General features: G+C 71.5%; 98 protein-coding genes, 3 tRNA genes and 4 pseudogenes (2 of these 105 only partly in view). 67 read left to right on the top strand and 38 right to left on the bottom strand.

Going from position 1 to position 113,584, the window contains the following annotated elements:
* The 3 genes from glgP to FLW16_RS22770 form a co-directional block, all read left to right on the top strand.
* Positions 1-1,387: the 3' portion of an alpha-glucan family phosphorylase gene (glgP, locus tag FLW16_RS22760; RefSeq protein WP_142562146.1), read on the top strand. 1,211 nt of this gene lie to the left of the window's left edge; 1,387 of the gene's 2,598 nt are visible here — the last part of the coding sequence; the start codon falls outside the window, past its left edge; the stop codon is at positions 1,385-1,387.
* Between the two features lie 63 nt (positions 1,388-1,450).
* Positions 1,451-2,509, top strand: coding sequence for a glycosyltransferase family 4 protein (locus FLW16_RS22765; RefSeq protein WP_142562147.1), 1,059 nt, complete (start codon positions 1,451-1,453; stop codon positions 2,507-2,509).
* 22 nt (positions 2,510-2,531) lie between these two features.
* Positions 2,532-3,305: an enoyl-CoA hydratase/isomerase family protein gene (locus FLW16_RS22770; RefSeq protein ID WP_142562148.1), complete on the top strand. Its 774-nt coding sequence runs from the start codon at positions 2,532-2,534 to the stop codon at positions 3,303-3,305.
* An 85-nt stretch (positions 3,306-3,390) separates the two neighbouring features.
* Here FLW16_RS22770 and FLW16_RS22775 read toward each other — a convergent pair whose 3' ends face one another.
* Both FLW16_RS22775 and FLW16_RS45975 read right to left on the bottom strand, forming a co-directional pair.
* Positions 3,391-4,266 (bottom strand): alpha/beta fold hydrolase, encoded by an 876-nt coding sequence (locus FLW16_RS22775; protein WP_142562149.1) that lies wholly within the window; start codon positions 4,264-4,266, stop codon positions 3,391-3,393.
* A 3-nt stretch (positions 4,267-4,269) separates the two neighbouring features.
* The gene (locus FLW16_RS45975) at positions 4,270-6,969 is read right to left on the bottom strand and encodes a helix-turn-helix transcriptional regulator (RefSeq protein ID WP_142562150.1); all 2,700 of its coding nucleotides are present in this window, start codon (positions 6,967-6,969) and stop codon (positions 4,270-4,272) included.
* A gap of 128 nt (positions 6,970-7,097) precedes the next feature.
* On the opposite strand from FLW16_RS45975, the gene FLW16_RS22785 reads away from it, so the two are divergent.
* The 8 genes from FLW16_RS22785 to FLW16_RS22820 all read left to right on the top strand — a co-directional run bounded on the left by FLW16_RS22785 (position 7,098) and on the right by FLW16_RS22820 (position 17,362).
* On the top strand, positions 7,098-7,466 hold the full coding sequence (locus FLW16_RS22785; RefSeq protein WP_142562151.1) for a hypothetical protein: 369 nt from the start codon (positions 7,098-7,100) through the stop codon (positions 7,464-7,466).
* A gap of 6 nt (positions 7,467-7,472) precedes the next feature.
* Complete coding sequence (locus FLW16_RS22790; RefSeq protein WP_142562152.1) at positions 7,473-8,699, top strand: DUF6395 domain-containing protein; 1,227 nt, start codon at positions 7,473-7,475, stop codon at positions 8,697-8,699.
* Complete coding sequence (locus FLW16_RS22795; protein ID WP_260615484.1) at positions 8,684-9,538, top strand: M55 family metallopeptidase; 855 nt, start codon at positions 8,684-8,686, stop codon at positions 9,536-9,538. Before FLW16_RS22790 ends, FLW16_RS22795 begins: the two co-directional genes overlap by 16 nt.
* 84 nt (positions 9,539-9,622) lie before the next feature.
* The gene (locus tag FLW16_RS22800) at positions 9,623-11,206 is read left to right on the top strand and encodes an FAD-dependent oxidoreductase (RefSeq protein WP_312847150.1); all 1,584 of its coding nucleotides are present in this window, start codon (positions 9,623-9,625) and stop codon (positions 11,204-11,206) included.
* On the top strand, positions 11,207-11,722 hold the full coding sequence (locus FLW16_RS22805) for a YbaK/EbsC family protein (RefSeq protein WP_142562154.1): 516 nt from the start codon (positions 11,207-11,209) through the stop codon (positions 11,720-11,722).
* Between the two features lie 106 nt (positions 11,723-11,828).
* Entirely contained in the window at positions 11,829-14,117 is a 2,289-nt protein-coding gene (locus tag FLW16_RS44575) for a serine/threonine-protein kinase (protein WP_221891224.1), read from the top strand.
* Between the two features lie 11 nt (positions 14,118-14,128).
* Positions 14,129-16,054, top strand: coding sequence for a serine/threonine-protein kinase (locus FLW16_RS22815; protein WP_142562155.1), 1,926 nt, complete (start codon positions 14,129-14,131; stop codon positions 16,052-16,054).
* A 72-nt stretch (positions 16,055-16,126) separates the two neighbouring features.
* Positions 16,127-17,362, top strand: a complete 1,236-nt coding sequence (locus FLW16_RS22820; protein ID WP_142562156.1) for a serine/threonine-protein kinase — start codon at positions 16,127-16,129, stop codon at positions 17,360-17,362.
* A gap of 18 nt (positions 17,363-17,380) precedes the next feature.
* Here FLW16_RS22820 and FLW16_RS22825 read toward each other — a convergent pair whose 3' ends face one another.
* A complete protein-coding gene (locus FLW16_RS22825; RefSeq protein ID WP_142562157.1) occupies positions 17,381-18,157 on the bottom strand; it encodes a hypothetical protein in 777 nt (258 codons plus the stop codon).
* A 558-nt stretch (positions 18,158-18,715) separates the two neighbouring features.
* On the opposite strand from FLW16_RS22825, the gene FLW16_RS22830 reads away from it, so the two are divergent.
* Together FLW16_RS22830 and FLW16_RS22835 are read left to right on the top strand one after the other, a co-directional pair.
* Positions 18,716-19,495, top strand: coding sequence for an electron transfer flavoprotein subunit beta/FixA family protein (locus tag FLW16_RS22830; protein ID WP_142562158.1), 780 nt, complete (start codon positions 18,716-18,718; stop codon positions 19,493-19,495).
* A gap of 10 nt (positions 19,496-19,505) precedes the next feature.
* Entirely contained in the window at positions 19,506-20,459 is a 954-nt protein-coding gene (locus FLW16_RS22835) for an electron transfer flavoprotein subunit alpha/FixB family protein (RefSeq protein WP_142562159.1), read from the top strand.
* Positions 20,460-20,812: 353 nt separating this feature from the next.
* Here the strand turns inward: FLW16_RS22835 and FLW16_RS22840 are convergent, their stop codons facing one another.
* Together FLW16_RS22840 and FLW16_RS22845 are read right to left on the bottom strand one after the other, a co-directional pair.
* Entirely contained in the window at positions 20,813-22,027 is a 1,215-nt protein-coding gene (locus tag FLW16_RS22840; protein WP_142562160.1) for an MFS transporter, read from the bottom strand.
* A gap of 138 nt (positions 22,028-22,165) precedes the next feature.
* A complete protein-coding gene (locus FLW16_RS22845) occupies positions 22,166-22,657 on the bottom strand; it encodes a TetR/AcrR family transcriptional regulator (protein WP_142562161.1) in 492 nt (163 codons plus the stop codon).
* Positions 22,658-22,759: 102 nt separating this feature from the next.
* On the opposite strand from FLW16_RS22845, the gene FLW16_RS22850 reads away from it, so the two are divergent.
* Positions 22,760-23,914, top strand: coding sequence for a cysteine desulfurase family protein (locus FLW16_RS22850; RefSeq protein WP_142562162.1), 1,155 nt, complete (start codon positions 22,760-22,762; stop codon positions 23,912-23,914).
* Between the two features lie 37 nt (positions 23,915-23,951).
* On the opposite strand, the gene FLW16_RS22855 is transcribed toward FLW16_RS22850, so the two are convergent.
* The 3 genes from FLW16_RS22855 to FLW16_RS22865 form a co-directional block, all read right to left on the bottom strand.
* Positions 23,952-24,506 carry a hemerythrin domain-containing protein gene (locus FLW16_RS22855; protein WP_142562163.1) on the bottom strand — a complete coding sequence of 185 codons (555 nt, stop codon included), beginning with the start codon at positions 24,504-24,506 and terminating at the stop codon, positions 23,952-23,954.
* Positions 24,503-25,423 carry a Rieske 2Fe-2S domain-containing protein gene (locus tag FLW16_RS22860; protein ID WP_142562164.1) on the bottom strand — a complete coding sequence of 307 codons (921 nt, stop codon included), beginning with the start codon at positions 25,421-25,423 and terminating at the stop codon, positions 24,503-24,505. The genes FLW16_RS22855 and FLW16_RS22860 overlap by 4 nt, the downstream gene beginning before the upstream one ends.
* A gap of 134 nt (positions 25,424-25,557) precedes the next feature.
* A complete protein-coding gene (locus FLW16_RS22865) occupies positions 25,558-26,598 on the bottom strand; it encodes a DUF695 domain-containing protein (RefSeq protein WP_142562165.1) in 1,041 nt (346 codons plus the stop codon).
* A 76-nt stretch (positions 26,599-26,674) separates the two neighbouring features.
* On the opposite strand from FLW16_RS22865, the gene mnmA reads away from it, so the two are divergent.
* A complete protein-coding gene (gene mnmA / locus FLW16_RS22870) occupies positions 26,675-27,760 on the top strand; it encodes a tRNA 2-thiouridine(34) synthase MnmA (protein ID WP_142562166.1) in 1,086 nt (361 codons plus the stop codon).
* Position 27,761: 1 nt separating this feature from the next.
* On the opposite strand, the gene FLW16_RS22875 is transcribed toward mnmA, so the two are convergent.
* Positions 27,762-28,394 carry an MBL fold metallo-hydrolase gene (locus FLW16_RS22875; RefSeq protein WP_142562167.1) on the bottom strand — a complete coding sequence of 211 codons (633 nt, stop codon included), beginning with the start codon at positions 28,392-28,394 and terminating at the stop codon, positions 27,762-27,764.
* A 19-nt stretch (positions 28,395-28,413) separates the two neighbouring features.
* Here FLW16_RS22875 and FLW16_RS22880 point away from each other — a divergent pair, with 19 nt between their 5' ends.
* The 4 genes from FLW16_RS22880 (at position 28,414) to FLW16_RS22895 (ending at position 32,254) form a co-directional block, all read left to right on the top strand.
* Positions 28,414-29,418, top strand: coding sequence for a methionine synthase (locus FLW16_RS22880; protein WP_142562168.1), 1,005 nt, complete (start codon positions 28,414-28,416; stop codon positions 29,416-29,418).
* A gap of 108 nt (positions 29,419-29,526) precedes the next feature.
* Positions 29,527-30,144: a DUF1989 domain-containing protein gene (locus FLW16_RS22885; protein WP_142562169.1), complete on the top strand. Its 618-nt coding sequence runs from the start codon at positions 29,527-29,529 to the stop codon at positions 30,142-30,144.
* Positions 30,145-30,171: 27 nt separating this feature from the next.
* Positions 30,172-31,308 carry a tRNA-dihydrouridine synthase gene (locus tag FLW16_RS22890; RefSeq protein ID WP_221891225.1) on the top strand — a complete coding sequence of 379 codons (1,137 nt, stop codon included), beginning with the start codon at positions 30,172-30,174 and terminating at the stop codon, positions 31,306-31,308.
* Positions 31,309-31,387: 79 nt separating this feature from the next.
* Positions 31,388-32,254 carry a polysaccharide deacetylase gene (locus FLW16_RS22895; RefSeq protein WP_142562170.1) on the top strand — a complete coding sequence of 289 codons (867 nt, stop codon included), beginning with the start codon at positions 31,388-31,390 and terminating at the stop codon, positions 32,252-32,254.
* Between the two features lie 20 nt (positions 32,255-32,274).
* Here the strand turns inward: FLW16_RS22895 and FLW16_RS22900 are convergent, their stop codons facing one another.
* Complete coding sequence (locus FLW16_RS22900; RefSeq protein ID WP_142562171.1) at positions 32,275-33,840, bottom strand: PucR family transcriptional regulator; 1,566 nt, start codon at positions 33,838-33,840, stop codon at positions 32,275-32,277.
* 124 nt (positions 33,841-33,964) lie between these two features.
* On the opposite strand from FLW16_RS22900, the gene FLW16_RS22905 reads away from it, so the two are divergent.
* The 4 genes from FLW16_RS22905 to ligA all read left to right on the top strand — a co-directional run bounded on the left by FLW16_RS22905 (position 33,965) and on the right by ligA (position 39,539).
* Positions 33,965-35,392, top strand: a complete 1,428-nt coding sequence (locus tag FLW16_RS22905) for a cytosine permease (protein ID WP_142562172.1) — start codon at positions 33,965-33,967, stop codon at positions 35,390-35,392.
* Positions 35,389-36,372, top strand: a complete 984-nt coding sequence (locus tag FLW16_RS22910) for an asparaginase (RefSeq protein WP_142562173.1) — start codon at positions 35,389-35,391, stop codon at positions 36,370-36,372. The genes FLW16_RS22905 and FLW16_RS22910 overlap by 4 nt, the downstream gene beginning before the upstream one ends.
* A 119-nt stretch (positions 36,373-36,491) precedes the next feature.
* Positions 36,492-36,935 (top strand): hypothetical protein, encoded by a 444-nt coding sequence (locus FLW16_RS22915; RefSeq protein ID WP_142562174.1) that lies wholly within the window; start codon positions 36,492-36,494, stop codon positions 36,933-36,935.
* A 474-nt stretch (positions 36,936-37,409) separates the two neighbouring features.
* Complete coding sequence (ligA, locus tag FLW16_RS22920) at positions 37,410-39,539, top strand: NAD-dependent DNA ligase LigA (protein WP_396686803.1); 2,130 nt, start codon at positions 37,410-37,412, stop codon at positions 39,537-39,539.
* A 27-nt stretch (positions 39,540-39,566) separates the two neighbouring features.
* Here ligA and FLW16_RS22925 read toward each other — a convergent pair whose 3' ends face one another.
* Positions 39,567-39,782 (bottom strand): hypothetical protein, encoded by a 216-nt coding sequence (locus tag FLW16_RS22925; protein WP_221891226.1) that lies wholly within the window; start codon positions 39,780-39,782, stop codon positions 39,567-39,569.
* Between the two features lie 145 nt (positions 39,783-39,927).
* On the opposite strand from FLW16_RS22925, the gene FLW16_RS22930 reads away from it, so the two are divergent.
* Entirely contained in the window at positions 39,928-40,815 is an 888-nt protein-coding gene (locus FLW16_RS22930; RefSeq protein ID WP_142562175.1) for a PhzF family phenazine biosynthesis protein, read from the top strand.
* A 105-nt stretch (positions 40,816-40,920) separates the two neighbouring features.
* On the opposite strand, the gene FLW16_RS22935 is transcribed toward FLW16_RS22930, so the two are convergent.
* Together FLW16_RS22935 and FLW16_RS46235 are read right to left on the bottom strand one after the other, a co-directional pair.
* Positions 40,921-42,030, bottom strand: coding sequence for a hypothetical protein (locus FLW16_RS22935; RefSeq protein ID WP_142562176.1), 1,110 nt, complete (start codon positions 42,028-42,030; stop codon positions 40,921-40,923).
* Positions 42,031-42,167: 137 nt separating this feature from the next.
* Positions 42,168-42,452, bottom strand: a pseudogene (locus FLW16_RS46235) (cellulose binding domain-containing protein); the annotation flags it as partial.
* A 25-nt stretch (positions 42,453-42,477) separates the two neighbouring features.
* Here FLW16_RS46235 and FLW16_RS46240 point away from each other — a divergent pair.
* On the top strand, positions 42,478-42,651 hold the full coding sequence (locus tag FLW16_RS46240; protein WP_396686804.1) for a hypothetical protein: 174 nt from the start codon (positions 42,478-42,480) through the stop codon (positions 42,649-42,651).
* 47 nt (positions 42,652-42,698) lie between these two features.
* Here the strand turns inward: FLW16_RS46240 and FLW16_RS46245 are convergent.
* Positions 42,699-43,580 (bottom strand): annotated as a pseudogene (locus tag FLW16_RS46245) (glycoside hydrolase family 6 protein); the annotation flags it as partial.
* Between the two features lie 362 nt (positions 43,581-43,942).
* On the opposite strand from FLW16_RS46245, the gene FLW16_RS22945 reads away from it, so the two are divergent.
* From FLW16_RS22945 to FLW16_RS22975, 7 genes are all read left to right on the top strand, one after another.
* Positions 43,943-46,039, top strand: coding sequence for a bifunctional diguanylate cyclase/phosphodiesterase (locus FLW16_RS22945; protein ID WP_142562268.1), 2,097 nt, complete (start codon positions 43,943-43,945; stop codon positions 46,037-46,039).
* 96 nt (positions 46,040-46,135) lie between these two features.
* Positions 46,136-46,435: an Asp-tRNA(Asn)/Glu-tRNA(Gln) amidotransferase subunit GatC gene (gatC, locus tag FLW16_RS22950; protein WP_030506108.1), complete on the top strand. Its 300-nt coding sequence runs from the start codon at positions 46,136-46,138 to the stop codon at positions 46,433-46,435.
* Positions 46,432-47,922, top strand: coding sequence for an Asp-tRNA(Asn)/Glu-tRNA(Gln) amidotransferase subunit GatA (gene gatA, locus FLW16_RS22955; RefSeq protein WP_142562178.1), 1,491 nt, complete (start codon positions 46,432-46,434; stop codon positions 47,920-47,922). Before gatC ends, gatA begins: the two co-directional genes overlap by 4 nt.
* A 25-nt stretch (positions 47,923-47,947) precedes the next feature.
* Positions 47,948-49,168, top strand: a complete 1,221-nt coding sequence (locus FLW16_RS22960) for an AAA family ATPase (RefSeq protein WP_142562179.1) — start codon at positions 47,948-47,950, stop codon at positions 49,166-49,168.
* Complete coding sequence (locus FLW16_RS22965) at positions 49,168-49,806, top strand: DUF4276 family protein (RefSeq protein WP_260615499.1); 639 nt, start codon at positions 49,168-49,170, stop codon at positions 49,804-49,806. Before FLW16_RS22960 ends, FLW16_RS22965 begins: the two co-directional genes overlap by 1 nt.
* Positions 49,799-51,307, top strand: a complete 1,509-nt coding sequence (gatB, locus tag FLW16_RS22970; RefSeq protein WP_142562181.1) for an Asp-tRNA(Asn)/Glu-tRNA(Gln) amidotransferase subunit GatB — start codon at positions 49,799-49,801, stop codon at positions 51,305-51,307. Before FLW16_RS22965 ends, gatB begins: the two co-directional genes overlap by 8 nt.
* A 246-nt stretch (positions 51,308-51,553) precedes the next feature.
* On the top strand, positions 51,554-53,518 hold the full coding sequence (locus FLW16_RS22975; RefSeq protein WP_142562182.1) for a VanW family protein: 1,965 nt from the start codon (positions 51,554-51,556) through the stop codon (positions 53,516-53,518).
* Between the two features lie 51 nt (positions 53,519-53,569).
* Here the strand turns inward: FLW16_RS22975 and FLW16_RS22980 are convergent, their stop codons facing one another.
* Positions 53,570-54,721, bottom strand: coding sequence for a sorbosone dehydrogenase family protein (locus FLW16_RS22980; protein ID WP_142562183.1), 1,152 nt, complete (start codon positions 54,719-54,721; stop codon positions 53,570-53,572).
* Between the two features lie 65 nt (positions 54,722-54,786).
* Between FLW16_RS22980 and FLW16_RS22985 the strand changes: the two genes are divergently transcribed.
* The 5 genes from FLW16_RS22985 to ilvC all read left to right on the top strand — a co-directional run bounded on the left by FLW16_RS22985 (position 54,787) and on the right by ilvC (position 62,312).
* Positions 54,787-55,707, top strand: coding sequence for a 2-hydroxyacid dehydrogenase (locus FLW16_RS22985; protein WP_221891228.1), 921 nt, complete (start codon positions 54,787-54,789; stop codon positions 55,705-55,707).
* A 300-nt stretch (positions 55,708-56,007) separates the two neighbouring features.
* Positions 56,008-58,647, top strand: a complete 2,640-nt coding sequence (locus FLW16_RS22990) for a bifunctional diguanylate cyclase/phosphodiesterase (protein WP_260615486.1) — start codon at positions 56,008-56,010, stop codon at positions 58,645-58,647.
* 214 nt (positions 58,648-58,861) lie between these two features.
* Positions 58,862-60,682 (top strand): acetolactate synthase large subunit, encoded by a 1,821-nt coding sequence (locus FLW16_RS22995; RefSeq protein WP_142562186.1) that lies wholly within the window; start codon positions 58,862-58,864, stop codon positions 60,680-60,682.
* Between the two features lie 55 nt (positions 60,683-60,737).
* Positions 60,738-61,262 carry an acetolactate synthase small subunit gene (gene ilvN, locus FLW16_RS23000; RefSeq protein ID WP_030506098.1) on the top strand — a complete coding sequence of 175 codons (525 nt, stop codon included), beginning with the start codon at positions 60,738-60,740 and terminating at the stop codon, positions 61,260-61,262.
* Between the two features lie 57 nt (positions 61,263-61,319).
* Positions 61,320-62,312 (top strand): ketol-acid reductoisomerase, encoded by a 993-nt coding sequence (gene ilvC / locus FLW16_RS23005; RefSeq protein ID WP_142562269.1) that lies wholly within the window; start codon positions 61,320-61,322, stop codon positions 62,310-62,312.
* A 117-nt stretch (positions 62,313-62,429) separates the two neighbouring features.
* Here the strand turns inward: ilvC and dacB are convergent, their stop codons facing one another.
* From dacB to FLW16_RS23040, 6 genes and pseudogenes are all read right to left on the bottom strand, one after another.
* The gene (gene dacB / locus FLW16_RS23010) at positions 62,430-64,031 is read right to left on the bottom strand and encodes a D-alanyl-D-alanine carboxypeptidase/D-alanyl-D-alanine-endopeptidase (protein ID WP_142562187.1); all 1,602 of its coding nucleotides are present in this window, start codon (positions 64,029-64,031) and stop codon (positions 62,430-62,432) included.
* An 81-nt stretch (positions 64,032-64,112) separates the two neighbouring features.
* Complete coding sequence (locus tag FLW16_RS23015) at positions 64,113-64,646, bottom strand: DUF1707 and FHA domain-containing protein (protein ID WP_142562188.1); 534 nt, start codon at positions 64,644-64,646, stop codon at positions 64,113-64,115.
* A 124-nt stretch (positions 64,647-64,770) separates the two neighbouring features.
* On the bottom strand, positions 64,771-65,691 hold the full coding sequence (locus FLW16_RS44580; protein WP_260615487.1) for a CAP domain-containing protein: 921 nt from the start codon (positions 65,689-65,691) through the stop codon (positions 64,771-64,773).
* 159 nt (positions 65,692-65,850) lie between these two features.
* Positions 65,851-66,240: pseudogene (locus tag FLW16_RS23025) on the bottom strand (DUF664 domain-containing protein); the annotation flags it as partial.
* Between the two features lie 503 nt (positions 66,241-66,743).
* The gene (locus FLW16_RS23035; RefSeq protein ID WP_142562190.1) at positions 66,744-68,180 is read right to left on the bottom strand and encodes an MFS transporter; all 1,437 of its coding nucleotides are present in this window, start codon (positions 68,178-68,180) and stop codon (positions 66,744-66,746) included.
* A 139-nt stretch (positions 68,181-68,319) separates the two neighbouring features.
* A complete protein-coding gene (locus tag FLW16_RS23040; RefSeq protein ID WP_142562191.1) occupies positions 68,320-69,216 on the bottom strand; it encodes a hypothetical protein in 897 nt (298 codons plus the stop codon).
* Positions 69,217-69,579: 363 nt separating this feature from the next.
* Here FLW16_RS23040 and serA point away from each other — a divergent pair, with 363 nt between their 5' ends.
* The 4 genes from serA (at position 69,580) to FLW16_RS23060 (ending at position 75,272) form a co-directional block, all read left to right on the top strand.
* Positions 69,580-71,169: a phosphoglycerate dehydrogenase gene (serA, locus tag FLW16_RS23045; protein WP_142562192.1), complete on the top strand. Its 1,590-nt coding sequence runs from the start codon at positions 69,580-69,582 to the stop codon at positions 71,167-71,169.
* A 536-nt stretch (positions 71,170-71,705) separates the two neighbouring features.
* On the top strand, positions 71,706-72,914 hold the full coding sequence (locus FLW16_RS23050; RefSeq protein WP_221891229.1) for an ROK family transcriptional regulator: 1,209 nt from the start codon (positions 71,706-71,708) through the stop codon (positions 72,912-72,914).
* A gap of 76 nt (positions 72,915-72,990) precedes the next feature.
* Positions 72,991-74,037 (top strand): 3-isopropylmalate dehydrogenase, encoded by a 1,047-nt coding sequence (locus tag FLW16_RS23055; RefSeq protein WP_142562193.1) that lies wholly within the window; start codon positions 72,991-72,993, stop codon positions 74,035-74,037.
* 143 nt (positions 74,038-74,180) lie between these two features.
* Positions 74,181-75,272: a branched-chain amino acid aminotransferase gene (locus tag FLW16_RS23060; protein ID WP_142562194.1), complete on the top strand. Its 1,092-nt coding sequence runs from the start codon at positions 74,181-74,183 to the stop codon at positions 75,270-75,272.
* 32 nt (positions 75,273-75,304) lie between these two features.
* On the opposite strand, the gene FLW16_RS23065 is transcribed toward FLW16_RS23060, so the two are convergent.
* Together FLW16_RS23065 and FLW16_RS23070 are read right to left on the bottom strand one after the other, a co-directional pair.
* A complete protein-coding gene (locus FLW16_RS23065; protein ID WP_142562195.1) occupies positions 75,305-75,943 on the bottom strand; it encodes a hypothetical protein in 639 nt (212 codons plus the stop codon).
* Positions 75,944-76,137: 194 nt separating this feature from the next.
* A complete protein-coding gene (locus tag FLW16_RS23070) occupies positions 76,138-76,791 on the bottom strand; it encodes an O-methyltransferase (RefSeq protein ID WP_142562196.1) in 654 nt (217 codons plus the stop codon).
* 255 nt (positions 76,792-77,046) lie between these two features.
* On the opposite strand from FLW16_RS23070, the gene cimA reads away from it, so the two are divergent.
* The 4 genes from cimA (at position 77,047) to FLW16_RS23090 (ending at position 81,158) form a co-directional block, all read left to right on the top strand.
* Positions 77,047-78,621: a citramalate synthase gene (gene cimA, locus FLW16_RS23075; protein ID WP_142562197.1), complete on the top strand. Its 1,575-nt coding sequence runs from the start codon at positions 77,047-77,049 to the stop codon at positions 78,619-78,621.
* A gap of 390 nt (positions 78,622-79,011) precedes the next feature.
* A complete protein-coding gene (locus FLW16_RS23080) occupies positions 79,012-79,395 on the top strand; it encodes a group 1 truncated hemoglobin (RefSeq protein ID WP_142562198.1) in 384 nt (127 codons plus the stop codon).
* Positions 79,396-80,517: a globin domain-containing protein gene (locus FLW16_RS23085; protein WP_142562199.1), complete on the top strand. Its 1,122-nt coding sequence runs from the start codon at positions 79,396-79,398 to the stop codon at positions 80,515-80,517.
* Positions 80,514-81,158 (top strand): DivIVA domain-containing protein, encoded by a 645-nt coding sequence (locus FLW16_RS23090; RefSeq protein WP_142562200.1) that lies wholly within the window; start codon positions 80,514-80,516, stop codon positions 81,156-81,158. Before FLW16_RS23085 ends, FLW16_RS23090 begins: the two co-directional genes overlap by 4 nt.
* A gap of 32 nt (positions 81,159-81,190) precedes the next feature.
* On the opposite strand, the gene FLW16_RS23095 is transcribed toward FLW16_RS23090, so the two are convergent.
* Positions 81,191-82,861, bottom strand: a complete 1,671-nt coding sequence (locus tag FLW16_RS23095) for a heparinase II/III family protein (RefSeq protein ID WP_142562201.1) — start codon at positions 82,859-82,861, stop codon at positions 81,191-81,193.
* Between the two features lie 230 nt (positions 82,862-83,091).
* Here FLW16_RS23095 and FLW16_RS23100 point away from each other — a divergent pair, with 230 nt between their 5' ends.
* Positions 83,092-83,691, top strand: a complete 600-nt coding sequence (locus tag FLW16_RS23100) for an HD domain-containing protein (RefSeq protein ID WP_142562202.1) — start codon at positions 83,092-83,094, stop codon at positions 83,689-83,691.
* Between the two features lie 71 nt (positions 83,692-83,762).
* Here FLW16_RS23100 and FLW16_RS23105 read toward each other — a convergent pair whose 3' ends face one another.
* Positions 83,763-84,155: an antibiotic biosynthesis monooxygenase gene (locus tag FLW16_RS23105; protein ID WP_260615488.1), complete on the bottom strand. Its 393-nt coding sequence runs from the start codon at positions 84,153-84,155 to the stop codon at positions 83,763-83,765.
* Positions 84,156-84,239: 84 nt separating this feature from the next.
* On the opposite strand from FLW16_RS23105, the gene FLW16_RS23110 reads away from it, so the two are divergent.
* Positions 84,240-85,010 (top strand): fumarylacetoacetate hydrolase family protein, encoded by a 771-nt coding sequence (locus tag FLW16_RS23110; RefSeq protein ID WP_142562204.1) that lies wholly within the window; start codon positions 84,240-84,242, stop codon positions 85,008-85,010.
* A 28-nt stretch (positions 85,011-85,038) separates the two neighbouring features.
* Positions 85,039-86,367 carry a glutamate--tRNA ligase gene (gene gltX / locus FLW16_RS23115; RefSeq protein ID WP_396686805.1) on the top strand — a complete coding sequence of 443 codons (1,329 nt, stop codon included), beginning with the start codon at positions 85,039-85,041 and terminating at the stop codon, positions 86,365-86,367.
* Here the strand turns inward: gltX and FLW16_RS23120 are convergent.
* The gene (locus FLW16_RS23120; RefSeq protein WP_185949558.1) at positions 86,264-87,601 is read right to left on the bottom strand and encodes an MATE family efflux transporter; all 1,338 of its coding nucleotides are present in this window, start codon (positions 87,599-87,601) and stop codon (positions 86,264-86,266) included. The two genes, gltX and FLW16_RS23120, sit on opposite strands and share 104 nt — an antisense overlap.
* Positions 87,602-87,656: 55 nt before the next feature.
* Between FLW16_RS23120 and FLW16_RS23125 the strand changes: the two genes are divergently transcribed.
* On the top strand, positions 87,657-88,196 hold the full coding sequence (locus tag FLW16_RS23125; protein ID WP_142562207.1) for a PadR family transcriptional regulator: 540 nt from the start codon (positions 87,657-87,659) through the stop codon (positions 88,194-88,196).
* 3 nt (positions 88,197-88,199) lie between these two features.
* Here FLW16_RS23125 and FLW16_RS23130 read toward each other — a convergent pair whose 3' ends face one another.
* Complete coding sequence (locus FLW16_RS23130) at positions 88,200-90,182, bottom strand: M3 family metallopeptidase (protein ID WP_142562208.1); 1,983 nt, start codon at positions 90,180-90,182, stop codon at positions 88,200-88,202.
* A gap of 227 nt (positions 90,183-90,409) precedes the next feature.
* Here FLW16_RS23130 and FLW16_RS23135 point away from each other — a divergent pair.
* The 4 genes and pseudogenes from FLW16_RS23135 to FLW16_RS23150 all read left to right on the top strand — a co-directional run.
* A tRNA-Gln gene (locus FLW16_RS23135) sits at positions 90,410-90,481 on the top strand.
* 43 nt (positions 90,482-90,524) lie between these two features.
* A tRNA-Glu gene (locus FLW16_RS23140) sits at positions 90,525-90,597 on the top strand.
* A 13-nt stretch (positions 90,598-90,610) separates the two neighbouring features.
* Positions 90,611-90,683 (top strand) — tRNA-Glu (locus tag FLW16_RS23145).
* Between the two features lie 198 nt (positions 90,684-90,881).
* Positions 90,882-91,268 (top strand): annotated as a pseudogene (locus FLW16_RS23150) (ester cyclase); the annotation flags it as partial.
* On the opposite strand, the gene FLW16_RS23155 reads toward FLW16_RS23150, so the two are convergent.
* The 3 genes from FLW16_RS23155 to FLW16_RS23165 all read right to left on the bottom strand — a co-directional run bounded on the left by FLW16_RS23155 (position 91,265) and on the right by FLW16_RS23165 (position 94,546).
* Complete coding sequence (locus tag FLW16_RS23155) at positions 91,265-91,987, bottom strand: MgtC/SapB family protein (protein ID WP_396686801.1); 723 nt, start codon at positions 91,985-91,987, stop codon at positions 91,265-91,267. The pseudogene FLW16_RS23150 and the gene FLW16_RS23155 sit on opposite strands and share 4 nt — an antisense overlap.
* Before the next feature lie 101 nt (positions 91,988-92,088).
* The gene (locus tag FLW16_RS23160; protein WP_142562210.1) at positions 92,089-93,792 is read right to left on the bottom strand and encodes a hypothetical protein; all 1,704 of its coding nucleotides are present in this window, start codon (positions 93,790-93,792) and stop codon (positions 92,089-92,091) included.
* A 37-nt stretch (positions 93,793-93,829) separates the two neighbouring features.
* On the bottom strand, positions 93,830-94,546 hold the full coding sequence (locus tag FLW16_RS23165) for an IclR family transcriptional regulator (protein WP_079312748.1): 717 nt from the start codon (positions 94,544-94,546) through the stop codon (positions 93,830-93,832).
* Between the two features lie 140 nt (positions 94,547-94,686).
* On the opposite strand from FLW16_RS23165, the gene leuC reads away from it, so the two are divergent.
* The 5 genes from leuC to FLW16_RS23190 all read left to right on the top strand — a co-directional run bounded on the left by leuC (position 94,687) and on the right by FLW16_RS23190 (position 99,532).
* Complete coding sequence (gene leuC, locus FLW16_RS23170; RefSeq protein WP_142562211.1) at positions 94,687-96,072, top strand: 3-isopropylmalate dehydratase large subunit; 1,386 nt, start codon at positions 94,687-94,689, stop codon at positions 96,070-96,072.
* Between the two features lie 32 nt (positions 96,073-96,104).
* Positions 96,105-96,692, top strand: coding sequence for a 3-isopropylmalate dehydratase small subunit (leuD, locus tag FLW16_RS23175; protein ID WP_142562212.1), 588 nt, complete (start codon positions 96,105-96,107; stop codon positions 96,690-96,692).
* Positions 96,671-96,931, top strand: coding sequence for a hypothetical protein (locus FLW16_RS23180; RefSeq protein WP_142562213.1), 261 nt, complete (start codon positions 96,671-96,673; stop codon positions 96,929-96,931). The genes leuD and FLW16_RS23180 overlap by 22 nt, the downstream gene beginning before the upstream one ends.
* A gap of 53 nt (positions 96,932-96,984) precedes the next feature.
* Entirely contained in the window at positions 96,985-97,281 is a 297-nt protein-coding gene (locus FLW16_RS23185) for an HU family DNA-binding protein (RefSeq protein WP_142562214.1), read from the top strand.
* A 205-nt stretch (positions 97,282-97,486) separates the two neighbouring features.
* Positions 97,487-99,532 carry a SpoIIE family protein phosphatase gene (locus FLW16_RS23190; protein WP_260615489.1) on the top strand — a complete coding sequence of 682 codons (2,046 nt, stop codon included), beginning with the start codon at positions 97,487-97,489 and terminating at the stop codon, positions 99,530-99,532.
* Here the strand turns inward: FLW16_RS23190 and FLW16_RS23195 are convergent.
* Positions 99,527-101,035: an MFS transporter gene (locus FLW16_RS23195; protein WP_142562215.1), complete on the bottom strand. Its 1,509-nt coding sequence runs from the start codon at positions 101,033-101,035 to the stop codon at positions 99,527-99,529. The genes FLW16_RS23190 and FLW16_RS23195 overlap by 6 nt on opposite strands.
* 151 nt (positions 101,036-101,186) lie before the next feature.
* On the opposite strand from FLW16_RS23195, the gene FLW16_RS23200 reads away from it, so the two are divergent.
* A complete protein-coding gene (locus FLW16_RS23200) occupies positions 101,187-101,558 on the top strand; it encodes a YciI family protein (RefSeq protein WP_142562216.1) in 372 nt (123 codons plus the stop codon).
* A complete protein-coding gene (locus FLW16_RS23205) occupies positions 101,555-102,769 on the top strand; it encodes an RNA polymerase sigma factor (protein ID WP_142562217.1) in 1,215 nt (404 codons plus the stop codon). Before FLW16_RS23200 ends, FLW16_RS23205 begins: the two co-directional genes overlap by 4 nt.
* A 16-nt stretch (positions 102,770-102,785) precedes the next feature.
* Here the strand turns inward: FLW16_RS23205 and FLW16_RS23210 are convergent, their stop codons facing one another.
* Positions 102,786-102,968: a hypothetical protein gene (locus FLW16_RS23210; RefSeq protein ID WP_142562218.1), complete on the bottom strand. Its 183-nt coding sequence runs from the start codon at positions 102,966-102,968 to the stop codon at positions 102,786-102,788.
* 248 nt (positions 102,969-103,216) lie between these two features.
* The gene (locus FLW16_RS23215) at positions 103,217-103,831 is read right to left on the bottom strand and encodes a TetR/AcrR family transcriptional regulator (protein WP_142562219.1); all 615 of its coding nucleotides are present in this window, start codon (positions 103,829-103,831) and stop codon (positions 103,217-103,219) included.
* Positions 103,832-103,940: 109 nt separating this feature from the next.
* On the opposite strand from FLW16_RS23215, the gene FLW16_RS23220 reads away from it, so the two are divergent.
* Positions 103,941-104,732 carry an SDR family oxidoreductase gene (locus FLW16_RS23220; protein WP_142562220.1) on the top strand — a complete coding sequence of 264 codons (792 nt, stop codon included), beginning with the start codon at positions 103,941-103,943 and terminating at the stop codon, positions 104,730-104,732.
* Positions 104,733-104,787: 55 nt separating this feature from the next.
* Here FLW16_RS23220 and FLW16_RS23225 read toward each other — a convergent pair whose 3' ends face one another.
* Positions 104,788-104,988, bottom strand: a complete 201-nt coding sequence (locus FLW16_RS23225; protein WP_142562221.1) for a hypothetical protein — start codon at positions 104,986-104,988, stop codon at positions 104,788-104,790.
* A gap of 71 nt (positions 104,989-105,059) precedes the next feature.
* On the opposite strand from FLW16_RS23225, the gene FLW16_RS23230 reads away from it, so the two are divergent.
* Positions 105,060-106,295 (top strand): MFS transporter, encoded by a 1,236-nt coding sequence (locus FLW16_RS23230; RefSeq protein WP_142562222.1) that lies wholly within the window; start codon positions 105,060-105,062, stop codon positions 106,293-106,295.
* Here the strand turns inward: FLW16_RS23230 and FLW16_RS23235 are convergent.
* Positions 106,292-107,044, bottom strand: a complete 753-nt coding sequence (locus tag FLW16_RS23235) for a TetR/AcrR family transcriptional regulator (protein ID WP_142562223.1) — start codon at positions 107,042-107,044, stop codon at positions 106,292-106,294. The genes FLW16_RS23230 and FLW16_RS23235 overlap by 4 nt on opposite strands.
* A 198-nt stretch (positions 107,045-107,242) precedes the next feature.
* Here FLW16_RS23235 and FLW16_RS23240 point away from each other — a divergent pair, with 198 nt between their 5' ends.
* Positions 107,243-108,703, top strand: a complete 1,461-nt coding sequence (locus FLW16_RS23240; RefSeq protein ID WP_142562224.1) for an MFS transporter — start codon at positions 107,243-107,245, stop codon at positions 108,701-108,703.
* Positions 108,704-108,821: 118 nt separating this feature from the next.
* On the opposite strand, the gene cofC is transcribed toward FLW16_RS23240, so the two are convergent.
* Positions 108,822-109,472 carry a 2-phospho-L-lactate guanylyltransferase gene (gene cofC, locus FLW16_RS23245; protein WP_142562225.1) on the bottom strand — a complete coding sequence of 217 codons (651 nt, stop codon included), beginning with the start codon at positions 109,470-109,472 and terminating at the stop codon, positions 108,822-108,824.
* 77 nt (positions 109,473-109,549) lie between these two features.
* Here cofC and FLW16_RS23250 point away from each other — a divergent pair, with 77 nt between their 5' ends.
* From FLW16_RS23250 to FLW16_RS23260, 3 genes are all read left to right on the top strand, one after another.
* Positions 109,550-110,347: a 1-acyl-sn-glycerol-3-phosphate acyltransferase gene (locus FLW16_RS23250; protein ID WP_260615490.1), complete on the top strand. Its 798-nt coding sequence runs from the start codon at positions 109,550-109,552 to the stop codon at positions 110,345-110,347.
* Between the two features lie 53 nt (positions 110,348-110,400).
* Positions 110,401-111,408, top strand: a complete 1,008-nt coding sequence (locus FLW16_RS23255) for an NAD(P)H-dependent glycerol-3-phosphate dehydrogenase (RefSeq protein ID WP_142562226.1) — start codon at positions 110,401-110,403, stop codon at positions 111,406-111,408.
* Between the two features lie 87 nt (positions 111,409-111,495).
* Entirely contained in the window at positions 111,496-112,611 is a 1,116-nt protein-coding gene (locus tag FLW16_RS23260) for a D-alanine--D-alanine ligase family protein (RefSeq protein WP_142562227.1), read from the top strand.
* On the opposite strand, the gene FLW16_RS23265 is transcribed toward FLW16_RS23260, so the two are convergent.
* Together FLW16_RS23265 and FLW16_RS23270 are read right to left on the bottom strand one after the other, a co-directional pair.
* Positions 112,612-113,067: a DUF3515 domain-containing protein gene (locus FLW16_RS23265; protein WP_142562228.1), complete on the bottom strand. Its 456-nt coding sequence runs from the start codon at positions 113,065-113,067 to the stop codon at positions 112,612-112,614. It abuts the gene before it with no gap.
* 23 nt (positions 113,068-113,090) lie between these two features.
* Positions 113,091-113,324, bottom strand: a complete 234-nt coding sequence (locus tag FLW16_RS23270) for an Lrp/AsnC family transcriptional regulator (RefSeq protein ID WP_142562229.1) — start codon at positions 113,322-113,324, stop codon at positions 113,091-113,093.
* A 65-nt stretch (positions 113,325-113,389) separates the two neighbouring features.
* Here FLW16_RS23270 and FLW16_RS23275 point away from each other — a divergent pair, with 65 nt between their 5' ends.
* Positions 113,390-113,584, top strand: the start of a protein-coding gene (locus tag FLW16_RS23275) for a thiamine-phosphate kinase (RefSeq protein WP_142562230.1). It continues 756 nt past the right edge of the window; the window shows 195 of its 951 coding nt (coding positions 1-195); the start codon lies at positions 113,390-113,392; the stop codon falls past the right edge of the window.

Genomic DNA, 113,584 nt, shown 5'->3' on the forward strand with positions numbered 1-113,584 from the left:
GGACGAGGTGCCGATCGGCTCGATCACCAACGGCGTCCACGCCCCCACGTGGGTCGGCCGGGAGATGATGGAGCTCGCCGGCAAGGAGCTGCCCTCGCTGATCGACAAGGCGCAGGGCTGGGAGGGCGTGCACAAGCTCTCCGAGGCCGACATCTGGGGCATCCGCGCCAAGCTGCGCGCCCGCCTGGTCGAGGAGGCGCGCCGGCGGCTGCGCAAGTCGTGGCGGCAGCGCGGCGCCAGCGAGGCCGAGCTGGGCTGGGTGGACGAGGCGCTCGACCCGGACGTGCTGACGATCGGCTTCGCCCGCCGGGTGCCCTCCTACAAGCGGCTGACCCTCATGCTCTGCCAGCCCGACCGGCTCCGCAGGCTGCTGCTCGATCCGGAGAAGCCGGTACAGATCGTCATCGCCGGCAAGGCGCACCCGGCCGACGAGGGCGGCAAGAAGCTCATCCAGCAGATCGTCCGCTTCGCCGACTCCGAGGACGTGCGGCACCGCATCATCTTCCTGCCCGACTACGACATGGCGCTCGGTCAGCTCATGGTGACGGGCTCCGACGTGTGGATGAACAACCCGCTGCGCCCGCTGGAGGCGTGCGGCACGTCCGGCATGAAGGCGGCGCTCAACGGCGGCCTCAATCTGTCCATCCGCGACGGATGGTGGGACGAGTGGTACGACGGCAACAACGGCTGGGCGATCCCCAGCGCCGACGGCGTGGACGACCCCGAGCGCCGCGACGAGCTGGAGGCCACGGCGCTGTACGACCTCATCGAGCGTGAGGTCGCCGACCGCTTCTACGACCGGGCCGCCGACGGCCTGCCGCGGCGCTGGCTGGAGATGGTCAAGCACACGCTGAGCTCGCTCGGGCCGAAGGTGCTCGCCGGGCGCATGCTGCACGACTACGTCACCGACCTGTACACCCCGGCGGCGGCCTCCGCCCGGTCGCTCGCGGCCGACGGCTACGGCAACGCCCGGCTGTTCGCGGCCTGGAAGCTGCGCGTGGCCAAGGCGTGGCCGGGCGTACGGGTCGAGCACGTCGAGGCGACCGGCGTGGGGGACACCCCCGAGCTGGGGGCCCGGCTGGAGCTGCGGGCCACGATCGCCCTGGGCGAGCTGTCGCCCGAGGACGTCCAGGTCCAGGCCGCCTACGGCCGCGTGGGCGCGCACGACGAGCTGCTGTCACCCGGCTACGTCACGCTGAAGGTCGACTCGGTGGGCGACGACGGCCGGGCGTACTACACCGGCGTCGTGCCGCTGGACCGCACCGGCGCGTTCGGCTACAGCGTGCGCGTGGTCCCGTTCCACCCGCTGATGGCGTCCGCGGCGGAGCTCGGTCTCATCGCCGTCCCGGAGGCGCCGGTCGGCATGACCAACGGCACCCTCCGCTAGGAGTCCGGCCCGGTCACCCCTCTCGCCCGCTTCCTTCGCAGGTGAGAGGGGTAGACCAGCACCATGGCACAGGCCCTGCACATCGGGATGGTCGCCCCGCCGTGGTACGACGTGCCGCCCCGCGCGTACGGCGGCATCGAGGCGGTGACCGCCGCCCTGGTCCGCGGCCTGCGGGCGCGCGGGCACCGGGTCACCGTCATCGGGGCCGGCCGCGACGTGGATCTGCGGACCTACGAGGAGCCGCCCTCGGCGCGGATCGGCGAGCCGTTCCCCGAGGTGGTGCACGCGGCCGAGGCCGCCCGCCTCCTGCGGGGCCTGGACGTGGACATCGTCCACGACCACTCGCTGGCCGGGCCGCTCACCGCCGCGGGGCGGCTCGTTCCGACGGTCGTCACCTGTCACAACGACGTGAGCGGGGAGCTCGGGAACTACTACCGCAGCCTCGGCGCGGACGTGTCCCTGGTGGCCATCTCCTCGGCCCAGCGCGCCCACGCGCCCGACCTGAACTGGGCGGGGCGGGTGCACAACGCGGTGGACGTCGCGGCGTGGCCGTTCCGGGAGCGCAAGGACGACTGGGTGCTGTGGCTGGGACGGCTCAGCCCGGACAAGGGCGCCCACCTCGCGATCGAGGCGGCGCGGGCGGCGGGGCGCCGCATCCTGCTGGTCGGCAGGCGGGCCGAGCGGGCGGAGCAGGCCTACTTCCACGAGCGGGTGGAGCCGCTGCTCGGGCCCGACGTCGAATACCTGGGGGAGGCGGACGGCCCGCTCAAGAACGAACTGTTCTCCCGCGCCCGGTGCCTCGTGCTTCCGCTGTTGTGGGACGAGCCCTTCGGCATGGTCATGATCGAGGCGATGGCCTGCGGCACGCCGGTGGTGGCGCTGCGACGGGGCGCGGTGCCCGAGGTCGTGGCGGACGGGGTGACCGGCTACGTCCGCGACACGCCCGACGAGCTTCCCGCCGCGATCGAGGCGGCCTTCGCCCTCGACCCCCACGCGGTGCGCGACCGAGTGGTCCGGCACTTCGACGTGCCGGTGATGGTCGAGGGATACGAGCAGGTCTACCGCGGCGTCCTGGCCGCGACGCCGGCCGCTCCCCGGCGGCCCCTCCCGCTCGGGCGCTGATCTCACCCTTATCGTGGGGGCCATGGGTGAATTCGTCAGGGTGGAGATCTCCGAGCACATCGCCACGATCCGGCTCGACCGGCCGAAGATGAACGCGCTGAACCGGCAGGTCCAGGAGGAGATCGCGGAGGCCGCGCGACTCGTGGACGCCGATCCGAACACGCACGCGGTCATCGTCTACGGCGGCGAACGCGTCTTCGCGGCCGGCGCCGACGTCAAGGAGATGGCGGTCATGTCCTACGCCGACATGGCCGTGCACTCGCGCACTCTGCAGGACTGCTTCACCGCCGTCGCGCGGATCGGCAAGCCGGTGATCGCGGCGATCACCGGGTACGCCCTGGGCGGCGGCTGCGAGCTCGCGCTGTGCGCCGACTTCCGGGTGGCCGGACAGAGCGCGAAACTCGGCCAGCCGGAGATCACCCTCGGGATCATCCCCGGGGCGGGCGGGACCCAGCGCCTGCCCCGGCTCGTCGGGCCCGCCCGGGCCAAGGACCTGATCTTCACCGGGCGGCACGTGGACGCCGCCGAGGCCCTCGCCATCGGCCTGGTCGACCGGGTGGTGCCCGACGGCGAGGTCTACACCGCGGCGCTCGAACTCGCCGCGACCTTCGCCGAGGGGCCGGTCGCCGCGGTCCGGGCGGCCAAGCTCGCGATCGACCACGGCCTCGAGACCGACCTCGACACCGGCCTGGAGATCGAGCGGCTCCAGTTCTCCGGCCTGTTCGCCACCCAGGACGCCCGGGAGGGCATGACGGCCTTCGCCGAGAAGCGCCGCCCCAAGTTCACGGGCAGCTGAGTTCACGGGCAGCTGAGTTCACCGGCAGCTGAGTTCACGGGCGGCTGAGTTCACCGGCAACCGGCACCGGGCCGACGGGACGGGGTCACCCGGCCGACGTGTGGGCGAGGATGGCATCGGCCAGTTCCACGTGCACCTCGGGCGGCAGAGTGTGGCCCATGCCCTTGATCGTCATCAGCCGGGCGCCGGGGATCTGCTCGGCGATGAGGGCGCCGTGGCCCGGCTTGGCGGGTTCGTGCGTGCCCTCGACGACCAGGGTGGGCGCCTTGACCCGGTGCAGGACGCCCACCGGCTCGAAGTCCGGCTTCGCCGCCGCCGCCAGGCGGTGGTTGACCGCCGCGTCGAGGTCCCGCGCCCGGTCGTACAGGCGTTCGGCCAGCCTGCGCGAGGCGTCCTCGTCGAACGGCAGGCCGGTGCCGTGCAGCACGCGGTCCTCCGCGATCATGCGCTCGATCCGCTCCCGCCGGTCGCGCGGCGGCGCCGCCGCGATCAGCTCGCGGTAGAACGCGACGAACTCCGGCGTGGGTTCGGGCAGGCTGCCCTCGGGCTGCGGCTGGCCCATCAGCGCCCGCATGAGCACCGCGCCCTCACCGCCGCCGAGCGGCGACGAGCCGATGACGGTGAGCGTCCGCACGCGCTCCGGCCGCTCCACCGCGATCAGCTGCCCGAGCAGCCCGCCCGCCGAATGGCCGACCAGATGCGCGCTGTCCAGCCCGTGCGCGTCCATCACCCGCAGCACGTCGTTCTTGATGTCGTCCCATGTGTACGGATCCTTCTCGAAGTCGACGACGTCGGACATCCCGGTGTCGCGGTGGTCGTAACGGATCACGCGCCGGCCGCCGGCGGTGAGCCGGCCCACGAACTCGTCCGGCCACAGGATCCCCTGCGACATCGAACCCATCACCAGCACGATCGGCGCGTCGGACGCGGCCCCGAACTCTTCGCTCCAGATGTTTGGCATGGGCTAGAGCATGCCGTCCGGCGTCGACGGCGCCTTCCGTAGAACTACTAGCCGCGCCAGCTCAGTACGTGAGGTGATGCCGAGCTTCGGATAGATCTTGTACAGGTGGTATTCGACCGTGCGCGGGCTGAGGAACAGCCGGGCGGCGATCTCCTTGCTGGTCGCGCCGCCCGCCACCAGGGTGGCGATGCGCAGCTCCTGCGGGGTGAGCGTGTCCAGCGCCGTCCCCCGCACGTCGGGGATCGCCTCGGCGACCGCGGGCGCGTCCGCACCCGTTCGCACGCTCTCGCCCGCGGCACGCAGCTCGCCGTACGCGCGCCGTGCCCACGGCGCGGCTCCCGCGCGCTGGAACGTCTCGAACGCCGCGCGCAGGTGCGCCCTGGCCTCTCCCTGCCGGTGCGTACGGCGCAGCCGCTCGCCGAGCAGCAGCCCCGTCCTGGCCGCCTCGAACGGGTTGGCGTGCAGTCGTGACGCCTCCAGGAGTGCCTCGACCGCCTGGTCGTCCGGCAGGACCAGGCCGCGGCACCGGGTGAGCAGCGCCCGGGACTCGGCCGTCCCCGCGTGGGCCGACCAGCGCTCGTACGCCGCCAGCGCCGCCCTGGCGGCCTCCGGGTCGTCGGCGCCGACGGCGGCCTCGATCCGGTCCGGGGTGGTCCGCCAGACCACCGCCGGATGACCGGACCCCGGGCCCGCGGCGACGATCGCGGTGAACCGGTCGTGCGCGGCGGCGAACCGGCCCAGGCACAGGTCGAGCATGGCCAGGGCGTACGCCGCGACCCCGGCGCGCAGGCCCACCCGATGCGGGAGGGCGATGGCCAGCGCCTCCCGGGCGTACCGGGCGCAGGGCTCCTCCTCGCCGCGCAGGGCCGCCACGGCCGCGAGGTTGGCCAGGTGCGCGGCCACGGTGTTGACGTATCCGGCCTCGCGAGCCAGCTCCAGCCCCTCCTCGGAGACCGCCCTGCTCTCCGCGAGACGCCCGGCCAGCCGTTCGGCGGTGGCGACGAACTCCAGCACCACGGGCAGCTGGCCCGTCATCCCGGAGACCCTGGCCACCCGCCCGGCCCGCTCGGCCAGCTCGGCGGACAGGTCGCCCTCGCCGAGTTGGCTGGCCGCCGCCGTCGCCCACAGGAACTCGGCCGCCTCGCGCAGCTCGCCCGTACGGCCGAGGGCCCGCCTGAGCAGGTCGTGCCCGCTGCCGTCGGCGAGCGCCGCACCGATGCCGGCGACCACGTCGCGCAGGAACCCTTCGGGGAAGGCCGCCGCCCGCCGCCCGATCTCGATGACGGCCTCCGTGTCGCCGACGTACGACGCCGCCTCCGAGGCGTCGGCCAGCATGTCCAGGGTGTCGCCCGCCGCGAGGATCCGCACGGCCTCGGCGGCGTCCCCGGAGTTCAGCTCGAACCGCCCCCGCAACTGCGCGATCTCCATGCTCAGCGCGGCGTCAGCCCCGGCGAACTCGCGGGCCTCGGCCAGCAGGGACTCCGCCTGGCCGGGACGCCCCCCGAGCCAGGCGGCCACGGCGGCGTCCTTGAGCCGCCGGGCGCGCGCGAGCGGTTCCGGGGTGAGCTCGGCGGCCCTGGTCAGAGCCGTGGCGGCGGCGCCGTACCCACCCCGGTCCCGGTCCCGTTCCGCGGCCCGCGCGAGCGCGGCGGCGACCGATTCGTCCTGGCCGAGCGCGGCCCCGGCCAGGTGCCAGGCCCGCCGGTCCCCGTCGGACAGCTCGGCCAGCACCGCGTGCGCTTCGCGGCGCCGGGCGGGGGAGGCCGTCTCGTACACGGCCGACCGGATCAGCGGATGGCGGAACCGCACGTGCGTCCCGGAGACGCCCGCGAGCCCGGCGGACTCGAGCTCGGGCAGCGCCGCTTCGCCCGCGCCCAGCCGCTCGGCGGCCCGCAGCACCAGGTCGAGATCGCTCTCGACCGCCGCCAGCAGGGCCGTGAGCCGTGCCCCTTCGGACAGCGCGGCCACCAGGTCGCCGAAGAGGCGGTTCCCGCCGGGCAGGGGGTCGGGCAGCGGTTCCCGGCCGGCCCGCTGGTCGGGGCTGAGCAGCCGGGCCGTCTCGCGCAGCGCCAGCGGATTGCCTCCGGTCAGCGCCACGAGGTCGCGCCTGACCGGCGCGGCGAGCGTGAAGCCGGCGTCGAGCAGTTCCGTGGCGGCCGGTTCCGCCAGCCCGGCGACCTCCAGCGAGGGCAGGCCCTTCACCGGCATGTCGCCCCGTACGGCCAGCGGCATCGCGATCGGCTCGGTGCCGAGCCGCCTGGCGGCGAACAGCAGGGCGTCGGCCGACGGCCGGTCCACCCATTGGAAGTCGTCGACCACGCAGATCAGCCCGTCCGGCGCGGCGGCCTCGGCCAGCAGCGACAGCACCCCGGCCGCCAGCAGGAACCGATCGCCGGAACCGGCGGGGGCCAGCCCGAGCGCGCCGCGTACGGCCTCGGCCTGCGGGTCCGGCAGCGCGTCGAGCAGCCCGGTCACCGGCAGCAGCAACTGGTGCAGGGCGGCGAACGCCAGATCGGCCTCCGCCTCGACCCCCGTGGTCCGCAGCACGCGCATGGGCCCGCCGCGGGAGGCCGCCATGTCGAGCAGCGCCGTCTTGCCGGCGCCGGCCTCGCCGCGCAGCACCAGCGCGCCGCCGGAGCCTTTCCTGGCCCGATCGATCAGGTCGTCGATCGCGGCCGTTTCCACCGATCTGCCGTACAGCACAACCGCAGACTGTATTGGGTGGCGGGTCGCGTCCGGCCGACGGCAGTAAGGCTGTTTATCAACCACCTTTGAGCAACTCTGCACTTTGCGTCAGGAAACGATCAAAAATGCCGCTATCGTGACGGCTCATGATGCGCTTGCGAGTGCCGGGCCCGTCGCGGCTGCGCCGGGCGCTGCTGTCCCGGCTCGACTCTCGGTACGTCACCAAGCCCGACCATCGGCAGGACCTGAAGGACGCCCTCTGGGAGGTGCAGATGCTCCGCCGGGAGGTCGTGGCGCTGCGCGACGAGGTCGACCGGCTGCGGCGGGCCCCCGCGACGCCCGCGAAGCCGCCCGCGGCGCCCAAGGCGACCGCCGACCCCAAGGCGGCCGAGGCGCACCGGCTGGCGACCGAGACCGCCCAGGCGGTGGACACGCTGCTGCAGAGCGAGATGCGCATCTGGCAGGCGATCGACGACCTGTCGGCGCGGGTGGGCGCTCCCGGACGGGCGGGGTAACCGGTCGTGCGAGTGCAGTGGACGCGTGACGCGGACGTCTGGCGGCTGGTGTTCCTGCTCGACGCGGAGGACGAGACCACGGGGGCCTGCGCCGACGGCCAGGCCATCGAACTGCGGACCAACTCCTGCCACGTCCGGACCGGGGACGCCGGCGCGTCCCCGCATCCCGACCTGCTCGCGGTCGCTGCGTGGACCGTCGTCGCGCCGTGGACCAGACGGCGGGTGACGTTCGACCGGCCGATCTCCGCCGGGCTCGCCGAGGCGCTGCGTACGGGGTGGGGAGTGGACGCCGGGCCGGTCGGCGCGGACGCCAGGAGCGGCACCCGCCTGGCCATCTCCTACAGCGGTGGCGCGGACTCGATGGCGGTGGCCGCGATGTTCCCCGACGCGCCGTTCGTGCACTTCCAGCGGATCAGCCACCCTCGGGTGCCCAACCGGTGGACGCACTACCGCGCGGATGTGCTGGCCCGGCTCGCCCGGCGGACCGGCCGGGAACTCCACATCGCCCAGTCGGATCTGGAGTTCCTGCTGAGCCGTCCCCGGCCCGGCTTTCCCGAGCACCACGCCGTCATGGTGGGAGCGTTGCTCCTCGCCGACGACCTCGACCTCGGAGGCGTCGCGCTGGGCTACGAGATCGGCTCGCGCTGGCTCGGAGGCGACCGCTACGTCCTCCGCTACACCCCGGACAACCCCATGTGGGCGCAGGAGGGAAAGTGGGGACGCCTGTTCACCGCGGCCGGGCTGCCGATGGTGCTTCCCGTCGGCGGCGTGAGCGAGGCCGTGACGATGCGGGTCGCCCTGGAGTCGGATCTGCGTGAGCACGTCCGCTGGTGCCTGCGCGGCTCGGGCGACGGCCCCTGCGGGCTGTGCGGCAAGTGCCTGTACAAGGAGCTGATCCAGGCCGCGGTCGAGGGCCGTCCGATGCGCACCGCCCTGACCGCCGAGAGCGCTCCTGCCCGCTCCTGGCAGAAACCGCCGCCGTACGGCGGGCAGGAGATGATCGAGTACGGCTGCGCCCGGGTGCCGAACATCGCGCAGACGCCGTTCGCGAAGGCGGCGGAGCACCTCCAGGCGACCGAGGAGTCCACCCGCTGGCTGGACCACTGCTACCGGCCGGCCGTCGACGAGGTCCCCAAACCGTGGCGCGAGCAGGTCGCCGCCTTCGTCGGTGAAAACATCGGGCTGATGACCGAGGACGAGGCGCTCCGGGTGGAGACGTGGGGGGAACGATGAAGATCTACCTGTCGGTGGACATGGAGGGGGTCACCGGGCTGACCGATCCCGAGGAGATGCACCTCGGAGGCCGGGGGTACGAGCGCGGCTGCGAGCTGATGACCGGGGACGCCAACGCGGTGATCCAGGGTGCCTTCGACGCGGGCGCCGCGTCCGTGCTGGTGAACGACGCCCACGGCTCCACCAAGAACCTCAGGATCGACCTGCTGGACGAGCGGGCCACATTGATCAGGGGCCCCGGCAAGCCGCACCGCATGGGGCAGGGCCTCGTCCCCGGCATGGACGCCGCCTGCTTCGCCGGCTACCACGCCCGGGCCGGCGTGCCGCACGGGGTGCTCAACCACACGTGGATGGGCAAGGAGATCCAGAACGTCTACCTGAACGGCGAGATCTGCGGCGAGACCCGGCTGGTGGCGGGCTTCGCCGGCTCGATGGGCGTGCCGGTCGCGCTCGTCGCCGGCGACGAGGCGGTGTGCGAGGAGGCCAGGGAGCTGCTCGGCGAGGTCGAGACGGTCGCCGTGAAGAAGGGCATCGACAGGTTCTCCGCCGAGCTGCTGCCCCCCGCCGTCGCCTGGCGGCGCATCCGCGAGGGCACGGCCCGCGCCCTGGGCAGGCTGGCGGACTTCCGGCCCTACGTCGTCGAGCCGCCGTACACCCTGGGCGTCGAGTGGAACTCCACCGCCATCGCGGCGGCCTGCTCGATCGTGCCCGGCGTGCGGCTCGCCGGGCCGCGGCACACCGAGTTCACCACGAGCGACTACCACGAGATCATGGCGCTGTTCGGCATCTTCTCGATGATCGGCGGCCAGGTGGCCTGCGGCAGCGGCCGGTACGGCTGACGCCGTTCTTCCCCCAGCACGGCTGACGCCGGTCCACCCCGATCACGGCCGAAGCCGGTTCCCCCAACGACGAAGGCAGGCAGGGTGGCTAGCAGTGACCGCGGGACGCGGGAGCGTACGGGGGCGCTGACGCGGCGCGCCTTCCTGGTGGGCGTCGGCGCGGCCGGAGGCGCCGGAGCGATGTACGCGGCGATGGGCGCTCTCGGGCTCGCACCCGATGACCAGCAGAAGGACTACACGCCGCCGAGCCGTTCCGACTTCGCCCTCAGCGGGAGGGGCGCCGGCTCCGTGGTGATCCTCGGGGCGGGGATCGCGGGCCTGGCCGCCGCCTACGAACTGGGCAAGGCGGGCTACGACTGCACCGTCCTGGAGGCCCGCGACCGGGTCGGCGGACGCAACCTCACGCTGCGCGGCGGCGACCGGCTGCCCGAGCTGTCCGGTGCGACGCAGGAGGCGCGGTTCGGGGAGGGCGTCTACTTCAACGCCGGGCCCGCCCGCATCGCCCAGTGGATGGTCACCCTCGATTACTGCCGGGAGCTGGGCGTCCCGATCGAGTTGTTCGTCAACGACAACTCCAGCGCGTACGTCTACAACACGGGCATGAAGGCGCCGGTCAGGGCGCGTACCGCCCGTGCCGACACGTACGGCTACATCAGCGAACTGCTGGCGAAGGCCACGAACGCGGGCGCGCTGAACCGGCGGCTGACGGCGGGGGACAAGAACCGCCTGCTCCATTTCCTGTCGGAGTTCGGCGACATCGGCAAGACCTACACCTACAACGGGTCGGAGCGCAGAGGGTTCTCCCTGAACCCGGGCACGGGCGCGGGCGTGCCGCTGGGCTCGCCGCCGCCCCTGTCGGAGGTGCTCGGTTACGGGCTCGGCCGCTCGATCACGTTTCCGTTCGGCTACGAGATGGCCATGCCGATGTTCCAGCCGGTGGGCGGCATGGACGCGATCGCGGCCAAGCTCGCCGACGCCGTGGGCCGCGACCGCATCCGCACCTCGGTCGAGGTCAAGAAGATCACCAACCTGCCCGACGGCGTGGAGGTCGAGCACACGGGCGGCGCCACCAGGGCGGACTTCTGCATCGCTGCCCTGCCGCCGCACGTGCTCGCGCGCATCCCCGGCAACCTGGACGCCCGGGTCGTCGCGGCGCTGCGGACGCCCACCCCGGTGTCGGCCGGGAAGATCGGGCTGGAGTACCGCAGCCGCTGGTGGGAGACCGACGAACGGATCTACGGCGGCATCACCGAGACCGACCTGGACATCGCGCATATCTGGTACCCCTCGTACGGTTTCCATGGCACCCGCGGACTGGTGGTCGGCTACTACAACCTCGACGAGGACGCCGAGGCGTACGCCCGCCTCACCCACGCGGAGCGGCAGCGGCGGGCGATCACCCAGGGCAAGAAGATCCACGGCGAGAAGTACCGGACGGAACTGCTGTCCAGCGTCTCGATCGCCTGGCAGCGGCAGCCGCACATCGAGGGCGCGTGGGTCGCCTGGCCCTCCTACGAGGGCGCCTTCGCGCTCCTGCAGCGGCCGGCCGGCCGGGTGTACTTCGCGGGCGACTGGCTCACGCACCTCATCGCCTGGCAGGCGGGGGCGCTGGAGTCTGCCCGTAATGTGGTCACCCAACTGCACCAGCGTGCCGTCAAGGAGGGCTGAATGCCGCTCGAATGGGTTCCCGCGTCGGACCGGCCGGACCTGCTCGCCGATCCCGTCGCCAAGGCCGTGGCCTCTCTCGGCGTCAAGGTGGAGGTCGCCGAGATCGATCCCGAGCTCTCCGACACCGCCGAGTTCTGCGAGCGGTACGGCGTGGCGATGGAGGACTCGGCCAACTGCGTCATCGTCGCCGCCAAACGGGGCGGGGAGACGCGGTACGCCGCCGTCATGGTGCTCGCCACCGGGCGGGCCGACGTCAACGGAATCGTGCGCCGCCATCTGGACGCGCGGAAGGCGTCCTTCGCGCCGCAGGCGGAGGCCGTCGAACTGACCGCGATGGAGTACGGCGGCATCACGCCGATCGGTCTTCCCGAGGGCTGGCCGGTGCTCGTTGACGAAAACGTGACCCGGCGGCCGTTCGTGGTGATCGGCAGCGGCGTCCGCCGCTCCAAGCTGGCGCTTTCCGGCGAGGCTCTGGTCGCGGCGACGCGGGGGGAGGTCCTCGCGCTCACCATTTGACCGCTTGCCGGGAAACCGTTCGCGTCTTTTCTCCGTTGTGCTGAGCGGAGATGTGGCGCGATGGTTCACTCATGGGCGTTCTTTTAGTCGGTATGGTGCTTAGGCAATGAATCAGGACGACCGACTGGGCCCGTACCGGCTGCTGAGGCGGCTCGGTGAGGGCGGCATGGGCGTGGTTCACCTCGCCCTCGACCCGCAGGGCAGGCAGGTGGCCGTCAAGGTCCTGCGCTCGGAGGTGGCGGGCGACGACGTCGCGCGCAGGCGTCTGTCGCGCGAGGTCGAGACCATGCGCCGGGTGCGCGGGCCGAACATCGCGGAGGTCGTCGACGCCGACGTCACGGGGCGCAGGCCGTACATCGTCACCCGCTACGTGCCGGGACGGCCGCTCGACGAGATCGTCAAGAACGACGGCCCGCTGCCCCTCGACGCCCTGCTCAAGGTCGCCGTCGGGGTGGCGGAGGCCCTCGCCGCCGTGCACGCCGCCGGGGTGATCCATCGCGACCTGAAGCCGGGCAACGTGCTGATGCTGGACGGCCAGCCGGTGCTGATCGACTTCGGCATCGCCCAGGCGGTCGACGCCACCCGGCTCACCCAGACCGGCATGTTCATCGGCACGCCCGGCTACCTCGCCCCCGAGATCATCGAGGGCCACGAGGCCGGGCCGCAGGTGGACGTGCACGCCTGGGCCGGCACCGTGCTGTACGCCGCCACAGGCCAGCCGCCGTTCGGCAAGGGCACGCTGGAGATGATCTTCTTCAACATCACCTCCGGCCGGGCCAACGTCGAGGCCGCCCCTCCGCCGATCCAGCCGATGCTGCGCGCCGCGTTCAACCGCGACCCGGCCAGGCGGCCCACCGCGGCCGAGCTCGTACGGCAGCTCGCGCGGCTCATGCCCCAGTCGCCGGGCGGCAGGCCCCGCGTGCCCGACGAGATCACGACGGTGCCCAACGTCGACGACACCGGCGGTCAGCAGGCGCCCGGGTCCGGCCGGCCGGGCGGGCCGGTCACGGGCCCGCCGCCGACCGGGTCGCCGATGCCGCCGATCCCCCCGCCGGTGGCGCCCGTGGCGACGCCGCCGGTCACGCCGTCCCCGCCCGGCGGCCGGGCCGAGGAGTTCGTCTCACTGCTGCGCGAGACGCCCGCGGCGGGCCAGGGCGGCGACCCCTTCCCGACCGTGCGGGTGACCGGAGAGGACCTGCGCCGGGCGGGCCTCGGGCCGAACGGCCCGGCGAGCGGTCCGGCGAACGGCCCGGCGAACGGCCCGGCGAACGGCCCGGTGGAAAGCCCGGCGGAGGGCGACATCCCCACCCGGATGCCTCCGCCCCGCACCCCGCCGACCGGCCCGTCCGGCCCGTCCGGTCCGTCCGTGTCGGGCCCGGCTCCCACGACCGGTGGGCCGTCCGCCCCGCCGCGTGGCCGGCAGGACGAGTGGCCCACGCCGATGCTGCGCCCGGAGGGCGACATCCCCACCCGGCGGGTGACCTCGGAGGAGGTGCGCCAGGCCGTCGGCGGCGATCCCACGGGAGCACGCGGGACGTCCCCCGGGTTCACGCAACCCGGCTCCCCGCAGCACGGGTCCCCCCAGCACGGGTCCCCCCAGCAGGGGTCCTACGAGCAGGGAGATGCGGCGGCGCGCGACCACGCGCTCTTCGGGCACGCGCCCGAGATCTACGAGCGGACTCCGCACATCCACCAGCCGAACCCCACGCCGTTCATGCCGACGGTGCGGGTGCCGCCGCCGCCCGCGCCGCCCATGCCGTTCCCGCCCGGGGGGCTGTTCCAGCGCTCCAAGGCGTACGGCGTGGCGAGCGCGCTGCTGCTCGTCGTGATGACGTCGCTCGCGGTCATGGCGCCGTTACTGATGTGCCTGGTGGCCGTTCCGGCCGCGGTGCTGCTGCGGGCCGCCGACATGGCCCAGCCGCACCTCAACTCCCGGCGTCCTACGGGCGCTGCGGCGGCCGACGTGCTGCGGGTGCTGAGCCGCCCGGCGGAGCTCGTGAAGTCGATCGGCGTCACGATCGCGCTCGTGCCGTACGCGCTGATCCTGGGGCTTCCGGTGACGCTGCTGCTCACGGTCCTCATGGGCGGCACGTACCAGCTCCGGCTCGCGGCGCTGAGCTGGGGGGTCGCGACGGCGTTGTGGACGATCTGCGCGGGGCCCGGAGTGGTGGGCCCGGGCAGGCAGATGCGGCGGACGCTGGCCTCGCTGGTGCCCGGCGAGGGAGCGGCGAAGGGGCTCGCCTGGGGGATCGGCGCCTTCGCGGTGCTGACGGCGGCGCTCGCGCTCTCCAGTCTCCTGGGTAAACAGACAGCAGGGCACTTCTGGGGCCCAATCGACGTTGATTCAGTACTGGGACGACTGCAAGACCTGCGTAACCAGGCGGGGAACGGGTGACGGGGGACGACATGTCGGCTACTGAGGCTCCAGAGAGGATCGGGCCCTACCGGCTGCTCCGGCAGCTCGGCGAGGGCGGCATGGGGGTGGTCCATCTCGGCCTGGACGCGGAGGGGCGCGAGGTCGCGGTCAAGGTCCTGCACCCGCACGTCGCCACCGACCTCAAGGCGCGCGACCGGCTCACTCGCGAGGTCGAGACCATGCGGCGGGTGCGCAGCAAGCGCGTCGCCGAGGTCCTCGACGCCGACCTGACCGGCGCCGCGCCCTACATCGTGACGCGGTACGCCCCCGGGCGGACCTTAGAGCAGACGGTGCTGGAGGACGGGCCGCTCACCGACGACGGCGTGATCCGGCTCGCGGTGGGCATGTGCGAGGCCCTGGTCGCCATCCACGCGGCCGACGTCATCCACCGCGACCTCAAGCCGGCCAACGTGATGCTCGTGGGCGGCGAGCCGCTCGTGATCGACTTCGGCATCGCCCACCTGGTCAACGCCACCCGGCTGACCCAGACGGGCATGTTCGTCGGCACCCCCGGCTACCTCGCCCCGGAGATCATCCGGGACACCGAGATCACCCAGGCGGCCGACGTGCACGCGCTGGCGGCCACGGTCTTCTTCGCGGCCACCGGGAAGGCGCCGTTCGGCTCGGGCACGTTCGAGTCGATCTGTTACAACATCCTCGAAGGCAAGGCGCAGGTGGACCTCGCGCCGGCGTGGCTGCGGGGCTGGCTCCGCGCCGCCCTGGCGCCCGAGGCCACGTCGCGTCCCACGGCCGCGTCGCTGCTCCGGCTCACCCGTTCGCTCGATCCCTCGGTCACCGTGCTCCAGGAGACCGCTCACGAGCCGCCGCGCGACGGCGGGACGCGGATCCTGGACGGCACGCGCGTGCTCGACGAGCCGGCGCGGGGGACCGCGGGCGGCCCGGTGAACGGGAGCGGCCCGGCGAACGGCGCCAACGGGAGCCGGACCAGCATGCTGCCGGCCGGCGACGACAGCTACTCCGACCTGCTGCCGCCGGTGAACTACGTGGAGCCTGAGCGGCCCCGCCGGGAGCCCCGTGCGCCCAGGCAGCGCCGTCCGGTGTCCGCGCCGCCTCCGGCGCATCCGCAGGCCCCGCCGTACGGGCAGGCGGCCCCGCCCCCGCCGCCGTACCAGCCTGCGGTGTACCAGCCGTACACCGACCAGCGGGTGGCGGGCTCCCCGGAGCCCCGGGTCGCGCCGCCGCCGCCTCCCGCCACGCCGTACGAGCCCGAGCCGAGGCGGGCCCCCTACCGGGCCCCGCATCCGGTGCTCGCGGCCCTGCTGCTGGCCACGCTCGTGGCGCTGGCCTGCCTGCTGCCGGTCGTGGTGAGCCTGTTCGCCGCCGTGGCGGCGCTGTGCCTGCGGGTGGGGCAGTACCTGCTCGGCGACCTCGCCGACCGCCGGGCCGCGCGGGGCAGCAGCGGGGCCGACCCGCTCTTCGCGGTGCTCGGCACGCCGTGGGCGCTGATCAAGGCCGGGCTGGCGACGGTGGTGCAGGTGCCGCTGGCCCTGATGTTCGCGATGTGCGTGTGGGGCGGGTTCCACTACATCGGCGGGGTCAGGCCCGATCCCGCCGCGGCGTACGCCGCGGGCGCCTTCGTGGCCGGGCTGTTCCTCCTCCCCGGTGGGAAGGCCCCGCGCAAGGCGGTGTCCCGGACGCTGAGCACGGTGATCCGGAGCCCCGGAGCGGGAATGATCGTGACGATCGCGGTCGGCACGGTCGCGCTGTTCGCGATCATGACGGCGCTGTCCGCGGACGCCTCGTGGGTCCCCTGGCGGCCGCCGTCGGTGGCGGTGGACCACATCGTCGCGGAACTCAAACAGAAGGGTCAGGACACGGTCGTCAACCTGATCGGCGGCGTGATCGGGGACATCATGGACAGGATCGGCCTGGGCTTCCTGACCTTCTGGACCTGACCGCCCCGGTCCCTCGGTGAACCGGGAGGCCCCGAGCGAAGCGGAGGCCCCGAGCGAAGCGGGAGACACAGTTTGGGTACGCCGGAACAGCTTGGTCCCTACCGTCTGGTCTCCGCTCTCGGCTCCGGGGGGTTCGGCGAGGTCCACCTCGCGCTCGATCCCGACGGGCGCACGGTGGCGGTGAAGGTCCTGCATCCCCACGTCGCCTCCGACGGGTTCGCCATCACCCGCCTCGCCCGGGAGGTGGAGACCATGCGCCGGGTTCGCGGGGCCCACGTCGCCGAGGTGCTGGACGCCTCCCTGTCGGGGGAGCGGCCCTACATCGTCACGCGGTACGTCCAGGGCAGGCCGCTCAGCACGGTCGTGGCCAACGACGGGCCGGTCGCGGGGGCCGACCTGCTGCGGCTCGCCCTGGGGCTGGCGGAGGCGCTGGAGTCCGTCCACGCGGCCGAGGTCGTCCACCGCGACCTCAAGCCGGCCAACGTGATCGTCTCCGAGCGCGAGCCGTACGTGATCGACTTCGGCATCGCCTGCGCGCTGGAGTCGGCCTCGGTCACCGCCTCGGGCGCGGTCGTCGGCACGCCCGGCTACCTGGCCCCCGAGGTGCTCGAAGGCCGGGAGGCCGGGCCGGAGGCCGACGTGTTCGCCTGGGGGGCGACGCTGGCCTTCGCCGCGTCGGGGCGGCAGCCGTACGGGACCGGGCCGGCCGCGGCGATCGCCTACCGGGTCGTCCACCGCGAGCCCGACCTGTCGGGCGTGCCGTCGTGGCTCGCCCCGATCGTGGAGCGGTGCCTGAGCGCGGATCCGGCGGACCGCCCGGCGACGGCCGAGCTGGCCGGGCTCCTCAAGGAGGCCGCGCCGGTGCTGGACGGGATCGAGCCGTCGCGGCCCGCGCTGTCGGAGGCGCCCACCCAGCAGTGGCGGCCCGGCGATCGGCGGCGGAGCCGGCCCTCGCGCGGAACCCGGCGAGGAGAGGTGGACGACCCGCGCGCCGCGCACCGGGAGAAGCTGCACCGCCGCTGGGTGATCGGCTCCGCGGTGGTCGTCGGCCTGTTCGCCGCCGCGGCGCGCGCCGACCTGCCCGAGGTGTCGCTTCTCCTGCTGGTGCTCTACGGCATCGCCCTGCTCGTGGACGTGGGGTTCGGGCTGCTGGGGAAGTCGAGGCGGCGGCTCGTGGTGGACCTCGCGGGCGGCGTCGGGGCCGTCGCGGTGTGGGCGCTGCTCAGCACGCTGTTCAGCACGGTGACGCTCCTCATGGCCGTCGGCACCGTCCTGTTCCTGCTCGTCATGCTCGTGTTCGCGAGCTGAATCCCGCCGGGAGGCGATCTAGGAGAACCAGTCGGCGCCGAGCTCCTGGATGGTTCTGCTGCCCGGGGGCACCAGCAGCGCCTCGCTCAGCACCTGGTTGACGTGTTTGGGGTTGTTGACCATGCCGAACAGGAAGAACGAGCCGCCGTCCGCGGTACGGAAGCCGAAGACCGAGCCGTGACCTTCGAACGCGACGTACGCCCCCTTGTTCACGGCGGGGAACGCCTTGCGGCTGTAGCTGTCCTTGGCTAGGCGGTAGCCGGAGGCGCCCTCCTTCTTCTCGTTGTTCCAGAAGTTCAGGTACTCCTGGGCCACGGCGCCCGCCATGAGCGTGTCCATGTCGGTGACGTAGCCGTCGGCGTCGAGCCGCGGCTTCGGCATCCGCCGGCCCCAGTGCATCGGGGTCGCGACGGCCAGCTTGAAAGGCTGCCCGGCGGAGCGGAGGAACGCGAGCACATGGGGGCGGGCATGGCCCTCGGTGTCCTTGTAGGTCGCCTGCGCGATGAACCATTCGCCGATCGGCTGCTGCCGCTCCGGCCGGGGCAGGTAGATCGTCGGGGTGCCGGTCATCTTGATCGGCCTGTGCCCCGGCTTCGACCCGAAGATCTCATGGTTGCGTTCGATCACGCCCTCGTGCAGCGCCGCCTCGACGAACAGCGCGTCGAGCCGGTCGTTCTGATTCCACCACTTGCGCTTTCGCAGCGTCGCGTTGTATTTGCTCACCCACTCCCGCATGGCCTGCCGCGCCTGGGGGATGGTCGGCCCCATCTCGACGGCGGCGGAGGGAGTGGGCACGGCGCTCGAGGTCGGCCGTGGCGACGTGACCGGGCTCGGCGCGTCGGCTCGGTGGGCGACCATATCCGTGACCGCACCACAGCCGGCCAGGCTCACGACAAGAGCCCCGATCAGCCACGTCCCACGCACCGGCAGAGTCCCCCAAGATCGACCGTAGAAATGCCAACATATCGGACATCGGAGCAGGGTGAGCGCCGCGCGGCCCCGGCCTGTTCGCGATCGTGGAGTCGGCGCGCGCGGCGACGGCCGTTCCGTGTCCCGGCTACAGGGACCTCCGCGACGCTTCCGGAACATAGTTCGGTAGGGTGGCAGTGGGCGTGACCGGGTTCTGGGTATTTCCTCGACCGAAGGACGCGGCCGTAAAAACCTGGAGGTTTGCACCTAAGCTACCGATGGGTAACATACGCCTGGGGGGACCAGGGTCAGTTCGACACCCGGGCCACCTGCACAGGCGCGCCCGCGAGCACCTGGCAGTCTTGCATCACGTGCGCGTACCCCGCGCCACGTACCGAGAACCGCGGCGTCAGCCGTACGGAAAGGGGAGGTCGGCCACCGGCCATGAACATCGTCGTCTGCGTGAAGCAGGTCCCCGACACGGCGACCGAGCGCAAGCTGAGGTCCGATGACAAGACGCTCGACCGCGACGCCGCCGACGGCGTCGTGAACGAGCTCGACGAGTACGCGGTCGAGGAGGCGCTGCGGCTCAAGGAGGCCCATGGAGGCGAGGTCACCGTCCTCAGCATGGGCCCAGCCAAGGCGACCGAGACCATCCGCAAGGCCCTGGCGATGGGCGCCGACAAGGCGGTGCACCTGCACGACGACGCGCTGCACGGCTCGGACGCCCTCGGCACCTCCTACGCCGTCTCCCAGGCCCTGAAGAAGATCGGCTTCGACCTGGTGATCCTGGGCTCGGAGTCGACCGACGCCCGCACGGGCATGCTCGCCGCGATGCTGGCCGAGCGGCTCGGCGCCCCGCAGCTCACGCTGGCCAGCAAGGTCGAGGTCGAGGGCACGGCCATCCGGGTGGAGCGGATCACCGACTACGGCTACGACAAGGTCGAGGCGTCGCTGCCCGCCGTCGTGTCGGTGGTCGAGAAGATCAACGAGCCGCGCTACCCGTCGTTCAAGGGCATCATGGCCGCCAAGAAGAAGCCGGTCGAGACGCTCGGCGTCGCCGACGCGGAGATCGCGGCCGACCAGGTGGGCCTGGCGAACGCCTGGAGCGAGGTCGTCGACTTCGCCGCGGCCCCGCCGCGTGCCGCGGGCACCGTGATCAAGGACGAGGGCGACGGCGGAGCCAAGGCCGCCGAGTTCCTCGCGTCGAAGAAGTTCGTCTGAGGGGCTTGGGATGAGTGAGATTCTGGTTCTCGTCGAGCACGTCGACGGTGACGTCAAGAAGGTCACCCTCGAACTGCTGACCCTGGCCCGGTCGCTGGGCACTCCGGCCGCCGTGTGGGCCGGCCCCGGCTACTCCGACGCTGCGAAGGCCAGGCTCGCCGAGTACGGCGCCGAGAAGATCTACGTGGCGGCGGCCGACGAGATCGGCGACTACGTGGTGGCGCCCAAGGCCGAGGTGCTGGCGCACCTGGTGGCCGAGCGCTCCCCGGCCGCGGTCTTCGTCGCCGCGACCGGCGAGGGCAAGGAGATCGCCGGCCGCCTGGCGGTCAAGACGGACTCCGGTGTGATCTCGGACGCGGTGGGCGTCGGCGAGGGCTTCGTCGCCGAGCAGTCCATCTTCGGCGGCGGCGTCAACGTCCACAGCCGCGTGACCAAGGGCACGCCGATCATCACGGTCCGGCCGAACAGCACCGCCCCCGTCGCCGCCGCCGCGGCCGGCGCCGAGGAGAAGGTGGAGGTCGCGCTGTCGGACGCCGCCCGCGCGGCCAAGATCGTCGAGCGGGTCGTCCAGGAGAAGGGCGCCCGTCCGGAGCTGACCGAGGCCGCGATCGTGGTCTCCGGCGGCCGGGGCGTGGGCTCGGGCGAGAACTTCTCGATCATCGAGAAGCTCGCCGACGCGCTCGGCGCGGCCGTGGGCGCCTCGCGCGCCGCGACCGACGCCGGCTGGTATCCGCACCAGTTCCAGGTCGGGCAGACGGGCAAGACCGTGTCGCCGCAGCTCTACATCGCGGCAGGCATCTCCGGCGCCATCCAGCACCGGGCCGGCATGCAGACCTCCAAGACCATCGTCGTGATCAACAAGGACGCCGAGGCGCCCCTGTTCGAGATCGCCGACTTCGGTGTCGTGGGCGACCTGTTCCAGGTCGTCCCGCAGCTCACCGAGGAGATCGAGAAGCGCAAGTGACGCGCCCGGCCCGTGCCGCGGGAACACGCGGCACGGGCCGGGAGCTCATCGGGGGCTGACGAGCGGACCGGGACCAGCCTCCAGCAGACGGACCAGACCTGAACACCGCCCCGCTCGACGCCGCCCTCGGCGGCCGACATCAACGAGCGGCTGCTCCGAGCGTCGCGAGGCAACCCGACGCCGGCCCACACCCTGTACGCGAGCGACCATCTCCTCCCCGCGTTCTCGCTCCTCGTCGTGGCCGCGGGAGTCACGGTGCCGGGGCGCGACGCCCTCCACCGGCTGGCCGGCGAGGACCCGATCGCCTTCCTGCGGGGATCCTGAGGGGCTCTCCTCGCCGGCTCCGGCAGGCGTCAGGCCGCCGTGCGGAGGCGCGTCTCCTCGTCCCCCGACCGGACCGGCAGCGGGATGATCTCCGTACGGGACGCGGGCAGCAGCCGGGCGGCCACGGCGATGACGACGCCGAGCACGACCGCCACGCCCATCGCGACCCGCAGCGAGGCCGCGGTGGACAGGAAGCCGATGACCACGGGCCCGAGCAGCAGGCCCGCGTAGCCCATCGCGCTCGCCTGCGCGATCGCCGGGCCGGGCTCGCGCGTCGCGGTCCCCGCCAGCGACAGCGCCATCGGCGAGATCGTCGCCACCGACAGCCCGATGAAGAACAGCCCGGCCACGGCGGCCACGGTCACCGGCGCGGCGATGACCACGAGGAACGCGAGCGCGGTGGCGGCCCCGGAGAACATGATCAGCCCGCGGGCGCCGTAGCGGCCGCGCAGCCGGTCGCCGGCCAGCCGGGCGAGCAGCATGCCCGCCTCGAACACCGGGTAGCCGAGCGCGGCGACCGCCTCGGAGGCGTGCAGCGTGCCGATCAGGTACAGGCCGTTCCAGTCGGCGACGACGCCCTCCACCATGAACGCGGCGAAGGTGACCGCGCCGAGCAGGTAGACGACCCCGGGCAGCCTGCGCCGGGCACGAGCCGACGCTTGGCCCGCCTCGTCCGTCTCGGGCGCGGGGTCGGGCAGGTGCAGACGGCTGAGGGCCAGCGCCGCCGGCACCGACACCAGGGCGACGACCAGGATGTGGGCGGTGAGAGACAGGCCCAGGGCGATGGCCCCCGTGCCGAGCAGGCCCGCCGAGATCGCGCCGACGCACCATCCCGCGTGCATGCTGCTCATGATCGGCCTGCCGTACGCGCGCTCGACGGCCGAGCCCTGGGCGTTCATGCCGACGTCGACCGCGCCGAACGCCATGCCGAACAGCGCGGCGGCCACGGCCAGCACCGGGAGGGACGGCGCGAACGCGACGAGGACCAGTGACGCCGCGCACAGGGGAGCCGCCGCGCGCAGGACGCCACGGCTGCCGATCCTGGCCAGGACGACGCGCATGAGCTGCATGGTGAGCAGCGCGCCGATCCCCCAGCTGAGCAGGGTCAGCCCGACCGACGACTCCGGCAGGCGGAGCCGGTCGGCCAGGGCCGGGAGGCGCACGGTGAACGTTCCACACATCAGGCCGGCCAGGACGAAAGTGAGGACTGCCCCCTGACGGGCCTTCCTCAAAGCGCGGGTCATCACAGCTTCCTTTCCAGGTGAGTCGAGTGGGTTTCCGGGCCCGGATTTACGGGCAGACACCAGCAGGTCGCCCTTTCACGGCAGAGCCGGAAGGAAGGGCGACCACCAGGTGTAGGTCAGGAGTTCACAAGCGGCGCGCTACAACAGGGCGAGCAGCCTGGCGCGGATCGCGGCGTAGTCGATGATCGCCGCACAGTGGGTGGCGACCTCCCAGACGCCCTCACAGGCCAGCCGTACGACCTGGGAGGTCAGGGGGTCGGGCTCGTCGTCCAGGCCCTGCCGCATCCAGCGGTCCATCGCGCCGCGCAACGGCGCGAGCAACTCGGGATCGCCGGCCGCGCCCGTGACCACGGCCCATCGTCGCAGCCGGCCGGTCTCCACGGCCTCGAACGTCGCGGCGACGTACGCCCGGGTGTAGGTGCTCTCCGACTGCGCCTCGATGAGCGCGTCGAAATCGGCGATCAGGCGCTCGATCATGCCTTTGACGAGCGCTTCCTTGTTCGCGAAGTGATAGAGGAGACCGCCCTTGCTGACACCGGCGCGCTCGGCCACCGCCGCCAGGGTCAGGGCCTGGGCGCCCTGATCCTGCAGCAGGCCCTCGGCCGCGTCCAGCAGTTCGTCCCTCCTCATGCCCTCTACTGTACCGTCTGGACGGTTAAGTTGCGACACGTGCCGGTCTTCTTTTCTCACCCGGATACGCTTGGTGGGCTGAATACGTGTCAGGGAGGGGTCGTGGGAGCTGCGTATCTGGACCATGCCTCGACCACACCGATGCTGCCCGAGGCGATCGAGGCGATGACCGCCCAGCTCGGGCAGGTCGGCAACCCCTCGTCCCTGCACGCGGCGGGCCGCCGCGCCCGCCGGGTCGTCGAGGAGTCGCGCGAGACGATCGCCTGCGCGCTCGGCGCCCGTCCGAGCGAGGTCGTGTTCACGGCCGGCGGCACCGAGGCCGACAACCTCGCCATCAAGGGCCTGTTCTGGGCGAGGAGGCGGCCGAGGATCCTGATCAGTTCGGTCGAGCACCACGCCGCCCTCGACCCCGCCCACTGGCTCGGCGACAACCACGGCGCCCGGGTCGAGCTGCTGGACGTGGACGAGCGGGGCCGGGTGCATCCGGAGACGCTGCGCGAGGCCATCGCCCGCGACCCGGACGACGTGGCGCTGGTGAGCGTCATGTGGGCCAACAACGAGGTGGGCACCGTGCAGCCGGTGCGCGTGCTGGCCGGCATCGCGCACGAATACGGCATCCCCTTCCACACCGACGCGGTGCAGGCGGTGGGGCAGCTCCCGGTCTCGTTCGCCGAGTCCGGCGTGGACGCCATGACCGTCTCCGGCCACAAGGTCGGCGGTCCCGTGGGCGTCGGGGCGCTGCTGCTGGCCCGAGGCGTCGATCCGGTGCCCGTCCTGCACGGCGGCGGGCAGGAACGCGACATCCGCTCCGGCACCCTCGACGCGCCGGCCATCGCCGGGTTCGCGGCGGCGGTCGAGACGGCCGTCGCGCGGCAGCCCGCCACGGCCGAGCGGCTGTCGGCGTTGCGCGACGACCTGATCGAGCGCGTACGGCTGGCCGTGCCCGACGTCGTGCTGAACGGCGACCCGGTGAACCGGCTGCCCGGCAACGCCCACTTCTCGTTCCCCGGATGCGAGGGGGACGCCCTGCTCATGCTCCTCGACGCCAAGGGCGTGGAGTGCTCCACCGGCTCGGCCTGCTCGGCCGGGGTCGCCCAGCCGTCCCACGTGCTGCTCGCCATGGGCCAGGACGGCGCGCGCGCCCGCGGCTCGCTGCGTTTCTCCCTCGGTCACACCTCGGCGGAGGAGGACGTCGACCGGGTCGCGGAGGTCATCGGGCACGTCGTCGAGCGCGCCCGCCGTGCCGGTCTGTCGTAACTTGCCCTATTTCCCCCTCCCGCCGCCATCGCCGCGCCTACCGGGCCGTACGGCGCAGCAGCGCCCGCTGGAGGCGAAGGACCGCCCGGATGCGCCGTGACGAGCGCAGCCGCCACAGGCGGGCCTGGAGCAGGTCGCCCAGCTCGATCAGCCGTTCCTCATCCGCGAAGCGCTCGATCTCGGGGAACATCTGCCGCTCCTCGTCGAGGTGGGCGTGCGACTCCAGCGCGTCGTGCATCACGCCCAGCTCCCGGTCGAATCGCTCGGTCTGCGGGTCGGCGCGCACCAGCGCCGCGAGCTGGTCGCTGAGCTGGCGGTGCTCGGACCAGGCGGCCGAGATGGCCGGGGTGACGTCCCGCATCGCGGGATAGAAGATCTTCTCCTCGATGCGCTCGTGCATCCACAGCTCGTCGAACAGCTCGTCGGCGAGCGCGCGCCGTCGTCCGGGCTCCGAGCGCGGCGTCTCCAGCAGGCGCCGCATGAGCCCCCGCAGCACCTCGTGGTGCTCCACGAGCACCCGCGTCGCCGTCTTGCGCTCCTGCGGGGCCGGTGCCTCCCGCACCTCCGTGAGCACCTGTGGCCTTCTCCTCATGGCCGCACCTCCTGCTGGTGGACCAGCGCGCTGCCGGGAGGCGAGCTGGTCGCCTTCGGCGCCCGGCGCACCTCGATCCACCCGTCGCGTACGCGAGTCTGAAAGCACGGCGCCGGGGCGACGGCCGGGCCGTTCAGGCTCTCGCCGCTGCGCAGCTCGAACTCAGAACCGTGCCAGGGGCAGGTGATGGACCCGTCGCGGAGCCAGCCCTGGGACAGCGGGCCGCCCAGGTGCGGACAGGCGTTCTCCAGGGCGTGGATGCGGCCGTCCGCGCGGACCAGGACGACATCCACGTCGCCCGCCCGCACCCGGTGGGGGCGATTGTCGGTCAGGTCGCGCTCGGCCAGCACCGGGGTGAAATGGCGTGGATCGAGCTGCCTTTTTGTCTGGTCGACCCCGATCCGGTGGCGGTAGACGAGCGTGCCGCCCAGGAAGCCGCTGGCCATGATCACGGGATAGCCGAGCAGGGCGGCGAGCCGCCCCCGCAGGTGGTGCCCCCGTCCCCGCTGCCACCACGACCAGCCGTACAGGACGAGGGCGAGGGTGTTGAGCGTGCCGTGGACCATGCCGACGCGCCGGGCGTCGTCGTGCGTGTGCTGCCAGTCGTGCAGGCCGGTCACCGCCGCGGCCAGCGCTCCGGCGAGGCCGACTCCCACGGCTGCGCGCGCCGCGCGCTTCTGCCCGGTGAGGTCCAGGACCAGCGCCGTCGTCCAGGAGCCGATCGGGAGGTCGGTGAGCACCGGGTGGAGAGGGTGCCCCAGCCAGACGCCGTGGAGAAAACCGCGGGCGCGGCTCCTGGTGACCCCGGCGAGGTTCTCGGCGAAGGCGAGACCCTGTTCGAGCCGATGCCCCGGCCGGTCGAGGCGGCCGTCGCCTTCGATCGCGTCCAGCAACCGGTTCAGTGCGCGCTGAGCCATGTCCGACCCCAATCCCATCGCCGGATCGGCCCCGCAGCCTGCGGGAACGGGCGGATCGCGGGCGCTCGCCCACGCGTTGCGTCTATCGCGACGTGCCCGTGCTCAATTGTGGCGAAACGCGCTAAATATCCGGTTCATGTCAGGAAGGGGGCGACCGCGCTCCACGAGGGGTCCTCGGCCACGTCGACGCGGGCCCGCCCCTCCTTCCACTCGGCCGCGACCTCCTCGATCACGGGCGGCACGGCGGCCGCGGGATCGGCGTAGACGTGCAGCACCCGGCTGCGGTCGGCGCTCAGGTGGGCCGTCAGCACGGCAGAGCCGAGCGCGGCCAGCCGCTCGTTCAGCCGCTCCTCGAAGTCGCGCAGCGCGTCCAGGGAGGCTCCCGCCGGCAGCCCGTCGCCGTCGGCCTCCCGGTAGGGCAGCGTGACGGCGATGTGCTGGTCGTACAGCGGGAAGTCGACCGGCCGGAGGGGATAGCGGGCGGCGGCCGTCAGCCGGCCGCCGGTGGCGGTGTGGCCTTCGAGGAGCGCCCACTGCTCCTCCGTGAAACCCTCCGCCACGTCGGCGACGACGGCGGGCAGATGGATCGCGGGGAGGGCGTCGATCGGCTCGAACTCCGCGGCCACGATCTCGCCCACCCAGCGGGCCACCTCGTCCTCGCCCAGCAGCCAGTCGAGCGCGAGGAAGGCCGCCTCCGTCCGGGTGTCGTCGTCGACGTCGGGGAAGATCGGGTGGAAGGCGGTGACGTCCACGCGCGGCGTGCCGGGCGGCACGCGCAGCGCCACCACCAGCCGGTCGAGCCCGAACTCGCGACCACCGACGTCGACCGTCAGATCCGCGGCCTGCGGGTTCGCCTGCCGCGACGGATGGAACTCCCACATCGCGTCCGCCGGCGGCGCGGCGAGGGCCCACCGGTGGGCGAACGGCCGCAGCTCCGGATCGTTCGACGCGCTGACGACCAGGGCGTTCACGGCCATGCGGCCGGGAGCGATCTCCCAGACGAGGGACGGATGAAGGGCGGTGACGGCGGGGCCGATCATCTCGAACAGGGCCTCGGGGTCCTCCGCCTCGACGTGCGCGTCGATCTGGGGACGTGCCTCGTCCCACCAGGTCCAGAATGCCGCGATGGCCTCGGCGGGGTCGGCGGACTCGCTCTTGCGCCCGAACAGTCGCATGACCCCGCATCCTCCCAGCCCGCCCGCCCCGATGCCAACGCGGGCGCGGCCCGGCGGGCGGTAACCTCGAACTGTTATGGGACCCACACGAAAGCTCCGCGTCCTCGCCGCCATGTCCGGCGGGGTCGACTCCGCGGTGGCCGCCGCCCGGATCGCCGAGGCGGGGCACGACGTGACCGGCGTCCATCTGGCGCTGTCGTCCAACCCGCAGTCCTACCGCACCGGCGCGCGCGGGTGCTGCACCCTGGAGGACGCCCGCGACGCGCGCCGGGCGGCCGACGTCATCGGCATCCCCTTCTACGTATGGGACATGGCGGAACGGTTCCATCGTGACGTGGTCGAGGACTTCGTCAGCGAGTACGCCGCGGGGCGCACCCCCAACCCCTGCCTGCGCTGCAACGAGAAGATCAAGTTCGAGGCGGTGCTCGACCGGGCGCTCGCGCTCGGCTTCGACGCCGTCGCCACCGGCCACCACGCGCGGCTGGACGACGGCGTACTGCGGCGCAGCGTCGACGAGGCCAAGGACCAGTCGTACGTGCTGGGCGTGCTCACCCGCGAGCAGCTCGCGCACGCGATCTTCCCGCTCGGCGGCTCGACCAAGGCGCAGGTGCGCGAGGAGGCGGCGCGGCGCGGGCTGACCGTCGCCGACAAGCCCGACAGCCACGACATCTGCTTCATCGCCGACGGCGACACCCGGGCGTTCCTCGCCGACCGGCTCGGCGCGTCGCAGGGGCCGATCGTCGACGCGCTCACCGGCCAGGTGGTCGGCAGCCACCAGGGGGCGTACGGCTTCACGGTCGGGCAGCGCAAGGGCCTGCACATCGACCGGCCGGCCGCCGACGGCAGGCCGCGCTACGTGCTGTCGATCGAGCCGGTGTCCAACACGGTCACGGTCGGTCCCCGCACCTCCCTGGAGGTCCGGAGCATCGTGGGCGAGCGGCCGGTGTGGAACGGCCCGCTGACGGAGCCGTACGAGCCGATCACCTGCACGGTCCAGTTGCGGGCGCACGGCGAGGTGTACGGCTGCCGCGCCCAGGTGTCCGGCGGCGAGCTGCACATCGAGCTCGACCGCCCGGCGACCGGCGTCGCGGCGGGCCAGGGCGCCGTCCTGTACGACGGGGACGCCGTCATCGGGTCCGCCACGATCGCCTCGGCCGTCTGAGTCAGGAGATCTCGACGGACTCCCCGACCGGGATGCGGCGGAAGTCGGCCTTCTGCGCCTCGGCCTCGCCGCCGAGCCAGTTGTCGACCAGCTTCAGGCCGATCTCGTTGTACAGCCCGTCGTGCGTGGAGTACGCCCGCGCGGGGCGGACCTCCCGCAGGTAGAGGATGGTGTCCGACGCCTTCAGCCACGGGCCGCCGGTCGGCACGAGCAGGGTGGGCACCTCGACGCCCGGAGGCGTGAGCGCGTCGCCCGGGTAGAACACCTCGTCGTCCACCAGGAAGCCGACGTTCTGCACGGGCGGAACGTCGGGCAGGTTGCGGGCGTGCCACTCGCCGACCGCCCGCACGTCGAAACCGGCGGTGGTGAAGGCGTCTCCGTGCTGGACGACCTGGACCTTCGCCAAGATCCGGCCGAGCTGGTCGGCGACGGCCCGGCAGGTGAAGACCTCCAGGCCCGGACCCGCGTTCTTCAGCAGATTCGCGTCCACGTGGTCGAAGTGTTCGTGGGTGATGAGCACGGCGTCCGCGCCGTCGAGGAGCCCCTCGCCGCTGAACGAGCCGGGGTCGATGACGAGCGTCCGCCCGTCCTTCTCCAGTCGCCAGCACGCGTGACCGAGTTTGGTGAGTTTCATAATCCCTAAGCTAGTGACCGTGAGCGACTATCCATGGAGCGAGGCCACAGCCACCGGGGTGGGGTCCTATCCGGGCGAGGACCATCTGGAGGCGGTCAGGACGGCCTTCGGTGAACTGCCCATGCCCTACCTGCCCGAGCTGCCCGCCCGGGGCGTGGGCGCCGACATGATCGGCCGTACGGCGTCACTGCTGGTCGAGCTGCCCGTGGAGGTGCAGCCGTCCGGCTGGCGGCTCGCCGACCGGCCGGGACGGGACTTCAAGCGGGCCAGGGACCACCTCACCCGCGACCTCGACGGCCTGGAGGAGCTCTCCCAGGGCTACGAGGGGCCGTTCAAGATCCAGGCATGCGGGCCGTGGACGCTCGCCGGGGCGATCGAGCTCAGGCACGGCGACAAGGTGCTCGCCGACGCGGGAGCCGTACGCGACCTGACCGAGTCGCTGGCCGAGGGGCTGGCGCAGCACGTGGCGGAGGTCCGGCGCCGGATTCCGGGAGCCGACCTCGTCGTCCAGATCGACGAGCCGGGGCTGCCCGGGGTGCTGGCGGGCACGGTGCCGACCGCGTCCGGCTTCGGGCGGCTGCCCGCCGTCGAGTCCCCGATCGCGGCCGAGCGGCTGAGGACCGTGCTCTCCGCGCTCGCGCCCGCCTTCCCGGTCGTCCACTGCTGCGCGCCGGGCGTGCCGTACGAGGTGATCCGTACGGCGGGCGCGCGGGGCGTGTCGCTGGACGCGTCGCTGCTGCGCCGCCGTGACGAGGACGCGCTGGGCGAGACGATCGAGAAGGGACTCGCGCTGTTCCTCGGCGTCGTGCCCGGGGTCGACACCCGGCTGCCGGACGTCGGCGTGGTGGCCAAGCCGGCGGTCGAACTGTGGCGGCGCCTCGGCTTCCCGCCCGCCCGGCTCGCCGGGCAGGTCGTGCTCACCCCCGCCTGCGGCCTGGCCGGGGCCTCGCCCGCGTACGCCAGGGCGGCGCTGGCCCGGTGCAGGGAGGCGGCCCGGGTGCTGCGCGAGGACCCCGGCGAGTAACGGGTGCCGGCGCTCCGCAGCGCGAGATGGATGCTGACACAGTCGAAGTGACATTCGCTGGAGGAAGCTCCATGGCGCCAGGTGGGGAACCGATGGTTGCCTTGGGGTATGGATTCGATCACCGCCATAGAGCGGACCGTCGTACCCGCCCGGGAGGCCAGGGCGGTGCGGGTGCCGCAGGGCCGGCGCGTCAGCGTCGTCGATCTCGAAGGCGGCCAGGTGGGCGACGTCTTCGCCTTCGCCGCCGATGACGTCACCGAGCACCTCAGCGCCTCGCATACGCGCAGTTCCACGAACCGGTTGTTCCCCGCCGTGGGGGAGCGGTTCGTCACCGATCGCCGCCGGCCGATCCTGACGCTCGTCTCCGACACCTCCCCGGGCCGGCACGACATGCTGATCGCCGCGTGCGATCCGGAGCGGTACGCCGCGCTGGGCGCGCAGCCGTCCCATGCCTCGTGCGCCGGCAACCTGCACCAGGCGCTCGCCTCGATGGGATTGGCCGTTCCCTTCACCCCGCAACCGGTCAACGTGTTCATGCGGATCCCCGTCGACGAGGAGGGGCGGCTCGACTGGCTCCCCGCGGTCAGCCGACCGGGAGACGCGATCACCTTCCAGGCGGTCATGGACTGCGTTCTCGTGGTCTCCGCCTGCCCGCAGGACCTGGTGGCCATCAACGGCGGCGTGCCGACGTCGCTGGCGATCGACGTCCTGCCCGAATCCGACTGATCCCACGTTCCGAGGAGTGCGTTTCCGATGATGAGCGCGTTCACTCCGGGTCATCCGGCCCTGCTGCCCCTCCGTTTCGCCGGCCTCGACCTGCCCAACCGGCTCGCGGTCGCGCCGATGACCCGGGTCTCCGCGGCCCCCGACGGCACGCCGACCCCGGAGATGGCCGACTACTACACCGAATTCGCCGAAGGCGGCTTCGGTCTGGTGATCACCGAGGGCACCTACACGGACACCGTCTACAGCCAGGGGTATCGCAACCAGCCGGGCATCGTGTCGGACGCTCATGTCGCGGCATGGCGGGAGATCACCGGCCGCGTGCACGCCGCGGGCGGACGGATCCTGCTGCAGCTCATGCACGCCGGCGCCCTGTCCCAGGGCAACGCCTATCGCGACGAGACGGCCGGGCCGTCCGCCGTGCCGCCACGCGGGGAGATGATGCCCGAGTACGGGGGATCGGGCAGGTGGCCGATCCCCAGGGAGATGAGCACGGCCGACATCGAGACGGCGATCGCCGGTTTCACCGGCTCGGCCGTACGGGCTCGAGAGGCGGGGTTCGACGGTGTCGAGGTGCACGCGGCCAACGGTTACCTGCTGGATCAGTTCCTCACCGACTACACCAACCGGCGGGCCGACTCCTACGGAGGCGACGTCGCGAACCGGGTGCGCTTGACGGCCGAGGTGGTGGCCGGCATCCGGGCGGAACTGGGCCCCGGCTTCTGCGTCGGGGTGCGGCTGTCCCAGGGCAAGGTCAACGACTTCACGCACCGCTGGGCCGGGGGCGCCCGGGACGCGGAGATCATTTTCTCCGCACTCGCCGACGCCGGCGCGACCTACCTGCACATCGCCAGCGAGGGCCGCGACTGGATCGAGACCGCCCGCCTCGACGGCGACGTCACGATCACGGCCCTCGCCCGCGAGGTGACCGGCCTTCCGGTCGTCGCGAACGGCGGCATGCACGATCTCGCCCAGGCGGCACGGGTGCTCGCGGACGGCCATGCCGACATGCTGTCGGTCGCCAGGGGCGCGCTGGCCAACCCCGATCTGCCGCGGCGCCTCGCCCGGGGCCTGACGCTGGACCGGTTCGACCACGCGATGCTGGAGCCGATGGCGACGCTCGGCAACGCGCGCCGCTGGCTGCGGGCGGCGCGGGCCATGTCCTGATCGCGGGGAATGCGAGACTCGGCACACCAAGGACGGTGGAACGCCGGCCGTGCGACCGGCCGGGAGAGGAAGGAGCGGGATGAGCGCGAACTGGCGTGACCGCGCCGCGGCCGTGGTGACCCTGACCTTCGACGTGGACGCCGAGACGCCCGTCCTCGCGCATGGGCGCGAGTACGCCCGGCACGCGAGCACCATGTCACACCAGGCGTACGGCCCGGAGGTGGGCCTTCCGCGCATCCTGGACCTGCTCGGCGAACTCGGCGTCCCGGCGACGTTCTTCGTCCCGGGCTGGGTCGCCGAGCAACGGCCGGGGCTGGCCGCGTCGATCGTGGAGCGCGGGCACGAGGTGGCACACCATTCCTACAGCCACCGCCCGCCCACCTCGATGACCGCACAGGAGGAACGCGCGGATTTCGAGCGTGGCCTGGAGGTGTTCGCGAGCCAGGGCATCGAGATCGCCGGGCATCGGGCCGCGCTGTGGGAGGCGTCGTGGCAGACCCCCGATCTCGTCGCCGAGCACGGCCTGCTCTACGACTCCTCCCTCATGGGTGACGACCGGCCGTACCGGCTGGTCACCGGGTCCCGCGACATCGTCGAGCTGCCCGTGCACTGGTCGCTCGACGACTGGGAGCAGTACGCCTTCCTCCCCGCGCCACACGTCGGCTCGGTGATCGAGTCTCCGGGCAAGGTGCTGGAGATGTGGCGCGCCGAGCTCGACGGGATGCGCCACTACGGATGCCTGTTCAACCTGTGTGTGCATCCGTTCCTGTCGGGCCGTCCGGGGCGTGCCATGGCGCTGCGCCGATTCGTCGAGTACGCGCTGGAGTGCGGGGACGTGCGGTTCGCCCGGTGCCGCGAGGTGGCCGAGCTGGCGGCGGCCGATCCGGACCTGACCACCCGCCGGCCCCGCTCGCCGGCCGTCGACCCCGAGGTCTATCCCTCGTAGGCGCGGTCGGCAGGTGCTGCTCAGCCCGTCTCGACGGCGAGGGCGAGGAACAGGTCGACGCGGTCCTCGGTGCGTCCCACATCCCTGCCGGTCAACTCGGCGATCTTCGCCAGGCGGTTGCGCAGGGTGTTGACGTGGATGTGCAGTGCCGCGGCCGTGGCCGCCCACTGCCCGTCGTGATCGAGAAAGGCGCGCAGCGTCGGTTCCAGATCGCTCCCGCGCCGGGCGTCGTGCTCCCGGAGCGGACCGAGCAGGTCGCGGGAGAAGCCGCGCAACGTCTCGGAGTCCACCAGCCCGAGCAGCAGCCGATGTGTGCCCAGCTCGGCGAAGCGGCGAACCGCCGGCCCGCCGGGTGAGCGCCGGAGCACCCGGCACGCCTCCCGCGCGTGCAGCAGCGGCTGCCGGAGCCCCGCCGCGTGCGGAGCCACCCCGCCGAGCCCCGCGACCACCCGCCGGCCGGGGAAGCGCCTGCCCACGGCCGCCAGAAGGCGCTCGGCCAGGAGGGGGAGCTCGGGCTCGGGATGCCGCCAGGAGAGCACGGACACGACGTCCTGCGTCCCTCCGGCCACCAACGCGGGGATCCCGGAAGCGGAGAGGAACTCGCCGGCCACCTCGGCCAGGCCGGGCAGTGCGGCGGGCTCCGGCCCCGCGAAGGCCAGCGCGCACACGGCCAGCGGCCCCGCCGCGTCCACACCGAACGCCTGCAGCCTGCCGGCCACCTCAGCCGTGCGCTGCCCGCCGGACAGCACCATCTCCAGCAGCTCGCCGGCGAAGCGCATCTCGATCGCCTGCACCGCCTGCTGCTTGGCCACCTCCAGGCTGAGGAACCTGGCCGCCTGCTCCAGCGCCGCCCGCTCGGCCGGTTCGAGGCCGGACAGCGGGCGCAGGCAGACGAGCGCCGCGTCGACGTCACCCACCGCTCCCACGGGGAAGAGCGCGGCGAGGGTCTCGCCTCGGTCCGGCTGCAGGACCACCTCCAGCGCCGGCGGCCTGCGGGCCAGCCCGGCGGTCACCGCCCTGACCTGAGCGTCGTCGAGGTCGGCCCCTGCCGCCGCGAGCACCCGGCCCGTCCGGTCGACCACGGCGAGAGGCAGGTCGTGATCCCGCCGGAGTACGTCGAGCACACCGGACGGGCCCGCCCCACGCGAGATCGCGGTCGCCAGGGCGTCGCCCCTGCGGACCATTCCGACCAGGGCCTGCTGGCGCTGGTTCGTGTACATGGCGGAGACCGCCTGGGAGACCTCCGTGAACGGCACCGCCGGGGCGATCTCCAGCAGCGGCAGGCCCGCGTCCCGGCAGGCGGTGACCAGCTCCGGCGGGGTGCTCGGAGTCTGCGGACGCAACCCGAAGACGATTCCCGCCGCCCTCGCCAGCCGCACATTCGCCACGAACTCGGCGGCGCTCACCTGCCCCGTCCACAGGCCGTTGGTCAGCACCAGCTCCCGCTCCCGGACGTACGGGGAGGGGTCGGGGAGCTCGGTGTTGTGGACCCATGCGACGGGCTCGTCCAGGGCGCCCTCCGGGCCGGGCACCAGCACTTTCAGCTTCAGCGACGCGTTCGCGACCAGGGACCGCAGCGTGAACACCGTGTGAATCTACACAGTGGCCGGCCTGATCGCTAGAGCTTCGTCCATTTATCGGGCTCTGTCCCACCTGCTTGTGTGGTGGGCGTCACACCAGGGTGTGACGCCGGCACTATCAGGAGCAGCCATGCACAACCCCCCTCCTGCCGACTCGGCGGACGCGGTCCGTTTCGACTCCCACGGCATCGAGCCCATCTCCCCCTCGGCCCGCGACTCCACTCCATGGCAACAGTTCTGGATCTGGACGGGCGCCAACATCGCACCGATCAACTGGGTGCTCGGCGCCCTCGGCATCACCCTGGGTCTCAGCCTGGTCGAGACCGTCGTCGTCGTGGCCGTGGGCAACCTCGTGGGCTGCGCCGTGTTCGGCCTGTTCAACGTCATGGGACATCGCACCGGGGTCAACCAGATGGTGCTCGGCCGCGCGGCGTTCGGGCGCCGGGGGGCGATCGTGCCGGGCCTCGTCCAGGGTCTGCTGACCATGGGCTGGGTCGGGGTCAACACCTGGGTCGTGCTCGACCTCGTGCTGGCGATCCTCGCGCAGCTGGGCGTCCAGGGCGGCACCGGCCTGAAGTATCTGGTGGCCGCCGTCATCATGGGCGTCCAGCTCTTTCTGGCGCTGTACGGCTTCTACGCCATCCGCACCTTCGAGAAGTACACCGTGCCGGCCACCGTGGCGCTCATGGCCCTCATGACCGTCCTCGCGGTGAGCCAGGCCGACCCCCGGTGGACGACCGCCGCGGCGGCGCCGGGCTCGAAGATCACCGCGATCACGCAGCTCCTCACCGCGATCGGCGTCGGCTGGGGGATCACGTGGCTGCCCTACTCCGCCGACTACAGCCGCTTCGTCCGGGCCGGTGCGTCCGCCCGGTCCGTGTTCTGGTCCACCGCACTCGGCATGTACGTGCCGACCGTGTGGCTGGCCGCGCTCGGGGCATACCTGGCCGCCTCGGGCAGCGGAGCCGACCCCGCCGGCCTGGTGACGAGCACCTTCGGGGTGATGGCGATTCCCGTGCTCCTGCTGATCATGCATGGGCCGGTCGCCACCAACATCCTCAACCTCTACTCCTGCTCACTCGCCGCCCTGTCCGTCGGCATCCGGATCGCCCGATGGAAGCTCACCCTCATCGCGGGTCTCGTGGCGTCCGTCGTGCTCGCGGTGTTCGTCCGGGCCGACAGCTTCGCCCACGCCTTCGACAACTGGATGGTCTCGATCCTGGTGTGGATCAGCCCGTGGGCGAGCATCGTCCTGGTCGACTTCTTCCTCCTGCGCCGCGGCCGGATCGACGTGCTCTCCCTCTACCGTGACGACGCCTCTGCCGCCGGCGGCACCGGCCGGCCCGCGATGATCAGCCTCGGGCTGGGCCTGCTCGCGGCGTGGAGCTGGCAGTTCGGGATGGTGCCCGCGACCCAGGGTCCCATCGCCCGGGCGCTGAACGACACCGACTTCTCGTGGCTGGCCGGCGGCCTGGTCGCGGGCGGGATCTACTACCTGCTCGCCCGGACGAGGACCGGCCGTACGTCCGGACAGCGGGAGGAGGCGCTGTCCCGATGAGCGCACGGATCCGCGTCATCACCACCGGAGGCACGATCGCCTCTGTGCCCGGCCCCGGCGGCGAGGTCAGCGTGGCCGTCGCCGGGCGCGACCTGATCGGTGCGGCCGGAGCGGCGGTGACCGTCGAGGTGGACGAGGCGATGCTCGTCCACAGCTTCAACCTCACGCTGGACGACATGCTGAGGATCGTGGAACGGGTCGCCGTGGCGGTCGCCGACCCCGAAGTGGACGGGGTCGTCGTCACCCATGGCACCGACACGATGGAGGAGACCGCGTTCTTCGTGGACCTGCTCCTGGACGCCCGCCGGACAGTGGTGTTCACCGGGGCGCAGCGGCACGCGGGCGAGCCGGACGGCGACGGGCCGCGCAACCTCGCGGACGCCCTCCAGGTCGCCGCCGCGACCGCGGGCCGGGGTCTGGGCGCCGTCGTCGTCATGGCCGGGCGGGTCCACGCCGCACGGTACGCGACCAAGGCCCACACTGTGGCGCCGGACGCCGTCGACTCACCCGGCTACGGTCCCATCGGCCGCGTGCACGACGGACGCGTCCATATCGCCGCCAGGCCCGAACGTCTCCCCGGCTTCACCCTGGCGGAGCTCGAGGGCCTGGCGGTCCGGGTGGACATCGTGCCCGCCTACCTCGGCGCCGACGGCGTCCATGTGGCCGCCTCCCGGGCGGCGGGTGCACTCGGGCTCGTCCTGGAGGCCCTGGGGGCGGGCAACCCGACCCCCGGCCTGCTCGGCGAGATCCGCGCGTGCGTCGCGGCGGGCATTCCCGTGCTCGTGACCTCGCGCTGCCACGCCGGTCCGTCCGTGCCGGTGTACGGCGCGGGAGGCGGGGCCACCCTGCAAGAGGCGGGCGCGGTCTTCGCCGGATCGCTCGCCGCCCCCAAGGCCCGGCTGCTGCTGACCGCCGCCCTCGCGGCCGAGCCCGGGCCCTCCGAGGCGCTGGCCCGGCTCGGGCCGCACCTCACGATCTGACCTCCGCCGGGATCGCGCGGAGTGATCCAAGCGGTCTCCCAGCTCATCCCCAAGTGATTCACAAGCCCTGTCACCTATCTCTTGACGTGCTGGAAGTTCAGACGTTCAGGAGAAAGACCATGCGAAGCGCCGCGCGCCTTCTGCTCCCCCTCGCCGCCGCCGGGCTGTCCGCCGCTCTGGCCGCAGGTCTCGCCGCGGCTCCCGCCGCGGCTTCGGCGTCCTCGGCCGCGGAGACCTGGGAGTGGGGGCCCACAGCGTCCTCGGACACCAAGGGCTGGGCGAACGGGCACGTCCGGTCGGGCTCGTCGGGCCTGCGTGTCGTCGGCGACCTCTACGACGCGGGCGGGGCCAGGACCTGCTCCTGGGTGAAGATCAAGTGGTTTACCGACCGCGGGAAGTACCGCACGGCGACCTACCGCAACTGCTCCCAGTCCACCCCGCGGACGTTCACGGTGAACGCCGGATACATGCTGCTGGCCGAGGCCATGGTCTGCCGGGGCAGCGCGTCCCGGATCACCGGCAAGTGCTCTCGCTGGGAACGGGTCTGGACCCAGGGAGGATGACCCTCGGGCCGGTCTCTCTCCATCCACGGCGACCGGCCCGAGTACACCCGGACAAAAAGGAATGAAAGTGGGCTGCAAGCGGTCTACCGTAATTCTCGATCGCTCCTGAGACGAGGGGCCGCGCGGTCTGGAGCGGCCCTCTCGCCGAGCGGTCCGGCGGGGGCCGCCCACGTCCTCGGCGCGGCTCCCGCCCCCGTCCTTCGCGAACTGTCGGCCGCCGGAGATACGGTTGCCCTGGGTGTCTGACGAGGGGAGACGGGCGACGTGACCGACAGGGCTGACGAGACTGACGGGCTCGATGACGCCGGGTTTGATGACACCGGGCTCGACGACACTGAGCTTGCGGATGAGGCGAAGGGGCACGCGGAGGCCGCGAGCGAGGTCGACAGCGTGACGGGCGCCGCCGAGGCCGCCGGGAGCGCCGCCGGAGAAGCGCGGAGCGCGCCCGCCGAGGCCCGGGAGCGGCACGCCGAGCTGGCCGAGCTGCTCGAGGACGCCAACTGGCGCTACTACGTGCTCGACTCGCCCACCGTCAGCGACGCCGAGTACGACGGCTGGATGCGGGAGATCCTCGCACTGGAGGAGGCGCATCCCGACCTGCGCACGCCGGACTCGCCCACCCAGAAGGTGGGGGCGCCGATCTCCACGGAGTTCGCCCCCGTCACCCATCTCCAGCGCCTGGAGAGCCTCGACAACGCCTTCAACGACGCCGACCTCGCCGGCTGGCAGGCCAGGGCCGAGCGGCTTATCGAGGCCGACCCCGGGCCCTACCTCTGCGAGCTGAAGATCGACGGCCTGGCCGTGGCGCTCGTGTACGAGAAGGGCCGCCTCGTGCGGGGCGCGACCCGGGGCGACGGGCGCACCGGCGACGACATCACCCCCAACATCCGCACGCTCGGCGACGTGCCGCATCGGCTCGACGGGGACGACGTGCCCGACCTGCTGGAGGTGCGCGGCGAGGTCTTCCTGCCGGTCGAGGGCTTCAAGAAGCTCAACGAGCAGCTCATGGACGCGGGCAAGCCGCCGTTCGCGAACCCGCGCAACTCGGCCGCCGGATCGCTGCGGCAGAAGGACCCCCGGATCACCGCGCAGCGGCCGCTGCGGATGATCGTCCATGGCGTCGGCAAGTGGGAGGGCGGCGGCCCGCTGCCCGCCACCCAGTCGGCCGTCTACGAGCGGCTGCGCGACTTCGGACTCCCGGTCAGCGACCGCTACAAGGTGGTCGAGAGCCTCGACGAGATCCGCGAGTTCATCACCTACTACAACGACCATCGCCACGACCCGGAGTACGAGATCGACGGCGTCGTGGTCAAGGTCGACCGGATTCCGGTGCAGCGGCAGCTCGGTTCGACCAGCCGGGCTCCGCGCTGGGCCATCGCGTTCAAATACCCGCCCGAGGAGGTCACCACCAAGCTCCTCGACATCCAGGTCGGGGTGGGGCGCACGGGCCGGGTCACGCCGTTCGGCGTCATGAAACCGGTGGTGGTGGCCGGGTCCACCGTGGAGCGCGCGACGCTGCACAACGCCTCAGAGGTCGCGCGCAAGGGCGTGCTCATCGGCGACACCGTGGTGCTGCGCAAGGCGGGCGACGTCATCCCCGAGATCGTCGGTCCGGTGGTCGACCTTCGGCAGGGCGGCGAGCGGGAGTTCGTCATGCCCACGCACTGCCCGGAATGCGGCACAGAACTGGCCTACGAGCGGGAGGGCGACGCCGACCTGCGCTGCCCGAACGCCCGCTCCTGCCCCGCGCAACTCCGTGAGCGGATCTACTTCGCGGCCGGGCGCAACGCGTTCGACATCGACGGGCTGGGCTACGTCGCGGCGACCGCGCTGACCCAGCCGCTGCCGCCGCAGGAGCCGCCGGTCCGCACGGAGGCCGACCTGTTCGACCTGACCATCGAGAAGCTGCTGCCGATCAGGTCGGTGGTCCGCGACCCCGACACCGGCCTGCCGAAGACCGATCCGGAGACCGGCGAGCCGAAGGTCGTCTCCTTCTTCGCCAACATCTCCGGTGAGCCGAGCAAGAACGCCGAACTGATCCTCCAGCAGTTGAAAGAGAAGAAGGAGCAGCCGCTGTGGCGGGTGCTCGTGGCGCTGACGATCCGGCACATCGGGCCGCCCACGGCCCGCGCGCTCGCCGCGGAGTTCCGCTCGATCGACGCCATCGCCAATGCCTCCGAGGAGGAGCTGGCGGCCGTGGAGGGCATCGGCCCGAGAGTCGCCGCGACCATCAAGGAATGGTTCGCGGTCGACTGGCACCAGGAGATCATCGAGAAGTGGCGGGCCGCCGGGGTCCGGATGGCCGACGAGTCGCCCGCCGACGAGGGGCCGCGTCCGCTGGAGGGGCTCACCTTCGTCGTCACCGGGACGCTGACCGACTTCAGCCGCGACGAGGCCGGCGAGGCCATCGGCGCCAGGGGCGGCAAGGTCACCTCGTCGGTGTCGAAGAAGACGAGTTTCCTGGTGGTGGGGGACAACCCCGGTTCGAAGTACGACAAGGCGGTCAAGGCCGGTGTTCCGATCCTCAACGAGGAAGGCTTCCACGTCCTCCTCGACAAGGGCCCCGATGCCGCCCGCGCCGTCGCCGTCACCCCCGAGGAGTGACCACGCACCCATAGCCGCCCGGCTCGCCTACGCCTGCCAGGCGGCCGGCAGGTCGTCAGGGCCCCAGCGCGCGGCGAGCGGCAGGCCGTGGTCGACACCGGAGCGGGAAACGGCCACGAGCGGGGTCCCGGTGTCCGCGCCGGGGACGGCGAGCATGTCGCGCACCAGGCTGTCGTACTCATGCCGCCCGAAGGACCCGTTCTCCAGCCACTCGATCGAGCCGAAATCAGTTGCTTCGACCATACGGAGAACCAGTCTGTCGTAAATGTGATCTTACATTGTCAAGGGGCCGGGAGAGGAAGCGCGAACCGCTGAGAACACCTGAAACGCGCACGAGCATGGCCTCTCGCCCGGGAACAGGAGCATCTGCGGTGCTGTTCCCATGAACATGCCGACTTCTGTTCGTCCGATACCCGAAGTCCTGCAATACGCGGCCTTCACCACCGATCCCGCCGGCGGCAACATGGCGGGGGTGGTGCTCGACGCCGCCGGGCTGGACGAGGCGGCCATGCTCGCCATCGCCGCCGAGGTGGGCCATTCGGAGACGGCCTTCCTGAGCGAGGCTCCGGCGCGACTCGCCGAGACGGGCCGGACGTTCACCGTCCGATATTTCAGCCCGAAGATGGAGGTGCCGTTCTGCGGGCACGCCACGGTGGCGTCGGCGGTCGCGCTCGCCGATCGGATCGGCCCGGGTGGCCTGGTCTTCGAGACGCAGGCCGGAACCGTACCGGTCGAGGTGGCGGCGGATGACGACGGCGTGCTGTGGGCGACCCTGACCAGCGTGGAGCCGTACGTCGAGCCGGTCGACGACCTCGATGTGGCGCAGGCGCTCGACACGCTGAAGTGGCGGATCGACGAGCTCGATCCCGCACTGCCCCCGCGGATCGCCTTCGCGGGATCGCGCCATCTGGTCCTGGCCGCCGCCACCCGTGAGCGTCTCGCCGATCTGGACTACGACTTCTCGGGGCTGGCCCAGTACATGACCGACCGGGATCTCATCACCCTGCAATTGGTGTGGCGGGAGTCGGCGGACACCTTCCAAGTGCGTGATCCGTTCCCCGTGGGTGGAATCGTGGAGGACCCGGCCACCGGGGCCGCCGCAGCCGCTTTCGGGGCCTATCTGCGGGACCTCGGCGAGGCCGGTCCCACTGCGAGGCTGACCCTGCACCAGGGTGTCGACCTGGGACGGCCCGGTCTGCTGCGGGTGGAGCTGCGAGACGGGGATACCAGGGTCCGGGTTTCCGGCGCGGCGGTGCCTGTTCCGGCCGGTGGCTGATCCGGCTCGCGACGACCTCACCCGCAGCGCGGGGCGGCGACGGCCAATCGAGCCGATGAGCGAAGGGCGGCACGTCCACGAAGGATGACCCGCTTGCCGGAAGCGTCAGCGGCCCAGCCAGGAATCGAGCCGACTCAGCAGAGCAGGCTCGGCCTTCAACCCGGGGGCTGTGCCGGTGAACACGGCCTGGCAGGGGGCGCGCCAGATCCGCATCTCCGCGACGGCCCCGGTCGTGTCGGCCGCCCACACCACGTCGAGACGGCTGACCGGCACCGCGGCCCGTGTGGGGTGCGGCATACCGCACTCGACGCCGTTGACGAAGTCGGTGGTGCCGCGGCTGTCGGTCACGCTCTGTATGGCGGCCGCGGTGTTGAGGAGCCCCCGGACGGGTTCGAGGTCGTCCCGTAGGACGCGATGGGCACGCAGTCGTAGATCGTCACCGTCCGCCCGGTAGCGGCAGGCTGCGATCACCGCGAGCGGGCTGGGCAGGAACCCGTCCGTGCCGCCCCGGTTGGGGGCTATCCCGTCCTTCGGGAACTCCAGATCCGGCCGATTGTCGATCTCCGCCGTGACCACCTTGGCCGGGCACGCGGGTGCAGGGACGGCGGCCGGGTCCCTCGCGATCTGATCGCGATAGAAGGCGAGGAAGCGGTCCGTGGGTTCGCCTCGCAGAAACCGGGTCCGGCCCGCGCCGTGGACCACGCCGCAGTTGCGGTCGAGCAGGAGCAGCGCGGGCGGCCGGTCGCGGTAGCGCACCGCGAACGACAACTGCTCGCCGTACCCGACAGCGGTGCAGATCTCGCCCATGCGCAGGTCCTTGGGCGGCGTACGGCCCTGAGCGGTCATCCGAGCCCGTGCCGCCGCCTCCGCCTCATCTCGTGTGGGCAACGCGTTGAGCACGGCGATCATCTCGGCGAGGTGGGTGCTGAGGGTGCGGTGCTGTCCTGGCCGTGGTGACGGCATCGGTCCCGGTCCGCCCCTCAACGGCGTGATCAGCTCGCACAGCGTGATCGTGATGACGCCCTCGGCGTCCACCAGAGCCCCCGGCCGATCGGCGGTTCCCCGCGCTTCCAGCACCGCGGTGGGGCAGCCGTCCGCCTCCAGGAACCGCGCGTCCAGCATGTCCACGGGAAACGAGGCGGACTCGGCGAGAAGGAACATGATCACGGCCACGCCGATCAGGCCGCGCCCGATCCGGTCCCGCCACGAGATCATGAACCGACTGTACGCCGGTCCTCTCCGGCGGATCCCCGAATCCGAGCACTGGATGCCGGGACCCGCGGCCCCACCCGCAATGAAAAGGCGTGCCGTACGGCTGGAGAGCCGTACGGCACGCCTGGACTATGCGGGGATCAGGAGGTGGTGCAGACCAGGGGGGACGGGGTGGACGGGGTCCCGCTGGAGTTGCCGAGGAAGCCGAACGTGGTGCTCGCGCCGGGGGCGAGGTTGCCGTTCCAGTTCAGGTTCGTGGCCGTGACGCTGCTGCTGCCGGTGAGGTTGGCGTTCCACGCCTGGGTGATGGACTGCCCGCCGGGCATCGTCCACTTCACGGTCCAGTTGTTGATCGCCGAGGTGCCCGCGCTGGTCACGGTGACCTCACCCTGGAAGCCGCCGCTCCACGAGTTGACGACCTTGTAGACCGCCGTACAGCCGCGGTCGCCGGTGAAGGTCGGGGTCGGGGACGGCGAAGGCGAGGCCGACGGCGAGGAAGAGGGGGACGCCGACGGCGAGGCCGAGGGGGACGGAGACGGAGACGGCGAGGGCGATGGGGACCTGGTCGGCGACGGGGACGGGGACGGGGAGGGGGTGTACGGGGCAGCTATCGCCAGGTCGTAGGCCCGCTGCGGCACGAACTGACCCGCGGGGCCGATGCAGCCGTCGGACTCGCCCGGAGGCTTCACCCAGAGGTAGGCCGCGATCGCCGAGTCGCCGGTGTTGGTGGTGCTCCAGGTGCCGGTCGCGCGGCCGGCCGGGTCGCACCACTCGCTGCCCGCCGGGCCGTTGCCGTTGCGGCTGGTGTCGATCACGGCCTTCAGGTTCGATGCGCCGACGGCCGACAGGACGCTCTTGGCGTAGGAGACCAGGCCCGAGGTGAAGCGGTAGTTGGAGACGTTGAGCGAGATGCCGTCCGCGCTGTTGGCGACGTCGGCGCCGCGCAGCCGGTTGGCCATGTCGGAGGCGCTCACCCAGGCGTCGTGCCCTGCGTCGAAGAAGACCTTGACGTTGGGGGACGTGGCCTTGAACTTCTTCCCGGCGTACGCCATGGAGGCCTGGACCTCGGCCTGCTGGGAGGCGCTCATGCAGTTCGGCATGATCGACAGAGCGTCGGGCTCCAGGATGATGTAGGCGGGCCGCCCGCCGAGACCCGCGGCGACCTGGTCGATCCAGGAGCGGTACGACGCGTGGTCGGGGGCTCCGCCGGCGCTCGCGCCGCCGCAGTCGCGGTTCGGCATCTCGTACACGACCACGATCGGGATCTTGCCGGCGGACGCGGCGGCGCCGACGTAGGAGTCGACCTGGCCGCGTACGGTCGAGGGGTTGTAGCTGGCGAACCAGCGGCCCTGCGGGACGGCGGCGATGCGGTCCCTGATCACCGGGGTCTTGCTGTCGCCGGGGTTGGCGGCCACCCACTTGGCGGCGTTGGTCGTCGGGTCCACGTAGAAGGCGGAGTCGGCGGCCTGTGCGGCGGAGGAGGTGAGCACGGACGCTCCCACCGCGGCCGTGGCGACCGCTGTGAGCACAGCCGCCGTCAATCTGCGAGACATTGAAATACTCCGTCCGGTAATGTGGGAGCGCTCCCACAGGTCTCTCGGATGGTAGGGAGCCGATGGCCGGTACAAGAAGGGCCGCCTGGGGTTTGTCTGGACGGCCAACCTAATAGGCGCAGGCGGGCGGGGGATGGGACCTGTGGAGCAGTTGAAACTTTCACCGCAACTCCGGTCAGACCGTGATATCTCCAGAAATCATGGTGACGGAGTGTGCCCAAGCGGTTTCGCGAAGTGGCCCAGAGGCCGTACCCTCCCATAGTGACCTCTTGGGGGGTTTCTTACCGATGACGCTTTCACGCGGTCTTATGCCGCTCGCCGGGGTGCCACGCGTCCTCCTGCCCGCCGTCGACCTGGGCGAAATGTCCACGCCTGTCGATACCCGGGACACCGGACCGCGCCCCGGCTCGCCCCTGTGGGCCTACCTCACGGCGGTCACCGCCGTCGGCGTCGCCGCGCTGGTGATCGCGCAGGTGCGGCTCGGCTTCGGCGAGCTGGGCGAGGTGGCCCGCACTCCGCTGTTCTGGATGCTCACCGTCCTGGTGGTGCTGGGCGAGCTGCGCCCGGTCATGTTCAGCTCCTCGACGCTGGTCGGGGGCACGCCGACCTCCACGATGTTCACCTTCGCCGTGCTGATGTACCAGGGCCTGCCGACGGCGGTGCTGATGCAGGCGGTCGCCGTGGTGGTCAGCGGCCTGGTGCATCGCAGGGCCTGGCACCGGGTGCTGTTCAACCTCGCCCAGGTGACCCTGGCCTGCACGGCGGCCGCGGCGGCCTTCGCCGCGTTCGGCGCGCATCCGGCGCCCCGCGTGCCCTGGACGCCCGACGGCGGGGACATTCCCGCCATCGCGCTCGCCGCGGCGGCGTACTTCGCCGTCCGGGCGATCCTGGTCTGCCAGGCGGTGGCGCTGCACGAGCGCCGGCCGCTGACCCGGGTGATGAAGGCGTCGATCGGCCCGCAGTCTCTCGTCTACGGGGCGCTGCTCGGACTCGCGCCGCTCGTCGTGGTCGTGATGGCGCACTCCACCGCCCTGGTGCCCCTGTTCGTCGCGCCGCTGACCGCGGTCTATTTCACCGCGACGCTCTCGCTGCGCCGCGACCACCAGGCCACCCATGACGGGCTCACCGGCCTGCCGAACCGCAAGATGCTCATCCTGCGCACCGAGGAGGCCCTGGCCGAGGCGCGCGAGCACGAGCGGGTGGGGCTGCTCCTGCTCGACCTCGACCGCTTCAAGGAGGTCAACGACACGCTCGGCCACCCGGTCGGCGACCGGCTGCTGCAGATCGTGGCCCACCGGCTCACCCACAGCGTGCGGCCCGGCGACGTGGTGGCCCGCCTCGGCGGGGACGAGTTCGCGGTGCTGCTGCCGTCGATCAGGGACGCCCAGGCCGCCAAGGAGGTCGCCTCGCGCCTGCGGGTCGCGCTGACAGAGCCGGTACGCCTCGAGGGCATGACCTTCGACCTCGACGCGTCGATCGGCATCGCGCTCTATCCCGACCACGCGCCGGACTTCGAGCTGCTCATGCAGCGCTCCGACGTCGCGATGTATCTCGCCAAGGAGGGCCGCACCGGCGTCGAGTTCTACCTGCCGGGCAAGGACCGCAACTCGCCGGAACGGCTGAGCCTGCTCGGCGACCTGCGCCGGGCGATCGACGCCGACGAGCTGGAGCTCCACTATCAGCCCAAGGTGAGCCTGGAGGACGGCAGGGTCGAGAGCGTCGAGGCGCTGCTGCGCTGGTGGCACCCGGTGCGCGGGCCGATCTCGCCCGCCGAGTTCATCCCGCTCGCCGAGCAGTCGTACCTGATGCGCGAGCTCACCCAGCACGTCATCGGCCACGCGCTGCGGCAGGCGGCCCGGTGGTGGCACGCGGGCGTCGACGTGCCGGTCTCGGTCAACGTGTCGGCCCGCGACCTGCTGGATTCGAGCCTGCCCGAGCAACTGGAGTCCGGCCTGGAGAAGCTGGACCTGCCTCCCGAGGCCATCCGTCTGGAGGTCACCGAGCGCATCCTCATGACCGACCAGGCCTATAGCGCGGACACGATCCGCACCCTGGCCGGTCTCGGCATCCAGCTGGCCCTGGACGATTTCGGCACCGGCTACTCCTCGCTGGTCCGGCTCCAGCGGCTCCCGGTCTCCGAGGTCAAGATCGACGCGTCGTTCGTACGGCGGCTCGGGGAGTCGCCGGACGACGAGCGGATCGTCCGCTCGATCATCGACCTCGTACGGTCCCTCGGGCTGAGGTCGGTCGCCGAGGGGGTCGAGTCGCCGGAGGTCGCGACGCTGCTGCGCGAGATGGGCTGCCACGCGGGCCAGGGATGGTGGCTGGCCAAGCCCATGCCCGCGAGCGAGACGACCACGTGGTTGCGCGGCCGGCTCAGCGCGGCCTTCCAGGACCGCGAGAGCGGCGCGCCCGTCTCGCGCCGCACCGCACCGGCCACGATGCAGGCGCCACATTAAGACCATGTGACGCGGCCTCGTCGGGTCGGCCGCGCTCGGCGGCGAGCCCTAGGATGGGTAGGTCCAATCTCCATCATGAAACGGGTTCGACGACTCATGTCCGCCATAACCCGCGATGAGGTCGCTCACCTCGCCCGGCTGTCCCGGCTGGCACTGGCCGACGACGAGCTCGACCACTTCGCCGCCCAGCTCGACCAGATCGTCGGCGCCGTCGCCCGCGTCGCGGAGGTGGCGGCCGACGACATTCCGCCGTCCTCGCACGCGCTTCCGCTGACCAACGTGTTCCGGCCCGACGACGTACGGCCCGGCCTCACACCAGAAGGCGCCCTGTCCGGCGCGCCCGCCGTGGAGGACGACCGCTTCCGCGTGCCGCGGATCCTCGGGGAGGAAGAATGAGCTTGATTCGCAAGACCGCCGCCGAACTCGGCGCGCTGGTCGCCTCCCGAGAGGTCACCGCCGTCGAGGTCGCCCAGGCCCACCTCGACCGGATCGCCGAGGTCGACGGCCAGGTCAACGCCTTCCTGCATGTGGACGGGGAGTCCGCGCTGGCGCAGGCCCGCGCGGTCGACGAGCGCATCGCCGCCGGTGAGAAGCTCGGCCCGCTCGCCGGGGTGCCGATCGCGCACAAGGACGTGTTCACCACGACCGGCATGCCGACGACCGCCGGCTCGAAGATCCTCGAAGGCTGGCTCCCGCCGTACGACGCGACCGTGACCCGCCGCCTGCGCGAGGCCGGCCTGGTGATCCTCGGCAAGACCAACCTGGACGAGTTCGCCATGGGGTCGTCCACGGAGAACTCGGCGTACGGCGCGACGCACAACCCCTGGGACCTGTCCCGGATCCCCGGCGGCTCTTCCGGCGGTTCTTCGGCCGCGGTGTCCGCCTACGAGGTGCCGCTGTCCACCGGCACCGACACCGGCGGCTCGATCCGGCAGCCCGCCGCGGTCACCGGCATCGTCGGCATGAAGCCGACCTACGGCGGCTCGTCCCGCTACGGGGTGATCGCGTTCGCGTCCTCGCTCGACACGCCTGGTCCTTTCGCCCGCAACGTGCTCGACGCGGCGCTGCTGCACGAGGCGTTCTCCGGTCACGACCCGCTCGACTCGACCTCGATCGACTCGCCGGTTCCGCCGGTCGTCGAGGCCGCGCGGCACGCCGACGTGGCGGGCATGCGGGTCGGCGTGGTCAAGGAGCTCGGCGGGGAGGGCTACCAGCCCGGCGTCCTCGCCCGGTTCAACGAGGCCGTCGAACTGCTGGAGTCGCTCGGGGCCAAGGTCGTCGAGGTCTCCTGCCCGACCTTCTCCTACGCGCTGCCCGCGTACTACCTGATCGCGCCGTCGGAGTGCTCGTCCAACCTGGCTCGCTTCGACGCCATGCGGTATGGCCTGCGCGTCGGCGACGACGGCACCCGCAGTGCCGAGGAGGTCATGGCCCTGACCCGGGCGGCCGGATTCGGCCCGGAGGTCAAGCGGCGCATCATGCTCGGCACGTACGCCCTGTCGTCCGGCTACTACGACGCCTACTACGGCCAGGCCCAGAAGGTCCGCACGCTGATCATGCGTGACTTCGAGTCGGCCTTCCAGCAGGTGGACGTGCTGGTCTCGCCGACCACGCCGACCACCGCGTTCCCGATCGGGGAGCGGGCCGACGACCCGATGGCGATGTACCTCGCCGACCTGTGCACGATCCCGACCAACCTGGCCGGCAACGCGGCGATCTCGGTGCCGTGCGGCCTGGCCGACGAGGACGGCCTGCCGGTCGGACTGCAGGTCATGGCCCCGGTCCTGGCCGACGACCGCTGCTACCGGGTCGGCGCCGCCGTGGAGAAGGCCTTCGAGAGCCGGTGGGGCGGCCCGCTGCTGTCCCGCGCGCCCGCGCTCTAGTCGCCGAGGGGAGGGGAACGGCGGCATGATCACCCGCATCGAGATCGACGGCTTCAAGTCGTTCGAGAACTTCGCGCTGGATCTGCCTCCGTTCCTCGTGCTCATCGGCACCAACGCCAGTGGCAAGTCGAACCTCCTCGATGCGCTGACGTTCGTCGCGACCGCCGGGACGCGCGGCGTGGACGCGGCGGTGTCGGAGGTGCGCGGCGACGCGCGAGGACTTTTCCGAAAGCGTGGCGACGGCACCCGCGTCGACCGGATGCGTTTCGCTCTGGAACTCCTTCTCCCGGCGCAGCGCTCTTCGCCGAGCAGTCGCTGGCGTTGGGAGGTGCTGTTCGCATGGGCAGTACCCGAAGGCGAGCTCGAAGGGATCACGATCGAGACGCAGCGGCTCGTCTCGTTGTCGCCGCCGGACCGTGTCATTCCCCTCATGGAGGGCGAGTGGATCGTGCCGGAGGGAAGGTCCGCGCTGGACGACTTCTCCGGTGACTACAAGCCGGACGGGGAGATCGTACGGCGGATCAAGCACGAGCTCACCGAGGTCAGGTCGCTGCATCTGGAAGCGGGCTCCCTGCGTGGGGCGAGCGAGATCGGCGGACCCCGTCGTATGGACTCCACTGGTCGAAATCTTCCGAACTACCTGAGATTTCTGGCGCGTGAGACGGCCTCGGAGAACAGGCCGCTCGGCGTGGTCGGCGAAATCAAGATGCACCTCGTCGGACTGGTCAGGGAGATCAGCGACTTCGAGATCGTCGAGGACGAGCGCCGCAGGGACGTCAGGCTCGAGTTCGCCTCGCCCTACGACCGGGGCCTGGACGCCGAGTTCGCCTCCGATGGCACGCTGCGCATGCTGGCGATCCTGGCCGCGTTGCACGACGGTGGAACCGCGGTCATCGAGGAGCCGGAGAACGGCGTCTTCCCGGAGAGACTCCGTCAGCTGCTCGGTCTCGCCCGGGAGTTGGTCACGGACGACGGCGAAGCTGTGATGTCCGGCCTGGACCGGCCTCTGCGACGGCAGGCCCTGTTCACCAGTCACTCCCCGGTGGTGCTTGACGTGGTACCCCGGGAGAACATCGCGTTCCTCGACATGACCACCGTCCTGGAGGGCGGGATCGCCAGCCGAGTGAGCCGGGTGCGGCGGCTGCGGGAGAACGCCGGGCCGGTGCGGGTGGACGGCGAGCGGTGGCCGCGCGTGACGGATTCCGAACTCGACAGGTTCCGGGCCGGAGTGGAGGAACCGGTGTGATGCGGAGCCTGAGCTGCGTCCTGATCAGAGAAGGGCCGTCCGACGACTGGTTCCTGCCGATCCTGCTGCGCAGGGCCCTGGAGGAACTCGTGGTCGAGTCCTTCCCGGCCTGCCGGGAGGTTCAGGAGGTGCGGCCCCTTCCCGAGGCGGGCAACCAGCATCCGGAGACGATGATCAAGACCTTGAAGGAGGAGCGGGGCACCTTCGACGTGGTTCTCTACCATCACGACGGCGCCCCACCGGCCAAGTCGGAACTCGTCCTGGGACGTATCCGGCAGGCTTACAGTGCAAGTGACCTCGGGGAGCCTCTGGTCGCAGTCGTGCCGATGAGGGAGACGGAGGCCTGGCTGCTCGCCGATCGGGCGGCCCTGGTGAGAGCGCTCAATCTGCGTCGCCTCAGCCGGGAACCCCTGTCGGGATCCGAGGTCGAGTCATGCCCCGATCCCAAGGTGGTCATCGATGCGCTGCTGAGGGACGAGGCGGGGCTGAACCCGAAGAAGAAAGGCGCGCTCCGAAACTTCTATCTCTCGGTAGCGGAGAACGCCGGCATCGCTGAACTGCGGAAGGTGCCCGCCTTCCAGCAATGGTGGAATGACATGATCGAAGCATTGGAAGGACTGGGTTACCAGCATGGCTGATACCGCGACGCTCATGCCGTACGACGAGGCGCTGGAGCGCTTCGAGCCGGTGCTGGGGCTGGAGACGCACGTCGAGCTGGGCACCGCCTCGAAGATGTTCTGCGGCTGCCCGACGACCTTCGGCGCGCCGCCGAACACGCAGGTCTGCCCGGTGTGCCTGGCGCTGCCCGGCTCGCTGCCGGTGGCCAACGAGAAGGCGATCGAGTCGACGATCCGGATCGGCCTCGCGCTGAACTGCACCATCGCGACGTGGTGCAGGATGGCCCGGAAGAACTACTTCTATCCGGACATGCCGAAGAACTACCAGATCAGCCAGTACGACGAGCCGCTGTGCACGGACGGCTACCTGGACGTCGAGGTGGACGGGAAGATCGTCCGCGTGGAGATCGAGCGGGTGCACCTGGAGGAGGACACCGGCAAGTCCACGCACGTCGGAGGCGCGACCGGGCGGATCCACGGCGCCGACTACTCGATCGTCGACTACAACCGGGCCGGCATCCCGCTCGTCGAGATCGTGACCAAGCCGATCGCGGGCACCGACCGGCTCGCCCCGGAGGTCGCCCGCGCGTACGTCACCGAGCTGCGCGAGGTGATGCGCTCGCTCGGCGTGTCCGACGTGCGGATGGAGCAGGGCTCGCTGCGCTGCGACGTCAACGTCTCGCTGATGCCGCGCGGCTCGGCCGAGTGGGGCACCCGTACGGAGACCAAGAACGTCAACTCGCTGCGCAGCGTCGAGCGGGCGGTCCGCGGGGAGATCGAGCGTCAGGCGGCCATCCTCGCCGAGGGCGGCCGGATCGTGCAGGAGACCCGCCACTTCCACGAGGACACCGGGCAGACGACCTCCGGGCGGTCGAAGGAGGAGGCGCAGGACTACCGCTACTTCCCCGAGCCCGACCTGCTGCCGATCGCGCCCGACCCGGCCTGGGTCGAGTCGTTGAAGGCGGCGCTGCCCGAGCTCCCGTCGGCGCGGCGCAAGCGGCTCCAGCAGGAGTGGGGCGTGTCCGACCTGGACATGGCCGCCATGCACAACGCCGACGCGATCGACCTGGTCGAGGCGACGGTGGCCGCGGGCGCTCCCGCCGCCGACGCACGCAAGTGGTGGATGGGCGAGCTGGCCCGGCGGGCCAACGAGTCGGCCACGGTGCTCGCCGACCTGCCCATCACCCCGGCGCAGGTCGCCCGGGTGACCGAGCTGGTCGCCTCCGGCGCGCTGAACGACAAGCTGGCCCGCCAGGTGCTGGAGGGCGTGCTCGCCGGTGAGGGCGGCCCGGACGAGGTCGTGGAGAAGCGCGGTCTCCAGGTGGTCAGCGACGAGGGCGAGCTGTCGGCGATCATCGACCAGGTGCTTGCGGACAACGCCGACGCCGCGGAGAAGGTGCGCGGCGGGAAGATCGCCGCCGTGGGCGCACTGGTCGGCGGCGTCATGAAGGCCAGCCGGGGCAAGGCGGACGCGGGCCGGGCCCGTGAGCTGATCCTGGAGAAGCTCGGCGTCCAGGGCTGAGGGAGTGCCTGACGAACGCCGCCTCGCCGCGAGAATCCGCTGAGGATCCGCTGAGGCGCCGTCAAGGGCCACCCGCAGCAGGACGTGAGAACGGCCGGCCACGATTCCGCGTGGCCGGCCGTCGGCCTGTGCCGGACGGATCGCTCCCCACCTGAGCGCGGAAGGTGTTGCTTCCGGACATATCCAGCAGAGGGTGTTTTAGGGTTAACTGATCGTTGTTGACCTTGAGCCGGAGGAGACCGAGGCGTGCGCAACGCCGGAGCGTCCGTCGACCCGCCCACGGATCCGTCCGGGGCGGCGTCCGCTCCTCCGCGCATACACCCGGTGCGCCGCGTCACCTCGCTGCCCCGCGGGGTCTCGGCCCTCCCGCCGGGGGTGTCGGCCGACATCTTCGCCGAACCTCCCGCTCCCGCCGCGCCGGCCGCCAAGCCGTCCGGTAACGGAAACCTCCCGCCGCCGGCTCCGCCCGTCGAGCCGTGGCGGGTCCCGGAGCGCCCGGCGCGCGAGGAACCCGCCGTCGTCCCGCCGGGGGACCTCGAACTGCTTGACCCCGTTCCCCAGAGCCGTACGCTCCGCCGTGCGCTGATCGGCCTGGCGGCGTTGCTCCTGGTGCTCTATCTCGTGCCGGCCGTCTCCATGGCGGGGAAGGTCCTTCCCGGCACCACGGTGCTCGGCGTGGACATCGGCGGGCAGAGCAGGACCGAGGCCGTCGCCACGTTGCGCGAACGGCTGTACGCCCAGGCCAGGACGCCGTTGATCGTACGGCAGGGCACGCGGCGGCTGACCGTGGACCCGCAGCAGGCCGGTCTGATGCTCGACGCCGAGGCCACGGTCCGCGCCGCGCCGGGGGGCTTCCCCAGCCCGTCGCAGGTGTGGAGCGCGCTGACCGGCAGCCAAGAGGTGAAGCCCGTCGTGTCGGTGGACCGCCGCAAACTCGACGAGGCGGTGGCCAGCGTCGTCGCCGCGCCATTGGAGCGTCCGGGGCGCGAGGGCGACGTCTCGTTCGACGGGGTCACCCCGGTCCCGACGTATCCACGGGTGGGCCGCGTCATCGACAGGAGGGCGACGGCCGACCAGATCGTCAGGGGATACCTCGACCCCGAGGCCGTCGTCGTGGTGCCCACGATGCGGGATCTGCCGCACATCACCCGTGCCGAGGTGCGGCGCGCCCTGCGCTGGGCGCGACGTGCGGTGGCCGCGCCGCTCACGCTGACCAACGGGACCGCCTCCGTCAGCCTGTCGCCGGCCACGCTGGCGCGGCGCCTGACGTTCGCGCCCGACGGAGCGGTGCTGCGGCCGCGCTTCGACGCCGAGGCGGCGGTCGCCGGCGTCGAGCCCGCGCTGGTCGGCTCGTCGCGGGCGGCCCGCGACGCCACTTTCACGATCAAGGACGGCGGGCCGGTCCTGGTGCCCGGCAGGCCGGGCGACCGGGTGGACACCGACCGCCTCGCCGCGGACGTGCTGACCGCCCTCGACGGCGGCGGCCGTACGGTGGCCGTGACGGTCGTGAACGGGCCGCCGCGGATCACCGACGACGCGGCGCAGCGGATGGGGATCCGGGAGGAGGCCGGCCGTTTCACCACCTCCTACGCCTGCTGCCCCCTGAGCGCGGGCAACATCCGCACGGCCGCCGCGCTCCTCGACGGCCGCCTGGTGGAACCGGGGGAGACGTTCTCGTTCAACGAGGCCGTCGGCCCGCGCACCGCGGCTGCGGGCTTCCATGGCATCGGCCCCACCCTGATCCACGGCCGGGCCGGCACGGAGGCGGCGGGCATGACCCAGGTCGCGACCACCCTGATGAACGCCGTGATCCGCGCCGGGCTTCGGGTCGCCGAGCACACGCCGCCCGAGGTCCACGCCTCCCACCTGCCGATCGGCGCCGAGGCCGCCGTGTCCTTCCCCGGCCCCGACCTGCGCTGGAGGAACGACTCGCCGTACGGCGTGCTCGTCCAGGCGTCCGCCACCGGCACCTCGCTGACCGTGACGCTGTGGAGCACCAAGCGGTACGACGTGGACCTGCAGGGGCCTGTCGTCGGGCAGCAGGTCTCGCTGCCCGCCGTGACCGGCCACGGGTCCGGCTGCGTCGCGACACAGGGGCAGCCCGGTTTCACCGCCGCGGTGACGCGGGTGCTGCGGCAGGACGGCGAGGTGGTCTCCCGGCAGACCTTCCGCACCTCCTACCGCGCCCAGGCCGGGGTCGTCTGCCGCTGATCAAGAGAAGGCGCCGATCAAGAGAAGGCGCCGATCAGGAGGAGGCGTTGATCAGGAGGGCCGCACCACCAGGAGCCGGTCGTCGCCGTCCCTGGGGGTTCCGCGCCCGTCCCGGTTGCTCGTGCTCACCCAGACCGTGCCGTCCGGCGCGGCGGTCACCGCGCGCAGCCTGCCGTACTCGCCCGTGTACAGCGCGGCGGGACGGCCGACGCGGCCCGGGGCGTCCACCGGCACGCGCCACAGGCGCTCGCCGCGCAGCGCCGCGGCCCACAGCGCCCCCCGGGCGTACGCGAGGCCCGACGGCGACGCCTCGGCGGTCGGCCAGGTGAGCAGCGGGTCGGTGTATCCGGGCCGGCGGCCCACCCCCTCGACCTCCGGCCAGCCGTAGTTGCGGCCCTTCTCGATGAGGTTGATCTCGTCGTAGGTGTTCTGGCCGAACTCGGTGGCGTACATGTGCCCCCGGTCGTCCCAGGCCAGGCCCTGCACGTTGCGGTGCCCGTAGGTCCACACCAGGCTGCCGAAGGGGTTGCCCGGGGCGGGCCGGCCGTCCGCCGTCATGCGCAGGATCTTGCCGCCCAGCGAGCTCCTGTCCTGGGCCATGCCGCGTTCGCCGGTCTCCCCGGTCGAGGCGTACATGTAGCCGTCGGGGCCGAAGGCGAGGCGGCCCCCGTTGTGGATGGCCCCCTTCGGGATGCCGCTGACGATCACCCGGCGGTCGGAGAGCCGCCCGTCGTAGCGGTAGCGGACGATCCGGTTGTCGTTCTGGGCGGTGAAGTAGACGAAGACGAAGTGGTCGGCGGCGTAGCGGGGCGAGACGGCCACGCCCAGCAGGCCGCCCTCGCCGCTCGCGGACACCCCCTCGATCACACCGGCCTCGTGGACCCGGCCGCGCGGGGTGACCCGCAGCAGTCGCGCCGACTCGCGCTCGGTCACCAGCGCGTCGCCGCCGGGCAGGAACGCGATCGCCCAGGGCACCGTCAGACCGGTGACCAGTGTGCGCGGCGCGGCCGGGGTGACGTCCGTCTCACCGTCACCCGTAGTGGCGCCCGTAGCGGCACCCGGAGTCGCGCTCGTGACGTCGCTCGCGGCGGGCAGCGGCGGGGGAGTCCTGCCCCCGCCCTCCTCGCCCGGCGCGCACGCCACAGTCGCCGTCAGAAGGGCCGCCCCCAGAAGCGCCGCGCCCACGCCGTGCCTGTTCGTCATCCCCGATGACCTCCTCACGTACCCATACTCGCTGGCGGGGGCGATGGTTCCCTAGGTTGTTCCTCGTGAAGATCTGGGTCGCATCACAGGACATCGCCGGCGCACTGACGGACCTCCCCGAAGGGCTCCCTGCCCTCGACTGCGCCGTGTACGACGGAAGGACGCCGCCGCCAGGACCGCCCGAGGAGGTGGAGATCTGGGTGCCTCCGCTGGTCCCGGTGCCGGACATCCCCGGCCTTCTTGGCCGCATGACCGGCCTCCGCCTGCTGCAGACCGTGACGGCGGGGGTCGAGCCCTACCTGCCGCACGTGCCGCCGAAGGCGGTCCTGTGCAACGCGCGGGGCGTCCACGACGCGGGCACGGCCGAGTGGGCGGTGGGCGCGATGATCGCCATGCTGCGGGAGTTCCCCGGTTTCGCCGCCGCCCAGGCCAGACGCGAGTGGACCTACCACCACACCGGCGTCCTCGCCGACTCCACCGTGCTGATCGTCGGGTACGGCTCGATCGGTGAGGCGCTCGAACGGCGTCTGGCCGGATTCGAGGTGGACGTCGTCCGGGTGGCGCGCACGGCCAGGGACAACGTCCACGGCCAGGACGAACTGCCCGCGCTGCTGCCCGCCGCGGACGTGGTCGTGCTGCTGGTGCCCGCCACCACGGGAACGGCCGGTCTCGTGGACGCGGAGTTCCTCGCCCGGATGAAGGACGGCGCGCTGCTGGTGAACGCCGCGCGCGGCTCGGTCGTGGACACCGACGCGCTGCTGGCCGAGTTGCGGACGGGCAGGCTGCGGGCGGCGCTCGACGTCACCCCCGTCGAACCGCTGCCGTCCGACCACCCGCTCTGGACCGTGCCGGGGGTCTTCATCACCCCGCACATCGCCGGCAGCACGCCCGCGTCCGTCCGGCGTACGCGGAGGCTGGTGCGGGAACAGGTGATCCGTCATCTGACGGGCCGTCCACTCGATAACATGATCACCGGGCATTACTGACCGCTCCATTAAGGATTCCGGAACGTGGCTGCCTCGTGACCTGGGGTGCGTACGGTGGAGCTCAGCGTGCGCGGCTGGTTATCAGATCGGTGACGACTCGCTCGTTATCCCCCTCTCGATCAGCGGCTGTGCGCACACTGGCCATGTGACAGGGAGAGTAAAGCCGAGTCGAGAACGGGAGGGGCAGTGATGGCACACCCCACCGAACCCGGCGACGCTTATGCGACTCCGGCCTCCGCCGAAACCCCGGAGGACACGACGGCCGGCGGTGAAGCGGCGACAGGTGCAGAGGCGACGCGCGTGAAAGTCAGGCGTGACCCCCGGGTCCCACTCACCACCGCGGCCGGGCTCGGCGCGGTGGCGGTCGTCGTGGCCCTGGTCACCGGAGGCTCGGCGCCGGTCGTGACCGCGATCGCGGGGGTCGTCACCGGCCTGCTCGCGGCGGTCTCGCTGATCATGGCCGCCTCCCGCGTCGTCCCCGCCCACCGGCGCCAGCCCGGCGCCTGGCGATGGATGGCCGCCGGGTCGCTGACCTGGCTCCTCGGCGTCGGCGTACGTCCCGTGGCCGACGGCACGCCGTTCGTGCTCACGTTCGCCGACCTGCTCATGCTCGTCGGATCGGTGCTGCTCGCGATCGGCTGCGGCATGTCGGTGAAACCACCCGCGTTCACGCGCGGGGTGATACGCCAGGCGGCCGACGCCTACCTGGGCGCGGCGTCGGTCTTCGCCGTGGCCTGGGTCGCCGTGCTCGGCCCGGCGTTCAGGAAGGCGGAGGACACCGGAGCGTTCTTCGTCGCGCTCGCGCTGCCCGTGGTCTGCCTGCTCGCGACCTGCGCCGTGACACCGGCCGTGGCGGCCTCCCGGTCGGGCAACCGCGTGGTCGGGCTCACCGGCGTAGGGGTGCTCACCGCGATAACGGCGGCGGAGATGGCCACGGCCCTCGCCCGACTCGACGGCGACACCCCGCCGCTCGCGGCAGGGCTCGTCGTCCCGGCCATGCTGCTGGTCCTCGCCGTCGCCCCGTGGGTGCAGGAGGACCGGCCGGCCGGGCCGCTGCCCGCCCCGCTGACGGCCGCCACCCCGCTCGTGCTGGTCGCCGCCGCCACGCTGGTCGCCACCCTGTACGCGATCGGCAACAGCCGCGACGCCGCCCTGGTGGTCGTGGCCGCCTCGGTCGTCCTCGTCCTGCTCGGCCGGCTGTTCGTGCTCCTGGTCGAGACCGCGGGCATGCGCCGCCTCGTCGACGTCGGCGAGCAGCAACTGCGCAGGCTGGCCGAGAACACCGGCGACGTCGTGCTCGTCTGCGACCCCGGCGGGGTCATCCAGGAGGTGGGCCCCGGCCTCGAGACGACGTACGGCTACTGCCCGGAGGACCTCGCCTTCCGGCCGATCTTCGACTACATCCACCCCGAGGACCTGCCGGCCGTACAGGCCCTGCTCGACCGCATGACGGACGAGGACGACGACGGGCCGGAACAGGAGGGCGGCACCCGCATCTCCTGCCGGTTCCGCGCCGCCGACGGCACCTGGCGTCCCACCGAGTCCGTCGCCGCCCGGCACGTACGCGACGACGACCTCGTCCTGGTCACGATCCGCGACCTCAGCGACCAGGTGGCCCTGCGCAACCAGGTCACCCACCTGACCTTCCACGACGGGGTCACCGGGCTGCCCAACCGGGCCTACTTCGAGGAACGCGCCCGGGACGTGCTCACCCGCCGCGGCGCCGGCGGGACCGCGGTGATCTTCCTGGACCTCGACGGCTTCACCTCCGTCAACGACTCGGTCGGCCACGCCAGCGGCGACCACCTGCTCGGTCAGGCCGCCCGCCGCCTGCGCTCGGCCGTACGGGCCGACGACACGCTCGCCCGGTGGGGCGGTGACGAGTTCGCGGTGCTGCTTGAGGGCGGCGCGTCCGGAGGCGCCGACGCGCAGACCGCCATCGACCTGGCCGAGCGGCTCGTCCGCGCGGTCTCGAACGAGCCGTTCCGGGTCGCGGACCGGGACATCGCGCTGACGGCCAGCGTCGGTGTGGCGTTCGCCGAGGAGGACCTGCCACCTGGAGACCTGCTGCGCAACGCCGACGTGGCGATGTCGCGGGCCAAGGAGCTCGGCGGGCGCAGGGTGGAGGTCTTCGCCACCCACATGCACGCCGACGTCCTGCGCCGCCTGGAGATCGCCTCCGACCTGCAGCGGGCGCTGCTGGAGAACCAGTTCGCGATCGAGTACCAGCCCGTGGTCGACCTGGCCACATCGCGGGTGACCGCCGTCGAGGCGCTGGTGCGCTGGTGGCGGGGCAGCACGTTCGTGCCGCCGGAGCAGTTCCTCGGGCCCGCCGAGGACACCGGGATCATCGTGCCGCTCAGCGAGTGGATCCTGCGCGAGGCGTGCCGCGAGGTGGCGGCCTGGCGCGCGTCGTCCTGGGACATCGGGCTGGCGCTGAACCTGTCCGCACGGCAGATCATGGCCCCGCGCTTCGTGGAGACCGTGGCGGAGGCGCTGAGCGAGAGCGGGCTGCCCGCAAGCGCGCTGACCCTCGAGGTCATCGAGGAGATGCTGGTCGAGGACGCCGGCGAGATGATCAGCAGGCTGTCGGAGCTGAGGACCCTCGGCGTACGGCTGGCCATCGACGACTTCGGCACGGGCTACGCGTCGCTCGCGTTCCTGCGCCAGCTGCCGGTCGACATGATCAAGATCGACCCGTCGTTCGTCTCCGGGCTCGGCCGCGACGACACGCTGACCCTGCTGACGAAGACGATCGTGCAACTCGGCAACGACCTCGGCCTGATCGTCGTCGCCGAGGGCATCGAGCGTCCCGAGCAACTCGACCTGCTGCGCAAGATGGGCTGCACGCGCGGCCAGGGCTATCTGGTGGCCCGCCCCATGACCGCACGCGGCGTCGACTCCCTGATGCCCACCACCACCCTCCAGAACACCGCCTAGCTCGTTGCCGGGGCGCTGGAGGGGCGCCGGTGGCATAACCTGGGAGTCCGTTGCGGGTGTCTTGGATGGCGAGACGGGCGTCCCAGATGATTTGACGTGGAGGCGCTCCATCGGACATCGTGTAGCCATGCATAGCGGGATTCTCGTAGTACTTCGCAGGCGCGCAGCCTGACGAAGCCCTCGGTCCTGCGCGCGCCCCAGCTCCGCCCAGCGGATGGGGCATTTTTTATGCCAGGAGTCACGCCAAGCAGCCCAGCCACAAGCAAGCTCAGCCACAAGGAACGAGCCGATGACCGAGAAAATGACAGGTGCCCAGGCCCTCGTGCGGGCGCTGGAGCAGGTCGGGGTCGACACGGTGTTCGGGATCCCCGGCGGGGCCATTCTCCCCGCCTACGATCCCCTCTACGACTCGACCAAGGTCCGGCACGTGCTTGTACGGCACGAGCAGGGCGCAGGCCACGCGGCCGAGGGGTACGCGCAGGCGACCGGCAGGGTCGGGGTGTGCATGGCCACCAGCGGCCCGGGAGCGACCAACCTGGTGACCCCGATCGCCGACGCCTACATGGACTCGGTGCCGATCGTCGCGATCACCGGGCAGGTGGCCTCGCCGCTGATCGGGACCGACGCCTTCCAGGAGGCCGACATCTCCGGCATCACGATGCCGATCACCAAGCACAACTTCCTGGTCACCAACGCCGATGACATCCCGCGGACCATCGCCGAGGCGTTCCACGTCGCCGCCACCGGGCGCCCGGGGCCGGTCCTGGTGGACATCTCCAAGGACGCCCTGCAGGCCACGACCACCTTCTCCTGGCCGCCGGTCATGCAGCTGCCGGGCTACCGCCCGGTGACCCGGCCGCATTCCAAGCAGATCCGCGAGGCCGCCCGGCTGATGACCGAGGCGAAGCGGCCGGTGTTCTACGTCGGCGGCGGCGTGCACAAGGCGCGGGCCGCGGCCGAGCTGCTGGAGCTGGCCGAGCTGACCGGCATCCCGGTGGTCACCACGCTGATGGCGCGGGGCACCTTCCCCGACAGCCACCCCCAGCACATGGGCATGCCCGGCATGCACGGCAGCGTCTCGGCCGTCGGCGCGCTGCAGCGCTCGGACCTGTTGATCGCGCTCGGCACCCGCTTCGACGACCGGGTCACCGGCGAGCTGTCCAGCTTCGCGCCGAACGCCAAGGTGATCCACGCCGACATCGACCCGGCGGAGATCTCCAAGAACCGGCATGCGGATGTGCCGATCGTGGGCGACTGCCGTGAGGTGCTCGGCGACCTGATCACGGCGGTGCGGGCCGAGCAGGCCGACGGCCGCAAGGGCGACTACAGCGACTGGTGGCGGATCCTCAACGGCTACAAGGAGACCTACCCGCTGGGGTATGAGGAGTTCGCCGACGGGTCGCTGGCCCCGCAGTACGTGATCGAGCGGCTGAGCGCGCTGGTGGGGCCGGAGGCGATCTACACCGCGGGTGTGGGCCAGCACCAGATGTGGGCCGCGCAGTTCGTCAAGTACGAGCACCCGGGGACGTTCATCAACTCCGGTGGCGCGGGCACGATGGGCTTTTCCGTCCCGGCCGCGATGGGCGCGAAGATGGGCTGCCCGGACAAGGTCGTGTGGGCGATCGACGGCGACGGGTGTTTCCAGATGACCAACCAGGAGCTGGCCACCTGCGCGATCGAGGGTGTGCCGATCAAGGTGGCGGTCATCAACAACGGCAACCTCGGCATGGTCCGCCAGTGGCAGACGCTGTTCTACGACGAGCGGTATTCCAACACCGACCTGCAGCGGGTCAAGCGGATTCCGGACTTCGTGAAGCTGGCCGAGGCGTACGGTTGTGTCGGCCTGCGCTGTGAGCGTCCGGAGGACGTGGACGAGACGATCCGCAAGGCCATGGAGATCAACGACGTTCCGGTGGTGGTCGACTTCGTCGTGCACCAGGACGCGATGGTCTGGCCGATGGTCGCCGCCGGCACCAGCAACGACGACATCAAGTACGCCCGTGACATGGCGCCGAACTGGGAGGGTGGAGAATGAGCCCGGCCCCGGCCCGACCCGGTCACGACCAGCAGCGCGAGGAGATGGAGCAGGGATGAGTCGCCACACGCTGTCCGTCCTGGTGGAGAACAAGCCGGGCGTGCTGGCCCGGGTCGCCGCCCTGTTCAGCCGCCGCGGATTCAACATCGACTCGCTGGCGGTCGGGCCCACGGAGCACGACGACATCTCGCGGATGACCATCGTCGTCAACGTGGAGGACCTGCCGCTGGAGCAGGTCACCAAGCAGCTCAACAAGCTGGTCAACGTCATCAAGATCGTCGAGCTCGACAACAGCCAGTCGGTGCAGCGCGAGCTGATGTTGATCAAGGTGCGAACCGACTCCGAGAGCCGGTCGCACGTCCTCGAACTCGTGAACCTCTTCCGGGCGCGTTGCGTTGACGTGGCCCCGGACGCGGTCACGATCGAGGTCACCGGGACGACCGACAAGCTGGAGGCGTTCGTCCGGGTCCTTGAGCCGTACGGCATCAAGGAGCTCGTGCAGTCGGGCATGGTGGCCATCGGCCGCGGCGCCCGTTCCATCACCGACCGCTCGCTTCGCGCCCTCGACCGCAGCGCATAGCTCCCATGGCAGGCACGTCGCGACGGACAACCCGTGAAAGGCAAGCAAGTGACTGAGATCTTCTACGACGACGACGCCGACCTGTCGATCATCCAGGGCCGCCACGTCGCGGTGCTGGGTTACGGCAGCCAGGGCCACGCGCACGCGCTGAGCCTGCGTGACTCGGGCGTGGACGTCCGGGTCGGCCTGCCCGAGGGCTCCAAGAGCCGGGAGAAGGCCGAGGCCGACGGGCTGCGCGTGCTGTCGCCGGGCGAGGCCGTCGAAGAGGCCGACCTCACGATGATCCTCGCGCCGGACCACATCCAGCGGCACCTGTACGCCGAGCACGTCGCGCCGAACCTCGTCGAGGGCGACGCGCTGTTCTTCGGCCACGGCCTCAACATCCGCTACGGCCTCATCGAGGCCCCGGCGGGCGTCGACGTCGCGATGGTGGCGCCGAAGGGCCCGGGTCACCTGGTCCGTCGCCAGTACTCCGCCGGCCGCGGCGTGCCCTGCCTGGTCGCCGTCGAGCGCGACGCCACCGGCAGCGCCTGGCCGCTCGTGCTGTCGTACGCCAAGGGCATCGGCGGCACCCGCGCCGGCGCGCTGAAGACGACCTTCACCGAGGAGACCGAGACCGACCTGTTCGGCGAGCAGGCCGTGCTGTGCGGCGGCGTCTCCGAGCTGATCAAGGCCGGGTTCGAGACGCTGATCGAGGCCGGCTACCAGCCGGAGGTCGCCTACTTCGAGTGCCTCCACGAGATGAAGCTGATCGTCGACCTGATGTACGAGGGCGGCATCTCCAAGATGTACTGGTCGGTGTCCGACACCGCCGAGTACGGCGGCTACACCCGCGGCCCGCGCGTGGTCAACGAGGAGACCAAGAAGGAGATGCGCCGCATCCTGGACGAGATCCAGGACGGCCGCTTCGCCCGCGAGCTGGTCGAGGAGTTCGACTCCGGCCAGACCAACTTCAAGCGCTACCGCGAGGAGCTGGCGGGCCACTCCATCGAGCAGACCGGCGGCAAGCTCCGCCCGATGATGAGCTGGCTCAAGGGCGAGCAGGCCTGAGGCTCGCGAACGCTCGCGTGATCGCGGCGCCGCGCCCCGCCGACGAGGTGGGGAGCGGCGCCGCGTCGCGTTTCCCGGACCCCGTGTCGCCGGTCGGCTACCGGGGTCCGGGCGTTGTCAGCACGGGGCGGGCTTGAGCCAGGAGCATTCGAGGTCGCCGGCCGACCGCCCTGGGAACGACGGAGCGGCCTCCTGCGGCGACGACCCGGGAGTCAGGCCGCGGGCGGCCGCCGTCTCGTCCACCGTTTCGTCCACTGGGGCCTTCCTGCTGAATTGGGCCAGCCTGATGGCGATCCGGTCCTCCAGGTCCCGCGGCGGGCCGGACAGGTAGCCGTTGCTGATGACCGAGAAGACCAGCGGCTCGCCGTCCGCGCTGGTCACGTAGCCCGACAGCGCGGTCACGCCGGTCAGCGATCCGGTCTTGGCGTGCACGTTCCCGGCCGCCGCCGTGCCGCCCATCCTGCTGCGCAGCGTGCCGCCGACCATCCGCTCCGCCTCTCCCGCGATCGGCAGGGCGGCGTACCAGGTGGGGAACCAGGGCTTGCCGCGCACCGCCGTGAGCAGGGCCGTGATTCCGGCGGGCGTCAGGGCGTCCACCCTGGACAGGCCGGAGCCGTCCCGCAGCCGCAGCGTCTTCACGCCGTTGGCCTGCGCGAACGCGGTCGTCACGGCGAGTCCGGCCGCCCACGTCCCCGCGCCGGAGACCTTGCGTCCCATCGTCTTGGTGAGGATCTCCGCGTGCATGTTGTTGCTCAGCTTCAGGAACGGCACGAGCAGGTCGCCGAGGGTCATCGACCGGCGTGAGGCGATCGTGGCCGCCTTCGCCGGGGTGGTCCCGCGTACGGTCGGCCCGAGCACCTTCACGCCGTGCCGGGTCAGCCCCTCCCGGAACAGGGAGGCCGCGTAAAGCGTGGGGTCCCACACCGCGACCCACTCGTCGTACGGCTCGGAGACCGTGCCGCTGACCACGACGGTGTCGGTGCCGTGCTGCCGCTCGACGAGCACGTCGGTCTCGTCGCCGGTGACGGCCCTGTTGACGATCTTCACGTAGCCGGTCGCCGGCGTGGTGGACACCTTGGCGGCCTTGCCGGGGCCGTCTCCTGGCGCGACCGAGACGATCACCGAGCCCGCGTCGTAGTCCGTGTCGGGCGCCGCGGTCAGCGCGGAGATCTGCCCCGCGTAGTAGTACGGCTCGTCGTCCCAGGCCCAGTCGGTGCCGAGCCGTACGTCGTCGAACCATGTGTCGTCGGCGACCAGCCGTCCCGTGACGACCTTGACCCCGGCCGCCGCGACCTTGGCGGCGAGCGCGTCGTAGTCGGCGGCGAGCATGGTGGGGTCGCCCGTGCCCCGCAGCGTGAGGTCCCCGGCGACCGTGCGGCCCACCTTGGAGGCGGCGAGCACGTCGGTCGTGAACCGGAAGTCCGTGCCGAGCGTGTCGAGGGCGGCGGCAGAGGTGAGCAGCTTGGTGTTGGAGGCGGGGGCGAACAGCTTGTCCGCGTCGAGGGAGTAGAGGTCCTCGCCGGTGGCCGCGGACCGCACGGCGACGCCCGCCCGCGCGGGGGCCAGCCGGGAGTCGGCGAGGATCCGGTCGAGGTCGCGGGTCAGGTCCGCGACGCCGGGGGCAGGGTCCCGCGCCACGGCGGGGACACCGGAGCCCGCGATTCCGGTGGCCAGGACGGCACCGGCCAGCATGATCGTGATACGTCGTGACAACCGCACAGTCCGCTCCCGGGTGAGTGGCTTTCCGCGATCGTCGGTGAGCGGTGCCAAGGCGGCAATACGGAAATGTACGTATAGCGATCAGGCCGGCATCGAGACCAGGAACACGCAGTCGCCGAAGGCCACCTCGTCGCCGGCCCGTACGGACGCGGGGCCGACCAGGCGCCAGCCGTTCAGCCGGGTGCCGTTCATCGAGCCGAGGTCGACGAGCAGCCAGGAGTCGTGCTCCCGCCGCAGCTCGGCGTGCACCCGCGAGACGGTCAGGTCGGCGAGGACGAGGTCGCAGGAGGAGCCGCGGCCGACCAGGTAGCGGGCCCGGCCGTCGGCGGGCAGGGCGAGCCGGGGCAGCCGGGGACGCCGCCAGGCGGACTCGATCCGGTTGCTCAGCTCCGACACGGAGGCGACGGCGTCGGTGATCCTTCTGCGCCAGCGCCCGCGGTGCGGGAGGTCTGCGACCAGCTCGTCCAGCTCGTTGCGGTTGCGAGCACGAAGCGCCAGGTCCACCCGGCCGACGAAGGTCTCCATGGACAGGCGTCCTTCGGCGGCCCGGTCGCGGAGCTCGCTGAGCGCGCGCTCGCGGTCCCCGTCCGAGGCGCGAACCGGGGGAGAGCTCATGATTGGAGTATCCGCCGCAGTGGTCCGAGGTGTCCAGAAGACGGCCGTATTCGCCGCCGATCCCGGCGCGGGAGCGGGGCCGCCGGGCGTGGCGTCCCCGCTCCCGCGTCGGGCCGGTGCGTTTCTACTGCCGGCCGAAGTCCTGGGTCCAGTACGCGCCGGCGGCGACGTACCCGACCCCGATGTCGGTGTAGGTGCAGTTGAGGATGTTCTGCCGGTGTCCCGGGCTGTTCATCCAGCCCTGAACCACCGCCTGGGCGGTGCCGTAGCCCTTGGCGATGTTCTCCGCGGCCGCGCGCCAGGTGTACCCGGCGGCCGTGATGCGGTCGGCGAAGGAGCGGCCGTCCTTCGAGGTGTGGTCGAAGTAGTTCTTGGCGGACATGTCGGCCGAGTGGGCGTACGCGGCGGAGCGCAGGCGCGCGTCGTGCTTCAGCGGGCCGCAGCCCGCCTTCGCCCGCTCGGCGTTGGTGAGGCGCACGACCTCGTTCTCGATGGCGGTGCCCACGCCCGAGCCACTCGTCGGAGAGGCGCTGGGAGCGGTGGAGGCGGGGGCGCTCGCGGAGGGACTCGCGGCGGGGGCGGTGCTCGGGACGGTGCTCGGCACCGCGGAGGGGCTGGTCGTGGGGATGGCGGTGGGGGTTGGGGAAGAGGTGGCGGTGGGAACCGGAGTGGGGACGTCGCAGTCGAGGCGCACCGGCCTCGACCGCGACACGTGGCCGCGGTAGTCGGTGACGACGCTGTAGTACGCACCGTCCGCGCAGGTCAGCGCGACGACGACGCGCGCGTTCCTGACCACCTTGGAGCCGCTCTTGACGACGCGGTCGGGGCCCGGCCTGCTGTTCACGATCCGGACCCGGAAACGGGCGTTGTCGATGCAACCGGCCCGCGAGCCCGCCGCGCGGATCTTGCCGTCCACGCTGACGTAGGGCTTCGCGGCGGCGACCCGGCAGCCCGCGTGCTGGGCCTCGGCCTGAGCGGGGCCGGCCGTCATGCCGACGGCCGCGACGCTCCCGAGGCACAGGACCGCTCCGAGCGCTCTGTTCACGATCATTCCTCCAGTGGGGGTTAGACGCTGGGGAAGTCGTCATTATGGTCGGCTACAGACCGACATGTGGTGATAAATCGGTCCAATCCCTAAAGTATCTACCTTCTCTTAAACTTCCTTTATCCTGCATACAGCCTGAAATGTCCGATAATCCGCAGGTCAGCGGCCGGATCGGCCAGGGGACGGCCTTGAGGGGCGCTTAAGGTCGTGGCCGGCCTCCCGCGCCACGCGCTCCAGCTCCTCGCGGTAGCTCTCCCACCACGACAGATCGCCGGCCGTCACCACGTCGTCGCCCTCCCGGTACCCGGCGCCGCCGTCGATCGACTCGCGGACGATGTCGGCGTGGCCGGCGTGCCGATGGGTTTCGGCGATCATGTGGACCAGCACGCCGTGCAGGGTCGCCCGCCGGCGCTCCTCGGGCCACCACACGATGTCGGCGACCGACTCCAGCGGCAGCGCCGCGATCGTGGCGTCCGCGTGTCCCCAGGCGCGCCGGTACACCCCGGTGACGTACTCGCGGGACTCCTCGGCGGTGGCCCACATGTCCGTGTTCCTGGCGAAGGCGGCGGGCGCGAGACGGGGACGAGGCCGCGTTCACCAGACTGGTCCGGCCGCTGCGCCCGGAGCTGCACGCCCACTGCTACCGCATGCTCGGCCCACGACGCCCACGACGCCCACGACGCCCTCCAGGACGCGCTGCTGCGGGCCTGGCGGCGAGGGCCGCTCCTCGCTGCGCTCGTGGCTGTACGCCGTGACCACCCACGCCTGCCTCGACCTCGCGGAGAGCCGGGGCAGGCGGGCCCTGCCGATGGACCTGGGCCCGTCGAGCGAGCGCGCGGTCGTGGACGGGCAGGGTCCGCTCGGCGACGTCGCCTGGCTGGGCCCCTGTGCAGGTGCCACTCACCCGCTGCCCGAGCTGGCGGTATGTCCTGACCGGCGCGAACGGCCAGTCGGCTGTGGCCTTCTACGTCGGCGAGGGCGCCGCCCGCCCGCACACCGCCTGGTCGATCACCGTGCTGACCCTGCGGGACGAGCGGATCTGCGAGATCACCTCATTCCTCGGCGCGGAGCACTTCGCCGGGTTCGGGCTGCCCGCCGTCTTTCCCGGCGTTCTCAGCACCGGGGACAGCGGCCGCTGCGGCCGTGCTCCCGGACGCGACGGCGGCGAGGCGGTCGGCGGTCAGATCGTATTTGAGGGTCATCAGCACGCCCGCGAACGTGATCAGGGCGGGCACCACGGTCACGCCGATCACCACGGCGACGTGGGCGCTGCCCGGCTGGGTCACCGGATGCTCGGGATCGGAGGAGACGAAGCCTCCCGCGCTCAGCACCCACCCGTACGCGGTCGCCCCGAGCGCCGTCACCGCGTTCTCCACCGCGGTCCACAGGCCGGTGAAGACCCCGCCCCTGCGCTTGCCGCTCACCGCGCCGTCGTGGGCGATGACGTCGGCGAGCATGGAGAACTGCAGCAGTTGCAGGCCCGCGTAGCCGACGCCCACGATCATCACGCACAGGTGGGCGTACAGCTCGCCGAGCGCGGGAGTCGCGAGGATCAGCAGCGCTCCGGCGGTGAACAGCATGCCGGAAAGGACCATCGCGCCGCGCTTGTCGAGCTTGCGGGCCAGCCACACCCACAGCGGCATCGTGACCAGCATCGGCCCCACGAGCGCCGCGAAGAGCGTGGTGGTGGCGGAGGTGTCGTCGAGCGCGTAGGCGGCGAAGTAGGGCGCGCCGGCGAGCATCACGCCGGCCCCGAGCGTCTGCGCGGAGCTGAGCCCGAGGAGCCACAGGAACTGCTTGCTCGTGCGGGCGGCCGCAAGCTGCTCCCGAAGCGTCCCCTCGGACTTCTGCGGGCCCGTGAAGGGCGCGCGGGCGGTGCCGAAGAACGAGCCCAGCATCGCGACGAGCAGGATCGCGCCGAAGGCGACGCCCATGGTGCGATACCCGTCGGCCGTGTCGCCGGCGATCATCGGGGCGAGGATGCCGCTCATCGCGATCCCGACCGCGATGAGGACCATGCGCCACTGCAGCAGCGAGGTCCGCTCGTGGTAGTCGGTCGTCATCTCCGCCGGCATGGCCTTGTACGGCACCTCGTACAGCGCGTATCCGGTGGTGGCGAGCAGGAACGTGAGGCCGACGTAGGCGGCGGCGGGCGCGCCGGTGAGCGGCGGCCCGGCGAACACCAGCGCGAACGACACCGGCAGCACCGTGGCCCCGGCGAGCAGCCACGGACGGCGTGGTCCCCAGCGCGAGACCGTGCGGTCCGACCATCGGCCGACCATGGTGTTGGCGACCAGGTCCCAGGCCTTGGGCAGGAAGAGCACGACGCCCGCGAGCCCGGCGGGGACCGCGAGCACGTTGGTCATGTAGAAGAGCAGCAGCAGCCCGGGGATCGTGGAGAAGTTGGCCGTGCAGAACGAGCCGACGGCGTACCCGAGGCGAACCCCGAGGGAGACCTTCGACGGGGACGGAGTCGCCGTGGAGACCATGGCGACATTCAAGCCGAGCAAGCGACCGTCCGGAAGGACTCTCCGGCAACGGTTCGGCGGCTGCCCGGTGTCTTGCCGATCTCCGTCTTGCCGATCTCCGCCGGACGGCGCCGGCGGAGATCGGTGAAGGGGCTCCGGCTCAGTCGCGCACGTCGGGACAGACGACGTGCGCGCCGATCTCGATCAGGCGGCGTTCGGTGTGCGCGTCGGCGACCCGGGCCATGAGCACCGGGGCCTCGCTGGCCGCCAACTGCGGCAGCCGGGCGCGTACCCGCCGGTGCAGTTCCTTCACGATGTCGTCGGCGGCGAGGATGTGCACCTTGACGTGCAGCATGATCCCCCACAACCCGGCGGCCGTGCGCGCCTCGGAGATCCAGACGTGGTGGACGTAGGGATACTCCGGCAGCAGTTCTGCGACCGCCACCCGCAGCGCCGGCAGGATCGGATGGCGCGTCCTGCGGTAGCCGGGGTCCACGACCTGCATCGCCCCCGACAGGTGCTGACGGGGGGCCGGGATCCACTGCGACGGAAGCGGGGAGGGCGCCGCCGCGACCGGGGCGGGCACGGGCGGTGCGGGCGGCGGGGGAGCCTGCCGCGTGGCCTGCGCGCGGGTCACGGTCGCCATCGCGCCCGTGGCGTACGCGGTCGGGGCGGCCGAGCCCATGGCCGACAGTGCGGGAGCGGGACCGGTGCGAGTCTCCTCCAGGTAGCGCCGGAGGTCGTCGATCGGCACGGCGGCGGCGGCGGGGCCGGCCGCGTCGATCACGATCTCGCGCACGCCTGTGACGCGCTGGATGTCGAGCATGGTGTCGGCGTCGCACGCCGACAGCGAGTGGCTGCCACGGTGCCGGGCGTAGGTCGCCGGTCCCGTGTAGCCCAGCAGAACGCGTTCGCCGTTCTGTGTCGTGCCGAGCACCACGGAGCGGTCGGGGCGGACCGCCACCAGGATGCCCCACTCCGCGAGGGCCGCCAGGAGTTGCCGGGGGCTGCCATGCCGCGCGAGAACGTCGCCCAGGGAGGGGTTCCCGATGCTCATAGCCTGAACGATAGGGACTGGACCATGGCGAATCAGGCTAATCCCCAAGATTAGGTGCGATCAATACCGAGATGGGTGGCAGTCCGTATGGATCAGGCGTAGACGGGGTACATCGACCGGCTGGGCCGGTACATGAGCGAGTCTCATGAATCCCGCCGGTCCCACGAGAACCTTCCGGGCGGCCGAGCCGCGTGGGCGGCGCCGAAGACGCACGGATCGGGAATCTGAGACCGGGTCGTCGTGCCGCCGCGACACCGCCGAGACCTTGGGTGTCTCGTATGCCGGGCGCTCGTGAGAGCTTTCACAAGGCCCCGATAGACTCACGTCGTCCGCGCTGTCGCACTTCACGAAGGACTCAACCCAGTGAACAAGCCCGTCGTACTTGTCGCAGAAGAGCTCTCAGAAGCGGGTCTCGCCGTGCTCGGCGCGGATTTCGAGGTCCGGCACACCGACGGCGCCGACCGGTCGCAGCTGCTGCCCGCCCTCGCCGACGTGGACGCCCTGATCGTACGCAGCGCCACCCAGGTGGACGCGGAGGCCATCGCGGCGGCGTCCAAGCTGCGCGTCGTCGCCCGCGCCGGTGTGGGCCTGGACAACGTGGACGTCGAGGCCGCGACCAAGGCCGGCGTCATGGTCGTGAACGCTCCGACCTCCAACATCACCAGCGCCGCCGAGCACACGGTCGCGCTGATCCTCGCCAGCGCGCGCAACGTCGCCCAGGCGCACTCCGCGCTCAAGGACGGCGAGTGGAAGCGCTCGAAGTACACCGGCGTCGAGCTCGACGAGAAGGTCGTCGGCATCCTCGGCCTCGGCAAGATCGGCCAGCTCGTCGCGCAGCGCCTGCAGCCGTTCGGCGTCGAGATCATCGCGTACGACCCCTACCTGCAGCCGGCCCGCGCGGCGGCGATGGGCGTGCGGCTGGCGTCGCTGGAGGAGGTGCTCCAGCAGGCCGACTTCATCACGGTCCACCTGCCGAAGTCGAAGGAGACCATCGGCCTCATCGGCGACCGCGAGCTGCACATGGTCAAGCCGAGCGTCCGGCTGATCAACGTCGCCCGTGGCGGGATCATCGACGAGAACGCCCTCTACTCCGCCCTCAAGGAGGGCCGCGTCGCGGGCGCGGGCATCGACGTGTTCGCCAAGGAGCCCTGCACCGACAGCCCGCTGTTCGAGTTCGACCAGGTCGTGGTGACCCCGCACCTCGGCGCCTCCACCCACGAGGCCCAGGAGAAGGCCGGCACGCAGGTCGCCCGCAGCGTCAAGCTGGCGCTCGCCGGCGAGTTCGTGCCCGACGCGGTGAACGTCCAGGGCGGCGCGGTCGCCGAGGACGTCAAGCCGGGCCTGCCGCTCACCGAGAAGCTGGGCCGCATCTTCACCGCGCTCGCGGGCGAGGTGGCCACCCGCCTGGACGTCGAGGTCCGCGGCGAGATCTCCGCCCAGGACGTCCGGGTCCTGGAGCTGGCCGCGCTCAAGGGCGTCTTCACCGGCGTCGTCGAGGACGCGGTGACCTACGTCAACGCGCCGCTGCTGGCCAAGGACCGCGGTGTCGTGGTCGAGCTGGTCACCAGCGCGGAGAGCCCCGACTGGCGCAACGTCATCACGGTACGCGGCGTGCTCGCCGACGGCCGCACGGTCTCGGTCTCCGGCACCCTGTCCGGCCCCCGGCAGATCACCAAGATCGTCGAGGTCAACGGCTTCGCGATGGAGATCGAGCCGACCGAGCACCTGGCGTTCTTCACCTACGCCGACCGCCCGGGCATCGTCGGCATCGTCGGCCGCCTGCTCGGCGAGCACGGCGTGAACATCGCCTCCATGCAGGTCTCCCGGGACGTGAAGGGCGGCAAGGCGCTCATCGCGCTGACGGTCGACACGGCGATCCCGTCCGAGGTCGTCGAGCAGATCGCGGGCGAGATCGGCGCCGACAGCGGCCGTACGGTCGACCTGGAGGACTGACGCCCCGGCATCGGCCCATCGGACGGCCCGGCGCTGCGCGCGCCGGGCCGTTCGCGTTTTCTCCGCCCGACGTTTTCTCCGTCCGGCGTTGTCCACCCCGCGGTTTTCCCGTCCCGTGGACCCCGTCTCACGAAGTGAGATACTAGGTCGTCCTACGAGATTGTGGGGTACTCTTGCGATGACGAGGCGCCCCGCACTTCTACCTGCCGCGACGGGGCCTGATCAGGGCAGGCCGGCCCGTCGCGGAGCGCCGCGCCGCCGGCCTTCGGCTCGCCCGTGACGCGTGACCCGCGTTCCATCGGCGGCCGACGTTCCGGATCCGCGACAGGCGGATCCGCTCTCAGCATTCCTCCGTCGAAGAGAGAATCGCCATGTACGAGATGTATCCCTGGGGCCGTTCCGAGGACACTGAGGACGAGGCGGCCGCGGCCCTGCAGATCGCGCTCGACCGCCGCGACAACGGGGGCGTACCGCAGCGCTGACCTGGCCGGGATCGGCGGGACCGGCCACCCCCCGGATGTGCCAATCTTGAGTGCGTGGTGAGCATCGGCGGTGGGGCCGCGAACACGACCAGCCTGCTCCGGTTGATCAACCAGCGGGCGGTGTTCACCGAGATCTTCCGCCTCGGCAAGGCCTCGCGCCCCGAGCTCGCCCAGGTGACCGGGCTGTCGAAGCCGACGATCTCGATGGCGCTGGCCGACCTGGAGCGTGCCAGGCTCGTCCGCCCGGTCGGACTGCGCACCGGCGGCACCGGCCGCGCCGCGCTGCTCTACGAGATCAGGCCGGAGGCGGGCTGGGTGCTCGCCGCCGACATCGGCCGCACGACCGTGCGGCTCGCCCTCGCCGATCTCGTGGGCGACGTCGTCGTCCGCAGGCAGGAGCCCTCGGCCGCGCGGTCGTACGACGGCCTGCTGGAGCAACTGGTGCGGTTGGCGGCCGAGGTCGTCGCCGAGGCCGGCCTGGAGCCCGGTGACGTCACCGTCACCGTGTTCGGCACCCCGGGAATCCACGACAAGGAGAGCGGGGCGCTCCGGCTCGCGCCGAGCCTGCCCGGCTGGGAACGTCCCGGCGCGGTGGACGCGCTGGCCGGCGTGACGGGCTCGCCCTACACGGTCGAGAACGACGTCGACCTCGCGGCGGTGGGGGAGGGCGCCTACGGCCTGGGCAAGGGGGTCTCCCACTTCGTCCTCGTGTCCATCGGGACGGGCGTCGGCATGGGCGTGGTCATCGACGGCGGTCTCTACCGGGGCGCCCGGGGAGCGGCCGGCGAGATCTCCTACCTGCCGGTGGGCGTGCCGGAGGGCGAGGACGGCCCGGGCTTCGACCGAAGGCGCGGCGAGTTCGAGTCGGTCGCCTCCGCCGACGGCATCGTCGCGGCGGCGGCACGCCTCGGCATGACGGCGGCCACGGCCGAGGAGGTCGCCGACGCCGCGCGCCGCGGCGACGAGGTCGCGCGCACGGTGGTGGCCGCCGAGGCCGGCCATGTCGCCCGCGCCCTCGCCGGGGTGATCGCCGTGCTCGATCCCGAGCTGGTCGTGCTCGGCGGCGGCGTCGGCACACAGGCCGGCGACCTGCTCGCCGGTCCGGTGGCGGAGCGGCTGGAGACGCTGGTGGCCCTCACGCCGCCGCGGATCGAGGTGTCCGCGCTCGGGCCGGACGCCGTGATCCTCGGGGCGCTGGCGGTCGGGCTGTCCACGGCGCGGGACCTCGTCTTCGAGCGGGCCGTCGCGGCGGGACCCGCCTGACGGGCAGGTACGCCCGGGTATTGACCGAATGGTGAGATCGTGTTTCGATCTCCGAGACAACCGGTAAGGTACACGCATGGAGTCGAGCAACATCCGCCTGGCAGTGATCCCCGGTGACGGTATCGGCACCGAGGTCGTCGCCGAAGGCCTCAAGGTCCTCAACGCCGCGGGCGTCAAGTCCGAGACCACCGAGTACGATCTCGGCGCCAAGCGCTACCACGCGACCGGGCAGACGCTTCCCGACGAGGTGCTCGACGAGCTGCGCGGCTACGACGCGATCCTGCTGGGCGCCGTCGGCGACCCGAGCGTGCCGCCCGGCGTCCTGGAGCGCGACCTGCTGCTGCGCCTGCGCTTCGAGCTCGACCACTACGTGAACCTCCGCCCGGTCAAGCTGTTCCCCGGCGTGACGACTCCGCTCGGACAGGCCCGCCCCGAGGACATCGACATGATCGTCGTCCGTGAGGGCACCGAGGGTCCGTACGCGGGCGCCGGTGGCGCGATGCGCCGCGGCACGCCGCATGAGATCGCCACCCAGGAGTCCCTGAACACGGCCTACGGCGTCGAGCGCGTCGTGCGCTACGCCTTCGAGAAGGCCCTGAGCCGGCCGCGCCGCAAGCTGACGCTGGTCCACAAGACCAACGTGCTGACGTACGCGGGCGACCTGTGGGCGCGCACCGTCGACCGGCTCAGCCTGGAGTTCCCCGAGGTCGAGACCGACTACTGCCACGTCGACGCGGCCTCCATGTTCTTCATCACGCAGCCGCAGCGGTTCGACGTGATCGTCACCGACAACCTGTTCGGCGACATCCTGACCGACATCGGCGCGGCGGTCGCCGGCGGCATCGGCCTGGCGGCCAGCGGCAACGTCAACCCGGCGCGCACGGCGCCGTCCATGTTCGAGCCCGTCCACGGCAGCGCACCCGACATCGCGGGCCAGGGCAAGGCCGATCCGACCGCCACGATCCTGTCGGTCGCCATGCTCCTCGACCACCTCGGCCACGCCCAGGCGTCGGCCCGTGTCGAGCAGGCCGTGGCCGACGACCTGATCGAGCGCCAGGGCGCGTGGACGGCGCGCTCCACCCGCGAGATCGGCGACGACATCGCCGCCCGAGTAGCCGGCTGATCCCGGCCGCTCATCCCGACATCACGCGCATGGCGGCCCGGTATGGGCCGCCATGCGCTTTTTCATACCTGCCAAATGCCCTAGTTTTCCCTTAGCCGACTCGTCGCACAATTACTACGACGACGTAGAGAGAAGGACCTCGCATGACCACCCACCTCAGGTTCGACGTGCAGCTCCACCCGCAGGCCCGCAGTGCGGCCGAGCGCGAGCAGGTGCTGGCGAGCCCCGGCTTCGGTCAGGTCTTCACCGACCACATGATCTCCATCGACTGGAGCGAGGGGGAGGGGTGGCACGACGCGAAGCTTCAGCCGTACGGTCCGCTCGTCCTTGACCCCGCCACGTCGGTGTTCCACTACGCCCAGGAGCTGTTCGAGGGGCTCAAGGCGTACCGGCAGCCGAACGGCTCGATCGTCGCCTTCCGGCCGTACGCGAACGCGGCGCGGTTCAACCAGTCCGCGCTGCGGATGGCGATGCCGGAGCTTCCCGAGGAGACGTTCGTCGAGTCGCTCGAACTCCTCGTGCAGACCGACCGCGACTGGGTGCCGACCACCGAGGGCCACAGCCTCTACCTGCGCCCCTTCATGATCGCCACGCAGCCCGCCCTCGGGGTGAACCACCCCTCGCGGAGCTACAAGTACATGGTGATCGCCTCGCCCGCCGCGTCGTACTTCACCGGCGGCCTCAAGCCGGTCTCGGTCTGGCTGTCCACGGAGTACACCCGTGCGGCGCCCGGCGGCACCGGGTTCGCCAAGTGCGGCGGCAACTACGCGGCGGCGTTCGTGGCCCAGCGGCAGGCCGTCGAGGAGGGCTGCGACCAGGTCGTCTGGCTCGACGCCTTCGAGCACCGGTGGGTCGAGGAGATGGGCGGGATGAACCTGTTCTTCGTCTTCGGCGACCGCCTCGTCACGCCGGCGCTCACCGGGACGCTGCTGCCCGGCATCACCCGTGACTCGATCCTCAGCCTGGCCGCCGAGCTGGGATACACGGCGGAGGAGGGCAAGATCTCGATTGAGGAGTGGCAGGCGGGCTGCGAGTCCGGCGAGCTCACCGAGGTCTTCGCCTGCGGCACCGCCGCCGTCGTCACCCCCGTCGGCTCGGTCAAGGGCGTCGACCGGAGCTGGACCGTCGGAGACGGCACCCCCGGGCCGGTCACGATGAAGATCCGTGAGGAGCTCGTGGGCATCCAGTACGGCAGCCGCCCCGACGCCCACCACTGGATCCACAAGATCTGCTGACGGCCGGGGCGGGGCCTGCCCTCGGGCACGGCTCAGCCGGCCGCGCCCGGGCAGGCCGTGCCCACCGCGAGGACGGACAGCGACACCAGCCCTTCGAGCAGGCCGGTGCCCCTGCCGGCGCTCACGCCGGCCCTGCCGTCGATCCTGAGCATGGACCGCTGGGCCGGGCACGGCGCCGGCGCCGGCTCCGCCGGAGCGGCGAGCGGGGCCGTGACGGGAGACGGCGAGGGCGTCGCGGTCACCGTGACGGTGACCGTGGGCACCGGAGTGGGCCTGGCGCCGGGCGTCTTCACCGGAGGCGCCGGGGTCACGGTCACACGCGGGCCGGCGATGGTGACGTGCTGGGTGATGTTGCAGACCCGGGCGCGCCGGCACAGCGCGTTCTGCACGTTCGAGGAGCCGCCGGCGGTGTTGGTGGACGTGTGCTGGTAGCCGTGGTTGCGCGTGGCGCCGGCCACCGACAGCTTGGTCCCGGGCCGGTCCCGCGGGTCCTTCCCCTGGGTGGTCGCGACGTTGCGCACTGCGCGATCGGCGCGGCCGTGCCCGTTGTCGGCGGCGGCCCCGAGCGGGGCGGCGCCGGCGATGAACGCGGTCGAAGCCGAAGTTCCGGCGAGAAGGAGACCGGCGATCCTGCCGGTGAGAAACGCCCCGCCGCCGCGCCGACAAGTCATTCGCCGCCCCCTGTTCGGATCAGACGCCTGGTTGCATCAGACGCTGCGTGATAAAGACGAGCCCCGGGCAAAGCGATCCGCTGATGCGAATCGCTTCGCGAGCGTACTCACCGAGAGGGCGCCGATCGTGTGTCCCGCGCCTCTATGGCGGGTTATTACGCCATCATTGCCGTACGTCCATTGAGATCTCGGGTTCAGTTCTTCCTGACGAGCGTGAGCCCGTCGGCGACGGTCAGGAGCACGCTCGTCACCCGGGAGTCGCGTGCGACGAGGTCGTTGAAGTGCCTCATCGCGGGCACGTTGCCGCCGGCCGCGGGATCGGTGATGTCGCCGTGCTGGAGCGTGTTGTCCACGGCGATCAGGCCGCCGGGCCTCAGCCGGGGCAGGATCTCCTCGTAGTAGACCGGGTAGCCCGCCTTGTCGGCGTCGATGAAGGCGAAGTCGAGGCTCTCGCCCGGCGGCATGGCCCGCAGCGTGTCCGCGGCCGGGCCGAGGCGCAGGTCGATGCGGTCGTCGAGGCCCGCCTTCTCCCAGTAGCGGCGGGCCACCGCCGTCCACTCCTCGCTCACGTCGCAGGCGATCAGGCGCCCGTCCGCGGGCAGGCCCCTGGCGATGCAGATCGACGAGTAGCCGGTGAAGGTCCCGACCTCGACGGCCCTCCTGGCACCGCTGAGCCGGACCAGCATGGTGAGCAGGGTGCCCTGCTCCGGCGCGATCTGCATGCTGATGCGGTCGCCCACCAGCCGGTGGGTCTCCTCGGCCAGGTCCGCGAGCAGGTCGTCGGGCGGGCTCGTGTGGGCCGCGGCGTACGCGGCGACGGCCGGTGTGGTGAAATTGGCAGCCTTCATGGCATCACACTAGATCGTCCAGCCCCCTGACCTGCGCGAACACTCTCCGATATCTCGTACTATGAGATCGATGTGCCAGAGGGTGACCGGCTGTGGCAAACTGCTCAGCACCATGTACTACGGTCTGCTCATTATCGGCAGGCGCGCCGGCTGAAGGACATCGCCGGCGCGCAGACCTCTCACGTCCGTGAGGGGTCTTTTTGTTTGGGCCGATAAGCGCGCGGCGAGACGCAACCCCGCGAAGGAGACACAGAGATGGCCGACGATCGTTTCCATGTGTACGACACGACGCTCCGCGACGGCGCCCAGCAGGAGGGGCTGAACCTCACGGTCGCCGACAAGCTGGCCATCGCGCGTCACCTGGACGGCCTCGGCGTCGGCTTCATCGAGGGCGGCTGGCCGGGCGCGAACCCCAAGGACACCGAGTTCTTCCGGCGGGCTCAGACCGAGCTCGACCTGAAGCACGCGCAGCTCGCCGCGTTCGGCGCGACCCGCCGGGCGGGCGTGAAGGCCGCCGACGATCCACTGGTTGCCGCGCTGCGCGAATCCGGCGCGCCGATCGTGACGCTCGTGGCCAAGAGCCACGACCGCCACGTGGAACTGGCCCTCCGCACCACGCTGGAGGAGAACCTCGCGATGATCCGCGACACGGTCTCCCACCTGGCCGCGGAGGGCCAGCGCGTCTTCCTCGACGCGGAGCACTTCTTCGACGGCTACCGCTCCAACCCCGCGTACGCGCTGGAGGTGCTGCGCACGGCCGCGGAGGCCGGGGCGTCGGTGATCGCACTGTGCGACACCAACGGCGGCATGCTCCCCGACGAGCTGGCCGACGTGGTGCACGAGGCGGCCGGCACCGGGGCCCGCATCGGCATCCACTGCCACGACGACACCGGCTGCGCGGTCGCCAACACGCTGGCCGCGGTGAAGGCCGGCGCCACGCACGTGCAGGGCTGCGCCAACGGGTACGGCGAGCGCTCCGGCAACGCCAACCTGTTCACGGTGGTGGCGAACCTCCAGCTGAAGCGGGGATTCGACCTCGTGCCGCCGCAGTCGCTGCGTGAGATGACCCGCATCGCCCACGCGATCACCGAGGTCACCAACGTCACGCCGAACTCCCACCAGCCGTACGTCGGGACGTCGGCCTTCGCGCACAAGGCGGGCCTGCACGCGTCGGCGATCAAGGTGGATCCGAACCTCTACCAGCACATCGATCCCGCCGAGGTCGGCAACGACATGCGCATGCTGGTCTCCGACATGGCCGGCCGCGCCTCGGTCGAGCTGAAGGGCCGCGAGCTGGGCTACGAGCTCACCGGCGAGCAGTCCAGGCAGCTGGTCGAGCGGGTCAAGGACCTGGAGGCCAAGGGGCACACGTTCGAAGCGGCCGACGCGTCGTTCGAGTTGCTGCTGCGCGACACGGTCGACGGCGAGCACCGGCGTTACTTCACGGTCGAGTCGTGGCGGGTGATCGTCGAGCGCCGTCCCGGCGGCGACGTGGTCAGCGAGGCGACCGTCAAGCTCCACGCGAAGGGCGAGCGGATCATCGCGACCGGCGAGGGGAACGGCCCGGTCAACGCGCTCGACAGGGCCGTGCGGCTGGCGCTGGAGAAGCTCTACCCCGAGCTGGCCGGGGTCGAGCTCATCGACTTCAAGGTCCGGATCCTGGAGGGCACGCACGGCACGGACGCGGTGACCCGAGTGCTGATCACCTCGAGCGACGCGACCGGCGAGTGGGCCACCGTGGGGGTGGGCGAGAACGTCATCGAGGCGTCGTGGCAGGCGCTGGAGCAGGCGGTGACGTACGGCCTGCTGCGGGCGGGGCACAGCGCCTGACCAGCCGCCGAGCCCTCCCGGAGGCGGGTACGAGTGGCGCTCACGTTGCGCTCGTGGATACTGTGGTTTTAGTGACATATAGTCTAGTTGGTGCTTAGATAGGCGAAGCTCCTGAGGCGGGCTTCGCCACGATCGGCGATCCCGACCGCGGTTCCAGCCTCAGCGCCCCGCTCTGGCTCAACGGAGGGTGAAGGCAAGAAGTATCTGCGCACTGAACCCTGTGCTGTCGCGGTGCCTGCCGTCGGCTCTGATCGTTCTATCGGAGGCGGCCGGCGCCGTGGGAGCCGAGCGACCGTCTGTCACCATGACCAGCCGCGTGACTGCGTGGAGTTCGAAAACTTTCGGCCCGCGGTCATCCCCCTCGCTGGTGCACCCGAAATGGGAGGGTCTGTGATCACCTCGCCGTCTTATTATGACCAGATCGGCGGCGCGCCAGTGGTGCGCGACGTCGTCGAGCACTTCTACGAGCGCGTGCTCGGCGACGACGATCTGAAGCCGTACTTCACCGGCATCGACATGCCCAGGCTGAAGCGGCACATGGTCATGCTGCTGTGCTCGGTCCTCGGCGGCCCCGAGACGTACGAGGGCCGTGACCTGGGCGAGGCCCACGCCGGCATGGGCATCACGTCGCAGCACTATGACAAGGTGGGCGAGCACCTGTTCGCGGTCCTGAAGGCCGGCGGCGTCGGCGAGGACATCCTGCGCGACGTCGGCCTCGTCCTCGCCAAGGTGAAGTCGTCCATCGTCGCCGATCCCGCGGAAACGGCAGACTGAGTGGATACGCAGGCTCTCAAGGACAGCTGGCACCTTGTCTCCCGGTCGGGCGACCAGGTGCCGCTGTACTTCTATTCGGTTCTTTTCCTGACGAACCCGGACGTGCGGGACATGTTCCCGGTGTCGATGGCACGCCAGCGCGACAAGCTCGTGGCCGCGCTTGGGAGTGTCATCAGCAACGTCGACCGGATCGAGGAGGTCGTCCCGGTCCTGCAGCAGCTCGGCCGCGACCACCGCAAGTTCGCGGTGGTCGCCGCGCACTACCCCGCCGTCGGTCAGGCGCTGCTCGCCACGCTCGAGCACTTCCTGGGCGACCGGTGGACTCCTCAGCTCGCGCACGACTGGACGGCGGCCTACAACCTGGTCGCCCAGGTCATGGTGGAGGCCGCCAACGACGCGTCGAAGACCTCCCCGCCCTGGTGGGAGGCCGAGATCATCGGGCACGAGATGCGCACCCTCGGCATCGCGGTCATCCGCGCCCGGCTGAACTACCAGTACCCCTTCCGTCCCGGCCAGTCGGCGTCGTTCTCCTACGCCATGCGCCCGCGCATCTGGCGGTTCTACTCGTTCGCCAACGCGCCACGTCAGGACAACACCATCGACCTGCACGTCCGCATGGTCGACGGCGGCGTGCTCAGCTCCGCGCTCGTCATGGGCGCGCGGCGGGGCGACATGCTGCGCGTGGGCGCGGCGGTGGGCGAACGGCTGACGCTCCCCCCGGACGTCCAGGGCGACCTGCTCATGATCGCGGGCGGCACCGGCCTCGCGCCGCTCAAGGCGCTCGTGGAGCAGATCGCCTACGAGGGCCCGACGCGCAGGGTGGACCTCGTCGTCGGCGCCCGGAACTCCAGGGAACTGTACGACTACGAGGCGCTGGCCAAGATGGCCGCAGAGCACCCCTGGCTCAACGTCGTGCCGGTCGTCTCCCACGACCCCTTCTATCGGGGCACCCGCGGCTACGCCGTGGACGTCGCGCTGCAGGGATGGCGTGGCCAGCACGTCTACGTCTGCGGCTCGGAGGAGATGGCGCAGGCCACCGTCGGACGGCTGCTTGACGCCGGCGTGCCCACCGAGCAGATCCACTTCGACGAGTTCACGAGCGACAAAGGTCGGGAGTCATGACGGCAGAGATGCCTTGGGGAAACCCCGCGGCCGAGCGCCAGCCCCTCACCCCGGATCGGGTACGCAAGCAGGAGTTCACGCGCACATCGCTCGGGCGCCGCGGCTACAGCGAGGACGAGGTGCGCTCGTTCCTCTATCGCGTCGCGGAGGACATGGCGGCCAGCGACAAGGAGAAGGCGGACCTGCGGGCGTACATCGACCGCATGAAGCAGTGGTACAAGGAACACGGCATGAACCCGGAACACGCCGCGCCCCAGACCCTGAACGTCGACGCCATCAACATCCTGTCCCGCGCCCAGCAGACCGCCGACGCGCAGATCGCGGAGGCGGAGGACTACGCGCGGCGCATCGTGAGCCAGGCCCGCCGGCAGTACGAGGAACTCCTGATGGAGGCGCAGCGGCAGGCGGAGGAGGCCGCCAACCAGGCGGTCGGCGCCTACCGCGCCTCGGGCAACGGGCTGCAGAGCGTCGAGGCCGAGGAGCTGGAGCGCAGGATCGCCTACCTGCGTACGTTCGCGGACGTCACGCAGGTGCAGTTGCGGGCGGTCCTGGAGGGGCTGGCCCACGAGGTCGACAAGCTCGGCCACGTGCCCGACCAGGCCAAGCAACTGGCAGGCGGCTCTCCGTCGGTGTACGGATAACCGCCCGCCACCCTCCTGTCGGGGGAGGAGGTCTACGACAGCGTGCCGGAAGAGCTCGCGCGAAGCGTGACAGAACCGGCCGGGGTGTGAACGATCAGAGTGCGTCCTGAGCAGCTGACCTCCGGCCGGTCGGTCCCGGGCACCACCACGGTCAGCAACGACTCCGCCACGGGCGAGACGATCACCGGAGCGGGCTCCTTGCGCATGTAACCCGGAGAGACCCAGCCCTGGTAGGGCGAGGTCTGCCCGCGCACCACCCGCTGGCCGCCGACGGGCTTGCACGACGGCATCGCGAGCTGGACGATCGACGCCTTCCACCCGCCGTCGCCCACCACGACCTGCCCGCCCGAGTCGGACACGACCTTCAGGGCGGGATCGAGGTGCCAGAGGTTCTGGAGCTTCCCGCCGCCGCTGTCGAGCACCGCCATCACGTCCTCGCGGTGGTTCACCAGCACCGACCGCTTGCGCGGCACGCCGTACGCCTTGTCGGTGAACGTGAACGCCTGCCGGTCCTTGTGCACGGACTTGGACACCAGGGCCGTGGGGGTGTGCCCGCGGAACTTCCTGCCCACGAGGATCGGCACGTTGTGGGCCTCCGGGCCCAGCGTCCACCGGCGATAGGGCGTGTTCTCGTACGAGACGAAGCCCGCCTCGGTGAGGATCGAGCGGCCCTGGGCGTAGTAGGTCACGCCCATGTGGTCCTCGTGGCCGTGGAACTTCAGCGCCGGCCCGAACCGGATGGAGTAGTAGGCCGACTTCGGGTCGTTCCAGGCGGTGCGGCCGAAGACGTATCCGGCGTTGAAGACCTGCACGGTCGAGTCGGCGTGGTCGAAGGCGGCCGGCTGGACGTCTGCGGGCCCGTCGCCGATCGGCACCATGTAGCCGTTGGGCTGGGTGGCGGCGCTGATGTGCCGCGGCAGGCTCTCCCAGCGGGTGGCCAGCGCCGCGGGGACCTTCATCTTGCAGTCCTTGATCGTGTCGACCGCCACCCTGAGCCGGTCGTGCACGTAGATGGCGTAACGCGGCGCCTGCTCGCGCAGCGCGCCCTGCCCGTCGATGTCGAGCTTCATCGACTTCACCATGCGGCTCACGGCGAGGTTCTTCCACTTCGGGTTCCCGTAGCGGCAGCCGATGCGCAGCAGGCCGATGTCCTGGTCGAGCCCGTGGTTGTGGCCGAGCTCGTAGTTCTTGGGGTTCGACAGCAGCTTCGCGTGCAGGGCCAGGCTGTTCTTCAGCCAGTCGGCCTTCACGTACCTGCTCAGGCACACCAGGGCCGGGGCGCGCAGCGCGATCGGGTGCTCGGCCCAGGCGTACGGGCTGGTCGTGCGCCCGCCGTACGGGTTGTCCTCGACCCAGTCCTTGGCGATCTCCACGGCCCGGCCGAGGTAGTCCTCCTCGCCGGTCGCCTCGTAGTCGGCCACGAGCCGGCCCATCCACCGCAGCGACTGGAACACCATCTGCCAGGACCTGTTCTTGTACGGGTCCACGCGCCAGTCGACGTCCTTGCCGACCGTGACCGCAGGCATGCCGAGGAAGGACAGCTTGCCGCTCATGACGTCACCGGAGGTGGGGGTGGCGGGAAGCCAGTCCCCCTGGCACTCGGGCGTGCGGTGCGGGGCCTGTGCCTGGGCGGGCGCGGCCACGGTGAGCGCGGTCAGCGGGAGAGCGGCCACCAGGGAGAGGGCTGAGAGGCGGCGGAACACGCCGGATTCCTTCCGAGATCGAATTGGGAGCCGCTCATGCTGTCCGAATTCTGGTGATCTGGTCAAGTCACTCTGGTTACAAGTGCACAACTGCTCACAAACAACCACCCGGATTGCCGGTCGCCGATCTCGTTCAGGGCAGCCTGCGCCCGTAGCGCTGGCCTGAATCGTGTGGGAAGTGGCCGTACGGCAGCTCGCGCCCGGCCGATCCGCTCTGCCAGCCTGAGGCCATGCCGGCTCCGTTCTCAGAGACGTTCCCCGAGACACCCGCCGCGGCGGCCGCGCTCGCCGTCGCCACCCGCTTCTGCCCGCCCGCGCTGCTCAACCACTCGATCAGGTCGTACCTGTGGGGCGCCGGCTACGCCCGGGCGCACGGGATCGGCTTCGACGACGAGCTGTACTACGTGTCCTCCCTGCTCCACGACATCGGGCTGACCGAGACCTTCGACAGCCACACGGTGCCGTTCGAGGAGGCGGGGGGACGTCTCGCCTGGGTCTTCGGCATGTCCGCCGGATGGTCGCCGGAGAGGTCCGCGCGGGCCGAGAAGATCATCGTCGTGCACATGCGCGACCCGGTCGCCGCGTCCGAGGACCCCGAGTCGCACCTGCTGCAGGTGGCCACGTCGTGGGACGTGTCCGGACAGCGGCCCGAGGAGTTCCCCGCGGACGCCCGGGCCGCCGTGCTCGCGCGTCATCCCCGGCTCGGGTTCGGCGCGGAGTTCCTCGCCGCCTTCGAGGAGCAGGCGCGGCGTAAGCCGGGCTGCGCGGCGGCCTGCTCCGTCACCGAGAACATCGGCGGCCGGATCGCCGCCAACCCGCTCGACGCCTGAACGGCCTCCCGGACGCCTGAGCGCCCCCGGTCACGCGCGACCGGGGGCGCTCAGGCGTCAGCGGGCCCGGCTCAGCCTTCCTTCTTGGGGCCGGTGCTCTCCACGACCTCGAAGCTCCACAGCTCCGAGCCGGTCGCGGCCGGGCCGCCCTGCCCGTGTCCGTGGCCGTGGCCCTGTCCCTGCCCGTGTCCGTGTCCGTGGCCCTGCGCGGCGGCCTCGGCGGCGGCCTGCGCGTGTCCCGCCTGGAACGCCCGGCTCTCCTGCCAGCGCCGGAAGTCCTCCTCGCTGCGCCAGCGCGTGTAGACGAGGTAACGGTCGCTGCCCTCCACCGGCCGCAGCAGCTCGAACCACTCGAACCCGTCGGCCGACTCCACCATCCCGGCCCGGTCGGCGAACCGCTTCTCCAGTTCGCGCCGCATCTCCTCGGGCACCGTCAGCACATTGATCTTCACGACCGAAGGCACATCGACTCCCCGTAGCGCTCGACTCCAACTGTCACCAGACCACCTTAAGTACGCCACCGTGGGATACGGCACTAGGCTCGTGACGTGCGTATCGCGAGGTTCTCGATGGGCGACCAGGTCGCCTTCGGTGTGGTGGAAGAGGGCGGGCAGGTCATCGCCCGCGTCGGCGGCCATCCCTTCGGCGGGGTGGAGTTCACCGGCGAACGGTTCCCGGTGGCCGAGGTCCGCCTGGTCGCCCCCATGCTGCCCAGCAAGATCATCGCTATCGGCAAGAACTACGCCGACCACGCCAGGGAGATGGGCGGCGAGCCCCCGGCGGAGCCGGTCGTGTTCCTCAAGCCCAGCACGACCGTGATCGGGCCGTCGGAGGCGATCGCGTACCCGGGGAAGCTGTCGGAGCGGGTCGACTATGAAGGCGAGCTGGCCGTGGTGATCGGCCGGCTGTGCCGTGACGTCCCCGCAGAGCGCGCGGGCGAGGTCGTCTTCGGATACACCTGCGCCAACGACGTGACCGCACGCGACCTGCAGGCCAAGGACGGCCAGTGGACCAGGGCCAAGGGCTTCGACACGTTCTGCCCGCTCGGTCCCTGGATCGAGACCGACCTCGATCCGGCCGACCTGGCGATCACCACCACGCTCAACGGCGAGGTCAGGCAGAGCGCCCGCACCTCCCTCCTGCTGCACGACATCCCCGCGCTCATCGCGTACGTGAGCGCGGTCATGACCCTGCTGCCCGGCGACGTCATCCTGACCGGCACGCCCGCCGGGGTGGGCCCGATGTCCGTGGGCGACGAGGTCGGCGTCTCCATCGAAGGAATCGGAACTCTCACTAACCGGGTGATCTCACGTGACTAGGGTGCGCTTCGCCCCTTCGCCCACCGGCATGTTCCACGTCGGCGGCGCCCGCTCGGCGCTGTTCAACTGGGCGATCGCCGAGCAGTCCGGCGGCACGTTCGTGCTGCGCATCGAGGACACGGACGCGGCACGCAACCGGCCCGAGTGGACCGAGGGCATCATCTCGGCCCTCGCCTGGATCGGCATCAACGGCGACTCGCCGCACTTCGAGGGGCCCTACTTCCAGTCCGCCTACGAGCAGCAGCACCGCGACGCCGCGGCGAAGCTGCTCAAGGACGGCAAGGCCTACCACTGCACCTGCACGCGCGACGACGTGAAGGCCAGGACCGGCTCGGAGCACCAGGGCTACGACGGCCACTGCCGCGACCGCGGCCTGACCGAGGGCGCCGTGCGGTTCCGTACGCCCGACGAGGGCGTGACGGTCGTGGACGACAAGGTCCGCGGGCGGGTGGAGTTCCCCAACTCGGCGATGGAGGACTTCGTCATCGTCCGCGGGGACGGCTCGCCGCTGTTCATCCTCGCCAACGTCGTGGACGACATGGAGATGCGGATCAGCCACGTCGTACGGGCCGAGGAGCACCTGTCGAACACGCCCAAGCAGCAGCTTCTGTGGAAGGCGCTCGGCGCGGAGCCGCCGGTCTGGGCACACGTGCCGGTGATCGTCAACGAGAAGCGGCAGAAGCTGTCCAAGCGCCGCGACAAGGTCGCCCTGGAGTCCTACCGCGACGAGGGCTACCTCGCCGAGGCGATGGTCAACTACCTCATGCTGCTCGGCTGGGGGCCCGGCGACGACCGCGAGATCATGCCGTGGTCGGAGATGATGCCGCTGTTCCGCCTGGAGGACGTGAACCAGGCGCCGGCGTTCTTCGACGAGAAGAAGCTGCGGGCCTTCAACGGCGAGTACATCCGGGCGCTGCCCCGCGCGGTGTTCATCGCCCGCTGTGAGCCGTGGCTCGACCCGTCCTGGGACCGCTCGGTGTTCGACCGCGTGGCCGACCTGGTGCAGACCCGGGTCGCCGTGCTGTCCGAGGTCACCGCCAACGTCGACTTCCTGTTCCTCGACGAGCCCGTCTTCGACCAGGCGTCCTGGGACAAGGCGATGAAGGCGGGGGCGGCCGAGATCCTGGCCGGGTACGCCGAGCGGCTGGAGACGGTCAGCTGGGACCCCGAGTCGCTCAAGACCGCCCTGGAGGAGGTCGGCCTCGCCTACGGGCTCAAGCTCGGCAAGGCGCAGGCGCCCGTACGCGTGGCGATCACCGGCCGGACCGTGGGCCTGCCGCTGTTCGAGTCGATCGAGGTGCTCGGCCGCGAGCGCTCGCTCGACCGGGTGCGCGCGGCCCTCGCCAGGCTGGCCTGAGCAGGCCGAGCGACAGCGCGGCGCCGGCGGCCATGGCCAGCCAGATCCCTGTGGGTCCCATCCGGGAGCCGAGCAGGAAGGCCAGGGGCAACTGGACGGCGAAGCCCGCCAGCGTCGCCGCGAGCAGGCCGGCGCCCCGCCCGCCGGCCTGCAGGACGCCGCCGACGGCGATCAGGCCGCCGAAGGGCACGAGGTAGAGCGGCATGCAGCGCAGGAACCACACGGCCTGCGCGGCCACCGCGGGGTCGGCGGTGAACGGGCCCACGGCCGCCGGGGCGAGCGCGTTCAGCACGAGCGAGGCGGCCAGCCCCGCGGCCAGGCCGTACCGCAACACGGGAACGGCCTGATCACGTCGTGAAGGCGGGCCGTCCGCCCCGCCGGCGCGCGAGGTACTGATCATCGCCGCCTGGCGGAGGGCGTAGAAGGACATCACCCCCGCCATCATGATCTTCAGGCCGATGCCGTAGCCGGCGAGCGCGGCCACGCCGTGCCGGCCGACGATCCCGGCGAGCGCCATGCCCACCAGGGCGCGGGCGAGGAAGTCGCCGGACATGGGCAGCCCGGTGCGCAGGATCGCCGCCGAGTCCGCGCGGTTCGCCGAGGCCTTCTCCGTCCCCCTCCCCGCGGCCGGCCGCCGGGCGAGCAGGAGGGCGGACACGGCCAGCGTGGCCAGGCGGGCCGCCACCGTGGCCAGCGCGGCTCCCCGGACGCCCAGGCCGAGCCCGTAGATCAGCAGCGGGTCCAGGCCGATCACCAGGGCGTTGCACAGCAGGGCGGTCCGCATCGGCGTCCGGGTGTCGCCGAGGCCCTTGAAGATCCCGTCGACGAGGTTCTGGGCGAAGAAGACGGGGATCCCGGCGAACGCCACCGCGTAGTAGCCCGCGGTCAGCTCCACCGTGACGGGATCGCCGGTGAACAGGCGGGCGACCGGCTCGCGCAGCAGCACGCCGGGCACCGCCACGGCCACGGCGAACACGCCCAGCAGCAGCCAGGCCGTACGGATGACCGGGGCCAGCGGGACACGACCGTCGCGCCGTCCGATCAGGACCGTCGTGCCGGTCCCGACACAGAGGATCACACCGAGGGCCAGGTTCTCGGTCGTGGTGGCGACCGTGACCGCGGCGACGGCTTCGCTGCCGAGTCCGGACACCCACAGCGTGTCGATCAGGCCGACGGCCACGACGGCCGTCAGGAGTTCGACGTAGACGGGCAGGGCGAGTCTGATCAGTCTCATGCGCATACCTCTAATCGAGCTATATCGATTAGAGGTATAACGATACGATGCCGCCGTGGCAAGCGGTGACCTGGCGCTGACGATCCTCGGTTTCCTGGACGAGGAGTCCATGCACGGATACGAGCTCAAGCAGCGGATCGCCGGGCTGAGCGGGCACGTCCGGCCGGTCAGCGACGGCGCGCTCTACCCGGCGATCGCCCGGATGGAGGCCGCCGGTCTCCTGGAGCGGCACGAGGAGGAGGGCTCCGGCGCGGCCAGGCGCCAGGTGCTCTCGATCACCGCGCGGGGGCGGGAGGAACTGCTCAGGCGGCTGCGTGAGCCGTCGGACGTCGAGATCAGCGACCAGGCGAGGTTCTTCACGTTGCTGGCGTTCCTGTCCCGGCTGCCCGACGCCGAGGACCAGGTGCGGGTGCTGCGCCGGCGGCTGGCCTTCCTGGAGACGCCGGCGAGCTTCTTCTACCGCGGCGGAAGGCCCCTCAGGGCCGAGGAGACGCCCGATCCCTTCCGCCGCGGCATGATGCTCGTCGCCCGGGCCGTGACCGCCGCGGAGAAGGACTGGCTCAGGCAGGCCATCTCCACGCTCACCCGGTCGTGACCGTCACAGCAGCCCGCGGCGGTCCAGCAGGGGAGTGATCTCCGGGTCGCGGCCGCGGAAGTCGCGGAACGCCGTCATCGAGTCGACGCTGCCGCCCCGGGACAGCAGGGCCCGGCGGAAGGTGTCGCCGTTCTCCCGGCGCAGCCCGCCGTTCTCGTTGAACCACTCGACGGTGTCGGCGTCGAGGACCTCACTCCAGATGTAGGAGTAGTAGCCGGCGCTGTAGCCGCTCGCCCAGATGTGGGCGAAGTACATGCTCCGATACCGCGGGGGGACGGCCGGCAGGTCCACCCCGGCCTCCCGCAGCGCCCGCCTCTCGAACTCCTCCACGTCCTCCTCGCCGTCGTACGCCGTGTGCCACGCCCAGTCGAGCAGGGTGGCGGCCAGGTACTCCAGCGTGGCGAAGCCCTGGTTGAACTTCTGCGTCTCCAGCATCCGGTCGACGAGGTCCTGCGGCATCGGATCGCCCGTCTCGTGGTGCCTGGCGTACTCGGCCAGGATCTCCGGGTGGGTCGCCCACATCTCGTTCACCTGGGAGGGGTACTCGACGAAGTCGCGCGGCACGGCCGTGCCGGAGAAGCGGGGGTGGCGCACGTCGGAGAACAGCCCGTGCAAGGCGTGCCCGAACTCGTGGAACATGGTGTTGACCTCGTCGAACGTCATCAGGGTCGGCTCGCCCTTGACGATGTTGAGGTTGTTGACCACCACCGGCCTGGTGCCCTCCAGGCCCGACTGCTTCACCAGGCTGTTCATCCACGCCCCGCCCCGCTTGGAGGCCCTGGCGTGGAAGTCGCCGAGGAACAGGCCCAGCGGGGAGCCGTCCTCGTCGCGCACCTCGAAGACCCGCACCTCCGGGTGGTAGCCGTGCAGGTCGGAGCGCTCGTGGAAGGTGACGCCGTACAGGCGTGAGGCCGCGGTGAAGACGCCCTTCTCCAGCACCGTGTTCAGCTCGAAGTACGGCCGCATGCGCCGGCTGTCGATGTCGTAGCGGGCCTTGCGCACCTTCTCCGAGTAGAACGCCCAGTCCCACGGCTGGATCGGGTGGCCGGCGATCTCCTCCAGGTCCGCCTGCTCCTTGCGCGCGTTGGCGACGGCGGGCGGCACGAGCCGGTCGAGCATCTCGGTGACCGCCCGGGTCGTGCCCGCCGTCTGGTCGGCCAGGACGTACTCCGCGTGGTTCCCGTAGCCCAGCAGCCGAGCGCGCTCCCGGCGCAGGACCGCGATCTCCTTGATCAGCTCGGCGTTCGCCGCGCCCCGCCCGACCGAGGCCCGGTGGATCCGCTCACGCAGGGACCGGTTGGTCAGCTCGGCCAGGGTGGGCTGGCCGGTGGGCAGGACCAGCGTGATCAGATACTTGCCGTCCAGTCCGCGCTCCCTGGCCTGGTCGGCGAGCCCCTGGATCGCGTCCTGCGAAAGCCCGTCGAGTTCGGCCACGTCCTCGACCACCACCGCCCGCTCGTTGGTGTCGGCGAGCAGGTTCTGCTGGAAAGCCGTCCCCAGGGCCGACAGCCGCTCGTTGATCTCCCTTAGCCGGGCCTGGTCCTGCGCGCCCAGGGTGGCGCCCGCACGGGTGAAGTCGGTGAGGTAGCGCTTCAGCAGCCACCGCTGCTCCTCGCCGGCCGCCTCGACCGCCTGGATGCGCGCGAAGAGCCTGGCGTTGAGGTGGATCGCGTCGGCGTGCTTGGCGAGCTTCGGCGTGACGTCCTTCTGGATCTCCTGGATGCCTGGCGTCGTGTCGGAGGACGCCTGGTTGAAGAACACCGCGGAGACCCGTTCGAGCAGGGCGCCGGACCTCTCCAGCGCCTCGATGGTGTTCTCGAAGGTCGCGGGCTCCGGGCTCTCGGCGATCGCCTCGACCTCCGCGAGTTGCTCGGCCATGCCCTGCTCGAACGCCGGCGCGTAGTGCTCCTCCCTGATCTCCTGGAAGGGGGGCAGCCCGTAGGGCAGGGTGCTCGGGCTGAGGAAGGGGTTCGCGGCCGAGGTCATGGCTGGCGGCTCCTCACGTGGTGCGGGCGTTTGTCCCAGCCTCGCACAGGAGGAACGGCCCCGCATGCAGGAGGATCGGCGCCCTCCGTACGGAGGGATCGGACCCTTCGCGCGGGGGATCGGATCACGAGATCGCGAGGCGCGCCGCAATCGTTTTGGTAGTGGGTCGCAAGCTGGGCTATTCTTTCGGAGTCGCAAGCGGGAGCCGCGAGGCCCCCGCAAGCAGATGGGGTATGGGGTAATTGGCAGCCCGACGGATTCTGGCTCCGTTAGTCTAGGTTCGAGTCCTGGTACCCCAGCTGGATCCCCCCAAGGGATTCTGCTGGAAACAGCGCAGTGCAAGGTCCCGTCGTCTAGTGGCCTAGGACGCCGCCCTCTCAAGGCGGTAACGGCGGTTCGAATCCGCTCGGGACTACTTCACTGCACTCGGCTCCGTCGTCTAGTGGCCTAGGACGCCGCCCTCTCAAGGCGGTAGCGCCGGTTCGAATCCGGTCGGGGCTACATCTTCGAGAACCCTCGGCACCTCCCTGTGCCGGGGGTTTTCGCCGTTACGTGGACGCCGCGCCCTGCTCATGGCCCGCTGCGCGGGCGCGAATCCGGTCCTCGAACCGCCGCCGCCTACGCTGGGAAGTGACCGGACGGGGGTGACGGACGCGGTGACACGGGCACGGGAGGTCATGGACCAGTTGGCATGGTGCTTTCGACGCCCATGACGTCGAAAGCGCGGTGCGGCTGTTCCATCCGCGGTGCGCCCTCGTGGGCCCGTGGGGCACGGCGGACGGGCGCGCGGAGGTCGCGTCGTATCTGGAGGATTTCTTCGCCGCCTTTCCGGATTCTCACCGCTCGACCTGGCGCCAGATCGACGTCGACGACTACGCGATCAACGAGGTGACGCTGACCTGCACGCACAAGGGTCCGCTGCTGTTGCCGAACGGTGAGGAGGTCCTCGCGACGGGGCGTCGCGTCCACCTGCGCACCTGCGAGATCATCACTGCCGAGGACGGCCTCGTGATCAGCTTTCAGTCCTACTTCGACCAGTTGGAGCTGCTCGCGCAGCTCGGGCTCTACCCGCCGCCCGCCGCTTAGAAATGCTGGGCGTTGGCGTCGTCGCAGGAGACGGTGAGCACGCCCTCGATCTCGGCCAGCCTGCTCGTGAGGTCCCCGATCGAGCCCGGGCCGTGGATCAGCAGGGTGACCGTGACCGTGCCGGTGTCCTGGCTCCGGCCGGGCTGCTCCAGCGACAGCTCGTCGACCACGAAACGGCGGCCCGTGCACTCGGCCAGGGCCTGGCGCAGCACGCCCCGGCCGTCCGCGTACGCCAGGCGCAGCCGCGACTGGGCGTGCCTGGAGCGGGGGAGCCGGGCGGCCAGCGGGGTGAGCCCCAGCATCACGACGAAGTTCCCCACCGTGGCCAGGACGGCCAGCAGCCACAGGCCCGCTCCCGCGGCCATGCCGACTCCGGCGGTGAGCCACACGGCGGCGGCGGTGGTGAGCCCCTTGACCGCGTCGCGGCGTACGAAGATCAGCCCGCCGCCGATGAAGCCGATGCCGGAGACGATCTGGGCCGCCACCCGCGACGGATCGAGCACCACGGAGCCGCCGAGGACGTCGGAGAAGCCGTGCTTGGACACGAGCATGAACAGCGCGGCGCCGAACCCCACCAGCGTGTGGGTGCGGAGCCCGGCGCTCTTCTGCCGGATCTCCCGCTCCAGCCCGATGGCCGCCGACAACACGAGCGCGATGGCGAGGTCCACGGCCGGCTGCCACCACGCCACAGGGCTCACCATGAGTGAGATCGGCGTCACGCGACCAGACTAAGTCCGCACGGCCGATTCGGTCATCCTGTCGTGACCGCGGTGGCGTCGAGGCCGGGCCGGACGCCGCCGTCCCGGCCTCGACGACGCCGCTAGCGTCCCGACCGCGCCTTGAACAGCGCCCGCTTGGCGGCCTTGACCACCTGCTTGTCCGGGTGGGTCTCGCCGATGAGGTCCAGCAGCTCCTCGATGTGGGGGTGGTGGACCTTCCAGATCACGTCGAGCAGACCGATGAGCGTCTGCGCCGGGCCGATGTCGTGCAGGCTGGACACGAACTCCGGCCGGCCGAGCCCGGCGGAGATCGTCCACATGTCGAGGATCAGCCAGTGGGTGTCCGCCTGGGTCGGCTCCGGGGCGTCCTCGACGTCCATCTGCGTCAGGTGCGTCGCGGCGTACGGCCGCAGCGAGGGCTCCTTCAGCGCCTCCCGCCAGGCGGGGATGGCGGCCTCGCCCAGGGAGCCCACCAGGCTGGCGGCCTGGACCCGCACGAGGGCGTCCGCCTCCTCCTCGGCGGCGGCTTCGAGCAGCTCGGAGGCGGCCCGCGCCGAGTCGCGCAGGGCGAGCCAGGCGGCGAACTCCTCGTCGGCCTCCTCCTCGGACATGTCGGCGCTGAACGACAGCAGGTCGAGCGCGGTCATGGCGTCGATCGCGGGCCGGGCGTCGATCTCGATGTCCTCGTCGTCCAGCAGGTGGACGAGGCCCTCCGTGCCGAGCGGCGTCAAGGTCACCGCGTCGCCCTCGACGGTGACCATGCCGTAGCCGGTCAGCCAGGCGAGCACGGAGGCGAGCGGGTCGCCGGCCGCGGCCCAGGCGTCGGCGCCCAGGTCGTCGTACTCCGCCGCGGCCTCGGCCAGCTCCTCGCGCAGCGAGGACACCGGCCGCGTGCCGCCGGCCAGCAGCACGCGGATCAGCAGCGCGCGGGTCAGGCCGGACAGGGCCAGCGTGAGGTCGTCGTCGTCCAGCTCCGGGTCGCCGTAGTCCAGCGAGTGGAGGCCGAGCATCCAGGCGTCCAGGACGTCGTCGTCGTCCTCGAAGGGCCAGGCGGAGGTGTCGGAGTCCACGCTGACCGTGTCGTCGCCGTCGGGGGCGAGGAACTCCAGGTCGATCGCGAGGTTCCACAGGTTCCAGATGTTGCGCGCGTCGGGCAGGCCGAGCGTGCGCACCGCCTCGTCCACCTCGGATTCGGTGAGCAGCGTCTCCTCGCCCACCTTGCGCCCGGTGCCGACCCACAGAGCCAGATCGCGGGCCTGCGCGATGAGCGTCACCCGGCGGGCGGCCTCGGCCAGCTCGGTGTCGGGACGCAGCCGGATCGTGGGCAGGGCGCCGATCTCGTCGGCGAACGGCTCGAAGTCGCCGAGGCCCTCGTCGGCCTCGTCCTCGTCGAGCTCGTCCTCCTCCTCGTCCCAGTCGCGCTCCGCGATGGTGTCCTCCATCGTGTCCACGAAGTCGTCCTCGACCTCGTCCAGCTCCGCGAGCAGGGTCTCCAGGGACGCCGAGCCCGGCGAGAGCCGCCCGGTGGACGACAGGAACGTCAGGTAGGCCCGGACGGCCGGGATCATGCCGTCCGCGGCGGCGTCGGGGTCCTCGACCACCTGGGGAATGCGCTCCAGCAGGACCGTCCGCAGGTCGCCGCGCTTCCACAGCCCGACGTCGTCGCGGGCGATCAGGCGATGCCACAGGGCGACGGGGCCCACGAGGTCGGGGTCGCTGCCGGGTGCGTTGTCCGGCGCCCAGAGGATGAATTCTTGGAGCAGGGGACGCAGTTCAGCGGCGGCTGCCTCGATGCGGTCTGTCACCCCGCCAGCCTAGGGCTATCGGGACACCGCTCTCCAATCAGTTCGCGCGGCGCATCGCTTCGGTTATCCGCTCGGCGGCGGCGACGACGGGGGCGGCGTGCATCCGGCCGGGCGTACGGGTCAGCCGCTCTATGGGACCGGACACGGAGACCGCGGCGATCACCTTGCCTCCGGCGCCGCGGATGGGCGCGGAGACGCTCGCCACGCCCTGCTCGCGCTCGCCGACGCTGTGCGCCCAGCCCCTCCTGCGTACGCTCGCGAGCGTGGCGGCGGTGAACTTGGCGCCCCGCAGGCCGCGGTGCAGCCGGTCGGGCTCCTCCCAGGCGAGCAGGATCTGCGCGGCGGACCCCGCGGTCATGGGCAGCGCGGAGCCGACCGGCACGGTGTCGCGCAGTCCGCTGGCGCGCTCGGCGGCGGCCACGCAGACCCGCTCGTCACCCTGGCGCCGGTAGAGTTGAGCGCTCTCCCCGGTGAGGTCGCGAAGCTGGGTGAGCACCGGCCCGGCGACGGCGAGCAGCCGGTCCTCGCCCGCGGCGGTGGACAGTTCCGACAGGCGGGGTCCGAGGATGAACCGGCCCTGCGTGTCGCGGGAGACGATGCGGTGGTGCTCCAGCGCGACGGCCAGCCGGTGGGCCGTCGGCCTGGCCAGACCGGTGGCCTGGACGAGCTGTGCCAGGGAAGCGGGGCCCGCCTCCAGGGCGTTGAGTACGAGAACCGCCTTGTCGAGTACTCCGACCCCGCTAGAGTTGTCCATACCCCGATACTGCCGTCTCGCCATACGAGATGCAAACGCAATGTTGGGAATCAGCAGATACAGTGTCCATATCCCGATATTTCCGTCTCATGATGAGAGACACGACCGCGGGGGTCTGAACGCGAGGAGGCGTCACAACCATGGGTCGCACACTGGCTGAGAAAGTCTGGGAGCAGCACGTCGTACGCCGTGCCGAAGGTGAACCCGACCTGCTCTACATCGACCTGCACCTCATCCACGAGGTGACCAGCCCGCAGGCGTTCGACGGCCTGCGCATGACCGGCCGCACCGTGCGCCGTCCCGACCTCACGATCGCCACCGAGGACCACAACGTCCCGACCGTGCTCGGACCGATCTCCGACCCGGTGTCCCGCACCCAGGTCGAGACGCTGCGCAAGAACGCCGCGGAGTTCGGCATCCGCCTGCACCCGATGGGCGACGCCGGTCAGGGCGTGGTGCACATCATCGGCCCGCAGTTCGGGCTCACCCAGCCCGGCATGACGATCGTCTGCGGCGACTCGCACACCTCGACCCACGGGGCGTTCGGCGCCATCGCGTTCGGTATCGGGACCTCCGAGGTCGAGCACGTGCTGGCCACCCAGACGCTGCCCGCCTACCGGCCCAAGACGATGGCCATCGAGGTCAAGGGCGAGCTGCCGGTCGGCGTGACCGCCAAGGACCTGATCCTGGCGATCATCGCGAAGATCGGCACCGGCGGCGGCCAGGGCTACATCGTCGAGTACCGGGGCGAGGCCGTGCGCAAGCTCTCCATGGAGGGCCGCATGACCGTCTGCAACATGTCGATCGAGGCCGGCGCGCGAGCGGGCATGATCGCCCCCGACGAGACCACGTTCGAGTACCTGCGCGGCCGTCCCCACGCGCCCACCGGCGAGGCCTGGGACCGGGCCGTCGAGTACTGGAAGACGCTGCGCACCGACGACGACGCCGAGTTCGACAAGGTCGTGGAGATCGACGCCTCGGCCCTCACGCCGTTCGTCACGTGGGGCACCAACCCGGGCCAGGGCGCGCCGCTCGGCTCCGCCGTGCCGTCGCCCGAGCAGTTCGCCGACCCCGTCGAGCGGGCCGCCGCCGAGCGGGCGCTGGAGTACATGGGCCTGGCCGCGGGCACGCCGCTGCGCGACATCCAGGTGGACACCGTCTTCGTCGGCTCCTGCACCAACGGCCGCATCGAGGACCTGCGGGCCGCCGCCGAGATCCTGCGCGACCGCAAGGTGGTCACCCGCACGCTGATCGTCCCGGGCTCCATGGGAGTCAAGAAGGCGGCCGAGGAGGAGGGCCTGCACGAGGTCTTCAAGGCGGCCGGGGCCGAGTGGCGCGAGGCCGGCTGCTCGATGTGCCTGGGCATGAACCCCGACACCCTGAAGCCGGGCGAGCGCAGCGCCTCGACCTCCAACCGCAACTTCGAGGGCCGCCAGGGCAAGGGCGGGCGCACCCACCTGGTTTCGCCGCAGGTGGCGGCCGCGACCGCGGTGACCGGCCGGCTGACCGCCCCCGCCGACCTCTAGTCCGCCCGCCTCAGTCCCAGGAAGAGATCATCATGGATGCCTTCACCACTCACACCGGCCGGGCCGTACCGCTGCGCCGCAGCAACGTGGACACCGACCAGATCATCCCGGCGGTCTGGCTGAAGCAGGTCAGCCGTACGGGCTTCGAGAAGGGCCTGTTCGCCGCCTGGCGCGAGGACCCGTCCTTCGTGCTGAACGACCCGGCGTACGAGGGCGCGTCGATCCTGGTGTCCGGGCCCGACTTCGGCACCGGCTCCTCGCGTGAGCACGCCGTGTGGGCCCTGCAGCAGTACGGCTTCCGCGTCGTGATCGCCTCGCGGTTCGGCGACATCTTCCGCAACAACTCCACGAAGATGGGCCTGCTGCCGGTCATCCTGCCCGAGGACGTGGTCGAGCGCCTGCAGGACGCGGCCGAGGCCGACCCGAAGACGGAGATCACCGTCGACCTGGTGGAACGCCAGGTGCGCTCGGGCGACCTGGTGGCCTCGTTCGAGATCGACGACTACACGCGCTGGCGGCTGATGGAGGGCCTCGACGACATCGGGCTGACCCTGCGTCACGCGGACGCCATCGAGGAGTACGAGAATGGACGGCAGCCATGGCTGCCGACGACCGTCTGAACGATCTTCAGGCCGGAGATGAGCTGCTGGCGCGGCGACTGCGTGATGCGCACCGCCGCGTCAGGGCGTTAGCCTTACCACAGGAGGAGCAGGCCCGCCTGGCGCGACGGCTGCTTGCTATCTGTGACGTGGCAAAGCGGGACATAGCCCATGCGGCCGCCCGGCTGGACGCCTTCATCGCCTATCTGGACGGCACATTCGACACGCCGAGCAGGCGAAACATGCCCCCCGGTGATTGAAGTCCCGCGACCTCGTCCCCTAATTTCAAGCGCGTAAGGGGGAGGAAACCGAAATGAACAAGAAAGAACTCGTCGACGCGATCACGGATCGTGTCGGCGACAAGAAGACGGCGACCGAAGCCGTCAACGCCGTCCTCGACGCCATCCAGAGCGCTGTGGCGAGCGGGGACAAGGTGTCGATCACCGGCTTCGGCGCCTTCGAGATGGTGCACAAGCCGGCTCGTACGGCCCGCAACCCTTCCACCGGGGATCCGATCAAGGTGGAGGAGAGCTGGGCGCCCAGGTTCCGCCCCGGCGCGGACTTCAAGGAGCAGGTCAACGCGGGTGGCAAGGCTGCCAAGAAGAAGTAGCCGGCCCCACCCCGCACCAGTGGACGGCGCTCGGAGCCCCCGGGCGCCGTTCGTCGTTTCCTGCCCTGTCCCGCAGCGGCCCCGAGCCGTGGCCCACCTTCTTGACCTGCGCAAACGTGTGTAATCTTCAGGTAAGCGAGTCGGGGGGCGCGTATGCGGGGGACCTGCCGACCGTGTGCGTACGGTTCGACCGGGGGAAGGTGCAGTGCACGTCGGCCAGCAACGAGAGATCAGCCGCGTCCCGATGGACGTGTTCGACCAGGCGCCGGTCGGAGTCCTGGTGACCCGTGGGGAAGACCATCGGCTGCTCTACGCGAACGACGCCTTCGAGGCGATGTTCGGGGACCGGCCGGTCGGGGCGCCGGTCCGGGAGGGCCTCTGCGACGTCCTCGGGCAGGACACCCTCGCCGTGCTCGACGAGGTCTGGAGAACGGGGGAGACCGTGCGCCACGAGGTCTCCGTGGCCGTGGACCGGAGCGGCGACCCATGCGAGCGCCTCTTTCGGATGAGCCTTTCCGGGATTCCCCTCCAGGGCGGCGAGAGCGGACTGCTGGCGGTGGTCCAGGAGATCACGGCGCAGGTCCTCGCCACGCGGCGGGTCCGCGTCCTCGAGAAGGAGTGGCGCCGCCTCCAGCGCCGCTATCAGAGCATGGTGTGGGCGGACGCGCACATGGTGTGGGTGACCGGCCCGCACGGCGAGTCCAGAGAGGTGAGCCAGGGCTGGCAGCGGCTGACGGGACAGACGCCGGAGGAGAGCCTCGGCCACGGCTGGCTGCGGACCCTGCACCCCGAGGACCGCCTGCCCGCCAAGGAGTCATTCGACAAGGCCACAGAACAGGCGGTCTCGCTCTACGAGCAGATCTACCGCGTCCGCACCCCCGAAGGCACATACCGGCACATCCGGTTCCGGGCCGTGCCGGTGCACGAGAACGGCGCGCTGGTGGAGTGGGTGGGCGCCTCCACCGACGTCGAGCAGGAGTGGCAGGAGGAGCGCCGCCGCCGGCTGCTGGACCGCGCCGCCGCCGCGGCGACCGACATCACCAACCTGGAGGAGATGTGCCAGGCGATCTCCGACGTGATCGTGCCGGAGCTCGCCGACGCGTGCCACATCTACCTGCTCCCCGAGTCGAGCGGTAGCCTCTGGCACGCGCCGATCGTCGCCGAGCGCGCCGCCGCCGCCGTGCGCCCTGGCCTGCCGACGCTGCCGCCGCGGCGCAAGGAGTATCACCCCGTCGACGGCGGGTTCATGCGCGCGGTACGGCGGCGCGGCCCCGTCCACGAGTCCTTCCCTCCTGGACGTCCTCCGTTCCCCTGCGCCGACATGGTCGCGAAGTGGCTGGCCGAGGCCCGATCGCACAGCATGGCCCTTTTGCCGATCGTCGTCGAGGGCGAGGTGGCTCTCGTGGTCGCGACCGCCGTCTGCGGGGATCGCCCGCCGATCGCGGCGGACGACGTTCACCTGATGCGGGAGATGCTCGACCACGCGCACGACGCGATCAGCAAGGCCCTGCGCTTCCGCCGTGCCCAAAGGGTGGCGCTGGCCCTGCAGCACAGCCTGCTGGCCGAGCCGCCCCACGTCCCCGGCCTGGAGCTCGCCGCGCGCTACCAGGCGAGCCCGACCGCCGCCGAGATCGGCGGAGACTGGTACGACGCGTTCCTGCTGTCCTGCGGCGCCGTCAAGCTGGTCATCGGCGACGTGGCCGGGCACGACCTGGCCGCCGCCGTGTGCATGAGCCAGGTGCGCAACATGCTGCGGGCGCTCGCCGTCGACCGCGACGAGTCGCCCGGCGACGTCCTGCGGCGGCTGAACAGGGCCCTGGAGACCCTGAACGGCGAGAGCACGGCCACCTGCGTCCTGACGCGTCTGGAAAGGGACGACGAGGGCCTGTGGCGGCTGACGTACTCGGTGGCCGGGCACCCGCCGCCGTTGCTGGTGACCGGCGAGGGGGAGGGGCGATTCCTCCAGGACGCGGGCAACCCCCTTCTCGGCCTCTGCCACGACCAGCCGTGGATCAGCGCCGCGCGGCCGTTGCCGCCGCACAGCACCCTGCTGCTCTACACCGACGGCCTCATCGAGCGGCGGGGAGAGGACCTCGGCGAGGGGCTCGAACGGTTGCGGCGGTGTGCGGAGCCGCTCGCCCGCGAACCCCTGGGCCGGTTCTGCGACGAACTGCTCACCGGGATGCCGGTGACGGGGGAGGACGACGTCGCCATGATCGCCCTGCGGGTGCCGCCGGAAGGGTGGTCATGAGGGAGTCGCCTCGTAGCCGGGGACCGCGGCCCGGGCGGCCCGGGCGGCCCGGGTCGCCGGGCGCATCGCCAGGACCAGCACGGCCAGCCCGGCGAAGATGACCGCGGCGACGACGCCGGTGACGTGCAGACCGGCCGTGAACGCCTCCCGTGCGGCGTGCAGCAGGTGCGCGGCCTGGGCGGCGGGAAGGTGCCGGCCGGCGGCGACCGCGTCGGCCAGCGAGTCGGACGTGCCGTCCATCCGGCCGCGGTAGACCACCGCGGCCACCACACCGAGCAGTGCGAGGCCGAGCGAACCGCCGAAGTAGTTGCCGGTCTCCGACATCGACGCCGCCGAGCCGGCGCGCTCCGGCGGCACGGACCCGACGACCAGCCCGGTGCCCAGCGCGAACAGCGGGCCCGTGCCCAGCGCCAGCGTGGCGATGCCGATCACCACCAGCGGCAGGGCGCCCGCACCGGCCGTGCCGACGCCGGCCAGCAGCAGGCTGCCCACCGCCGACCCCGCCAGCCCGCCGGCGATGGCGGTCGTCCGCTTCACCCGCCGGGCCAGCGCCGGCGCGGCCATGGTGCCGGCCGCCGTGCCCAGGCCCATGGGCGCGAACAGCAACGCCGACGTGACCGGCGAGAAGCCCAGCACGCCCTGCAGATACTGGGTCACCATCAGGCCCGTGCCGGCCATGGCGACGCCGGCGAAGACCAGCGCGACGAGCACGGCGGTGAAGGGGCGGTTGCGCAGTAGCCGCAGGTCCAGCAGCGGCGCCTCCAGCCGCAGCTGCCGGCGTACGAACAGGAATCCGACGGCCACGCCGGCGACGAGGGCCACCGCCGGGACGGCCGACACGCTCTCGACGGTCAGTTGCTTGATCCCGTAGACCGTCAGGAGCACCGCCACGAGCGACAGTCCGACGCTGGCCGGGTCGAGCCGGCCGGCCTGGTCGCTGCGGAACTCGGGCAGCAGGACCGGCCCGGCGAGTAGCAGCAACGCCATCGCCGGCACGGCGACCAGGAACACCGAACCCCACCAGAAGTGCTGGAGCAGGAACCCGGCGAGCACGGGTCCGAGCGCGCCGCCGGTGAACTGGCAGGCCGCCCAGATCGCGATGGCCTTGCCCCGCTGCCGTTCGTCGCGGAACATGTTGATGATCAGAGCGAGTGTGGACGGCGCGAGGGTCGCCCCGGCGACGCCCAGCAGGGCACGCGCGACGATCAGCATCAGCGGGCCGACCGCGAAGGCGGCCACGACCGACAGCACCAGGAACGCCGCTCCGCCGATCAGCAGCAGCCGCCGCCGGCCGATCCGGTCGCCGAGCGTGCCCATCGTGATGACCAGGCCGGCCACCATGAATCCGTAGCTGTCGCTGATCCACAGCTGCTCGACGTTGGTGGCTCCCAGGCCGGCGCTCAGTTGCGGCAGCGCGAGGAGCAACGCCGTCGCGTCGATCGCGACGAGCAATGCCGGCAGCGCCAGGACGACCAGTCCCAGCCATGCCCGGTTGACTCGCATCAGTGGAACTCCCTGTTCTCTCGACGTCTCGCCGTGTGGTCGGAGCGGCCGGGAGTTTTTTGACACGGGTGCGTGTCAAGACGAGGGCGGCGGCTCCGACCAACCGGTGGAAGGGCCCGAAGGGGGGCTCGCGAACCAGGAGGAGAACGAGATGAAGTTCCTGATCAGCCTGCACATCAACCCGGCCGTGCTGGACGCGCTGACCGACGAGGAGAAGGCGGCGATCGGCGAGGGCCACGGCAGGTTCATCGAGGCGCTGAAGCAGTCCGGAGAGCTGATCACCACGCAGGCGCTGGTCGACCCCTCCCAGGCGGCGGTGGTGTCCGTGCGCAACGGCCAGCCGGTCGTCACCGACGGCCCCTTCCTGGAGTCCAAGGAGTATCTGGGCGGCTTCTATCTGATCGACTGCGAGGACAAGGAGCGGGCGATCGAGCTGGCGGCGCAGATCCCGGACACCGCGATCGAAGGTCTCGGCGTCGAGGTGCGGCAGGTCATGTTCGCTGACGGACAATTGGAGGCATGACAGCACCGGTCATCGAGGACCTGCTGCGTGAGCTCACGCCGCAGGTCCTCGGCGCGTTGGTACGCAGGCACGGCCAGTTCGAAGGGTGTGAGGACGCCGTGCAGGAGGCCGTCCTCGCCGCCGCCGTCCAGTGGCCGGCCGAGGGGGTGCCGGACAACCCGCGCGGCTGGCTGGTGACCGTCGCGTCCCGGCGGCTCATCGACCAGATGCGCAGCGACCACGCCCGCCGCGAGCGGGAGTCGGCGACGGCCGCCGTCGAGGTCATGCCGGAGGACGTGCCGAGCACCGACGACACCCTCGTCCTGCTGTTCCTGTGCTGCCATCCCACGCTGACCGCGGCCTCCCAGGTCGCCCTGACGCTGCGGGCGGTCGGCGGCCTGACCACCGCCGAGATCGCCCGCGCGTTCCTGGTGCCGGAGGCCACGATGGCGGCCAGGATCAGCCGGGCCAAGCAGCGCATCAAGGCCGCCGGCAGCTCGTTCGGCCTGCCGGACGGCGCGGAGCTCCAGGAGCGGCTTCGGGTCGTCCTGCACGTGCTCTACCTGATCTTCAACGAGGGCTACACCGCCTCCTCGGGCAGCGATCTGCACCGCGCCGACCTCGCGCACGAGGCGATCCGGCTGACCCGGATGGTGCACGCCCAGCTGCCCGAGGACGGCGAGGTGACCGGGCTGCTCGCGCTGATGCTGCTGACCCACGCTCGCCGGGAGGCCCGTACGACCCCGGCCGGCGACCTGGTGCCGCTGGACGAGCAGGACCGCACGAAGTGGGACCACGGGCTGATCGACGAGGGCGTCGAACTGGTCAAGGCGTCGCTGGCCGGCCCGGCGCTGGGGCCTTACCAACTTCAAGCCGCCATCGCCGCCACGCACGCCGACGCGGCCACGGCCGAGGAGACCGACTGGCCGCAGGTGCACGCCCTCTACCTGATCCTGGAGCGCATCGCGCCCAACCCGATGGTCACCCTCAACCGGGCGATCGCACTCGCCGAGATCGACGGCCCGCGGGCCGGGCTGGCCCTGCTGTCCACCTTGGACGGTGACGAGCGGATGACCGGGCATCACCGGTTGCTGTCCGTGCGCGCGCATCTGCTGGAGCAGACCGGCGACACGGCCGGGGCCTACGAGCACTACCGGCGTGCCGCGAAGTCCACGGCCAGCATCGCCGAGCAGCGCTACCTGGAGTCCCGGGCCAGCCGGGTAAGGGCATAGATTCCGCCCCGAGCCCTCAGACCCCCAGCAGGTGCCGGAGGACCAGCAGCCCGATTTCCAGCCCCACCTGCAGGCCGATCCCCGCCTCGGCGGAACCCACGAGCGCGAGGGCGAGAGGCATCAGGACGGGGAACAGGACACGGGCCGTCCGGCTCAGGAACTGCGGCAGCGTGAACGGAACGGAAATCGTGATCGTCATGACGGACCTCCTGTGTCGTGCCGGGCGTCCGGCACGGATGAGAACCCGTCACCTGGCGTGACAGCGGGCGGTGACCGCCTCGACGACGCCGGAGCTCCGCGTCGTGCCGGGGAAGGTGACGGGACGGGCTGGTTGTGGACTACTGCCGGAAGTCATCCCGACCACCTCCTCACAGTCGTGCGGCGGAGCCTCTCCAGTAGAACCCCCGCCGGCTGATCGGGTCAAACCCGCCCTGGTCAGGGGACCGGTCAGGCGATGACCGGCGCGGCGGGGGAGCCGCATCCGCGCAGCAGGGTGTCCACGACCCGGGTCGCGAGGGCCTCGGCGTCCCCGCCCCCGGACGCCCCTTCGGCGGCGGCCTCGTGAATCAGGGCGTAGTAGACGCGGCGGGTCCAGTCGAGGTCGGCGTCGGGACGCAGCACGCCCGCCTCGCGGGCCCGTAGGAACAGCCGCTCGCAGTCGTCGCGGACCTCGGCATGCACGCGGGCGGCCTCGGGGTGGGCGCCGTCGGACGTACGGCTCATGGCGAACCACCAGTCCGTCTTCACCCGCAGGACGTTGGCGGTGACCTGGTAGAGCGCGACGAGGGGCGGAGTGTTCTCCGTGTGGGCCGACTCGACGGCCTCGGCGAACCGGCGGGCGGCCCAGCCGGTGAGCTCCTCCACGAGCGCCTCGCGGGTGGCGAAACGGCGGTGGACGGTCGTCCGGGCGACCCCGGCCGCCTGCGCGACCTGCTCCATGGTCGCCGCCGGGTTGGCGGCGAACACCCGCTCGGCCGCCTCGAGGATCGTCCGTACCGTCCGCTCCGAGTCGGCGCGGAGCGGACGCTTCCCTTGCTGCGAGGACTGATGGACTGTCGTCACCGTCACATGCTACCGGGAGGCTTCAGTTGCCTCAGAACTTGCAACATCCATGTAGCGAGTAATAGTGTCACGGCATCATCGAAGTCGCGCATGGTGGAGAGGGATCCGCATGGACATGGGACTCAAGGGACGTACCGCGCTGGTGACGGGTGCCAGCCGTGGCATCGGGCTGGCGACCGTCGCCGCGCTCGCCGCGGAGGGCGTCCGCGTGGTGGCGGCGGCGCGGAACGTCACCGCGGAGCTGAAGGAGACGGGCGCGATCGCCGTGCCGGTGGACCTCTCGTCACCCGAGGGCCCGGCGCACCTGGTCGAGCGCGCGGTCGCCGAGCTGGGGGAGGACCTCGACCTGCTGGTCAACAACGTGGGCGGCGGGGACCCCGGCGCGAACGCCGTCCGTGGATTCCTCGGCTTCGCGGACGACGAGTGGCTCTCCTGGTTCGAACTCAACTTCTTCGCCGCCGTCCGCACGACCCGCGCCGCGCTGCCCGGCGTCCTGCGCCGTCGCGGCGTGATCGTGAACATCTCCTCGAACGGCGCCCGTATGCCGCACGCGGGTCCGGTGCCGTACACCACGGCGAAGGCGGCGCTCACCGCGTTCGGCAAGGCCCTGGCGGAGGAGGTCGGGCCGCAGGGAGTGCGGGTGAACACGGTCTCGCCCGGTGCGGTCCGCACCGCCCTGTGGGAGGCGCCCGACGGCTACGGCGCGGAACTGGCGGCGGCGCTGGGAGTGCCGCACGAGCAGTTGCTGGCCGCGCTGCCGGCCCAGACGGGCATGACCACGGGACGGCTGGTCGAACCGGCGGAGGTGGCCTCCCTCGTGACCTACCTCGCCTCCCCCCACGCGGCGAGCGTCAACGGCGCGGACCTGGTGATCGACGGCGGAGCGATCAAGACGGTCTGACACGCCAGGGCGTCGGAAAACTCAGGATGTCGGAAAACCCAGGGCGTCGGGAAATTCAGGGCATCGGGAACGTGGAGAGCGTCACGTAGGTGACGCGGCCGTCCGCCATGACGAGGGCGACCCGCTGGCCGGGGCGCAGGTGCCGCAGCGGCCCGGCGTCGAACGCCCCGCCGTCGAAGGGGATCCGAGTGCCGTCGTCGAGGAAGACCCAGCCCGAGCGGGTCGCGGGGTCGAAACTCTGCACCGTCGCCTGCACGCCGCCAGCCTACCGCCGCGTGCGGAAAATCCTTTGACCGGTGGATCTTCCGGCTGCCAGCATGTCCCGCCATGACCGAGGCGGCACCGAGGAGCCTGTGGCGCATCCGTGACTTCCGGCGATACGCGGGGGCCGACGCGATCAGCAAGCTCGGCAGCGAGGTCTCCCTGGTCGCCCTGCCGCTCACGGCGGCGCTCACCCTCCACGCGAGCCCCTTCCAGGTGGGGTTGCTCACCGCCGCCGAGATGCTGGCGTTCCTGCTGGTCGGCCTGCCCGCCGGAGCCTGGGTGGACCGCATGCGGCGCCGTCCCGTGCTGGTCGCCGCCGACGCGGTCCGCGCGCTGGCGCTGCTGTCGATCCCGGCCGCGGCCGCGCTCGGCGTGCTCGGCCTGCCCCAGATGTACGCCGTGGCCCTGGTGAACGGGCTGTGCACGGTCTTCTTCGACGTCGCCCACCAGAGCTACCTGCCGTCCATCGTCGGCAGGGAGGACCTCGCCCGCGGGCACGGCACGCTGGCGGCGAACCAGTCGCTCGCCCAGCTCGCCGGCCCGGGGATCGGCGGCTGGCTGGTGCAGGCGCTCACCGCCCCGATCGCGGTGGTCGCCGACGCCCTCAGCTACGCGGGGTCCGCGCTGCTGCTCCTCGGCGTACGCGCGGACGAGAAGCCCGGCGGAAGGGACGCCAGGGGCGAGGGCCGTCGGCTGTGGTCGGAGATCGCCGAAGGGCTCCTGTTCGTCGCCGGGCAGCCCGTCCTGCGCCGGGTCGCCGCCGTGGGGGCGCTGATGATGCTGTCCTTCGGCCTGTGGTCGGCCACGGTGCCGCTCTACCTCGTCCGCGAGGTCGGCACCAGCCCCGGCACGTACGGAACGCTCCTGTCGGCCGGCGCGGTGGGCGGGGTGGCCGGCGCCTGGCTCGCCCCGCGGATCGCGGCCCGCCTGGGAACGGGCCGGGCCATGTACGCCGCGGCGTGGGCGGCCACGGTCTGCACGGCCCCGCTCGCGCTGACGGCGGCGGGCCCCCGCCTGCTGATCCTCCCGGTTGCCCTGGCGGCCGGCGGGGTGGCGACCACCGTCTTCAGCGTGGCGCAGGGGGCCTACCGACAGTCGATCTGCCCGCCGCACCTGCTCGGCCGGCTGAGCGCCACCATGCGGTTCCTGATGTGGGGCCCGATGCCGCTCGGCGGCCTGCTGGCGGGCACGCTGGGGCAGTTCGCCGGGGTGCGCGTCGCGTTCTGGACCGCCTGCGGGGTCTACACGCTCGCCCACCTGCCGGTCCTGCTCGCACCGCGGATCCGCGAGGTCATCTAGGCCTCCTCGCGCTCCTTGCCCTCCTCGTCGGGGTCCGGCTCGCCGATGTAGGAGGCGAGGCCGCGCAGGATGATCTCCAGGCCGAGCTCGAACCGGTAGTCGTTCGACTCGTCCACCATGATGTCGGCGAGCGCCACCAGGTTCGGGAACCGGTCGGGCGGCAGGGAGGCGAAGTACTCGTTGACCTCGTCGCGGAGCTTGTGCCAGGAGGTGTGGGTCTCGCGGTAACGCTGCTGCCAGAGGCTCTCCTCCAGCGCGAACCCGTTGATATACGTTGACAGCATGTCGCCGGAGATGGCCAGGACCCGCCGCGGCATCCCGGAGGCGCCGAGGACGGCCATCAGCCGCTCGACGTAGGGGAGCAGCTCCGGCGTGAACGGGACGTGCCCCATCGCGAGCTTCGTCAGGTCGCGACGGCTCAGCAGCCGCTCACGCGCCTGGCGGGCGAAATCCTTGACCTGCTCCCGCCAGTGCTCGGGGTCCGGCTCGGGAATCTCGTAGCCCTCGAACATGCGGGTGTACATGAGCTGCAGCAGCTCGTCCTTGTCGCGTACGTGCACGTACAGCGCCGAGACGGCGACGCCGAGCTCGGCGGCGACCTGCCGCATGCTCAGCCGGTCGTAGCCCTCACGGTCGAGGACCGTGTAGGCGGCGTCGACGATCCGCTCACGGGTGAGGGGCACCCTGGCCGGCGTACGTCGCTTGGGCGGACGCTCCCACGGCGGTGTGGGCATGTCCGGCTGCGTCATGAAGGACCTCCCGCTGTTCCGCCCATGCTAATGAACAACGCTCCGCATTCAGGAACACCGCTCTGTGGACGAGATATATCTTGTGCCTCGCGCAAACGAGATATATCGTGGTGAACATCGAACTTGGCGCTGAACACTGATCGGTGATAGAACAGCGCTCACTTTACTATGAACACTGTTCAGTCCCAGGGAGGGATGATGTCGGAACCCACGACGGCGACCGCGCCGGCGGCGGCGACCGGGGCGCCGTACCGCTGGCGCTGGGCGGCGCTCTTCGTGATCCTGGCCGGTGAGGTCATGGACATGCTCGACGCGATGGTCACCAACATCGCGGCGCCCGACATGCGCGCCGATCTCGGCGGCTCCGAGGCCGTCATCCAATGGCTGGGCGCCGCCTACACGCTCTCGATGGCCGTGGGGCTGATCACCGGCGGGCGGCTCGGGGACATCTTCGGCCGCAAGCGCATGTTCCTGATCGGAGCCGCCGGGTTCACCCTGGGTTCCCTGCTCTGCGCCGTCGCCCAGTCGCCCGAGATGCTGGTCGGCGCCCGGGTGATCCAGGGCCTGTTCGGCTCGGTCATGCTGCCCCAGGGCCTCGGCATGATCAAGGAGATGTTCCCTCCCGAGGACGTGGCCAAGGCGTTCGGCATGTTCGGGCCGGTCATGGGCCTGTCGGCCGTCGGCGGCCCGATCCTCGCCGGCTGGCTCGTGACGGCCGACTTCTGGGGCACGGGCTGGCGGATGATCTTCTTCATCAACCTGCCGCTCGGCCTGGCCGCGCTCCTCGCCGGGCTGCGCTTCCTGCCCGAGTCGAGGTCGCCGCGGCCGCCGCGGCTCGACCTGGGCGGGGTCGCGCTCGCGTCCGTGGGCGCCTTCCTGGTGATCTACCCGCTGGTGCAGGGCCGCGAGCACGACTGGCCGGTGTGGGCGTTCGTGATGCTCGCCGCCTCGGTGCTCGTGTTCGCCGTCTTCGGCTGGTTCCAGTCCCGCCGCAGCCGCGCGGGCGGCGACCCGCTGATCGTGCCGAGCCTGTTCCGCAAGCGCGCGTTCACCGGCGGCCTGTTCACCGGCATGGTGTTCTTCTCCGGCATGGCCGGGTTCATGCTGGCCTTCAACCTCTACTGCCAGCTGGGACTCGGCTACTCGCCGCTCAAGGCGGGGCTCGCGACGGCTCCCTCCTCGGTCGGCACGCTTCTCGGATTCGGCGTCGCGATGGGGCTGCAGAAGTTCGGGCGCAAGCTGCTCCAGGGCGGCACCCTGATCATGACGCTGGGCGTGATCGGCGTCGTGCTCACGCTGAACATCGCGGGCATGCACGTCAGCCCGTGGCAGCTCGCCCCCGCGCTGGCCATCAGCGGTATCGGCATGGGCATGCTGATGGCGCCGTTCTTCGACATCGTGCTCGCCGGCGTGGAGGAGCACGAGACGGGCTCGGCGTCCGGCACGCTCACGGCGGTGCAGCAGCTGGGCAACGCGTTCGGCGTGGCCCTGCTCGGCACGGTCTTCTTCGACCTGCTCGGCGACGTGCCCAGCGCCGGGAGCTTCGACCAGGCCATGAAGGTCACGCTCTGGGTGGTCGCCGGCATGCTCCTGCTCACCTTCGTCGTGGCCTTCCTCCTGCCGAAGCAGGCCCGCGAGAACGCGGAGGCGGCCCACTGACGCGACATCAGGGGCGATCACGCCGGAGCGGGGGCTCGGCGTGATCGCCTTTCGCGTGTCCGGCCGCCTTCCGCCCACGTCCGCCCGTCGCGACCGGCGGGGCGGGCGCGGCCGCCCGCTACGGCCGGGGGGCCGTGCCGCCGAGGATCAGGGCGGCGACCTCGGCGGTGGCGGGGCCGACGCCCAGGACCAGGGCCTCGCGCAGGTCCTCCACGGTGTCCACGTCCCTGCGCACGGACGCGATCCCCGGCGGGGTCAGTTCCTTGGCCCCCCGGGACAGGTGCCTGACCCGCGACTCGCCGCCGAACCCCGGCCGGAAGGACACACCCGGCCGCACACCGTAGAAGGTCGTCCCCACCTCGGCGGCGTCGGGGACGAAGGCCTGGTCGAACTCCGATGCCGCCGCGAGCACCGTCTCCAGCTCCGCCGGCCGCAGGGCGGGCAGGTCGGCCTGCAGGGCGCCGACGGCGTCGCCGGGCGCGAGCCGTACGGCCTCCTCCGCCCCGGTTCGCAGGGCGGTGTTCAGCCCCCGATCGGGGTCGGCCACCACATGAGCCCCGAGCGCGGCGAGCCGCCGCGCGGGCAGCGGGTCGGCCGTCACGACCACCACGCGGGCCACCAGGGGGCACCGCAGCGCCGCCGCCACGGTGTCGGAGGCCACCGCGACCGCCAGATCGGCCCGGTGCGGCCCGGCCGCCGCCGCGAGCCGCGTCTTGGCCCGGATCAGGGTCTTCACCGGGACCACTATTGACCATCGCGCGAGGTGCATGCCTGTAGCATCCCGCCTCGACATCGCCCTTGGCCAACCGGGAGACTTGTGCCGGATCCCGGTGATTTGGAGACCCTGTGAGCCACCCCAGCGAGCCCTCGTCCGACCCGACCACCTCCTCGGCCACACCCGCAGCGCCGGCCCCCGCCGGGGTGAGCCGGCGTGCCGGCCGGCCGCCGCGCTTCTGGGAGACGCTCGCGGTCGTCGTCGTCAAGCCGCTCTCACGGCTGTTCGTGAAGCGCAGGTGGCGCGGCGGGGAGCACATCCCCCGCAGCGGCGGTCTGATCATCGCGGCCAACCACCTGTCGTGGTCCGACCCCGTGCTGCTCTCGCACTACCTGTACAACAACGGGCGGTGGCCGACGATCCTGGCCAAGGCGGGTCTCTTCCGGATCCGCGGGCTCGGTCACGCCATCGCCCAGCTCCAGGCCATCCCCGTCGAGCGGAACAGCACCGAGGCCACCAAATCGCTCAAGATCGCGGAGGAGCGGCTGCGGAGCGGCGCCTGCATTCTGTTCTATCCCGAGGGCACGATCACCCGCGATCCCGACCTGTGGCCCATGGTCGGCAAGACCGGTGTCGCCCGGCTGGCCCTCGCGACCGGCGTGCCGGTCGTCCCGATCGCTCACTGGGGCGCCCAGGAACTGCTGCCGTACGGGGCGAAGAAGCCCCGCCTGCTGCCCCGCACGACCTTCCACGTGCTGACCGGGCCGCCGGTCGACCTGTCCAAGTACGCCGGGCAGCCCATGCGCGGCTCGGTTCTGCGCGACGCGACCGCGGACATCACGGCCGCCATCACGGACCTGCTCGCCGAGATTCGGGATGAGAAGGCGCCGGAGGTCCCTTATGACCCCAAGAACGCGGCCAACGGCTGAGCGGAGCGTACGGTGAGGGAGGAGCGCGCGGAGCAAGAGGAGTGGTGCGGCCAGTGAGCAGGGCGGCTGTTTTCGGAACGGGCTCGTGGGGCACCACGTTCGCGATGATCCTCGCCGAGGCCGGCACCCCCACGACCCTGTGGGGCAGGCGGGCGGAGATCGTCGACGCGATCAACGAGACCCGGGAGAACCCCGAGTATCTGCCGGGGACGCGGCTGCCCGACACCATCCGCGCCACGACGGACCCCGCCGAGGCCATGGAGGGCGCCGACTTCGTGGTCCTCGCGGTGCCGTCCCAGACGCTGCGCGCCAACCTCCAGGGCTGGAAGCCCCACATCCCGCCGGAGGCCGTGCTGGTCAGCCTGATGAAGGGCGTCGAGCTCGGCACCTGCAAGCGGATGAGCGAGGTCATCTGCGAGGTGGCCGAGGTGCCGGAACGCCGGGTGGCCGTGGTCTCCGGGCCCAACCTGGTCCCCGAACTGGCCCAGCGGCAGCCCGCCGCCGCCGTCGTCGCCTGCTCCGACGAGGAGGTGGCCGCACGGCTCCAGGAGGCGTGCCATCTGCCGTGGTTCCGGACCTACACGAATCCGGACGTGGTGGGCGTCGAGCTCGGCGGCGCGGTCAAGAACGTCATCGCACTGGCCGTCGGCGTCGCGGTCGGCATGGGCCTGGGCGACAACGTGCGGGCGACGCTCATGACGCGGGGGCTGGCCGAGATCGCCCGGCTGGGCGCGGTGCTCGGGGCGGACCAGCACACCTTCGCCGGCCTCGCCGGGATGGGCGACCTCGTCGCCACCTGCACCTCGCCGCTGTCGCGCAACCGCACGTTCGGCGAGAACCTGGGCCGCGGCATGACGATGGCGGAGGTCGTCGCCGCCACGAAGCAGACGGCCGAGGGGGTGAAGTCGTGCGAGTCGGTGCTCGAACTGGCCAGGAAACACGACGTGGAGATGCCCATCACCGAGGTGGTCGTCGGCGTCGTCCACGACGGCATGACCCCCGGTGAGGCCGCCGTGCTGCTGATGTCGCGTACCCCCAAGCCGGAGCGGTACGGCGTCTGACCAGGGTCTGATAGGGGATAACGGACCTCCACGACGCGCGTGGCTGACAAGCCGTTTTGCGCCTCGAACACGGTAGATTCGGGCATCATGAATGAGGATCGCGAGTCCCCGTCACGCGTGCGCGTGGCAGTCGTCTTCGGCGGCCGCAACTCCGAGCACGCCGTCTCCCTGATGGGCGCCGGTAGTGTGCTGGAGGCCATCGACCGGTCGAAGTACGAGGTCATCCCCATCGGCATCGCCCAGGACGGGCGCTGGGTGCTGGCGTCGGGCAACCAGTCCTACGCGATCGAGTCCGGCCGCCTGCCCGTCGTGGAGGACTCCGGCACGGCGCTCGCGCTCCCCGGGGACTCCGGCGCCCTCGTGGCTCTCGAATCCGGTGAGATCCCGCGCGCGCTCGGCCGGGTGGACGTCGTGTTCCCGATGCTGCACGGGCCGTTCGGCGAGGACGGGACGATCCAGGGCCTGCTGGAGATGGCCGGCGTCCGCTACGTGGGCTCCGGTGTGCTGGCCAGCGCGGTCGGCATGGACAAGGCGTATATGAAGCTCGTGCTGCGCGCCGCCGGGCTGCCGGTCGGCCCGTTCGTGGTCGTACGCGACCGTGACTGGCGGCTCGACCGCGGCCGGGTGCTCAAGGAGGTCGAGGAGCTGGGCTGGCCGGTGTTCGTCAAGCCGTCCAGGGCCGGGTCGTCGCAGGGCATCTCCAAGGCGCACGACCCCGAGTCGCTGGAGGCGGCGATCGAGGTCGCCCGCGAGCACGACCCGAAGGTGCTGGTCGAGGCCGCCATCGTCGGCCGGGAGATCGAGTGCGCGGTGCTGGAGTCGCTCGACGACGCCGCCCCCGAGGCGAGCGTCCCCGGCGAGGTGCTCGTGCGGGGCGACCGCGAGTTCTTCGACTTCGAGGCCAAGTACTACCCCGACCAGATGGCGCTCCAGGCGCCGGCCGACATCCCGGCCGAGGTGGCGGAGACGCTGCGGTCCATGGCCGTGCGCGCGTTCGAGGCGCTCGGCTGCGAGGGCCTGTCGCGGGTCGACTTCTTCTACACGCCGTCGGGCGAGCTGATCGTCAACGAGATCAACACCATGCCGGGCTTCACGTCGCTGTCGGTCGCGCCGCAGCTGTGGGCCGCCACCGGCCTGCCGTACGCCGGCCTGGTCGACCACCTGATCCAGCTCGCGCTGCGCCGGCGCGCGGGTCTGCGGTAGCTACTCCGGGATGCTCGACTTGATCGGCTCGGCCAGGTCGACCAGCACGGCCCCGGCTTGGTGCCCCTGCCCGATCGTCACCTCGACGTACGCGACCCGGTTGGTGGACGTGAACAGCGTCGGCCGGCGCGGGTCCTGGAACCAGCCGACGCCGTTGATGTCGGCGACCTCCGCCGTCGGCTCCATCGCGGCCGGCCTGGGCACGCCGCAGCGCAGGGCGATCTGGCCGTCACCCCAGACGGCGACGTACGGCGAGGGAGGCTCGGAGGCGGCCCGGTCGAGCCCGTCGAGCGTCTTCGGCAGCGCCGCGTCGAGCTTGCGGCAGGCCGCCGCCGCCTCGCCGGTCGGCGTGGGCGGCTCCACGTGGACGGTGGACGAGCAGCCGGTGAGCAGGGCGAGCGTGGCCAGGGCCGTGCCTGCCAGCGCGACGCCTACGGGCCCCTTCGCCTCTCGCATCGTCTCCCCGGCTCGTGTTCCGCTCAGATGTGGACGATCGGACACGTCAGTGTACGAGTGATGCCGTTCACGGCCTGGATCTGGGCCACCACGAGCTTGCCGAGCTCGTCCACGTTGTTGGCCTGGGCGCGGACGATCACGTCGTAGGGGCCGGTGACATCCTCGGCCTGTGTCACCCCGGGGATGGAGGAGATCTCCTCGGCCACGTTGGCGGCCCTGCCGACCTCGGTCTGGATAAGGATGTAGGCCTGCACCATGACGTCCTCCGGGTAGAGATCAGTGCCGGAGCGTAACCGTACCTCGAATGCACTAGGGGTGTGCTATCACAGTCGGAGATCTCGGCGAATTCGGAGTAATTCAGCGGATATCAGGACGCCTTCCGCGGACTGCGGCCGTACTGCTGGGCCCCGGCGACGACGCCGCGGTCCTGAAGGCCCCCGACGGGCGGGTTGTCGTGAGCACGGACCTGCTGATCGAGGGTAGGCACTTCCGCCGCGACTGGTCGAGTGGCTACGAC

It is taken from the genome of Microbispora sp. KK1-11, assembly GCF_006874435.1.
Lineage (GTDB): Bacteria > Actinomycetota > Actinomycetes > Streptosporangiales > Streptosporangiaceae > Microbispora > Microbispora catharanthi.

Excerpts from the sequence above, each read along its gene's own strand:
- FLW16_RS44575 (WP_221891224.1), top strand. The coding sequence starts at position 11,829 with ATGAATCAGGACGACCGACTGGGCCCGTACCGGCTGCTGAGGCGGCTC.
- FLW16_RS22980 (WP_142562183.1), bottom strand. The coding sequence starts at position 54,721 with ATGACGAACAGGCACGGCGTGGGCGCGGCGCTTCTGGGGGCGGCCCTT.
- leuC (WP_142562211.1), top strand. The coding sequence starts at position 94,687 with ATGGGTCGCACACTGGCTGAGAAAGTCTGGGAGCAGCACGTCGTACGC.
- FLW16_RS22840 (WP_142562160.1), bottom strand. The coding sequence starts at position 22,027 with ATGACCCGCGCTTTGAGGAAGGCCCGTCAGGGGGCAGTCCTCACTTTC.
- FLW16_RS23210 (WP_142562218.1), bottom strand. The coding sequence starts at position 102,968 with ATGACGATCACGATTTCCGTTCCGTTCACGCTGCCGCAGTTCCTGAGC.
- FLW16_RS23070 (WP_142562196.1), bottom strand. The coding sequence starts at position 76,791 with ATGAAGGCTGCCAATTTCACCACACCGGCCGTCGCCGCGTACGCCGCG.
- FLW16_RS23015 (WP_142562188.1), bottom strand. The coding sequence starts at position 64,646 with ATGAGCTCTCCCCCGGTTCGCGCCTCGGACGGGGACCGCGAGCGCGCG.
- FLW16_RS22785 (WP_142562151.1), top strand. The coding sequence starts at position 7,098 with ATGATGCGCTTGCGAGTGCCGGGCCCGTCGCGGCTGCGCCGGGCGCTG.
- FLW16_RS23200 (WP_142562216.1), top strand. The coding sequence starts at position 101,187 with ATGAAGTTCCTGATCAGCCTGCACATCAACCCGGCCGTGCTGGACGCG.
- FLW16_RS23180 (WP_142562213.1), top strand. The coding sequence starts at position 96,671 with ATGGCTGCCGACGACCGTCTGAACGATCTTCAGGCCGGAGATGAGCTG.
- FLW16_RS23055 (WP_142562193.1), top strand. The coding sequence starts at position 72,991 with ATGGAGTCGAGCAACATCCGCCTGGCAGTGATCCCCGGTGACGGTATC.
- FLW16_RS23235 (WP_142562223.1), bottom strand. The coding sequence starts at position 107,044 with ATGACGCAGCCGGACATGCCCACACCGCCGTGGGAGCGTCCGCCCAAG.
- leuD (WP_142562212.1), top strand. The coding sequence starts at position 96,105 with ATGGATGCCTTCACCACTCACACCGGCCGGGCCGTACCGCTGCGCCGC.
- FLW16_RS22775 (WP_142562149.1), bottom strand. The coding sequence starts at position 4,266 with ATGCCAAACATCTGGAGCGAAGAGTTCGGGGCCGCGTCCGACGCGCCG.
- FLW16_RS22805 (WP_142562154.1), top strand. The coding sequence starts at position 11,207 with ATGCCGCTCGAATGGGTTCCCGCGTCGGACCGGCCGGACCTGCTCGCC.
- FLW16_RS23205 (WP_142562217.1), top strand. The coding sequence starts at position 101,555 with ATGACAGCACCGGTCATCGAGGACCTGCTGCGTGAGCTCACGCCGCAG.
- FLW16_RS22765 (WP_142562147.1), top strand. The coding sequence starts at position 1,451 with ATGGCACAGGCCCTGCACATCGGGATGGTCGCCCCGCCGTGGTACGAC.
- FLW16_RS22875 (WP_142562167.1), bottom strand. The coding sequence starts at position 28,394 with ATGAAACTCACCAAACTCGGTCACGCGTGCTGGCGACTGGAGAAGGAC.
- FLW16_RS23130 (WP_142562208.1), bottom strand. The coding sequence starts at position 90,182 with ATGACCTCGGCCGCGAACCCCTTCCTCAGCCCGAGCACCCTGCCCTAC.
- FLW16_RS22935 (WP_142562176.1), bottom strand. The coding sequence starts at position 42,030 with ATGATCTCGTGGCGGGACCGGATCGGGCGCGGCCTGATCGGCGTGGCC.
- FLW16_RS22905 (WP_142562172.1), top strand. The coding sequence starts at position 33,965 with ATGCACAACCCCCCTCCTGCCGACTCGGCGGACGCGGTCCGTTTCGAC.
- FLW16_RS22885 (WP_142562169.1), top strand. The coding sequence starts at position 29,527 with ATGGATTCGATCACCGCCATAGAGCGGACCGTCGTACCCGCCCGGGAG.
- FLW16_RS23060 (WP_142562194.1), top strand. The coding sequence starts at position 74,181 with ATGACCACCCACCTCAGGTTCGACGTGCAGCTCCACCCGCAGGCCCGC.
- FLW16_RS23165 (WP_079312748.1), bottom strand. The coding sequence starts at position 94,546 with ATGGACAACTCTAGCGGGGTCGGAGTACTCGACAAGGCGGTTCTCGTA.
- ilvN (WP_030506098.1), top strand. The coding sequence starts at position 60,738 with ATGAGTCGCCACACGCTGTCCGTCCTGGTGGAGAACAAGCCGGGCGTG.
- FLW16_RS22930 (WP_142562175.1), top strand. The coding sequence starts at position 39,928 with ATGCCGACTTCTGTTCGTCCGATACCCGAAGTCCTGCAATACGCGGCC.
- FLW16_RS22945 (WP_142562268.1), top strand. The coding sequence starts at position 43,943 with ATGTCCACGCCTGTCGATACCCGGGACACCGGACCGCGCCCCGGCTCG.
- FLW16_RS22965 (WP_260615499.1), top strand. The coding sequence starts at position 49,168 with ATGCGGAGCCTGAGCTGCGTCCTGATCAGAGAAGGGCCGTCCGACGAC.
- FLW16_RS23220 (WP_142562220.1), top strand. The coding sequence starts at position 103,941 with ATGGACATGGGACTCAAGGGACGTACCGCGCTGGTGACGGGTGCCAGC.
- FLW16_RS23195 (WP_142562215.1), bottom strand. The coding sequence starts at position 101,035 with ATGCGAGTCAACCGGGCATGGCTGGGACTGGTCGTCCTGGCGCTGCCG.
- FLW16_RS22865 (WP_142562165.1), bottom strand. The coding sequence starts at position 26,598 with ATGCGACTGTTCGGGCGCAAGAGCGAGTCCGCCGACCCCGCCGAGGCC.
- gatB (WP_142562181.1), top strand. The coding sequence starts at position 49,799 with ATGGCTGATACCGCGACGCTCATGCCGTACGACGAGGCGCTGGAGCGC.
- FLW16_RS22995 (WP_142562186.1), top strand. The coding sequence starts at position 58,862 with ATGGGGCATTTTTTATGCCAGGAGTCACGCCAAGCAGCCCAGCCACAA.
- FLW16_RS22960 (WP_142562179.1), top strand. The coding sequence starts at position 47,948 with ATGATCACCCGCATCGAGATCGACGGCTTCAAGTCGTTCGAGAACTTC.
- FLW16_RS23270 (WP_142562229.1), bottom strand. The coding sequence starts at position 113,324 with ATGGTGCAGGCCTACATCCTTATCCAGACCGAGGTCGGCAGGGCCGCC.
- FLW16_RS22890 (WP_221891225.1), top strand. The coding sequence starts at position 30,172 with ATGATGAGCGCGTTCACTCCGGGTCATCCGGCCCTGCTGCCCCTCCGT.
- FLW16_RS22815 (WP_142562155.1), top strand. The coding sequence starts at position 14,129 with ATGTCGGCTACTGAGGCTCCAGAGAGGATCGGGCCCTACCGGCTGCTC.
- FLW16_RS22860 (WP_142562164.1), bottom strand. The coding sequence starts at position 25,423 with ATGGCTCAGCGCGCACTGAACCGGTTGCTGGACGCGATCGAAGGCGAC.
- FLW16_RS23040 (WP_142562191.1), bottom strand. The coding sequence starts at position 69,216 with ATGAGCATCGGGAACCCCTCCCTGGGCGACGTTCTCGCGCGGCATGGC.
- FLW16_RS22770 (WP_142562148.1), top strand. The coding sequence starts at position 2,532 with ATGGGTGAATTCGTCAGGGTGGAGATCTCCGAGCACATCGCCACGATC.
- FLW16_RS23065 (WP_142562195.1), bottom strand. The coding sequence starts at position 75,943 with ATGACTTGTCGGCGCGGCGGCGGGGCGTTTCTCACCGGCAGGATCGCC.
- cimA (WP_142562197.1), top strand. The coding sequence starts at position 77,047 with ATGGCCGACGATCGTTTCCATGTGTACGACACGACGCTCCGCGACGGC.
- gatA (WP_142562178.1), top strand. The coding sequence starts at position 46,432 with ATGAGCTTGATTCGCAAGACCGCCGCCGAACTCGGCGCGCTGGTCGCC.
- mnmA (WP_142562166.1), top strand. The coding sequence starts at position 26,675 with ATGGGACCCACACGAAAGCTCCGCGTCCTCGCCGCCATGTCCGGCGGG.
- FLW16_RS23230 (WP_142562222.1), top strand. The coding sequence starts at position 105,060 with ATGACCGAGGCGGCACCGAGGAGCCTGTGGCGCATCCGTGACTTCCGG.
- FLW16_RS23260 (WP_142562227.1), top strand. The coding sequence starts at position 111,496 with ATGAATGAGGATCGCGAGTCCCCGTCACGCGTGCGCGTGGCAGTCGTC.
- FLW16_RS22845 (WP_142562161.1), bottom strand. The coding sequence starts at position 22,657 with ATGAGGAGGGACGAACTGCTGGACGCGGCCGAGGGCCTGCTGCAGGAT.
- FLW16_RS22895 (WP_142562170.1), top strand. The coding sequence starts at position 31,388 with ATGAGCGCGAACTGGCGTGACCGCGCCGCGGCCGTGGTGACCCTGACC.
- FLW16_RS22910 (WP_142562173.1), top strand. The coding sequence starts at position 35,389 with ATGAGCGCACGGATCCGCGTCATCACCACCGGAGGCACGATCGCCTCT.
- FLW16_RS23100 (WP_142562202.1), top strand. The coding sequence starts at position 83,092 with ATGCCGGCTCCGTTCTCAGAGACGTTCCCCGAGACACCCGCCGCGGCG.
- FLW16_RS23185 (WP_142562214.1), top strand. The coding sequence starts at position 96,985 with ATGAACAAGAAAGAACTCGTCGACGCGATCACGGATCGTGTCGGCGAC.
- FLW16_RS22835 (WP_142562159.1), top strand. The coding sequence starts at position 19,506 with ATGAGTGAGATTCTGGTTCTCGTCGAGCACGTCGACGGTGACGTCAAG.
- FLW16_RS22830 (WP_142562158.1), top strand. The coding sequence starts at position 18,716 with ATGAACATCGTCGTCTGCGTGAAGCAGGTCCCCGACACGGCGACCGAG.
- FLW16_RS23120 (WP_185949558.1), bottom strand. The coding sequence starts at position 87,601 with ATGAGACTGATCAGACTCGCCCTGCCCGTCTACGTCGAACTCCTGACG.
- cofC (WP_142562225.1), bottom strand. The coding sequence starts at position 109,472 with ATGCACCTCGCGCGATGGTCAATAGTGGTCCCGGTGAAGACCCTGATC.
- FLW16_RS23265 (WP_142562228.1), bottom strand. The coding sequence starts at position 113,067 with ATGCGAGAGGCGAAGGGGCCCGTAGGCGTCGCGCTGGCAGGCACGGCC.
- FLW16_RS22915 (WP_142562174.1), top strand. The coding sequence starts at position 36,492 with ATGCGAAGCGCCGCGCGCCTTCTGCTCCCCCTCGCCGCCGCCGGGCTG.
- FLW16_RS23035 (WP_142562190.1), bottom strand. The coding sequence starts at position 68,180 with ATGGTCTCCACGGCGACTCCGTCCCCGTCGAAGGTCTCCCTCGGGGTT.
- FLW16_RS23090 (WP_142562200.1), top strand. The coding sequence starts at position 80,514 with ATGACGGCAGAGATGCCTTGGGGAAACCCCGCGGCCGAGCGCCAGCCC.
- FLW16_RS22925 (WP_221891226.1), bottom strand. The coding sequence starts at position 39,782 with ATGGTCGAAGCAACTGATTTCGGCTCGATCGAGTGGCTGGAGAACGGG.
- gatC (WP_030506108.1), top strand. The coding sequence starts at position 46,136 with ATGTCCGCCATAACCCGCGATGAGGTCGCTCACCTCGCCCGGCTGTCC.
- gltX (WP_396686805.1), top strand. The coding sequence starts at position 85,039 with ATGTTCCACGTCGGCGGCGCCCGCTCGGCGCTGTTCAACTGGGCGATC.
- FLW16_RS23240 (WP_142562224.1), top strand. The coding sequence starts at position 107,243 with ATGTCGGAACCCACGACGGCGACCGCGCCGGCGGCGGCGACCGGGGCG.
- FLW16_RS22855 (WP_142562163.1), bottom strand. The coding sequence starts at position 24,506 with ATGAGGAGAAGGCCACAGGTGCTCACGGAGGTGCGGGAGGCACCGGCC.